112 protein-coding genes, 1 other RNA gene and 1 pseudogene (2 of these 114 cut by a window edge) are annotated in these 115,343 nt (G+C 41.3%); 63 read left to right on the plus strand and 51 right to left on the minus strand.

The genetic code is table 11. The annotated features are described in order from the left end of the window. The 4 genes from GTU69_RS03540 to GTU69_RS03555 all read right to left on the minus strand — a co-directional run. A protein-coding gene (locus tag GTU69_RS03540; protein WP_166168156.1) for a DUF3426 domain-containing protein crosses the window boundary here: on the minus strand, positions 1 to 592 show its 5' portion. It extends 284 nt beyond the left edge of the window; only the first 592 of its 876 coding nucleotides appear in the window; its start codon is at positions 590 to 592; its stop codon lies off the left edge, out of view. 3 nt (positions 593 to 595) lie between these two features. Next, positions 596 to 1,513 carry a 50S ribosomal protein L11 methyltransferase gene (gene prmA, locus GTU69_RS03545; RefSeq protein ID WP_166168158.1) on the minus strand — a complete coding sequence of 306 codons (918 nt, stop codon included), beginning with the start codon at positions 1,511 to 1,513 and terminating at the stop codon, positions 596 to 598. 132 nt (positions 1,514 to 1,645) lie between these two features. Beyond that, positions 1,646 to 2,521, minus strand: coding sequence for a bile acid:sodium symporter family protein (locus GTU69_RS03550; protein ID WP_166168161.1), 876 nt, complete (start codon positions 2,519 to 2,521; stop codon positions 1,646 to 1,648). A gap of 137 nt (positions 2,522 to 2,658) precedes the next feature. After that, positions 2,659 to 3,123 carry a hypothetical protein gene (locus GTU69_RS03555; RefSeq protein ID WP_166168164.1) on the minus strand — a complete coding sequence of 155 codons (465 nt, stop codon included), beginning with the start codon at positions 3,121 to 3,123 and terminating at the stop codon, positions 2,659 to 2,661. Between the two features lie 253 nt (positions 3,124 to 3,376). Between GTU69_RS03555 and mnmG the strand changes: the two genes are divergently transcribed. From mnmG to GTU69_RS03570, 3 genes are all read left to right on the plus strand, one after another. Continuing rightward, complete coding sequence (gene mnmG, locus GTU69_RS03560) at positions 3,377 to 5,257, plus strand: tRNA uridine-5-carboxymethylaminomethyl(34) synthesis enzyme MnmG (protein WP_166168167.1); 1,881 nt, start codon at positions 3,377 to 3,379, stop codon at positions 5,255 to 5,257. 318 nt (positions 5,258 to 5,575) lie between these two features. Further along, positions 5,576 to 6,781: a 3-(3-hydroxy-phenyl)propionate transporter MhpT gene (gene mhpT / locus GTU69_RS03565; RefSeq protein WP_166168170.1), complete on the plus strand. Its 1,206-nt coding sequence runs from the start codon at positions 5,576 to 5,578 to the stop codon at positions 6,779 to 6,781. A 120-nt stretch (positions 6,782 to 6,901) separates the two neighbouring features. Beyond that, positions 6,902 to 7,228, plus strand: a complete 327-nt coding sequence (locus tag GTU69_RS03570; RefSeq protein WP_166168173.1) for a hypothetical protein — start codon at positions 6,902 to 6,904, stop codon at positions 7,226 to 7,228. 67 nt (positions 7,229 to 7,295) lie between these two features. On the opposite strand, the gene glnG is transcribed toward GTU69_RS03570, so the two are convergent. Both glnG and glnL read right to left on the minus strand, forming a co-directional pair. Next, positions 7,296 to 8,774 (minus strand): nitrogen regulation protein NR(I), encoded by a 1,479-nt coding sequence (glnG, locus tag GTU69_RS03575; protein ID WP_166168176.1) that lies wholly within the window; start codon positions 8,772 to 8,774, stop codon positions 7,296 to 7,298. Then, positions 8,761 to 9,870 (minus strand): nitrogen regulation protein NR(II), encoded by a 1,110-nt coding sequence (gene glnL / locus GTU69_RS03580; protein ID WP_166168179.1) that lies wholly within the window; start codon positions 9,868 to 9,870, stop codon positions 8,761 to 8,763. The genes glnG and glnL overlap by 14 nt, the downstream gene beginning before the upstream one ends. A 360-nt stretch (positions 9,871 to 10,230) precedes the next feature. Between glnL and rimO the strand changes: the two genes are divergently transcribed. The 12 genes from rimO to lpxA all read left to right on the plus strand — a co-directional run bounded on the left by rimO (position 10,231) and on the right by lpxA (position 22,587). Then, positions 10,231 to 11,574, plus strand: a complete 1,344-nt coding sequence (gene rimO, locus GTU69_RS03585; protein WP_166168182.1) for a 30S ribosomal protein S12 methylthiotransferase RimO — start codon at positions 10,231 to 10,233, stop codon at positions 11,572 to 11,574. 58 nt (positions 11,575 to 11,632) lie between these two features. Then, positions 11,633 to 12,361 carry a UMP kinase gene (gene pyrH, locus GTU69_RS03590; RefSeq protein ID WP_092819385.1) on the plus strand — a complete coding sequence of 243 codons (729 nt, stop codon included), beginning with the start codon at positions 11,633 to 11,635 and terminating at the stop codon, positions 12,359 to 12,361. 78 nt (positions 12,362 to 12,439) lie between these two features. After that, on the plus strand, positions 12,440 to 12,994 hold the full coding sequence (gene frr, locus GTU69_RS03595) for a ribosome recycling factor (protein ID WP_166168185.1): 555 nt from the start codon (positions 12,440 to 12,442) through the stop codon (positions 12,992 to 12,994). A 6-nt stretch (positions 12,995 to 13,000) separates the two neighbouring features. After that, positions 13,001 to 13,753 carry a polyprenyl diphosphate synthase gene (uppS, locus tag GTU69_RS03600; protein WP_166168188.1) on the plus strand — a complete coding sequence of 251 codons (753 nt, stop codon included), beginning with the start codon at positions 13,001 to 13,003 and terminating at the stop codon, positions 13,751 to 13,753. Between the two features lie 3 nt (positions 13,754 to 13,756). Then, positions 13,757 to 14,581, plus strand: a complete 825-nt coding sequence (locus tag GTU69_RS03605; protein WP_166168191.1) for a CDP-archaeol synthase — start codon at positions 13,757 to 13,759, stop codon at positions 14,579 to 14,581. After that, entirely contained in the window at positions 14,582 to 15,778 is a 1,197-nt protein-coding gene (ispC, locus tag GTU69_RS03610; protein WP_166168194.1) for a 1-deoxy-D-xylulose-5-phosphate reductoisomerase, read from the plus strand. A gap of 3 nt (positions 15,779 to 15,781) precedes the next feature. Then, the gene (rseP, locus tag GTU69_RS03615) at positions 15,782 to 17,137 is read left to right on the plus strand and encodes an RIP metalloprotease RseP (RefSeq protein ID WP_166168197.1); all 1,356 of its coding nucleotides are present in this window, start codon (positions 15,782 to 15,784) and stop codon (positions 17,135 to 17,137) included. Between the two features lie 41 nt (positions 17,138 to 17,178). After that, positions 17,179 to 19,707, plus strand: a complete 2,529-nt coding sequence (gene bamA, locus GTU69_RS03620; RefSeq protein WP_205683437.1) for an outer membrane protein assembly factor BamA — start codon at positions 17,179 to 17,181, stop codon at positions 19,705 to 19,707. Between the two features lie 35 nt (positions 19,708 to 19,742). Further along, a complete protein-coding gene (locus GTU69_RS03625) occupies positions 19,743 to 20,240 on the plus strand; it encodes an OmpH family outer membrane protein (protein WP_166168200.1) in 498 nt (165 codons plus the stop codon). A 3-nt stretch (positions 20,241 to 20,243) separates the two neighbouring features. Beyond that, complete coding sequence (gene lpxD, locus GTU69_RS03630; RefSeq protein ID WP_166168203.1) at positions 20,244 to 21,311, plus strand: UDP-3-O-(3-hydroxymyristoyl)glucosamine N-acyltransferase; 1,068 nt, start codon at positions 20,244 to 20,246, stop codon at positions 21,309 to 21,311. Positions 21,312 to 21,316: 5 nt separating this feature from the next. Beyond that, the gene (gene fabZ, locus GTU69_RS03635; RefSeq protein ID WP_171263214.1) at positions 21,317 to 21,802 is read left to right on the plus strand and encodes a 3-hydroxyacyl-ACP dehydratase FabZ; all 486 of its coding nucleotides are present in this window, start codon (positions 21,317 to 21,319) and stop codon (positions 21,800 to 21,802) included. Continuing rightward, positions 21,799 to 22,587 carry an acyl-ACP--UDP-N-acetylglucosamine O-acyltransferase gene (lpxA, locus tag GTU69_RS03640; protein ID WP_086196388.1) on the plus strand — a complete coding sequence of 263 codons (789 nt, stop codon included), beginning with the start codon at positions 21,799 to 21,801 and terminating at the stop codon, positions 22,585 to 22,587. The genes fabZ and lpxA overlap by 4 nt, the downstream gene beginning before the upstream one ends. A 51-nt stretch (positions 22,588 to 22,638) precedes the next feature. On the opposite strand, the gene GTU69_RS03645 is transcribed toward lpxA, so the two are convergent. Further along, positions 22,639 to 23,499: a YbgF trimerization domain-containing protein gene (locus GTU69_RS03645; RefSeq protein WP_166168206.1), complete on the minus strand. Its 861-nt coding sequence runs from the start codon at positions 23,497 to 23,499 to the stop codon at positions 22,639 to 22,641. A 294-nt stretch (positions 23,500 to 23,793) separates the two neighbouring features. On the opposite strand from GTU69_RS03645, the gene ffs reads away from it, so the two are divergent. Continuing rightward, positions 23,794 to 23,890, plus strand: an RNA gene (gene ffs / locus GTU69_RS03650) — signal recognition particle sRNA small type. 39 nt (positions 23,891 to 23,929) lie between these two features. Here the strand turns inward: ffs and GTU69_RS03655 are convergent. The 4 genes from GTU69_RS03655 to GTU69_RS03670 form a co-directional block, all read right to left on the minus strand. Beyond that, a complete protein-coding gene (locus tag GTU69_RS03655) occupies positions 23,930 to 24,529 on the minus strand; it encodes a regulatory protein RecX (protein WP_166168209.1) in 600 nt (199 codons plus the stop codon). A 73-nt stretch (positions 24,530 to 24,602) separates the two neighbouring features. Further along, entirely contained in the window at positions 24,603 to 25,646 is a 1,044-nt protein-coding gene (gene recA / locus GTU69_RS03660) for a recombinase RecA (RefSeq protein ID WP_166168212.1), read from the minus strand. Positions 25,647 to 25,817: 171 nt separating this feature from the next. Then, the gene (locus tag GTU69_RS03665) at positions 25,818 to 26,240 is read right to left on the minus strand and encodes a S4 domain-containing protein (RefSeq protein WP_166168215.1); all 423 of its coding nucleotides are present in this window, start codon (positions 26,238 to 26,240) and stop codon (positions 25,818 to 25,820) included. Further along, complete coding sequence (locus GTU69_RS03670; RefSeq protein WP_166168218.1) at positions 26,233 to 26,919, minus strand: HAD-IA family hydrolase; 687 nt, start codon at positions 26,917 to 26,919, stop codon at positions 26,233 to 26,235. The genes GTU69_RS03665 and GTU69_RS03670 overlap by 8 nt, the downstream gene beginning before the upstream one ends. A gap of 13 nt (positions 26,920 to 26,932) precedes the next feature. On the opposite strand from GTU69_RS03670, the gene GTU69_RS03675 reads away from it, so the two are divergent. Further along, positions 26,933 to 27,787, plus strand: a complete 855-nt coding sequence (locus tag GTU69_RS03675; protein WP_166168220.1) for a 3'(2'),5'-bisphosphate nucleotidase CysQ — start codon at positions 26,933 to 26,935, stop codon at positions 27,785 to 27,787. A 58-nt stretch (positions 27,788 to 27,845) separates the two neighbouring features. Next, positions 27,846 to 28,589 (plus strand): histidine phosphatase family protein, encoded by a 744-nt coding sequence (locus GTU69_RS03680; RefSeq protein ID WP_166168222.1) that lies wholly within the window; start codon positions 27,846 to 27,848, stop codon positions 28,587 to 28,589. Between the two features lie 176 nt (positions 28,590 to 28,765). Here the strand turns inward: GTU69_RS03680 and rpsT are convergent, their stop codons facing one another. Then, a complete protein-coding gene (rpsT, locus tag GTU69_RS03685) occupies positions 28,766 to 29,032 on the minus strand; it encodes a 30S ribosomal protein S20 (RefSeq protein ID WP_039622003.1) in 267 nt (88 codons plus the stop codon). Positions 29,033 to 29,246: 214 nt separating this feature from the next. Here rpsT and GTU69_RS03690 point away from each other — a divergent pair, with 214 nt between their 5' ends. The 5 genes from GTU69_RS03690 to GTU69_RS03710 all read left to right on the plus strand — a co-directional run bounded on the left by GTU69_RS03690 (position 29,247) and on the right by GTU69_RS03710 (position 34,113). Further along, the gene (locus GTU69_RS03690) at positions 29,247 to 29,912 is read left to right on the plus strand and encodes an NAD(P)H-binding protein (RefSeq protein WP_166168225.1); all 666 of its coding nucleotides are present in this window, start codon (positions 29,247 to 29,249) and stop codon (positions 29,910 to 29,912) included. A gap of 12 nt (positions 29,913 to 29,924) precedes the next feature. Beyond that, positions 29,925 to 30,437, plus strand: a complete 513-nt coding sequence (gene rraA, locus GTU69_RS03695; RefSeq protein ID WP_131274026.1) for a ribonuclease E activity regulator RraA — start codon at positions 29,925 to 29,927, stop codon at positions 30,435 to 30,437. Positions 30,438 to 30,460: 23 nt separating this feature from the next. Then, entirely contained in the window at positions 30,461 to 31,240 is a 780-nt protein-coding gene (locus GTU69_RS03700; RefSeq protein WP_166168228.1) for a glutathione S-transferase N-terminal domain-containing protein, read from the plus strand. Positions 31,241 to 31,549: 309 nt separating this feature from the next. After that, positions 31,550 to 32,233, plus strand: a complete 684-nt coding sequence (locus GTU69_RS03705) for a response regulator transcription factor (RefSeq protein ID WP_166168231.1) — start codon at positions 31,550 to 31,552, stop codon at positions 32,231 to 32,233. Beyond that, entirely contained in the window at positions 32,230 to 34,113 is a 1,884-nt protein-coding gene (locus tag GTU69_RS03710) for an ATP-binding protein (protein ID WP_166168234.1), read from the plus strand. The genes GTU69_RS03705 and GTU69_RS03710 overlap by 4 nt, the downstream gene beginning before the upstream one ends. Before the next feature lie 157 nt (positions 34,114 to 34,270). Here GTU69_RS03710 and GTU69_RS03715 read toward each other — a convergent pair whose 3' ends face one another. From GTU69_RS03715 to GTU69_RS03725, 3 genes are all read right to left on the minus strand, one after another. After that, positions 34,271 to 35,440, minus strand: coding sequence for a cupin domain-containing protein (locus tag GTU69_RS03715; RefSeq protein ID WP_166168237.1), 1,170 nt, complete (start codon positions 35,438 to 35,440; stop codon positions 34,271 to 34,273). Between the two features lie 608 nt (positions 35,441 to 36,048). After that, positions 36,049 to 36,642: a Maf family protein gene (locus GTU69_RS03720; protein ID WP_166168240.1), complete on the minus strand. Its 594-nt coding sequence runs from the start codon at positions 36,640 to 36,642 to the stop codon at positions 36,049 to 36,051. Beyond that, positions 36,642 to 37,025 (minus strand): DUF2237 domain-containing protein, encoded by a 384-nt coding sequence (locus GTU69_RS03725; RefSeq protein ID WP_086196374.1) that lies wholly within the window; start codon positions 37,023 to 37,025, stop codon positions 36,642 to 36,644. The genes GTU69_RS03720 and GTU69_RS03725 overlap by 1 nt, the downstream gene beginning before the upstream one ends. 141 nt (positions 37,026 to 37,166) lie before the next feature. Between GTU69_RS03725 and GTU69_RS03730 the strand changes: the two genes are divergently transcribed. From GTU69_RS03730 to GTU69_RS03745, 4 genes are all read left to right on the plus strand, one after another. Further along, complete coding sequence (locus GTU69_RS03730; RefSeq protein ID WP_166168243.1) at positions 37,167 to 38,354, plus strand: phosphoglycerate kinase; 1,188 nt, start codon at positions 37,167 to 37,169, stop codon at positions 38,352 to 38,354. Positions 38,355 to 38,501: 147 nt separating this feature from the next. Then, a complete protein-coding gene (locus GTU69_RS03735; RefSeq protein ID WP_086196372.1) occupies positions 38,502 to 38,774 on the plus strand; it encodes a hypothetical protein in 273 nt (90 codons plus the stop codon). Positions 38,775 to 38,895: 121 nt separating this feature from the next. Then, positions 38,896 to 39,933, plus strand: coding sequence for a class II fructose-bisphosphate aldolase (fba, locus tag GTU69_RS03740; RefSeq protein WP_086196371.1), 1,038 nt, complete (start codon positions 38,896 to 38,898; stop codon positions 39,931 to 39,933). A gap of 97 nt (positions 39,934 to 40,030) precedes the next feature. Beyond that, complete coding sequence (locus GTU69_RS03745) at positions 40,031 to 40,894, plus strand: DMT family transporter (RefSeq protein ID WP_166168246.1); 864 nt, start codon at positions 40,031 to 40,033, stop codon at positions 40,892 to 40,894. Positions 40,895 to 41,471: 577 nt separating this feature from the next. Here the strand turns inward: GTU69_RS03745 and nfsB are convergent. After that, positions 41,472 to 42,125 carry an oxygen-insensitive NAD(P)H nitroreductase gene (gene nfsB / locus GTU69_RS03750; RefSeq protein WP_166168249.1) on the minus strand — a complete coding sequence of 218 codons (654 nt, stop codon included), beginning with the start codon at positions 42,123 to 42,125 and terminating at the stop codon, positions 41,472 to 41,474. A 251-nt stretch (positions 42,126 to 42,376) separates the two neighbouring features. Between nfsB and hpaI the strand changes: the two genes are divergently transcribed. Continuing rightward, complete coding sequence (gene hpaI, locus GTU69_RS03755; RefSeq protein WP_166168252.1) at positions 42,377 to 43,174, plus strand: 4-hydroxy-2-oxoheptanedioate aldolase; 798 nt, start codon at positions 42,377 to 42,379, stop codon at positions 43,172 to 43,174. Positions 43,175 to 43,435: 261 nt separating this feature from the next. Here the strand turns inward: hpaI and GTU69_RS03760 are convergent, their stop codons facing one another. After that, positions 43,436 to 44,155 (minus strand): UDP-2,3-diacylglucosamine diphosphatase, encoded by a 720-nt coding sequence (locus GTU69_RS03760; RefSeq protein ID WP_166168255.1) that lies wholly within the window; start codon positions 44,153 to 44,155, stop codon positions 43,436 to 43,438. 118 nt (positions 44,156 to 44,273) lie between these two features. Further along, the gene (locus GTU69_RS03765; RefSeq protein WP_166168257.1) at positions 44,274 to 44,783 is read right to left on the minus strand and encodes a peptidylprolyl isomerase; all 510 of its coding nucleotides are present in this window, start codon (positions 44,781 to 44,783) and stop codon (positions 44,274 to 44,276) included. Positions 44,784 to 44,948: 165 nt separating this feature from the next. Between GTU69_RS03765 and GTU69_RS03770 the strand changes: the two genes are divergently transcribed. The 3 genes from GTU69_RS03770 (at position 44,949) to GTU69_RS03780 (ending at position 48,293) form a co-directional block, all read left to right on the plus strand. Further along, positions 44,949 to 46,670 (plus strand): glutamine--tRNA ligase/YqeY domain fusion protein, encoded by a 1,722-nt coding sequence (locus GTU69_RS03770; RefSeq protein ID WP_166168260.1) that lies wholly within the window; start codon positions 44,949 to 44,951, stop codon positions 46,668 to 46,670. 130 nt (positions 46,671 to 46,800) lie between these two features. Further along, the gene (locus GTU69_RS03775) at positions 46,801 to 47,712 is read left to right on the plus strand and encodes a bestrophin family protein (protein ID WP_166168263.1); all 912 of its coding nucleotides are present in this window, start codon (positions 46,801 to 46,803) and stop codon (positions 47,710 to 47,712) included. A gap of 119 nt (positions 47,713 to 47,831) precedes the next feature. Beyond that, the gene (locus tag GTU69_RS03780; RefSeq protein ID WP_166168266.1) at positions 47,832 to 48,293 is read left to right on the plus strand and encodes an SRPBCC domain-containing protein; all 462 of its coding nucleotides are present in this window, start codon (positions 47,832 to 47,834) and stop codon (positions 48,291 to 48,293) included. 148 nt (positions 48,294 to 48,441) lie between these two features. Here the strand turns inward: GTU69_RS03780 and GTU69_RS03785 are convergent, their stop codons facing one another. Further along, positions 48,442 to 48,975: a lecithin retinol acyltransferase family protein gene (locus tag GTU69_RS03785; protein ID WP_166168269.1), complete on the minus strand. Its 534-nt coding sequence runs from the start codon at positions 48,973 to 48,975 to the stop codon at positions 48,442 to 48,444. 161 nt (positions 48,976 to 49,136) lie between these two features. Here GTU69_RS03785 and GTU69_RS03790 point away from each other — a divergent pair. Continuing rightward, positions 49,137 to 49,895, plus strand: a pseudogene (locus GTU69_RS03790) (phosphodiester glycosidase family protein). A 17-nt stretch (positions 49,896 to 49,912) separates the two neighbouring features. On the opposite strand, the gene GTU69_RS03795 reads toward GTU69_RS03790, so the two are convergent. The 4 genes from GTU69_RS03795 to putA form a co-directional block, all read right to left on the minus strand. Then, positions 49,913 to 51,157, minus strand: coding sequence for an outer membrane protein transport protein (locus GTU69_RS03795; protein WP_166168272.1), 1,245 nt, complete (start codon positions 51,155 to 51,157; stop codon positions 49,913 to 49,915). Between the two features lie 284 nt (positions 51,158 to 51,441). After that, on the minus strand, positions 51,442 to 51,672 hold the full coding sequence (locus GTU69_RS03800) for a hypothetical protein (protein WP_166168275.1): 231 nt from the start codon (positions 51,670 to 51,672) through the stop codon (positions 51,442 to 51,444). A 251-nt stretch (positions 51,673 to 51,923) separates the two neighbouring features. After that, the gene (gene trmA, locus GTU69_RS03805) at positions 51,924 to 53,006 is read right to left on the minus strand and encodes a tRNA (uridine(54)-C5)-methyltransferase TrmA (RefSeq protein ID WP_166168278.1); all 1,083 of its coding nucleotides are present in this window, start codon (positions 53,004 to 53,006) and stop codon (positions 51,924 to 51,926) included. 316 nt (positions 53,007 to 53,322) lie between these two features. Beyond that, positions 53,323 to 57,093: a trifunctional transcriptional regulator/proline dehydrogenase/L-glutamate gamma-semialdehyde dehydrogenase gene (gene putA / locus GTU69_RS03810; protein ID WP_166168281.1), complete on the minus strand. Its 3,771-nt coding sequence runs from the start codon at positions 57,091 to 57,093 to the stop codon at positions 53,323 to 53,325. Between the two features lie 118 nt (positions 57,094 to 57,211). Here putA and GTU69_RS03815 point away from each other — a divergent pair, with 118 nt between their 5' ends. After that, positions 57,212 to 57,697, plus strand: a complete 486-nt coding sequence (locus tag GTU69_RS03815; protein ID WP_166168284.1) for an Lrp/AsnC ligand binding domain-containing protein — start codon at positions 57,212 to 57,214, stop codon at positions 57,695 to 57,697. A 64-nt stretch (positions 57,698 to 57,761) separates the two neighbouring features. Here the strand turns inward: GTU69_RS03815 and putP are convergent, their stop codons facing one another. Next, positions 57,762 to 59,300 carry a sodium/proline symporter PutP gene (gene putP, locus GTU69_RS03820; RefSeq protein WP_166168287.1) on the minus strand — a complete coding sequence of 513 codons (1,539 nt, stop codon included), beginning with the start codon at positions 59,298 to 59,300 and terminating at the stop codon, positions 57,762 to 57,764. Between the two features lie 462 nt (positions 59,301 to 59,762). Between putP and aspA the strand changes: the two genes are divergently transcribed. The 5 genes from aspA (at position 59,763) to GTU69_RS03845 (ending at position 67,510) form a co-directional block, all read left to right on the plus strand. Continuing rightward, complete coding sequence (gene aspA / locus GTU69_RS03825) at positions 59,763 to 61,211, plus strand: aspartate ammonia-lyase (RefSeq protein ID WP_166168290.1); 1,449 nt, start codon at positions 59,763 to 59,765, stop codon at positions 61,209 to 61,211. Positions 61,212 to 61,352: 141 nt separating this feature from the next. Beyond that, on the plus strand, positions 61,353 to 61,724 hold the full coding sequence (locus GTU69_RS03830) for a hypothetical protein (RefSeq protein WP_166168293.1): 372 nt from the start codon (positions 61,353 to 61,355) through the stop codon (positions 61,722 to 61,724). A gap of 133 nt (positions 61,725 to 61,857) precedes the next feature. Further along, on the plus strand, positions 61,858 to 65,316 hold the full coding sequence (gene mfd, locus GTU69_RS03835) for a transcription-repair coupling factor (RefSeq protein WP_166168296.1): 3,459 nt from the start codon (positions 61,858 to 61,860) through the stop codon (positions 65,314 to 65,316). A gap of 233 nt (positions 65,317 to 65,549) precedes the next feature. Beyond that, positions 65,550 to 65,984: an HIT family protein gene (locus GTU69_RS03840; protein ID WP_086196353.1), complete on the plus strand. Its 435-nt coding sequence runs from the start codon at positions 65,550 to 65,552 to the stop codon at positions 65,982 to 65,984. A 65-nt stretch (positions 65,985 to 66,049) separates the two neighbouring features. Next, entirely contained in the window at positions 66,050 to 67,510 is a 1,461-nt protein-coding gene (locus GTU69_RS03845; RefSeq protein ID WP_166168299.1) for an adenylate/guanylate cyclase domain-containing protein, read from the plus strand. Between the two features lie 70 nt (positions 67,511 to 67,580). On the opposite strand, the gene fdx is transcribed toward GTU69_RS03845, so the two are convergent. The 8 genes from fdx to GTU69_RS03885 all read right to left on the minus strand — a co-directional run bounded on the left by fdx (position 67,581) and on the right by GTU69_RS03885 (position 73,767). Continuing rightward, positions 67,581 to 67,919, minus strand: coding sequence for an ISC system 2Fe-2S type ferredoxin (gene fdx / locus GTU69_RS03850; protein ID WP_086174266.1), 339 nt, complete (start codon positions 67,917 to 67,919; stop codon positions 67,581 to 67,583). 13 nt (positions 67,920 to 67,932) lie between these two features. Further along, the gene (gene hscA / locus GTU69_RS03855) at positions 67,933 to 69,795 is read right to left on the minus strand and encodes a Fe-S protein assembly chaperone HscA (RefSeq protein WP_166168302.1); all 1,863 of its coding nucleotides are present in this window, start codon (positions 69,793 to 69,795) and stop codon (positions 67,933 to 67,935) included. 47 nt (positions 69,796 to 69,842) lie between these two features. Next, positions 69,843 to 70,358, minus strand: coding sequence for a Fe-S protein assembly co-chaperone HscB (hscB, locus tag GTU69_RS03860; RefSeq protein ID WP_166168305.1), 516 nt, complete (start codon positions 70,356 to 70,358; stop codon positions 69,843 to 69,845). Between the two features lie 105 nt (positions 70,359 to 70,463). Then, positions 70,464 to 70,784: an iron-sulfur cluster assembly protein IscA gene (gene iscA / locus GTU69_RS03865; protein ID WP_086196349.1), complete on the minus strand. Its 321-nt coding sequence runs from the start codon at positions 70,782 to 70,784 to the stop codon at positions 70,464 to 70,466. A gap of 38 nt (positions 70,785 to 70,822) precedes the next feature. Further along, on the minus strand, positions 70,823 to 71,209 hold the full coding sequence (gene iscU / locus GTU69_RS03870; protein ID WP_166168308.1) for a Fe-S cluster assembly scaffold IscU: 387 nt from the start codon (positions 71,207 to 71,209) through the stop codon (positions 70,823 to 70,825). 105 nt (positions 71,210 to 71,314) lie between these two features. Then, positions 71,315 to 72,532, minus strand: a complete 1,218-nt coding sequence (locus GTU69_RS03875; RefSeq protein WP_166168311.1) for an IscS subfamily cysteine desulfurase — start codon at positions 72,530 to 72,532, stop codon at positions 71,315 to 71,317. Position 72,533: 1 nt separating this feature from the next. Further along, positions 72,534 to 73,007 carry an Rrf2 family transcriptional regulator gene (locus tag GTU69_RS03880; RefSeq protein ID WP_086196347.1) on the minus strand — a complete coding sequence of 158 codons (474 nt, stop codon included), beginning with the start codon at positions 73,005 to 73,007 and terminating at the stop codon, positions 72,534 to 72,536. A 112-nt stretch (positions 73,008 to 73,119) separates the two neighbouring features. After that, entirely contained in the window at positions 73,120 to 73,767 is a 648-nt protein-coding gene (locus GTU69_RS03885; RefSeq protein WP_166168314.1) for a hypothetical protein, read from the minus strand. 190 nt (positions 73,768 to 73,957) lie between these two features. Here GTU69_RS03885 and GTU69_RS03890 point away from each other — a divergent pair, with 190 nt between their 5' ends. From GTU69_RS03890 to GTU69_RS03900, 3 genes are all read left to right on the plus strand, one after another. After that, positions 73,958 to 74,425: a phasin family protein gene (locus tag GTU69_RS03890; protein WP_166168317.1), complete on the plus strand. Its 468-nt coding sequence runs from the start codon at positions 73,958 to 73,960 to the stop codon at positions 74,423 to 74,425. Between the two features lie 158 nt (positions 74,426 to 74,583). Next, the gene (locus tag GTU69_RS03895) at positions 74,584 to 74,856 is read left to right on the plus strand and encodes an HU family DNA-binding protein (protein ID WP_004651791.1); all 273 of its coding nucleotides are present in this window, start codon (positions 74,584 to 74,586) and stop codon (positions 74,854 to 74,856) included. A 132-nt stretch (positions 74,857 to 74,988) separates the two neighbouring features. Continuing rightward, a complete protein-coding gene (locus tag GTU69_RS03900) occupies positions 74,989 to 76,857 on the plus strand; it encodes a SurA N-terminal domain-containing protein (protein ID WP_166168320.1) in 1,869 nt (622 codons plus the stop codon). A 59-nt stretch (positions 76,858 to 76,916) separates the two neighbouring features. On the opposite strand, the gene GTU69_RS03905 is transcribed toward GTU69_RS03900, so the two are convergent. Continuing rightward, complete coding sequence (locus GTU69_RS03905) at positions 76,917 to 77,789, minus strand: DUF2797 domain-containing protein (RefSeq protein WP_166168323.1); 873 nt, start codon at positions 77,787 to 77,789, stop codon at positions 76,917 to 76,919. A 34-nt stretch (positions 77,790 to 77,823) separates the two neighbouring features. On the opposite strand from GTU69_RS03905, the gene GTU69_RS03910 reads away from it, so the two are divergent. Beyond that, a complete protein-coding gene (locus GTU69_RS03910; protein ID WP_166168326.1) occupies positions 77,824 to 78,294 on the plus strand; it encodes a DUF6231 family protein in 471 nt (156 codons plus the stop codon). Positions 78,295 to 78,406: 112 nt separating this feature from the next. Here GTU69_RS03910 and GTU69_RS03915 read toward each other — a convergent pair whose 3' ends face one another. The 3 genes from GTU69_RS03915 to GTU69_RS03925 are packed head-to-tail and all read right to left on the minus strand — an operon-like array spanning position 78,407 to position 80,372. Beyond that, positions 78,407 to 79,024, minus strand: a complete 618-nt coding sequence (locus GTU69_RS03915; protein WP_086196458.1) for an OB-fold-containig protein — start codon at positions 79,022 to 79,024, stop codon at positions 78,407 to 78,409. A gap of 17 nt (positions 79,025 to 79,041) precedes the next feature. Then, positions 79,042 to 79,353: a Rieske (2Fe-2S) protein gene (locus GTU69_RS03920; protein WP_171521995.1), complete on the minus strand. Its 312-nt coding sequence runs from the start codon at positions 79,351 to 79,353 to the stop codon at positions 79,042 to 79,044. A 14-nt stretch (positions 79,354 to 79,367) separates the two neighbouring features. Continuing rightward, positions 79,368 to 80,372: an adenosine kinase gene (locus GTU69_RS03925; RefSeq protein WP_166168332.1), complete on the minus strand. Its 1,005-nt coding sequence runs from the start codon at positions 80,370 to 80,372 to the stop codon at positions 79,368 to 79,370. Positions 80,373 to 80,508: 136 nt separating this feature from the next. On the opposite strand from GTU69_RS03925, the gene GTU69_RS03930 reads away from it, so the two are divergent. The 3 genes from GTU69_RS03930 (at position 80,509) to GTU69_RS03940 (ending at position 85,446) form a co-directional block, all read left to right on the plus strand. Next, positions 80,509 to 80,958: a GNAT family N-acetyltransferase gene (locus GTU69_RS03930; RefSeq protein ID WP_166168335.1), complete on the plus strand. Its 450-nt coding sequence runs from the start codon at positions 80,509 to 80,511 to the stop codon at positions 80,956 to 80,958. Positions 80,959 to 81,327: 369 nt separating this feature from the next. Next, a complete protein-coding gene (locus GTU69_RS03935) occupies positions 81,328 to 84,267 on the plus strand; it encodes an insulinase family protein (protein ID WP_166168337.1) in 2,940 nt (979 codons plus the stop codon). Between the two features lie 24 nt (positions 84,268 to 84,291). Then, positions 84,292 to 85,446, plus strand: coding sequence for a phospholipase A (locus GTU69_RS03940; protein ID WP_166168339.1), 1,155 nt, complete (start codon positions 84,292 to 84,294; stop codon positions 85,444 to 85,446). 61 nt (positions 85,447 to 85,507) lie between these two features. Here GTU69_RS03940 and GTU69_RS03945 read toward each other — a convergent pair whose 3' ends face one another. The 3 genes from GTU69_RS03945 to ilvA all read right to left on the minus strand — a co-directional run bounded on the left by GTU69_RS03945 (position 85,508) and on the right by ilvA (position 89,317). Continuing rightward, entirely contained in the window at positions 85,508 to 86,848 is a 1,341-nt protein-coding gene (locus tag GTU69_RS03945) for a potassium transporter TrkG (RefSeq protein WP_166168341.1), read from the minus strand. A gap of 3 nt (positions 86,849 to 86,851) precedes the next feature. Beyond that, positions 86,852 to 87,502, minus strand: coding sequence for a TrkA family potassium uptake protein (locus GTU69_RS03950; RefSeq protein WP_166168343.1), 651 nt, complete (start codon positions 87,500 to 87,502; stop codon positions 86,852 to 86,854). 276 nt (positions 87,503 to 87,778) lie between these two features. Further along, the gene (ilvA, locus tag GTU69_RS03955) at positions 87,779 to 89,317 is read right to left on the minus strand and encodes a threonine ammonia-lyase, biosynthetic (RefSeq protein ID WP_166168345.1); all 1,539 of its coding nucleotides are present in this window, start codon (positions 89,315 to 89,317) and stop codon (positions 87,779 to 87,781) included. A 107-nt stretch (positions 89,318 to 89,424) separates the two neighbouring features. Here ilvA and rpiA point away from each other — a divergent pair, with 107 nt between their 5' ends. From rpiA to GTU69_RS03995, 8 genes are all read left to right on the plus strand, one after another. Further along, the gene (gene rpiA / locus GTU69_RS03960) at positions 89,425 to 90,096 is read left to right on the plus strand and encodes a ribose-5-phosphate isomerase RpiA (RefSeq protein WP_166168347.1); all 672 of its coding nucleotides are present in this window, start codon (positions 89,425 to 89,427) and stop codon (positions 90,094 to 90,096) included. A gap of 105 nt (positions 90,097 to 90,201) precedes the next feature. Then, positions 90,202 to 90,876: a SprT family zinc-dependent metalloprotease gene (locus tag GTU69_RS03965; protein WP_166168349.1), complete on the plus strand. Its 675-nt coding sequence runs from the start codon at positions 90,202 to 90,204 to the stop codon at positions 90,874 to 90,876. A 143-nt stretch (positions 90,877 to 91,019) separates the two neighbouring features. Next, complete coding sequence (locus GTU69_RS17105) at positions 91,020 to 91,757, plus strand: PDZ domain-containing protein (RefSeq protein ID WP_240921580.1); 738 nt, start codon at positions 91,020 to 91,022, stop codon at positions 91,755 to 91,757. 190 nt (positions 91,758 to 91,947) lie between these two features. Then, positions 91,948 to 93,003, plus strand: a complete 1,056-nt coding sequence (argC, locus tag GTU69_RS03975; RefSeq protein ID WP_171521993.1) for an N-acetyl-gamma-glutamyl-phosphate reductase — start codon at positions 91,948 to 91,950, stop codon at positions 93,001 to 93,003. Positions 93,004 to 93,081: 78 nt separating this feature from the next. Further along, a complete protein-coding gene (locus tag GTU69_RS03980; protein WP_166168353.1) occupies positions 93,082 to 93,837 on the plus strand; it encodes a DUF6776 family protein in 756 nt (251 codons plus the stop codon). An 18-nt stretch (positions 93,838 to 93,855) separates the two neighbouring features. Continuing rightward, complete coding sequence (gene clpS, locus GTU69_RS03985; protein WP_166168356.1) at positions 93,856 to 94,278, plus strand: ATP-dependent Clp protease adapter ClpS; 423 nt, start codon at positions 93,856 to 93,858, stop codon at positions 94,276 to 94,278. 9 nt (positions 94,279 to 94,287) lie between these two features. Then, entirely contained in the window at positions 94,288 to 96,564 is a 2,277-nt protein-coding gene (clpA, locus tag GTU69_RS03990) for an ATP-dependent Clp protease ATP-binding subunit ClpA (RefSeq protein ID WP_166168359.1), read from the plus strand. A 133-nt stretch (positions 96,565 to 96,697) separates the two neighbouring features. Then, positions 96,698 to 97,051: a YnfA family protein gene (locus tag GTU69_RS03995; protein WP_166168362.1), complete on the plus strand. Its 354-nt coding sequence runs from the start codon at positions 96,698 to 96,700 to the stop codon at positions 97,049 to 97,051. A gap of 25 nt (positions 97,052 to 97,076) precedes the next feature. Here the strand turns inward: GTU69_RS03995 and GTU69_RS04000 are convergent, their stop codons facing one another. From GTU69_RS04000 to GTU69_RS04010, 3 genes are all read right to left on the minus strand, one after another. Beyond that, positions 97,077 to 97,547, minus strand: coding sequence for a hypothetical protein (locus tag GTU69_RS04000; protein WP_166168365.1), 471 nt, complete (start codon positions 97,545 to 97,547; stop codon positions 97,077 to 97,079). Positions 97,548 to 97,647: 100 nt separating this feature from the next. Then, on the minus strand, positions 97,648 to 98,568 hold the full coding sequence (gene argF, locus GTU69_RS04005) for an ornithine carbamoyltransferase (protein WP_166168368.1): 921 nt from the start codon (positions 98,566 to 98,568) through the stop codon (positions 97,648 to 97,650). Between the two features lie 114 nt (positions 98,569 to 98,682). Beyond that, positions 98,683 to 99,333, minus strand: coding sequence for a TetR/AcrR family transcriptional regulator (locus GTU69_RS04010; RefSeq protein ID WP_086196325.1), 651 nt, complete (start codon positions 99,331 to 99,333; stop codon positions 98,683 to 98,685). A 335-nt stretch (positions 99,334 to 99,668) separates the two neighbouring features. Between GTU69_RS04010 and prpB the strand changes: the two genes are divergently transcribed. Both prpB and prpC read left to right on the plus strand, forming a co-directional pair. Beyond that, positions 99,669 to 100,544: a methylisocitrate lyase gene (gene prpB, locus GTU69_RS04015; protein WP_086174234.1), complete on the plus strand. Its 876-nt coding sequence runs from the start codon at positions 99,669 to 99,671 to the stop codon at positions 100,542 to 100,544. Positions 100,545 to 100,581: 37 nt separating this feature from the next. Beyond that, entirely contained in the window at positions 100,582 to 101,718 is a 1,137-nt protein-coding gene (gene prpC / locus GTU69_RS04020; RefSeq protein ID WP_166168371.1) for a 2-methylcitrate synthase, read from the plus strand. 33 nt (positions 101,719 to 101,751) lie between these two features. Here the strand turns inward: prpC and GTU69_RS04025 are convergent, their stop codons facing one another. From GTU69_RS04025 to GTU69_RS04035, 3 genes are all read right to left on the minus strand, one after another. Then, entirely contained in the window at positions 101,752 to 102,375 is a 624-nt protein-coding gene (locus GTU69_RS04025) for an aminotransferase (protein WP_166168374.1), read from the minus strand. A gap of 2 nt (positions 102,376 to 102,377) precedes the next feature. Further along, positions 102,378 to 102,854, minus strand: coding sequence for a CinA family protein (locus GTU69_RS04030; protein WP_166168377.1), 477 nt, complete (start codon positions 102,852 to 102,854; stop codon positions 102,378 to 102,380). 264 nt (positions 102,855 to 103,118) lie between these two features. Beyond that, the gene (locus tag GTU69_RS04035; RefSeq protein ID WP_166168380.1) at positions 103,119 to 103,529 is read right to left on the minus strand and encodes an internalin; all 411 of its coding nucleotides are present in this window, start codon (positions 103,527 to 103,529) and stop codon (positions 103,119 to 103,121) included. Between the two features lie 226 nt (positions 103,530 to 103,755). Between GTU69_RS04035 and GTU69_RS04040 the strand changes: the two genes are divergently transcribed. The 8 genes from GTU69_RS04040 (at position 103,756) to GTU69_RS04075 (ending at position 110,713) form a co-directional block, all read left to right on the plus strand. Further along, positions 103,756 to 105,396 (plus strand): CTP synthase, encoded by a 1,641-nt coding sequence (locus GTU69_RS04040; RefSeq protein WP_166168383.1) that lies wholly within the window; start codon positions 103,756 to 103,758, stop codon positions 105,394 to 105,396. A 32-nt stretch (positions 105,397 to 105,428) separates the two neighbouring features. Beyond that, positions 105,429 to 106,286 carry a 3-deoxy-8-phosphooctulonate synthase gene (gene kdsA / locus GTU69_RS04045; protein ID WP_166168386.1) on the plus strand — a complete coding sequence of 286 codons (858 nt, stop codon included), beginning with the start codon at positions 105,429 to 105,431 and terminating at the stop codon, positions 106,284 to 106,286. A gap of 60 nt (positions 106,287 to 106,346) precedes the next feature. Further along, positions 106,347 to 107,636 carry a phosphopyruvate hydratase gene (eno, locus tag GTU69_RS04050; protein WP_086196318.1) on the plus strand — a complete coding sequence of 430 codons (1,290 nt, stop codon included), beginning with the start codon at positions 106,347 to 106,349 and terminating at the stop codon, positions 107,634 to 107,636. A gap of 9 nt (positions 107,637 to 107,645) precedes the next feature. Then, positions 107,646 to 108,050: a septum formation initiator family protein gene (locus GTU69_RS04055; protein WP_180043436.1), complete on the plus strand. Its 405-nt coding sequence runs from the start codon at positions 107,646 to 107,648 to the stop codon at positions 108,048 to 108,050. Then, positions 108,040 to 108,738, plus strand: a complete 699-nt coding sequence (gene ispD, locus GTU69_RS04060) for a 2-C-methyl-D-erythritol 4-phosphate cytidylyltransferase (RefSeq protein WP_166168389.1) — start codon at positions 108,040 to 108,042, stop codon at positions 108,736 to 108,738. The genes GTU69_RS04055 and ispD overlap by 11 nt, the downstream gene beginning before the upstream one ends. Before the next feature lie 102 nt (positions 108,739 to 108,840). Further along, positions 108,841 to 109,977, plus strand: coding sequence for a rod shape-determining protein RodA (rodA, locus tag GTU69_RS04065; protein WP_166168392.1), 1,137 nt, complete (start codon positions 108,841 to 108,843; stop codon positions 109,975 to 109,977). A 61-nt stretch (positions 109,978 to 110,038) separates the two neighbouring features. Then, a complete protein-coding gene (locus tag GTU69_RS04070) occupies positions 110,039 to 110,236 on the plus strand; it encodes a hypothetical protein (protein ID WP_166168395.1) in 198 nt (65 codons plus the stop codon). Positions 110,237 to 110,248: 12 nt separating this feature from the next. Next, entirely contained in the window at positions 110,249 to 110,713 is a 465-nt protein-coding gene (locus GTU69_RS04075) for a hypothetical protein (RefSeq protein WP_166168398.1), read from the plus strand. A 46-nt stretch (positions 110,714 to 110,759) separates the two neighbouring features. Here the strand turns inward: GTU69_RS04075 and GTU69_RS04080 are convergent, their stop codons facing one another. The 6 genes from GTU69_RS04080 to GTU69_RS04105 form a co-directional block, all read right to left on the minus strand. Continuing rightward, a complete protein-coding gene (locus tag GTU69_RS04080) occupies positions 110,760 to 111,056 on the minus strand; it encodes a cyd operon YbgE family protein (protein ID WP_086196312.1) in 297 nt (98 codons plus the stop codon). Between the two features lie 3 nt (positions 111,057 to 111,059). Next, entirely contained in the window at positions 111,060 to 111,161 is a 102-nt protein-coding gene (gene cydX / locus GTU69_RS04085) for a cytochrome bd-I oxidase subunit CydX (RefSeq protein WP_002120988.1), read from the minus strand. A gap of 24 nt (positions 111,162 to 111,185) precedes the next feature. Next, on the minus strand, positions 111,186 to 112,331 hold the full coding sequence (gene cydB, locus GTU69_RS04090) for a cytochrome d ubiquinol oxidase subunit II (RefSeq protein ID WP_086196311.1): 1,146 nt from the start codon (positions 112,329 to 112,331) through the stop codon (positions 111,186 to 111,188). Beyond that, a complete protein-coding gene (locus GTU69_RS04095) occupies positions 112,328 to 113,914 on the minus strand; it encodes a cytochrome ubiquinol oxidase subunit I (RefSeq protein ID WP_166168401.1) in 1,587 nt (528 codons plus the stop codon). Before GTU69_RS04095 ends, cydB begins: the two co-directional genes overlap by 4 nt. Continuing rightward, positions 113,914 to 114,105: a cytochrome oxidase putative small subunit CydP gene (cydP, locus tag GTU69_RS04100; RefSeq protein WP_086196309.1), complete on the minus strand. Its 192-nt coding sequence runs from the start codon at positions 114,103 to 114,105 to the stop codon at positions 113,914 to 113,916. The genes GTU69_RS04095 and cydP overlap by 1 nt, the downstream gene beginning before the upstream one ends. A 446-nt stretch (positions 114,106 to 114,551) precedes the next feature. After that, positions 114,552 to 115,343: the 3' portion of a porin gene (locus GTU69_RS04105; RefSeq protein WP_166168404.1), read on the minus strand. It continues 327 nt past the right edge of the window; only the last 792 of its 1,119 coding nucleotides appear in the window; the start codon falls outside the window, past its right edge; the stop codon is at positions 114,552 to 114,554.

Here is a 115,343-nt window from a genome sequence, read left to right on the forward strand (position 1 = left end):
TAGAGAGTAGTCGATAATTTTCTTCCATAACCGAACATTTAAGTGCCTGACATGCTGTATTAAACAAAGCACTGAATACTGGGCTATTGTTTAAAATTTTCGGATTAAACCAGAAAAACTGAAAAACAAGCAAGCTGACTAAACATAAGTTGATTGTTCCCCATAAAACATAATGCCGCGCACCATATTTTTTCTCTTGTTCAGCTTTTTCTGACCAGTTTAGTATGGGGTAGTTGCCAATCGGTTCTGTACTAAAATAATTCAAGTTATTGAGATAGGTTTTTAAATCGATATTCGAGTTTTCAACTTTACGATCGAAAATATCCAATAAATGTTTTACCGGTTTCTGTTCTGTAATGAACTGTTCTTTAATGAATGTATTGGATAAAGAAGTTTGTTTGGCTAGATCTAAAGAGGGAGTTGTTTGAGGGAGAGAAAAAGCCTCTTCTTTCTCTACGACCAGATGGCTCAATGCATTAAAGTTGGTTGAGCATTTGGCACAACAAACCATACCGCGAGCAACTGTAAGTTGAGCCACAGAGACTTTGTACTTGGTAAAACAGTTAGGGCAGCAGGTTTGTTTTTCGCTCATAGTCTATTCATGATTAGCAGGGGTATTTTTGCGTTTACCCGAAATTCGACACCAATGTTCGTCACGTTTTTCGACTTGCAGTATATCAAAAAATTCAGAATAAACACTAGAAACATCAGCAACTTGCTCTTCTAATATGCCGGCAAGTGCGAACTCTCCCTCAGATTTAACCAAAGTTGCGAATTCAGGCGCAAGCTCCATTAAGGGACCTGCCAGAATGTTGGCAACAAACACATCGGCTTTCTGGTTTTTCAGCTCTTTATTGAACTCTTCAGGTAGTCCAACATACAGATTTTCAAGTACACCATTCAATTCTGCATTTTGTTTGGTTGCCAGTACAGCTTGTGGGTCAATATCGGTGGCATAGACTTTTTTCGCGCCCAGTAATAAAGCGGCAACCCCTAAAATGCCTGAACCACAACCATAATCGATGACAATTTTATCTTTGAGATCGACTTTGCCGAGCCATTGCAGGCAAAGGAAAGTTGAGGCATGGTTACCGGTACCAAAAGCCAGACCCGGGTCAAGCTGGATATTTACTGCATCGGCTTCAGGAGCTTCCATCCATTCAGGTACAATCCAGTATTTCTCGCCAATTTGAATAGGCTCATATGCATCCATCCAGGTACGTTCCCATTCTTGGTCTTCAAGAAACTCGTAACGTAATGGCGCTTCAGGCATCTGTGCAGTAATAAAGGTAATGAGGGCATCTACATCAATTTCTTCATCATCTTCCTGCGCATAGATACCGGTTACAATGACTTTATTCCACAGAGGCGTTTCACCTGGAAGTGGTTCAAGCAAGTCCTGATTTTCAGCATCGTCTAAAGTTACGCTCACTGCACCCAATGAACTTAATAATGTTTCAGTAAAATCGACTTGAGCTTGCTCAACAGTAATATGAATTTGTAACCACTTCACGGAGATAACCTAAATTTGTGTTTTTAAAAATCCCATTGTAACGGAACTCAGGCTGAAACCACTATATATTGATGAAAACTATCTTGAAAAAGCAAAAGAAGCAGTTTGCACTATTTATTTACAGAAGCGAAATCAGGGTGTTATAGCCGCTGGATGAGCTGCGAATTTATTTAATAACATGCCGAATAATGTGGCAAAAATATACATAAAAATAGTGTAAATTCCTGCGGGAATGGCAATGGTGGTATTTGATAACACGGAAAGTGCAATAGTAAGCGCCATGCCTGTGTTGTGAATTCCTACTTCAAATGTACATGCGCGTGCCTGTTTGTCGGAAATTCCAGATAAATGTGGAACCAGATAACCCACTAAAAAACTGATGAGGCAAAACAGCGCGATGGTAACCCCAATCTCGGAAAAGTATTCGGTGACATTAAATCGTTCTTTATAAAGGGCATACAGGAAAATCGAAAATAAAAAAATTACTGAAAATAATCGCATGGGTTTGTTGAGTTGCAATGCAGTGTTGGGGGCAAGTGAACGAATCAACATACCAAAACAAACCGGAACAAAAATAATTAAAAAGACTTGGGTTATTTTTTCAATAGGCATGGCAACGCTTTGCGACTCACCTAAAAAATAATGCATGGATAAATTGACAATAAACGGCAGGGTAAAGGTGCAGATAATAGAATTAAGGGCTGTAAGGGTAAGGTTTAATGCCACATCTCCCTTGAAAATATAGCTAATCAAATTTGCTGTAGGGCCACCAGGAGAAGCAGCAAGCAACATTAAGCCAATCGCTAAAAGTGGAGAAGGCTTAAATAAAATACAGATAAAAAATGCCACGCCAACCAAAATGACCTGTTGCGAAAATAAAGCTAAAAAAATAGCTTTAGGGTGATGACGGATACGAAGAAAATCTTTAACTGTGAGTTCAAGCCCTAAACCAATCATCATAAAAGCAAGTATAAGAGGTAAAAAAAGGGTAAAGAGACCTGAATCCATGGAATATCCTTTATTGTTTTTATCCTTTGATATCCGTAGAGTTTAAACAAGATTTTTAAATAAGCAATATATGAAACGGGTAAAAATCAGGTATTTTACCCGTTAATAATTTGAATAAAATTAAAATTTTATGGAAATTATTGTGGCTGCATCTCAGGTTGCGGCTGCATTTGAGGCTGGGTTTGCATTTCTGGTTGAGCATGCTGCATGTGCATTTGTGGCTGAGATTGTTGCATCTGCATTTGGGGTTGAGAAGAAGGACGAGGAGCCATAAAACCTAAAGCACATTTACCTTTAACTTCAGTCCCGTTGATGTTTACAGTTGTTGCACTGGTATCTCCGCTGCATGCACTGGTTAACTCAGATTCATCTCCTGCGATGGACGAATTTTTTGCTGAAGGAAAAAATTGAGGTTCACAGGTACCATTCCAAATAATACCGCGATATGCAAAACTCACCTGTGCACCCTGACTTTTACCTTTACACACCTTTTGGTACCTGTGAGTATCATATACCTTTTCGACCTTATCATTTGCTGAAGCTGCAAATGGTGCAAGACATAAACCACAGAGTATGGATGAGAGGACAATATTCTTATTCATCTTTATACCTTTGTTCGTAATGTATCCAATCTATAGATTAAAAAGTAATCAAATTTAAACAATGCTAATCAAGTAAAAAAAATTGCTTAAATGTTTAATTTCTATAGTGAGTTTGAAAAGCAGGATTACATTGCAACATTAAAAGGTTAAAAATCTCTTCAATCTTCATCAAGAAATTCGACTCATTTTGTCAACTTATTTTGCTCAGTTTTGATATAATGCTCCGTCATCATTTTTAATCTCTCAAACCATTATGCATTATCCTAAAGTTTACGATGTCATTGTTATCGGTGGCGGTCACGCAGGTACCGAAGCAGCCCTTGCTGCAGCGCGTATGGGTCGAGAGACTCTGCTCTTGACTCATAACATTGAGACTTTAGGGCAGATGAGCTGTAACCCGGCCATTGGTGGTATTGGTAAATCACATCTGGTGCGTGAAATTGATGCTTTGGGCGGTGCAATGGCATTGGCTGCCGATAAGGGTGGTATTCAGTTCCGTATCCTGAATTCACGCAAAGGTGCTGCAGTACGTGCAACACGTGCCCAGGCTGACCGTGTACGTTTTAAAGCGGCAATTCGCCATACTCTGGAAAATCAGGTGAATCTGGATATTTTCCAGCAGGCGGCAGATGACCTAATTGTTGAAGGTGATACCGTTAAAGGTGTTGTGACCCAAATGGGCATCCGCTTTGATGCGAAAACAGTAGTCTTGACGACCGGTACTTTCTTGGGGGGTGTGATTCACATCGGCTTGAATAATGCCTCTGGTGGTCGTGCCGGTGATCCTCCATCTATTGCATTGGCTGCACGCTTACGTGAATTAAACTTGCCTGTAGGTCGTTTAAAAACAGGTACGCCACCGCGTATCGATGCACGTTCAGTTGATTTTTCTGTCATGACACCGCAACCGGGTGATTTTCCATCTCCAACCATGTCATTCATGGGGGATGCGTCTATGCATCCAGAACAGATCAACTGTTATATCACCCATACCAATGAAAAAACTCATGACATCATTCGTGGCGGCCTTGACCGTTCACCAATGTATACCGGTGTGATTGAAGGGGTAGGTCCACGTTATTGCCCATCCATTGAAGATAAAATTCACAAATTTGCCGATAAAGATTCGCACCAGGTATTCCTTGAGCCAGAAGGCCTGGATACCCATGAGCTTTATCCAAACGGTATTTCAACATCGCTTCCATTTGATGTTCAGTTTGAATTGGTGCGCTCAATCCGTGGTATGGAGAATGCCCATATTCTTCGTCCGGGTTATGCCATTGAATATGACTATTTCAACCCGCAAGCGTTGAAATTCTCTTTGGAAACCAAGGCCATCAATAACCTGTACTTTGCAGGTCAAATTAATGGTACAACCGGTTATGAAGAAGCAGGGGCACAAGGTTTGTTGGCAGGCTTGAATGCTGCACGCCGTGCATGGGATCAGGAGCAATGGACACCTAAACGTGATGAAGCATACATGGGTGTGCTTGTAGATGACCTGATTACACTTGGTACCAAAGAACCGTACCGCATGTTTACTTCACGTGCGGAATATCGTTTGATGCTGCGCGAAGACAATGCGGATCAGCGTTTAACGCCAATTGGTCGTGAAATGGGTCTGGTGGATGATGAGCGTTGGGCATCTTACTGTGAAAAAATGGAAGCGGTAGAAACAGAAAAAGGTCGTTTGCAACATCTTTGGGCTGCCCCAAACAATCCGATGGGTAAGAAATTCGTTGAAATGACTGGTGCAGATCTCTCTAAAGAATGTTCTGCTATTGATTTGTTGAAACGTCCTAATATCAGCTTTGCTCAAATTGCGGAACTCACAGGTTCAGAAGTTTCAGCATTTGTGGGTGAGCAAATTGAAATTGCGGTGAAATACGAAGGTTATATCAACCGTCAGCAAGAAGATGTAGCGCAAATGAAGCGTCTGGAAGAAACACGCATTCCAGCCGACTTTGATTATGATGTAGTTTCAGGCTTGTCGCGTGAAATTACGTTAAAATTGAAAGATGTTCGTCCTGAAACGCTTGCTCAGGCAAGTCGTATTCCGGGCGTGACACCTGCGGCAGTTCAACTGGTGATGATTACTATTCGTAAGAATAATCAGGCGAAAAAATCTGCTTAATGCAATGTGAGTTAAGTTAATAAAAAGCCCGCTAAACGCGGGCTTTTTATCATTTAATTTTAAACTATTACTTTTGACTATGGTTTGATCATAAATAACTACCAAAATTATAAGTATCTGAAAATATGAAATAATAAATAAAATTAAGATCTATTATGTCTATTTATTTAATCTTTTATGTCTAATTTGAATGGTTTTCTTTGAGGTGGCGCACATTAAACCCGACCATTGTAGTGGTATTTATTTCAATAGATTGATCTGAAAATAGTGAAGCAAATTGCTGTGGGCTAATTTGCTTAATATGGACGGAGTTCAATCATGGCACAAATACAAACAGGTAAAATGCAGAAATTCTTAACAGTATTTTTGTGTTTTTGGGTCGCATTTTTTGAAGGTTTTGATCTTCAGGCTCCCGGTATTGCCGCAAAAGGAATTGCTGAAACATTTGCTCTAGACCAGGTGCAAATGGGCTATGTATTTAGTTTGGGTGTTTTTGGGATGTTGTTTGGTGCGTTCTTTGGTGGACGTGTTGCTGACTATTTGGGTCAGAAGAAAGTTTTAATGCTTTCAATTGCAATTTTCGGCCTATTTATGTCGCTTACGGCGATCGCGCCGAGTATGGAAATTTTATATGCAGCGCGCTTTTTTACCGGCTTAGGCTTGGGTGCTGCGATGCCAACCATGATTTCCGTGGTGGGTGATGAGGCGACTGAAGCCAATCGTGGCAAGCTGAACAGCTTGATGTATTGCGGATTACCGGTAGGTGCAATTTTCGTTGCAGGCTTGGCTATCTTATTTAAAGATATTTCTTGGCATACCTTATTTTTGATTGGAGGCTTGGCACCATTAGCGCTGCTCCCATTCATGGCGATTATTCTTAAAGACAAGCCTAAGAAAGTCGCTGTTGAACAAGCTGCAGATGAAGCTGTTCCGGGTATGGTTGAGGTGCTATTTAAAAACCAGCAATATAAATATACCATGCCGCTTTGGGTAGGCTTTTTCTTTACCTTGATGATCAACTATATTTTGATTAGCTGGTTACCTAATTTGCTTATGGAACAAGGCTTGGAAAAACCACAGGCTTTTATGGTGATGCTGGTATTCCAGGTAGGTGCTGTAATTGGTACTCTGGCTTTGGGTTATTTGCTGGACCGTTTAAAACTGTGGCAAATGGCGGTGATTATCTATAGTGGTTTATTTATTGCCCTTGTATTGTTATTTACCTCTAGCTCTATTCCAGTACTTGTTTTGGCAGGCTTTATGGGCGGGATTTTCTCGACAGGCGGACAATCGATTCTGTATGGTATTTCACCAATTTTCTATTCTGGTACAGGTAAAGTCACAGGCGTGGGCAGTGCGATTTCTTTGGGTCGATTAGGTGCAATGACTGGGCCATTACTGACAGGGAAAATTTTGGCGATCGGCTTGGGAACAACAGGGATTTTAATGGCCAGTTTACCTGCTGTTGCTATCTCGGCAGTAGCAGTGACTGCACTCTCACATTATAAAGCAGCACATAAATAAAAGCATAAGGCTATAAAAAAAGGGAATCTTGAGGATTCCCTTTTTTTATTAAGTATTTTAAGCATTCACTTTACTTGAGTTTGTTAATATAGTTGGATAGAAAACTGAATTTAAAATATTATGAGCTATCAACTGATCGAACTCGATATTCAAGCTACAGATAATATCCAATGTCCACACTGTCAGCAGCACGTGATCAATTGGGCTGAAGAACAATATATACAACCCTGTGAACATGTCTTGTTTATCGCCATGGATATTGGCTTTGAATATATCACGGATGAATTCGAACACACCATGCTGCGTTCTGTAGATGATCTGCATGCCCATGATGATCAGGTGAATATGTTGGCTGAAATTATCCAAGCTACGTATCCCGATTATCTGATTTTTAAATCTGATCTGGGGGCTGAAGGATATTTTCGTTATGTGGGTTTTACTGCGTAAGTATTTACTAGGTGAAAATACAATAATAAAAAAGCGCCTTTAGGCGCTTTTTTATGGATAGAAAAGTTTAGCTTTCGATTTCTTCTTCTACATCATCATCAGCAGTGTCCATGCCTAGCTCTTTTAATTTGCGGGTTAGGGTATTGCGTCCCCAGCCCAGTAATTCAGCTGCATGGCGTTTACGCCCGCGGGTTTGCTGCAAAGCGGCAGTAATTAGCGTGCGTTCAAACATGGGTGTGGCAATGTCCAGAATCTTCATTTCACCATTTTTCAGTTTCTGGATGGCCCATTGACCCAATAACTCATCCCAATGATGCAGTGAAATACGGTCAAATGTATTGTTAGGTTGAGCATCTTCAGCTGAGCGCTGAATTGGAATCTGTTTCAGTTCTGAAGGCAGGTCTTCAGGATAAACTTCACGTCCGGTAATCATGACAGTCAGCCAGCGACAGGTATTTTCTAACTGACGCACGTTGCCTTGCCACGGTAGCTGTTGCATATATTCCTGGGTTTCAGGGCGCAAGATTTTAGGATTGACACCTAATTCTTTACCCGCGCGAGCCAAGAAGTGCTGCGCCAGCATAGGAATGTCTTCGCGACGATGGGCCAGTTTTGGGATATGAATACGGATGACATTTAGACGGTGATACAAGTCTTCACGGAAGCGTCCGTCATGCACCAGTTTTTCCAGATCCTGATGCGTTGCCGCGACAATACGTACATCGACCTTCACCGGGATATGTCCACCGACACGATAAAACTCGCCATCTGCCAGAACACGCAGTAAACGAGTTTGGGTTTCAAATGGCATGTCACCAATTTCATCTAGAAACAGAGTGCCACCATTGGCTTGTTCGAAACGGCCTTGGCGCTGTGAGTTGGCACCGGTAAAAGCACCTTTTTCATGTCCGAAAAGTTCGGTTTCAATCAGATCTTTAGGAATGGCTGCCATATTCAAAGCAATAAAAGGTTTGCTGCTGCGTGGCGAATGGCGGTGTAACGCATGTGCCACCAGCTCTTTACCAGTTCCCGATTCACCATTGATCAATACGGTAATGTGCGATTGGGATAAACGGCCAATCGCGCGAAACACTTCCTGCATGGCAGGAGATTCACCAATAATTTCAGTCGATTGAATGGCTGGGGTGACTTTGGCAGATTCTTGCTGCTGTAATTTGGCAATATGCAGGATGGCACGGTTGACCAGTGCTAGCGCTTCATCAATATCAAACGGTTTTGGCAGATATTCAAAAGCACCGGTTTGATAGCTGGATACTGCAGATTCCAGATCTGAATGCGCGGTCATGATAATAACCGGTAAATCTGGATGGGTGCCTTTGACTTTGCCCAGGAAAGTCAGACCATCGATGCCAGGCATACGAATGTCAGTTAAAATAACATCAGGTGCATCTATGCTGAGCTGATCCAGTGCAGACTGTGCCTCTTCAAAACTGGTCACGTCAAAGCCTTCTTCTTTGAAGGTTTTTTCCAAAACCCAGCGCATGGCACGATCATCATCAATGACCCATATTTTATTTCGCGACATGGTTAGACTCCCAAGGTAAATATAAGCTAAATACTGTTTTTCCTGGAACAGATTGGCATTCAATCATTCCGTTATGTTGGTGCATAATATTCTGTGCAATGCTCAGGCCCAGTCCGGTGCCTTTAGCACGTCCTGTGACCAGTGGATAAAATACCGATTCTAAAATTTCTTCCGGAACGCCGGGACCGTTGTCTTCAATATCAATACGGACTGCAGAACGTTTTAATACCCCATTAATGGTGACCAGGCGCTGAATCCGGGTTCTTAAAATCAGTTCCGGTTGATGATCAACAAAGAATTCTCTGTTTTCCATCATGGCCTGTACGGCATTGACACTGATATTGAGCATGACCTGAATCAGCTGGTCGCGATCTGCCATTACTTCAGGCAAGGACAAATCATAGTCGCGGGTAATTTTGATTTTCTTTTTGGTCTGGTTGGTAATCAGTGAACGTACACGTTCCAGAGGCTCATGCACATTGACCAGTTCATAACTTGGTAACTGGCGGGAGCCGAGCATGGTGTCGGCCAGATTGCGCAAACGGTCTACTTCACTAATGATAATATCGGTAAATTCTTTGTATTGCGGGTCATTCAGGCTGCGCGCCAGTAATTGGGTAGCGCCACGAATTCCGCCTAAGGGGTTTTTGATTTCATGGGCGACACCACGAATCAGTTGTCTCGCCACCTGATGCTGCTGAATCAGGTTTTCTTCCTTGGATATTTTCAGCATCCGGTCAATTTGATTCAGCTCAATCAAGAGGAGCGGATGATAGGGTTTCTGTGAATTAATCAGAGATACGGTGTAATCGACATGAATATCTTTAAAATTGACACTAATGGTGGCTTCGCGACGGGTATAGGGCTGTCCGGTTGTAAAAGTATTGAGTAAGGCTTCTTCAGTATTGAACTCATCATCCGGCATATGCAGCAAATTTAACACCGGCTGTCCCGCCGCCCGCAGTAAACTGATGTCGAACAAGGATTCGCAAGAAGAATTCAAATAAAAAATATTCAGGTTACTGTCGACCAATAAAACTGCAGTGGTTAAATTATCCACTAAAAGGCGATAGTCGATAGCGACGGGTTGATCCATTTGCGAAAGCATCCTGTATTAAAATAGCGCAATGGCATCTGCACTTCTTTTCATTTCTCCCTGTTATGGGACATTCAACGAGTTAAACGTGGTCGAAATAAAGCAAAATGCACGCCAACTTTGAGCATGGAGGTAAATATAAATTCTGCCGCTATAAAACTGTGCTTTTTTGTTTTTGATAACAGAATTCCAATTTCATAGTAATAGAAATATAATTATTAGTGAACCAAAATGGTGCGTTTGAATTATTTGCTAAAAATATAGCCGTATTTTGGTGCGTAATATAAAGAGTCGGGATTCCACCTGTTTTTATGATTGGAAAAGACATACAATACGCGCATTATAGTGGAGCGCAGATTCATGAAATCCCCCAAAGTCGGTTTTGTTTCTTTAGGTTGTCCTAAGGCATTGGTAGATTCCGAACGAATTTTAACTCAGTTGAAGACTGAAGGTTATGATGTAGCATCGGATTACGATGGTGCTGATTTAGTAGTTGTTAATACCTGTGGTTTTATTGAATCTGCAGTACAAGAATCTTTAGATGCAATTGGCGAAGCCATGAGTGCAAATGGTCGTGTGATTGTGACTGGTTGCTTGGGTAAAGATGAAGAAAAAATTCGCCAGATGCACCCCAATGTCCTTAAAGTGACGGGTGCTGCAGCATATCAAGAAGTGATGGAAGCCGTACACCAGTACGTGCCTGAACCACCAAAACATAATCCGTTTATTGACCTTGTTCCGGAGCAGGGTATTCGTTTAACCCCTAAACATTATGCCTATCTAAAAATATCAGAAGGCTGTAACCATCGTTGTACCTTCTGCATTATTCCAAGCATGCGCGGTGACCTGGTATCACGTCCGGTCGGTTCTGTACTTGAAGAGGCAGCAGCGCTCAAGCGTGCAGGTGTGAAAGAAGTCCTGGTGATTTCTCAGGATACTTCTGCTTATGGTGTAGATACCAAGTACAAACTCGATTTCTGGAATGGCCAGCCAGTTAAAACCAAATTCTTTGACATGTGTGAAGCATTGGGTCAATTAGGCATCTGGGTACGTTTACATTATGTCTATCCATATCCGCATGTGGATGCAGTCATTGATTTGATGGCACAAGGTAAAATCCTACCTTATCTGGATATTCCATTCCAGCATGCCAGCCCTAAAATCCTGAAACTGATGAAACGTCCAGCGCACAGTGAAAATACATTGGAGCGTTTAAAATTGTGGCGTGAAAAATGTCCAGATTTGGTGATTCGTTCAACTTTTGTGGTGGGTTTCCCTGGCGAAACAGAAGAAGACTTCCAAATGCTATTGGAATGGCTCAAAGAAGCTCAGCTTGATCGCGTAGGTTGCTTTACTTACTCACCCGTTGAAGGTGCAACTGCCAATGATTTGCCGGATCATGTGCCTGAAGAAATCAAGCAATATCGCTATGAGCGTTTCATGCAGGTTCAGCAGGAAATTTCAGCAGCCAAACTGCAAAAACGCATTGGCCAAACCATGACTGTGCTGGTGGATGATCTGGAAGATGAATTCCCGGTGGCAGTGGCGCGTTCTTATGCTGATGCACCTGAAATTGACGGTAATGTCTTTGTAGAAGATATTGATAAAACTCAGATTAAAGCGGGTGATTTGCTGGAAGTGGAAATTACTGATGCTGATGAATATGACTTGTATGCAAAGTTAATTCGCATTAAATCAGCCTGATTTTTAATTTAACTACACGAATAAAATTTTAGATATTGGAAGATTTGGAGATTTCCTGATGTTGGACTCAAAAAAGCCCCGTTATGCACGTATTTTATTGAAACTTTCTGGTGAAGCACTGGCTGGAAATAAAGATATGGGTATTGACGCCACTGTGCTTGATCAAATGTCCCTTGCGATTGCGCACTTGGTCGGTTTGGGTGTTCAGGTGGGTATTGTAGTGGGTGGTGGTAACCTGTACCGTGGTAGCCAATTGCAAAAAGATGGTCTTGTTGGCCGTGTAACCGGTGACCAGATGGGCATGTTAGCTACGGTAATGAATGGTCTGGCATTACGTGATGCTTTGGTGCGCCGTAACATTAAAACCCGCTTAATGTCAGCACTTCCAATTGGTGCTGTGGTTGAATCTTATTCAAGCCGTGATGCGATTCGTCATTTAACTCAAGGCGAAGTCTGTGTATTTGTTGCCGGTACGGGTAATCCGTTCTTTACTACCGATACAGCAGCCTGCTTACGTGGTATCGAAATTGAAGCCAACCTGATCCTAAAAGCAACTAAAGTGGATGGTGTTTATAATAAAGACCCAAGCAAATACGATGATGCGGTGAAATACGAAACACTGACTTTCGATCAGGTACTTGATGAAAAACTAGGTGTGATGGATTTAACTGCGATTTGCTTATGTCGTGATCATAACGTGCCACTTCAAGTCTTTGACATGAACAAAGCAGGTTCATTGCTTTCAGTCGTTATGGGTGAAAAAGAAGGGACTCACGTTACGAATTAATGTACGTGAGCCTGAAAGCTCTTTATACTACATGCTATTTAGTTATTACATCTCTTAGAATTAAGTAAGGAAGATCACATGATTAACGATCTTAAAAAAGACGCTGAAGACCGTATGAACAAGACGCTTGAGTCTTTGGAGCATGGTTTTGCCAAGGTTCGTACAGGACGCGCGCATCCATCCATCCTGAACGGTGTTATGGTTCCTTACTATGGCTCGGATGTGCCATTAAACCAGGTGGCGAACGTGGGTGTTGAAGACTCGCGTACATTGCTGGTTCAGCCATTTGAACGTTCAATGGTCTCTGCAATTGATAAGGCGATCCGTGAATCAGACTTGGGCTTGAACCCAATTACGGCTGACGCGATTCGTGTACCGATGGCGGCACTGACTGAAGAAACACGTCGTGACATGCAGAAAGTTGCACGTAATGAGGCTGAAAATGCCAAAGTTGCCATTCGTAACATTCGCCGTGATGTGTTGGGTGACATCAAGTCATTATTGAAAGAAAAAGAAATTTCTGAAGATGATGAGCGTCGTGCAGGTGATGACATTCAGAAGATCACTGATAAATTTGTTGCTGAAGTTGAAAAACGTCTGGCTGCTAAAGAAGCTGAATTGATGAAGGTCTAAGATTGAATGACCGTGTCAGAAGATAATATGCTTCTTCCAAAACATGTTGCCATCATCATGGATGGCAACAATCGTTTTGCAAAAAAAAAGCAAATGCAAAAAGGTGCAGGGCATCGGGAAGGGAAAAATGTCCTGGATCCGATTGTTGAACACTGTAGAAAAAATCATATTCAAGCGCTAACCGTTTTTGCATTTTCCAGTGAAAACTGGAATCGCCCTCAGTTTGAGGTCGATTTGCTCATGCTACTGTTGGAAGAAACCATTCATGAGCAATTGCCACGGATGGAAAAATTCAATATTGCCTTACGTTTTATTGGCGACCGTTCACGTTTGTCCGACCGTTTGCGCGAGTTAATGTTGCAAGCTGAACAAAGGACTGCTAAGTTCGACAGCATGACTTTAACCATTGCCATCAGTTATGGTGGTATGTGGGATATGGCTCAGGCTGCCAAACAGATTGCAGCAGATGTGCTGGCGAAAAAAGTTGCGGTTGACGATATTGACGTGGAGCTTTTTGGGCAACACGTCTGCATGGCCGATTTACCTGCTGTAGATTTACTCATTCGTACAGGGGGTGATTATCGTTTGTCAAATTTTTTACTTTGGCAAGCAGCGTATGCTGAGCTATATTTTACCCCAACCTTGTGGCCTGAATTTACTGTAGAAGAATTAGATGATGCATTTGCGGTCTTTGCTGGACGTGAACGTCGTTTTGGTAAAACTTCAGAGCAAATCCAACAAGAGAAACTTGAGAATTAATAAATGTTAGAGCGGATTATAACCGCATTGGTATTGGTAGCAGTTGTACTGAGTTGTATGTTTGCTACACAGTCTCAGTATCCAATGTTTATGCTGATGATTGTTGCAGCAGGGGTTGCAGGGTATGAGTGGTTTAAGCTTATGCCAAGAAAGAATAAAAATCTTATTAAGCCCTTAGCCTGGGTTTATGGACTTGCCACTGCCGCTTTAGCAACTTTAGCATTGTATTTTAATGATATTGCTCTGCTACTTTGGGCAGCTTCCATTATTTGCTGGATCTGCAGTATTTTTTGGGTTAAATCGTATCCAAACTATGATGGATGGTACAATTCCAGCTTAAAGATTATCGGATTTATTTTAGTTTCTGCTGCAGTCACCGCAATTTTCTCTGTATGGCATAGCTCGCCATGGTGGCTCATGTACCTGTTTTTACTGGTATGGGGGGCAGATAGCGGTGCTTATTTTGTTGGGCGTAAACTGGGCAAGAAAAAACTTGCTCCAGATGTCAGTCCCAATAAATCAGTAGAGGGTTTATATGGTGGTATTTTTACTGCCATGCTGATTGTGGTAGCGGTAGAAATCCTTTATTTGGATTTAACTCTGGCACAGCATATCTTGTTTTTAATTTTATCTGTGATTACCGTATTTAGTTCGGTTCTGGGCGACCTGTTTGAATCCATGATTAAACGTCGTGCTGGAATTAAAGATTCGGGTCGTATTCTGCCAGGACATGGTGGGGTGCTTGACCGTATTGATTCATTGCTTGCTGCTGCTCCAATTTTTGCTGCAGGCATGTATGTTTTGAAACTTATTGGTGTAGATTTATAGATGTCACAATCTGTTTGTATATTAGGTGTAACGGGTTCAATCGGTCAAAGTACCTTAAAAATTCTGCAACAGCATCCTGAAAAGTATTCTGTTTTTGCAGTCACGGCGCATAGCAGAATTTTAGAACTCGTTGCGATATGCAAACAATATCGGCCAAAAGTCGTGGTCGTTCCTTCTAGTCGTGTTAAAGAATTACAGCAATATTTTCATGATCATTCTTTAACAGATATTGAAATTCTGACTGATGAAGCGGGTTTGATTGCTGTTGCTGAACATGCAGATGTCGATGTGGTTATGGCAGCCATTGTGGGTGCTGCGGGCTTATTGCCAACCTTGGCTGCAGTTAAAGCCGGTAAGCGTGTCTTGCTGGCCAACAAAGAAGCACTGGTGATGTCGGGTGATCTCATGATGCAGGCAGCACGTGATTATCAGGCTGAATTGCTTCCAGTCGATTCTGAGCATAATGCGATTTTTCAATGTTTGCCTGCCGGTTATTTTCAGGCAGAGCGCAATGGGCAACCTAAACAGGGGGTGTCGCGCATTCTGCTAACCGCATCGGGTGGTCCATTTTTAAACCATAGTCGGGAGCAACTGCTAAATGTGACTCCTGCACAGGCATGCAAGCATCCTAACTGGTCTATGGGTCAGAAAATTTCAGTTGATTCGGCAACTTTAATGAATAAAGGACTGGAGCTGATCGAAGCCTGCCATCTCTTTGCAATTTCAGAACAGTTTGTAACAGTGGTGGTACATCCACAGAGTATCATTCATTCTATGGTTCAATATGTGGATGGGTCGACTTTGGCACAAATGGGCAATCCTGATATGTGTACGCCAATCGCGCATGCACTTGCATGGCCAGAGCGTATTCAAACCCATGTTCCTGCACTTGACCTGTTTGTCCATCAACAACTGGATTTTCAGGAACCTGATACACTGCGTTTTCCAGCATTAAAACTTGCACGTCAGGCCATGCAAACGGGCGGTTTGGCACCTGCGATTCTAAATGCTGCCAATGAGATTGCTGTTGCTGCCTTTTTGAAAAGTGCCATTGGCTTTACAGAAATTCCTCAGGTAGTCGAACAGACTTTAAGTCAGGTTGAAGGGGGCGCTGCAGAGTCGATTGAGCGTATTTTACAAGTCGATCAAATGGCTCGATCTGTTGCCCAGCAAATTGTCATCAATAAAGGAAGCTAAAAAATGAGTGCCTTGTTTATGATTGTGGCAGCAATTTTACTTCTTGGACCGCTCATTGCGATTCATGAGTTTGGACATTATATTGTTGCGCGTAAACTGGGTGTTAAAGTTTTAGTTTATTCGATTGGCTTTGGGCCGACCTTAGTCAAGTGGACCTCTAAAAAATCGGGCATTCAATATCAGCTTTCAGCATTGCCGTTAGGTGGCTATGTCAAAATGCTGGATGAACGGGAAGGCAGCGTTGCTGAAGAGGATTTACCTAAGGCATTCAACCGTCAGCATCCCTGGAAACGGATTGCAATTGTTGCTGCCGGGCCGTTCATCAATCTGGTTTTTGCCGTCTTATTGTTTTGGGTTTTGTTTATTCCATCGCAAGAACAATTGAACACTCGTGTGGGTAAAGTGTTGCCAAATACCCCGGCAGCTACAGCTCAAATGCAGGTTGGTGACAAAATTACAACAGTCGATGGAACGCAAGTCACAACTTGGGAAAAGTTAAATTTTGCCTTGGTGGATCGTGTTGGTGAAACCGGTTCTATTGAAATTCAGGCAGACCGTCACGGTCAGTTGCAAACCTTTTACTTGCCTATCCAGAACTTCTTAAAAAATCAAGACCAGTCTGCATTGGACAGTTTGGGCTTTATGCCATACCGTCCATATATTGCTCCCGTGGTCAGCAAGCTGAGTGAAGGTGGTGCAGCTATTCGTCAGGGGATGAAAGAAGGCGACAAAATTGTGGCCATTGATGGCGTGAAAATGAATGACTGGTTCGATGTTGTTCAAGTTGTTCAGGCTTCTCCAGAAAAATTATTAAAAATAGATGTATTACGTCAAAATCAACAGCTACATTTACAGGTGATGCCACAAGCCAAGCGTGACAGCATGGGTAATGTTTCAGGTATGCTTGGTGTACAAAGTACCCCTGGAAAAATAACCATTCCCGAAGAATATAAGCAAACCATTCAATATAGTCCGACTGAAGCACTGGTGATGGCTATTGATAAAACGGGCCAAATTTCAGGTATGATTTTGAACTCGATGGTTAAGATGGTTCGTGGTTTAATTGGGCTGGATAATTTATCTGGACCGATCACCATTGCCAAGGTAGCAGGGCAAAGTGCGGAAATGGGTTGGCAAACCTTTATCTCATTTATGGCCTTAATGAGCGTGAGTTTAGGTATTTTAAATTTATTGCCTATACCAATGCTTGATGGTGGACACTTGGTTTACTATGTTATTGAGCTAATTCGTGGTAAACCTGTTTCTGAACAAATACAATTGTTTGGTTTAAAAATTGGTATGGTACTGCTCGGTAGCATGATGCTCCTTGCACTATTCAATGACTTCATGCGTTTATAACAACGTAAATATGTAATAAATTAACATCGGAAAAGACTGGCATGCAGCACACACATTTATTTATGCCTTTGGCACTCGTTAGTGCAATGGCAGCAGTACAACAAGTATATGCAGCAGATGAATTCATTGTTCGCGATATCAAAATTGATGGACTTGTTCGCTTAACGCCAGAAAATGTTTATGGAGTGTTGCCTGTCAATGCTGGCGATCGGGTTAATGATGCGACCATTGCAAATGCGATTCGTGCCTTGTATGCCACTGGCCTGTTTGATGATATCAAGGCATCTCAACAAGCAGATACGATTGTTTTTAGCGTGGTAGAACGCCCGGTTATTTCCAAGGTTGAGTTCAAGGGGAATAAACTTATTCCTAAAGAAGCTCTGGAAGAAGGGCTGAAAAAAATGGGGATTGCAGAAGGCGAGGTTTTGAAAAAATCTGCTTTGCAAACCATTGAAACTGAACTTGAACAGCAGTATATGCAGCAAGGTCGTTATGATGCCGATGTTAAGGTCATCACGACTGCCAAACCCAATAATCGTGTTGATTTAACCATTGATTTTGTTGAAGGTAAGGCAGCTAAAGTTGTTGATATCAATATTATTGGCAATACCGTTTTTAAAGAAAGCGATATTAAGCAAGCTTTTGCCGTTAAGGAAAGTGGTTGGAGTTCGATTGTTACCCGTAACGATCGCTATGCGCGTGAAAAGATGGCAGCCAGCCTTGAAGCTTTGCGTGCTTTATATTTAAACAAGGGTTATATCAATTTCAATATCACCAACTCGAGTTTGAATTTGAGTGAAGATAAAAAGAATATCTTTGTCGAAGTTGCTGTAGATGAAGGCGAACAATTTAAATTTGGACAAAGCAAGTTCCTGGGCGATGCACTTTACAAACCTGAAGAATTAAAAGCACTGCAAATTTATAAAGATGGTGATATTTATTCTCAAGAAAAAGTCAATGCGGTCAAGCAGCTTTTACTGCGTAAGTATGGTAATGCTGGTTATTACTATGCTGAAGTGAATGTTGTTCCTGAAATTAATAAAGAAACCAAACAGGTTGATTTGAATTATTATATTAATCCTGGTCAGCAAGTCACTGTGCGTCGTATCAACTTTACCGGTAATAGCAAAACAGCCGATGAGGTATTACGTCGCGAAATGCGCCAGATGGAAGGTGCATTAGCCAGCAATGAAAAAATTGATTTATCTAAAGTCCGTCTAGAACGTACAGGTTTCTTTAAAACAGTCGATATTAAACCGGCACGTATTCCAAACGTACCTGACCAGGTTGATTTGAACGTCAATGTTGAGGAACAGCATTCAGGTACCAGTACACTGGCAGTCGGTTTCTCGCAAAGTGGTGGTGTAACCTTCCAGGCGGGCTTAAGTCAAACCAACTTCTTGGGTACAGGTAATGCGGTATCAATTGACTTGTCACGTTCAGAAACACAAGACTATTATAATTTAAGCGTAACTGATCCATACTTCACCATTGATGGTGTACGTCGCGGTTATAACATGTATTACCGTAAAACCAAGCTGGATAATAACTATAACGTCAATAACTATGTAACGGACAGCTTTGGTGGTGGTATCAACTTCGGTTATCCAATTGATGAGAACCAGAGTATTAGTGCAGGTCTAAATATCGACCAAACAGAAGTGACTACAGGTCCGTATGTATCTACTTATGTTCGTGACTATTTGCTAGCGAATGGTGGTAAAGCGACAGGTCGTGCTGAAAATGTTTGTGTAGGGCAGCAAGTTGCTTTATATGAAGACCCGGCTGATCCAAGCAAAATTACAGGGTATTCTTGTGATGGAGAGCAGGTAGATTTTGATAATAAGTTTAACGGTGATTTCCTAACCTATAACCTTAATTTAGGTTGGTCTTATAATACTTTAAACCGTCCAGTGTTTCCGACATCAGGTATGTCACATCGCGTGAATGGTGAAATTGCACTTCCAGGCAGTGATGTGGAATATCAAAAAATTACTTATGATGCCCAAGCCTTCCAGCCTTTAGGTAAGGGCTTTGTATTACGTGGTTATGGTAAGTTGGGTTATGGTAACGACTTGCCATTCTATAAAAATTTCTATGCCGGTGGTTTTGGTTCAGTACGTGGTTATGACAACAGTACTTTAGGTCCTAAATATCCTGGAGTTACTTATAATGAGTCAAGAGCTAAAGATTATAGTCAGGAAGAAGTCGGTGGTAATGCTTTAGTACAATTTGGTACCGAACTGGCTTTACCTCTACCGTTTAAAGGGGATTGGACTCGTCAGGTTCGCCCGGTACTGTTTGCTGAAGGTGCACAAGTATTTGATACTCAATGTGATATTCCAAAAGGAAACTTATATCTGGATTCGACTAATACTCAAGTCAATGCGAAACAATATTGCGAAGATAACTTCGGCTTTGATGCAGGTAATATGCGTTATAGCGTAGGTGCAGGTTTTACTTGGATTACCATGATTGGGCCACTATCTCTCAGCTATGCTTATCCGTTAAATGAAAAAGACGGTGATAATACTAAAAATATCCAATTTGAAATTGGTCGTACTTTCTAAGTGCGACCCTCAATGGGTTTAAAGAGGATATGTGTATGAAGAAAATATTAATGAGCCTTGTTTTTGCCGGCTTGGCGAGTACGTCGATGGTACATGCCGCTGGTTATGGGGTGGTTGATCTGGAAAAAGTGGTAGAAAATAGCACTTATTTAAAACAGCAGAATGTTTCTTTGCAGCAAAAAGTCAAGCCGCAAACCACTAAACTGGAACAGTTAGCTAAAGAACTCGAAGCTCTACAGCAACGTGCTCAGCAAACGCCTAATTTATCTGATGCTGAAAAGCAAAAAATGTCTGTGCAATTTCAGACTCAGCTAAAAGAGTTTAATACGCTGCAGCAAAGTGTACAGTCAACCGTTCAGTCTATGATTCAGATGATGAACAAGACTTTAGGGGCTCGAGTCAAGCAAGTGGCAGAACAATTACGTAAAGAAAATAACTTGGATATTGTTTTGAATAAAAATTCCGCACTTGCTTATGACCCTAAATATGATTTAACTGATAAAATGATTCAAAAGGTTAACGTTATTAAGTAATCAATGAATCCTAGACAATTTCGCTTAGAAGATCTTGCCCGTCTGGTACAGGGCGAGCACGTAGGTCAATCTGATTTAATATTAGAAGGATTGGCCAGCTTGGATGCAGCTCAAGCGAAACATATTGCATTTGTAAATGCTGATAAATATCTGGATCAGGCACGCGCTTCAAAAGCGGGTGCATTGATCGTTACTTCCTCTCTAAAAAATCAGTTAGATACGCACAATAATTTTATTGTAGTTGACAATCCTTATCTGGCTTTTGCCATTCTGACGCATGTATTTGAAAAGAAAAATCTGCATCAGGGCATAGAAAGTACAGCTCAAATTCACCCTTCTGCCATAATTGCCGATAGTGCCTATATTGGACATTATGTTGTTATTGGGGAGCATTGTGTGGTGGGTGATGACACCGTCATTCAGTCACACGTTAAAATTGATGATGATGTCGAAATTGGTCAGCAATGCTTTATCGATTCACATGTCACATTAACTGGTGACACAAAAATTGGGGATCGTGTCCGTATTCATGCCAATACCGTGATTGGGGGAGAAGGCTTTGGTTTCGCTCCTTACCAAGGTAAATGGCATCGTATTGCACAATTAGGTTCAGTTAAAATCGGAAATGATGTCAGAATTGGATCAAATTGCAGCATTGACCGTGGCGCACTCGATGATACTATTCTGGAAGATGGTGTCATTATTGATAATCTTGTGCAAATTGCCCATAACGTAAAAATTGGTGCAAATACAGCACTTGCTGCGAAATGTGGTATAGCCGGTAGCACAACAATTGGCAAAAACTGTGTACTGGCTGGAGCAGTGGGAGTGGTAGGTCACATTAATATTGCCGACAATGTCACAATTACCGGTATGTCAATGGTCACAAAAAGTATTTCTGAGGCAGGAAGCTATTCTTCTGGCACACCAATGCTGGAAAGTTTGCACTGGAAACGGGCTGCAGTACGCTTTAAACAATTAGCAGATGTGCCATTGACCCAGTTACTTAAACGGCTTGATCATATACAGGCTCAAATCGAGTCCCTTGAATCAACTTTTAAGCGTAAATAGATATGATGACTGAGTCGAATACTCCTGCATTTACGAAACCTGAATTGCCAATGCACATTCAACAAATTCGTGAATATTTACCTCACCGCTATCCATTCTTGTTGGTCGATCGCATTGTAGATGTGACTGACAATGGCATTGTGGGCTATAAGAATGTTTCAATCAACGAAGAGTTTTTACAGGGGCACTTCCCGGGCTACCCGATTATGCCAGGCGTTTTGATTGTTGAGGCATTAGCTCAAGTCTCTGGTATACTTGGTTTTATCATGAATAATGAAAAACCTGGTCCAGGATCATTGTTCCTTTTTGCGGGTGTTGAAAAAGTCCGTTTTAAAAAACAGGTCGTTGCTGGTGACCAATTGGTATTAAAATCAGAATTGGTTATGCACAAACGTGGAATTTACAAATATAATTGTATCGCCACAGTGGATGGCGTTGTAGCAACAACCGCGGAAATTACGGTTTCGCATCAGAAAATAGAGCAGGCATGAGTAATAACGATTTAATTCACCCAACCGCCATTATAGACTCATCTGCAGTCATTGCTGCAGATGTACAAATTGGCCCTTATTGTATTATTGGGCCACAGGTCACCATTGGTGAGGGCACCAAGCTACATGCACATGTAGTGGTTGGTGGTTATACTCGTATTGGGAAAAACAACGAAATATTCCAGTTCGCGAGTGTGGGTGAAGTTTGTCAGGATTTAAAATATGCTGGCGAAGAGACTTGGCTTGAAATTGGCGATCATAACTCTATTCGTGAGCATTGCAGCTTGCATCGTGGTACGGTTCAAGATCAAGGTCTTACCAAAATCGGTAGTCATAATTTATTGATGGTCAATACACATATTGCACATGACTGTGTGGTGGGCGATCATAATATTTTTGCCAATAATGTTGGTGTTGCCGGACATGTTCAGGTTGGAGATTATGTGGTCGTGGGTGGGAACTCAGGTATTCATCAATTCTGCAAAATTGATTCTTACAGCATGATTGGTGGTGCTTCGTTAATCTTAAAAGATGTACCTGCTTATGTCATGGTTTCAGGTAATCCAGCGCATGCCTTTGCCATGAATGTTGAAGGTATGCGTCGTAAGGGTTGGTCTAAAGATGTGATCCAGGCCTTACGTCAAGCCTTTAAATTGATTTATAAAGAAGCTTTAACCACTGAGCAGGCCATACAGCAGATTCGCACCGACCTGTTGCCTGAGGCTCCTGAAGTACAGTTATTGATTGATTCATTAGAGCAATCCAAGCGTGGTATTGTTCGTTAATCGAATATACTGCTATAAAAAAGACACCTATTAAGGTGTCTTTTTTTGTCTTTATTTCTTTAAATATCCAGCTTCTTCAGATTTGGGATAATTTTTTTGTAATTTTATTTTTAACTGGTTGGCGAGAGTCATATTGTGATCGACATCTTTGGCTATATTGTAGAGTTGATATAGGGAACGTGATGCCTTGGCAGAATTGGGGTATTGATTGACCACGATATTATAGTTCTTTTTAGCTTCTGCATAATTGGTCGGTTCCACGGCCAGATTAAATTCAGCGAGCCAGAAATAGGCATTACTAATGTAGATACTATTGGGATTGTTCTTGATAAAGTTTTGCATAGGAGCAATGGCTTTTTTTGCACCGCCTTGTTTATAAGCATCCAGCGCTACAGTATAGGCTGCTTTATCAAGTTCAGTTGAAGAGGGCTGAGCATTGGCGGGTGCTGCTTGCTTGGCTGTTGCTGGAGCCACTTCTTTAGCGGATGTATGAGATGCTACTGTGGCTTGGCTGTTTGAGCTGCTGGGAGAAGTATCCTGTTGGTTATCCTCCTCTGGAGCTGCACTTTCTGGGTCTACTTTCTGTTGCAGAAGTTCCAGACGTTGGTCCAAGTCGGTATAGCGATTGGTCAATTCGTGTTTAAGCTGTTCAATTTCGTTGTCCTGTTCTTCAATTTTGCCGCGTAATACGCGAATGTCATTTTCTAATTGCTGGTTTTTTTGCATGATTTGCCAATTTAAATTGGTTGGCACATTGGCAACTGTTGCACCTGGGTTCATAGCCACATTGTTGGCACTGAGGTCAATACTGTTGTTTTGACTCAAGCCGCGTGATTCAATCGGGACATTGGCGTAAAGTGAAGCCGAACCCAAGAAGGTGAGTACGCATAAGGCATGCTGTTTGAGCATCATAAAAAACATCCATTTTGTATTTTTCGGTCCGTTCTAAATACAAGATTTTAGAGTGTGACCATTTAAAAGACATGACGACATTAAAAACGTCCGGCCCATGAAATGCAATATGCGTTTACAATCTTGTCATAGTTTTAAAGTAATTGATTGTGCAGATAAAAACATTCAAGAATGCTGTTTTTAATCAAGATTGTTTTTTTAATAAGCAAACAAAAGTAATGTTGCTAGAAAACAGGTTGGAGTACTTGCAAGTTAATTAAAAATCTCTATACTCTGTTCTTGCAATGGTAGCCCTGCCGGTTACTTCGCAATTGTACTCTACGAACCCCGCCAGGACCGGAAGGTAGCAACGGTAGTAGAACTATGATGTGCCGAAGGTTTGCTGGTAGGGTTGCCACCAATTTTTATAATAATTCATATTTCCCTATATTTATATTTCATCTGCTTTTTTGCTAATTGCTTTCATAATTGCATCCATTTCAAACCCACGATACATCAAAAAGCGTATTTGTTTGGCTTTCAGTTTTGGCTCTTTTTCAACATCAAGACCGAATTTTTTTACTTTCAGTTGATAGGCTTGTTCATTCCAGTCTGTTTCTTTTAATTCATCCTGAATTAGACTGCTATCAATTTTTTTTGATTTTAATGCCATCTTGATGCGGTTTGGACCTTTACCTTTACGTTTCTGGCTCGACAGCATCATTTCAGCTACACGTTGATCACTCTGATAATTTTCACTCGCCAGTTCATCCACCAGTTTTAGTACTTCATCACGATCCACGGCATAAAGTGCAAGTTTCTCGATCAGATCCGCTTTTGAGTATTCCTTACGTGTCAATACTGCAAAAGCGTAGGAACGTAAGCGTGTGCCAGTCAAGCCTTGAGCTTTTGGTTCAGATGGATTTTCAAAGTGTAAAGCATCGGATTCTTTAGGCGGAATCGAACAGGTGGACAACTCTCCAGGCGACTCATTAAATTGTTGCTTGAGTGCTTGATAATCCAGCATATTGGGAAATTTGGGATTGCTCATAAGGGGCTATATCACATCAAATATAAAACGCCCCGTAGGGCGTTTTACAGTTTAACTTTTATTATGCTGGAAATTAAGCATCTAAAAAGTCTGGTTTCGCTTCGTCTTTATCTTCTACTGGTACTGTACCCGTAGTAAGGAGTTGTTCACGAATCAGTTTTTCCACTTCTACTGCAATTTGTGGATTTTCTTCCAGATGGCGAATCACGTTGTTTTTACCTTGGCCAATTTTATCGCCCTGATAAGAATACCATGCGCCAGCTTTTTGGATGATCTCTTGCTGTACGGCGAGGTCAATCAATTCGCCTAAGTGGTTCACGCCTTTACCATACAGAATCTGGAATACCGCTTCTTTAAATGGAGGCGCCATCTTGTTCTTCACGACTTTTACGCGGGTTTCGGAACCGATGATTTCATCACCTTCCTTCACTTGCCCGATACGGCGGATATCCAGACGTACGGAAGCGTAGAATTTAAGCGCATTACCACCTGTTGTGGTTTCAGGGCTACCAAACATCACGCCAATCTTCATACGGATCTGGTTAATGAAGATCACCATACAGTTAGAGCGTTTTGCATTACCGGTGATTTTACGGAGTGCCTGGCTCATTAAACGGGCTTGCAGACCCATATGCGAGTCACCCATTTCACCTTCAATTTCCGCGCGTGGGGTTAGGGCTGCAACGGAGTCGACTACGATCAGGTCAATCGCGCCAGAGCGTACCAGCATGTCGGCAATTTCAAGAGCCTGTTCACCATTGTCCGGTTGTGACACCAAAAGATTGTCGATGTCTACGCCTAACTTGCGGGCATATTGCGGATCAAGCGCATGTTCGGCATCAATGAACGCACATGTACCGCCCGCTTTTTGACATTCTGCAATGGCTTGCAAAGTCATGGTGGTTTTACCTGAAGATTCAGGGCCGTAAATTTCAACGATACGGCCTTTAGGTAAACCACCAATACCCAGAGCAATATCCAGGGTTAAAGAGCCTGTAGAGACCGCTTCAACGGCCTGTACAGTATTATCACCAAGGCGCATTACTGTATTTTTACCAAACTGTTTTTCAATCTGGCTTAGGGCAGCATTCAGCGCCTTGCTTTTATTATCATCCATCTCACAACCTCAAAACGATGTCACAAAAATATTCACTTAAGTGGATGTGTTGCTTTCAAACGTGTTCCACCCAAGTATAGTGACAGATTCATTCCTTATGTACTATATCAATTCAGTCGAATGCGACAGAATGTGACGCTTAAATATCAACAGCTTCTAATCATGATATGATCAGTACTGATCGAACTGCTGATCATTATCTTGTTTGAATTTACTGATTTGTCTTCGATCTTTTTTACTCGGCCTATGTTCAGGTCGGGCTAGATTATGCAACTTTCTTTGGGTGGCAATCAACTCTCGTCTTGCAACACTCACTTCGGTTTCTTCATAAAGTTGCTGGGCAATCGGTGCTGCACCGCGAACGGCGGATAAGGCCTTGATGACGACAGTTTTACGGTCAAAACCCTGCTGGATGGTGAGTTCCATACCGACACGAACTTCTTTGGAAACTTTAACCCGTTCACCGTTATGATGGACTTTACCGCCTTCAATGGCAGCTTTGGATGTTGAACGTGTTTTAAAAAAACGTGCTGCCCACAACCATTTGTCAACACGCATACTTTCAACATTGTTCTGTTGAGAAGAATTAGGCATATTTTTTCAGATCCTCAGCTTGTTCTAAGATCACCATTAAATCGGTCAGCTCTTGTAAAATGGGATAGGAACTTTCAGTCCTAACTTCTTTTTGAGATGAGGGCTGGGCAATGGTAATTAAATGCTGGATACCAAATTTTTCTGCACCTTTGAGTACTTTTTCAGTGTCATCAATAAAATAGGTATGTTCGACCTGAAAGGGGTGCAGTGAATGGAGTTTCTGCCAAAATTCGATGTTTTCTTTGGCGTGACCAATCACTTCACTACTGATTATGACATCAAAGTAATGTGCAATCCGGGTCTGTTCAAGTTTGAATTTCAGGCCTTCACAATCTGCATTGGTTGCAATCCAGCAGGCATAGCCATGAGCTTTAAGATATTCCAGTAGTTCAATACATCCTGGACGTAAAGTTACTTTGTGTTGAAATTCCTGTTGCAGCGCCAATGTATCAACCCCTACTTTTGCACTCCAGAAGCGTGTGGAATACCAATTTAAGGTATGATTGTATTGTTGGTAAAACTGAAATAGCGCTTGGGTACTTTGTTCGAGTGTACAGTTATGCTTTTCTGCATAGCGAATAGGGAGTTGATGATTCCAGATGAAATCATCATAAGCAAGATCGAGAAGCGTACCATCCATGTCAAAGATGATGGTGGGTTTTTCTGAGGAATTCGGCATATGAAGGTAATCTATGTTTAATGCAACTACGGCACCGCAAGATGCTCTGATTTTACAGTTAGTTCCCATTGTGACACAGGCATGTGAAATTTTGCGAGCAGAATATCAAGCCTATTGTGCAGGTGAAACTTTTGATGTCGAGCATAAAAATGATCAATCACCCGTAACCCAGGCAGATTATCGGGTTAATGAGTTTATTACGACCGCATTACACAAAATTTTTCCGAACCTCTCGTTGTTGTCTGAAGAAGGTGACTATACCGAGCGTGAGCAATGGCAAAAATTCTGGTTGCTTGACCCTTTGGATGGTACCAAGGAATTTCTGCATAAACGTCCTGAATTTACCATTAATTTGAGTCTGGTTGAGGGGGCACATACCACCTTCGCTGTATTAGCCATCCCGGGTGAACAAACGATATATTTTTGTCCCAAACATGGCCTGCCTTTAAAATTAGAAATTGCAACGGGGCAATGGTTGCAATATGTTGATGATCTGCCATCTGAAACTGTTCAGGTCGGTTTAAGTCAAAGTAGCCAGAACAAGCCCCAATATGCTGAATATCTGGGCATCCTGAAACAGCAGGTGGATATTGTAGAGTTCAGGGCGGGCAGTGCCTATAAGTTCTGCATGATGCTGGAAGGTAAAGTGGATATTTACCCACGCTTTCATCCGACCAGCGAGTGGGATACTAGTGCAGGGCAATGTCTGATTGAACGCATCGGTGGCGGGCTGGTAGATTTTAAAGGCAGACCCTTTGTATATAATCAGCGCGAGAGTTTGCTGAATGGTGGTTTTATCGCATTTCGTAATATCGAGATGAAAAAATTGGCATTCCAGGCCCTAGGACTTATGGCGAACATACATTGAGCTGATGCATTAACATGCTATAGTATGCTATGTACCCATGTTTAATTTTGGCTGCTTCATGGCGTTAGATTTACTCCCTATAAGTATGCTGAAGGCGATTGATTTATTGCCTGATGCTAAAACACCTGTCACTCTGTTTACCCGCCATTCTATTCGCGAGGTCGTTACAGGGCAGGGTTTGGCAGGCTATGACTTGCAGTTAACCGAACAAGGCCGTGAGCTTGCCCAGGCATGGGGTAACTATTTAATTGATAATACGGACCGTAGCATCCAGCACTGCATTTCAAGTCCGATTCAACGCTGTGTCGATACTGCTGCTTTAATGATACAGGGTGCCGATTCGAGTATGCTGGCACAAAATACCCATCATATTGAAATTGTCCAGCAAGGCTTACTGGTTGAGCCGGGAAGTTTTGTGCTCGATATTAAACAGGCGGGGCCTTATTTTCAGAAACAAGGTGCTTTGGGTTTTATTAACAGTTTTGTCAATAATGCCCTGCCTGGAATGAAACATCCGATTACCGGTGTGGTTGATGTACTGGAACTGATTTATAACACCCATCCGCAAGATCATTTTGGTTTAAGTCTGGCTGTGAGTCACGATACTATTTTGGCAGCCATTATTGCGGTGATTTCCGGGCGTAATACCGTTAGCCATGAAGACTGGCCAAAAATGATGGAAGGCCTGTTTGTCTGGTTTGAAGGTGATGTGTTTTTAGAATCCAAACTGAAATGGATTTGGCGTGGTGAAGTGAACGAACTGTCGATTCGGGAGTTTCAGAACCTGGAAAAGATAAAATAAAACAACATTGCTTTTAAAAAATGTCATCTTGATACTCTTTCTGAATAAACTAACCCTAAAAAAATTTTTAATAAGATTTTTTTAAGCACTTTATTTTTATAAGGCGCTATTTTTAGATCTAATAATTTTTATAGACATAAAAAAAGCCCTTAACGGGCTTTTTTCAATGCAACAACTTAGTTAGCTAAAGCTTTAACTTGTGCATTTAAACGGCTCTTATGACGAGCAGCTTTGTTTTTATGGATGATACCTTTATCAGCCATACGGTCAATTACCGGTACTGCAGTTTTGTATGCTTCTGTAGCAGCAGCATAATCACCAGCAGCGATAGCAGCTACTGTACGTTTAAGATAAGTACGAACCATAGAACGTAAGCTAGCGTTGTGTTTACGTGCTTTAACGTTTTGACGAGCACGTTTTTTAGCTTGAGCAGAGTTTGCCACTCGTGCACTCCTTGAATTAGATTGGTCTGGGCGGGCTGAAATTGCAACTGAAAACCTTCATCAGAAGAATTATCACCAGCCCGTAAACAAGTGCCATATTGTGATTAAACTATGGCGTTAAGTCAAGTCTTGACTTGATTTGGCAACATTTTAGATGCATAAAAAGTATAAAGAAACCGTTACATTAGTAAAACCTCAAGAGATCGATTAAAAAATGACTAGATCAATTAAAAGTGCAATTGTGATTGGCGCAACAGGTTTGGTAGGGCGGGAACTCTTGCAGCAGCTTAAACAGATAGAAGACTGTGAAAAAATTACCGCTGTGGTGAGACATGAAGATCATCAGCTTAAAAAGTTAAAAAAAGTACAACAATTTATTTTGGAGGATTTTCTTTTACTGAACGATGAAGATGTGAATGGCTATAGCCATGCTTTTAGCTGTTTAGGCACGACGCTCAAAAAGGCCGGTTCAAAACAGAATTTTTATAATACCGATTATGAGATCAATGCACATTTTGCCGATTTATTTGAATCGACCCAGACACACTATTTGCTGATTAGCACCATGGGAGCAAATGCCCAATCAAAATTTTTTTACAATAAAGTCAAAGGTGAGCTGGAACAGCATATCCAAAGTTTAAATCTGGAATATGCATCCATTCTGCGCCCTTCATTATTACTTGGTGAACGACCAGAACAACGCACGTTAGAAGATATGACGCAAAAATTGTATCAAAAATTCTCGCATTGGGTTCCCGATACATTTAAATATAAGCCAGTGACAGCAGCGCAAGTGGCTCATACTATGGTCGAGGCAGCGCAAAATCAGACTGAAAAGTTTGAAATTTATGATAATTTACGCATACAAAATTCCAAATGAGGGAAATAAAAAGTGTCCAATCCAGCATTCGTAACCTGTGACTTACTTGATGACAATCCAGAAAAAGAAATTCAGGTGGTTACTCCATCAATGGATGGGAAATTCTTTAAAAGCTATGGTGCACGTAAAAGCTTTGGGGGCCAGGCAGTAACCGTAAAGTGTTTTGAAGATAATTCACGTGTCAAGGAGCTGCTTGCAACCGATGGTACTGGTAAAGTGCTTGTGGTAGATGGTGGAGCATCCATGCGCTGTGCCCTGATGGGCGATATGATTGCTGAATCAGCGGTGAAAAATCACTGGAATGGGGTAATTATTTACGGGTGTGTACGTGATGTCGATGCCATTGCCGAACTGGACCTGGGTGTACATGCATTGGCTGCAATTCCGCAAAAAAGTAATCGCAAGGGCATAGGCGAAGTGGATTTAACTTTGTATTTTGGTGGTGTCAGCATCAGTTCTGGCGATTATATCTATGCCGATAACAATGGCATTGTGGTGGCAAAAGAAAAATTAGTCGATTTATAACGACAAATAAACAAGGACAAAATATGGTGAATCATCAAATTAAAGTGATACAAGCGCTGGCTTCATCTTTGACTGAAGGCGGACGAGGTGTGAGCGGTACAGCTTTTCCCAAGCAGCCTGAAAAATCACTGAAACTTTATGAGTTTGAGGGTTCGCCATTTTGTCGCCGTGTGCGTGAAGTTTTAACCTTGTTAAATCTGGATTATGAGGTTTATCCTTGCCCTAAGGGTGGCCAGAAATACCGGAAAATTGTCAAAGAAAAAGGTGGCAAAAAACAGTTTCCATTTTTCGTAGATGAAAATACCGGTACAGAAATATATGAATCACAAGCCATTATTAATCATTTATTTAAACATTATGGCCGAACTGGAACCACACCGAAAAAATTTGCCCATTATCCTAAAATCCCTGTTGTAGCTTTAGCTGGCACCATCGTGAATGGTGCACGCGGCGTCTGGATTAACCGGAAAATTAAAGATCGTGCAGCACCAGAGCAACTTTTGGAGTTATGGGGTTTTGAAGCCAGTCCTTTTACCCGTGTGGTACGAGCGATGTTAACCGAGCTTGAGCTACCTTATATTTATCATAACGTGGCTAAAGAGCGCTGGCAGGATATGGGGCCGGCAATATTGCGTTTAAAACCTGGAAAATATCAACCATTAGCGGGTGGTAAACGTGAAAAGACCGTTGAAATTATGGGGCGAGATATTCAGGTTCCTTATTTGATTGATCCGAATACCGGAGTGAAAATGTTTGAGTCTGCACAGATTGTGAAATACTTAAACCAGCAATATGGTCACTAATCTCATTCGAAGCAAGAAACTGCTAAAACAGCGGTTTTTTTTTGGCCTATATCTGATTAATTTAAGCAAAAACTAAAGTAAGTTATACCCTGTATGATAGTCAGAATATTGAATGGATAACTGATGGCTAAATCATCGATTGAAACTTTAAAATTTGTATTTTATGGTCTTAACGCTGCCTGATTATAATGCAATAGTAAATAAAATTGATCGTTTATTAATATAAAAGTTATTAAATTACCTGATTTTAGGGATATTGTTTAGCTTGTATTTTTCGCTATAGTAGGCGGCTATAATAGGGGGTGCTGTGTGTCAGAATTAGCAACGATTTTACCCGTTCCAGTTTTAATTGTTGAAGATGAAGGGCTAATTCAAGAACGATTAAAAAAAATATTGGCAGAACTGGGCTATAGTGAAGATATGCTTATTTTTGCTAAAAACTTGCAACAGGCTTTTGTAGAAATAGAGCAGCAACCTGTTTCCTTAGCTTTGGTTGATTTGGGACTGCCTGACGGTAACGGCATAGAGCTGATTGAAAAGCTTCGTGCACAGGATAGCAATGCCATGATCTTGGTGATTTCAGCCTGGAGTACTCAGGAAAGTTTATTTTCAGCAATCAAGGCAGGCGCGACAGGTTATGTTCTGAAAGAACGTGATGATGTTGAAGTTAAGTTATCCATTCGCAGCATTTTACGTGGCGGTGTGCCGATAGACCCTTTTATTGCTCAAGAAATCTTGAAACAGATATCAGTTGCGGTTATACCGGCAGTGGCTGATCAGAAAATCATAGATGCAGATATGGAGTTGTTAACCAGCCGGGAAACTGAGATTCTAAATCTGGTCGCTCAAGGCATGAGTAACCGGGAAATCGCCGAACAACCCTTTGTTTCTAAATATACGGTTGAAAGTCATATTAAGCATATTTACCGGAAATTGTCGGTAAGCAAAAGAACAAAGGCCGTGAGTGCAGCACGATCCTTAGGGATTTTATGAAGCAGTTGATTGGGCATTATTTTTTTATTTTTGTTCTTAGCCTGCTGAGTCAATTTAGTTATGCTGAAATAATTAAAAATATCAATGCACAATGTGCAGTGCACATTCATTCTGTTGATACCGTTAAAACCAGTTCATTTACAGTTTTACCCCGACAGGGCTGGCAATCTGTAGATTTGCCTGATCAGTGGCAAAAGCGCTGGAAAAATTATAATGGAGCAGCATGGTATAAAATTCAGTGGAGCTGGTCATGTCAGAATCAGGCCAGACTTGCAGAACCGATTGCTTTTGCAATTGATTATATTAATTCTGCTGGCGCAGTGTTTTTAAATGGCGATTTACTCTGGAGAAACAAGCATTTACAGGAGCCGCTGTCAAAAAGCTGGAATATGCCGCGTTACTGGATTTTACCGATATCGGGATTAAATAGTGGCGAAAATGAAATTTTAATTTATGTGAAGGGCTTTGCTTACCAGTCTCCGGGTATTGGTCAGATTTCTTTTAATAATATACAAAACAATTATGAGTCATATCAAAGTCAGGTATGGAATCGCCGGACTTTATTTCAAATTAATCTTATTGTATCTCTTACCTTTGGAGTGGTCTGTTCTGTTATATGGTTATCGCGGCGAAAAGAAAGCACTTTTGGATGGTTTGCCTTAAGTTCCTTGTTATGGGTGCTATTTATTTCCAATATGCTGACTACAGAAACATTTCCCTATCCAAATACACTAATTGCAGCACAGGCCAATTTGGCTTTTTTTATTCTTTATGTTGTAAGTTTCTGTATTTATTCATTCAGGTTTATCCAAAAGCGCTTTATTAAAGTTGAGACAGTTGTTTGGGGAATTACGGGACTGATTATTGCAGGTATTTTTCTAACCCCGCAGCAGTCAGCTTATTGGGTTTTTGCGCTGATATTTTTAATCTATGTTGGACTGTTTATTATCGGTTATCTATATGCCTGTTATTACGCAATTCAATCTAAAAGAACAGATTATATCTTTTTAGCCATTTGCCTAAGCGCTATTGTCATTTTTATGATATTCGACCTTTTATTATTATCGGGAGAGATGGTTGTAAAGGATGTTCGACCATTATCTCCCTATACCGGACCGATTATCACCTTTTTTATGGTGATTATATTAGGTTCAAGATTGGCCCGTAATGTTAAAAAAATTGAAACATTTAATGCCCAGCTAGAAATGAAAGTTCAGCAGGTCAGTAATGATTTAAGCTCCAGTTTGAATGAAAAACATCAATTAGAGCTTAAAAATGTCAAGCTACAAGAAAGAATCAATTTATCCCATGATTTACATGATGGCTTGGGCGCATCACTGGTTCGCTCGATGATTTTAGTGGATCAAAGCACGCATGATATTTCCAACAAGCAATTTTTATCGATGCTTAAATTATTAAGAGATGATCTCCGACAAATTATCGATAGTGGTTCATCTGCAGATAATAAAATTCCAGTCAATCCCATACTGTGGGTGGCACCGGTCAGGCATCGTTTTAGTCAGCTTATGGATGAGCTGGACATTCGTTCTAAATGGATTTTTCCACAGGAATGGCAAGCCGTGCCGAGTGCTTTGCAATGTCTCACCTTGATACGGGTACTGGAAGAAAGCCTGACCAATATTATTAAGCACAGTCAGGCCAGGCAGGTAAAAATAGCCATGGTCTATGTCACAGAACATCAGTTTATTTTAACTATAGAAGATGACGGTGTGGGTTTTGACGCTGATAGTGTAGTGCAACAGGGATTAAGTATTGGCATGCGCAGTATGAAAATGCGTTTGGAACGCATGGGCGGCGAGTTTAAATTATCTTCTGAACCGGGTTGCACCATCATTCAGGCGATTGTTCAGCTGAAATAAGCAATTCAATTTTCCTTGAGTTTTAGATGTCAGTTGCTATTTCATCATTTTATATAATTGGAAAAAATTAAAATGAGTGAGTTATTTTTTTCTGATCTTGAGAAGAAATAAATATAAAAATGGGGAAAATATTATTTTCCCCATTTTGTAGCTTTATTTATTCTTCATCTGCCGCAGGCAATAGCATCAGAATAGATTCATTGAGCAAATTCACAATGTCTTCGAGAATGTCTGGATCATACAAATTTTCATCCAGTAATACTGAACCGCCATCAGCCAACTGTTTTAAAATTGGGGCAAAAACTTCGGAGATACAAATGCCTTCACCATTTGCCCAAAATAGCAATTCACCTTCAGCTTCAGTATAAAGCAGGCGAGATGCCGGTTCGAGCATGAGTGAATAGCCCTGATCTAGAGCTTCTTCCAGATCACCTGTACCAATGGCTTCTGCCTCTGGAATATTTTCCGGATATTTTGCTTCTGACATTAGGCTCATCAGGGCATCCTCAAGCACAGCCGGATTTTGTAATTGTGCCAAAAGTTCAGTTTTTAAATACTCCAGCTCATTTTGGGTAATTTGACCAATCGGGCTGATTTTGTCACGTAGAATGTCTTTTAATGGATTTTTAAGCAACTGATCATCTGCGAATTTGTCACTGACGCGATCCATCATTTCTGCCACGTTTGGCATACGGAAACCGAAAGAAAAAGTCAGGCAATCATCTTCCGCTACGCCGTAGTGCGATAAACCAGGCGGGACATATAGTAGATCACCGGGAGCAAGCACCTCATCAAAATTCACGTCCATGTCAGGAAGTAATTTTAAAGGTTGTCCTGCAACGAAGTCAGTATCTGCATCACACATTTGTCCCAATTGCCAGCGGCGATGACCATAGCCTTGGACCAAAAATACGTCATAAAAGTCGAAGTGCTTACCAACAGAGCCACCTTTAGGTGCATAAGACACCATGATGTCATCACGACGCCACAGTGGAATGAAGGGAAATTTCTTCCATAGTTCAGCCAGATCAAATGAATAATGGTCTACCGCCTGAACCAGTAAAGTCCAAAGCTTAGGCATCTTCTGAAAGTCTGCTTTAATCAAAGGTGAAGACTTCACTGACCATTGATTTGGGTCTTTATCTTTTTGCTTGATTAAGCGAGCAGTGATATTTTCATCTAGCGCCAGTTCCATAACATCATTCGGTTCTAAAAGACCGACAATTTCAGGGAGAGCGTTACGAACCAGTAATGGCTTTTTTTGCCAGTATTCGGCAAGGAATTGTTCGGCGGTAATTCCGCCTAATACGTCTAAGGTTTGGGACATGGCTAAAACTGCTTGAAAAATTTGAGTGTATTTTCGCGTGAGTCAGCCTGTGGTGCAAGCTGAAGTTAATTTTCTGGTCTTATTCATATTTTGGAGATTGATCATCTAAATCAAATGATCTTTTATTTAATCACTAGATCTCTTTCATAAATCAAAAAATATTCAATATTAAATTTTTAAAATCAGCACTGCCTCATATTTAATTGATTTTATTTTTATACCTTTGAGTAGGCAATGTCTCTACTTTTGAAAGGTCAAAATGAGGATCTCAAAATATATTTTGAGTCCGCAAGAAAAACCTTTTGTTTCCCATACACGACATCCTGAGCCAGTTTTAAGCACTGCTTTAAAATGCAGCGCAAGGGATGGGAAACGTGTGGCATCCATGCCACACTCATGAATTCACTACTTACTAAAATCTATTTTAAATTTTGGCTTCAAGGACGAATTTTAGTAATAGAAAAATGATTTATGAAAGAAGTCTACTATAGATTTTAAATTGAATTTATCGGAGTTGTATTGTACTTGGCTGTATTAAAAATAAGGGATATTCAACGAGTGATGCTATGGCAATTGGGGGAGTATTAAACTCCCCCGAATAGAAATTTCTAAGGCACTAACACATTCAACTGACGCAGAATATGACAAAGTTGAATCATCGGCATACCCATCAAAGTGGTTTGATCTTGCCCGGTCATCTGTTCAAACAGACTAATGCCGAGGCTTTCACACTTAAAACTGCCTGCACACATTAAAGGTTGATCGACTTCAATATAACGTTCAATTTCGGCCAAACCCAGTTTGCGGAATTTCACTTTATAATGTTCAACCAGAGTCTGTTCAAATCCCGTCGATTTTTGCTGTACGCTGAGGGCGGTACTGAAATAAACGATTTTGTCCGAATTGGCCTGTAACTGTTTGATGGCTTTTTCCACAGTCAAAGGTTTGCCAATAAAAATATCGGGTGCCCCTTCACGCCACGCCACCTGATCGGAACCAATCACAATAGCATCGGGATATTGTTCGGCAATAATGTTGGCCTTTTCAAAAGCCAGCCGTTTCGCCAGTTCATCTGCATGGTCTTCGCCCCGTGGGGATTCATCGATATCTGGTACCAAGCTCTGATAGTCGATACGGAGACGATTCATCAGGTCTTTACGGGTTTGACTGCTTGAAGCCAAAATAATGTTGGGAGTATTCATTACACTGCATATTCCATGAGCACATCAAGCGGAACATATGAGAGCACAGCTTGATGGCAAGCTTGTATTTTAATAGGCGGAGCAATACCAGCCTGATATGCTTCAACCCAACGGGTCACACAAATGCACCAGAAATCACCCGGTTCTAGACCTGGGAAATCGACTTCTGGAAGAGGTGTGATCAGGTCATTACCTACTTTTTGCGAAAAATTAAGAAACTCAGCGGTCATTTGTGCACACATCGTATGCTGACCTAGATCTGTAGTGGCCGTATGGCAAAAGCCGTTACGAAAATAACCGGTAATAGGAGAGTAGCAACAGCTTGCCAAGGGTTCGCCTAAAACATTTAAACGATTGATATTTGGATCTGGGTGAATAGACATAAGCTCTAAATCGTGAGGTGGCTTTTGACTATGATAATCAAAACTTTGTCTTTCGACAGCTTTTCTGCAAAAGATGCTAACCTTTTTCTACATAATCATTTAAAATCGGGGCGTTTTTTATATCTATAAAGTGAGCTCTACATGAACTTTCAGCGTATGACTGACCTGGATTTGGCAGGTAAGCGTGTACTAATTCGTGAAGATTTAAACGTTCCTGTTAAAAACGGTGTAATTACCAGTGATGCACGTTTACGCGCAGCATTGCCAACCATTAAAGCGGCTTTGGAAAAAGGTGCAGCAGTCATGGTTTATTCACACCTTGGTCGTCCAGTTGAAGGTGAGCCAAAACCTGAACAATCTTTGGCGCCAGTTGCAGCGTACTTAACTGAAGCTTTGGGCCAGGAAGTCAAACTTTTCACTGATTATTTAGATGGTGTTGAAGTTGCAGCTGGTCAAGTGGTACTTCTTGAAAACTGCCGTTTCAATGTTGGGGAAAAGAAAAACAACCCTGAACTGGCACAAAAATATGCTGCGCTTTGCGACGTATTTGTGATGGATGCATTTGGTACTGCGCACCGTGCAGAAGCGTCAACTGAAGGCGTGGCGCGTTTTGCAAAAGTAGCGGCTGCGGGTCCTTTACTTGCAGCAGAACTGGATGCTTTGGGTCGTGCACTTAAAACTCCTGAAAAACCAATGGTTGCCATTGTTGCGGGTTCTAAAGTATCAACTAAGCTTGATGTACTGACTTCACTTTCAGATATTTGCGATCAGATTATCGTAGGTGGCGGTATTGCCAATACCTTCCTGGCTGCGGCTGGTTTTAATGTTGGTAAATCACTGTGCGAAAATGACTTGATCGATACTGCAAAAGCGATTGCTGCAAAAGTTTCTGTGCCGCTTCCAACTGACGTTGTGGTTGCAGATGCATCTGAAATTAACTTTGATGATTTCCTCGGTTCATTGGCTGCGGCTAAAGCTGTAGTGAAAAAAGTTGAAGATGTTGCAGACAACGACATGATTTTGGATGTGGGTCCAGAAACTGCGAAAGCATTTGCTGAAATCCTGAAAACATCAAAAACGATTCTCTGGAATGGTCCTGTTGGCGTATTTGAAGTAGATCAGTTCGGTGAAGGCACTAAAGCACTCTCTTTAGCAATTGCAGAATCTGATGGTTTCTCTATTGCAGGTGGTGGTGATACTTTAGCTGCGATTGATAAATACGACGTTGCAGACAAGATCGGTTATATCTCTACTGGTGGTGGTGCATTCCTTGAATTTGTTGAGGGCAAAACCCTTCCAGCGGTTGCTGTGCTTTTAGAACGTGCTTAATACATTCTTTTAAAAGTATCAAAGGTTGACTTCGGTCAGCCTTTTTTCATTGCTTTTTCATTTGAGTGATTCATTTTTTGGTCATAAAAATGCAATATATCTGCAATAAAATTCCGGTCATTAAATCTCCTGTCGTAGGAAAATGTGATGAACCTGAAATTAACACTTGCAGCACTTGTGATTTTACCTTTGGCTTTGACTGCCTGTGCCAAGAAAGATGAAGCACCTAAAACTGAAACTGCCGCTTCAGCAGCAGTAGAGGAGCAAACGACTCCAGAACAGCAAAAAGCGATTGATGCACTGGATAAGCCTGTCCTGGATGAAAAAAATACTGATGTACCTGCTGAAGTGGCAAATGCACCAGCAGATGAAGCGACTGCCGCTACCGATGATGCTGCCTCTACAGCAACTGCTCAATAAGTTTGTAGTTTTTTATTTAAAAGTCCCTGCATAAGCAGGGATTTTTTTGAAATAGTGTGTTTTGTTGCTGAATTGAAATGATTCAGCATGTAGAATATGGCGCATCACCTGGGAGGATATTATGGCTCTAATCTCGATGCGCCAGCTCTTGGATCACGCTGCAGAACACAACTACGGCGTACCAGCGTTCAATGTAAACAACTTAGAACAAATGCGTGCAATTATGTTGGCCGCAGACGAAACAAATTCACCTGTCATTGTGCAGGCATCTGCAGGTGCTCGTAAATATGCAGGTGCTCCATTCTTACGTCACCTGATTTTAGCTGCAATTGAAGAATGGCCACACATTCCAGTGGTAATGCATCAAGACCACGGTACCAGCCCTGACGTATGTCAGCGTTCTATCCAGTTGGGCTTCTCATCAGTAATGATGGATGGTTCTTTGGGTGAAGATGGTAAAACACCAACTTCATACGAATATAACGTAGACGTGACTCGCCGTACTGTTCAAATGGCACATGCCTGTGGCGTTTCGGTTGAAGGTGAAATTGGTTGCCTGGGTAGCCTTGAAACAGGTATGGCGGGTGAAGAAGATGGTGTAGGTGCAGAAGGTGTGCTTGACCATTCTCAACTGCTTACTTCAGTTGAAGAAGCACGTTCGTTTGTTGCTGATACCGATGTAGATGCGTTGGCGATTGCCGTAGGTACTTCACACGGTGCGTACAAATTCACGCGTCCACCTACAGGCGACATCCTGGCAATTGACCGTATTAAAGAAATTCATGCGGCATTACCAAATACCCACCTTGTCATGCACGGTTCAAGCTCTGTACCTCAAGAATGGTTGGCTGTAATCAATGAATTTGGCGGCGACATCAAGGAAACTTATGGTGTACCTGTTGAACAACTGGTTGAAGCAATCAAACACGGTGTTCGTAAAATCAATATCGACACGGACTTGCGTTTGGCATCGACTGGTGCAATGCGCCGTATGATGGCGGAAAAACCAAGCGAATTTGATCCACGTAAATTCTTTGCAGAAACTATTGTTGCAATGAAACAAATTTGTGTAGATCGTTATACAGCGTTTGGTACTGCAGGTCATGCAGACAAGATTCGTCCAATTTCTTTAGAGAAAATGGTGAATCGTTATAAATAATCGTTAAAGATTATCTATAATCAAAAGCCCACATTAATTGTGGGCTTTTCTGTATCTCATTCCTAAAGCATGATAAATAGGGAAAATAAGGCAAAAGATGGAACTTATATTGGCTGCAGCATGCTGTAGTGTCGTGATCTCAATTCTTTTAAAGCTCGCTAAAACTAAAGGTTTTGATGCGCTACAAATGATTGTCTGGAATTATGCGTCAGCAAGTATGCTCTGTTTTTTATGGTTTAAGCCGGATTTACAGCATATATCAGTTATCGATATGCCGTGGTGGCTGATTGTGGCGCTGGGGGTGTTACTGCCGAGTATTTTCCTGTGCTTGGCGAAATCACTGCAATATGCCGGTATTATCAAAACTGAAATTGCCCAGCGTTTATCGGTGGTTTTGTCTCTGTTGGCAGCATTCTTTATTTTTCAGGAACAGTTTAATACCTTAAAAATAATCGGAATCGGATTAGGGATTTCCGCCGTACTCAGTATTTTATTTTCACATCAAGCAGCAGCGCAAGGGCAGCCATTTTCAAAGCAAGGCTTGCTTTATCTGGCATTGGTCTGGTGTGGTTATGCACTGATTGATGTACTGCTCAAGTACACCACTGGCTTGGGAGTGCAGTTTGCTGTAGCACTAAACTTGATGTTTATCTGTGCCTTCATCTTATCGTTGGCTTATATTGGCATGACCACGAAAACAGCAGGCAGTAGTCGAAATATTCTGGCTGGATTGGGGCTGGGAATTTTAAATTTTGCCAATATAGCCCTGTATGTCAAGGCACACATGTTATTAAAAGACACACCTGCAATTGTGTTTGCAGGTATGAATATTCTTGTGGTGCTGCTGGGAGCTTTAAGTGGCTTAATTCTGTTTAAAGAAAAATTAAAACCTGCAACTGCATGCGGTCTTGCTTTAGGTTTGGCCAGTGTTATTTGCTTAGCCTATGCCATGTCTGTCTGATATAGCTCGATACAAAAATGAAAGGATGCTGCAGAAAATCTTCCTTTTCTGCCAGACTCAATAATAAGCCATTTTGATGACAGATAGGGTAGACAGGAGAGTGATGATTTTCTTGTTGATAAAGCTGAAGATAATATTGCTTGCAATGCAAGAATTGCAATTACAAATACAGCGCATTTAAATGCGCTGTATTTTTAGTGTTCAAGTCTTATAGAATAAGGACATTGGCTCAATTATGAGCGTTGAAAGCGTTGTAATGTATCTTTCCAATAGTAGTTAGCCATAATAATAGGATGTTTGAATAGATCCTGCATTTCAATCGTGCCCTGAAGTTGGCCGGGTTGCTGACAATGAGGGCATTTAGGATAAGACGTCAAAATAGCATCTGAGCTATATTTCTGCATGTAAACCGTTTGGCAAGATGGACATTCAAATTTTATCGGCATTTTGATAGCTGGAAGCATAGTAGGGACTACCGTTTATTTTTTTGCCAATATACCTGAGTCCTGTTACAAAAATAAGTCCTGAAATGACATGAAAGGGGCATATTCGCCCCTTTTATTGTAATTTTTTTTAATCACAGCTTGGTGAAAATTTCTTCATGACTCAGGCGTGACTTGGGTAACTGAGCATTGAAATCATTTTCGCTGCGGAAACCTAGCGTCATAATCACCGATGGAATTAACCCTTTTTCATCTAATTCCAATTCCTGACGAATGATCTGTTCATCAAATCCGCCAATAGGGGTGGCATCAACTCCTTCAATACCTGCAGCCAGTAGCATTTGACCGAGCGCAATAAAAGTCTGATTTTCTGCCCAGCGCTGAATATCCCCTTTTTCATTACGGTAATAATCCACATAACCGCTACGGCTGTCTTTTTGGCCCTGTTTGGCTTTTTCATCTTTAAAACGACCACTAAGATCATCTTGCTTGAGCAGGGTATCAAGGTGCTGTTCTGAAATATCCGCTTTGGTACAGAATAGAATGGTATGCGAAGAATCTAGAACTTTAGGTGCATTGTAGGCATATTTCCCAACCAAGGCTTTGGCGATACGTTCTTTGGCGCCTTGATCATCGGCAATAAAAAAATGCCAGGGCTGAATATTGATGGAGGATGGCGTGAGACGCAGGATTTCTAATAAACGTTCAAACTGCTGTTGAGGAATTTTTTTACTGGGATCATATGCTTTCGTTGTGTAGCGTGATTTTGAAACGTTTAATAAATCCATGAGTGACATTTCCACTATTAAATTTTTAATGATTTTACCTGATTCCTTGCTGAAATGGCTTGGAAGAATTCTGGGATAGCTTATATTTTGGCATCAAGCGTGTGAATTTTTATGGTGAATAAAAGTAAAAAACTTAATAAAATGTATAATTAATAGCAATATACAATGACGAAATACGAAATCTATATTGGTACTTTTTGTTAAATCACGTTTAATCGAATGATTACATCGCCTGTAGGCCGAGTCAGACAATGATAGATGATACAAACCATTTTAAAAGACGATTAAAAACCCAACAGCAGATTGGGTTATGGGTGGGGCTGGCAGATGCTTACGGCACTGAAATTGCAGCCAATGCAGGCTATGACTGGTTACTCATTGATGGGGAACATGCACCGAGCGATTTAAGAACCACACTCTCTCAATTGCAAAGTATCGCAGCGTATCCATCACAAGCTGTGGTTCGTCCACCTATTGGCAGTGTGCAGCTGATTAAGCAACTTTTGGATATCGGGGCGCAAACTTTACTGATTCCGATGGTGGAAACGGTTGAGCAGGCTGAACTGATGGTGAAAGCGGTACGTTATCCGCCAGAAGGAATTCGTGGCGTAGGTGCCGCATTGGCACGTGCAACACGCTGGAACAGTATCCCGGATTATTATGCAACAGCACATGAAAATATTTGTCTGCTGATTCAGATTGAATCGGTGACAGGGCTGGAAAATCTGGATGATATTTTAAAAGTGGAGGGAATTGACGGTGTATTTATTGGCGCTGTAGATTTGTCTGCGACCATGGGATATCAGGGTAATCCGAATCATCCGGAAGTACAAAAAGCGGTTGTTGATGCCATTCAACGCATTCGGGCATCGGGTAAAGCAGCGGGGATTTTATCAACGGTGCATGAAGTAACGCAAAAATATATTGATTTGGGTACCGAGTTTGTTGCGGTAGGGGTGGATACCAGCGTATTGATGAATTCACTGCGCGAGCTTTTAGCCAAATATAAAAATGATGCGGAAGTGATAAAATCTGAAGGTGGGTATTAATTTTTAATATTTTATATCAGCTTTTAAATTGTACCTGATGGACTCCTACCAGCTGTAATTGTAAGGTTAGGAGTTCTATGTGCTGCTTTATTTTGCCTTGAAAAGCATTGCTTGGTAAGACCAAAGGCATTTGTCATTCACAAAGCCTGTTTTATTTTTGGTCAGCTAAATTTTTTTCATCGCAGAAACATTACAGCCTAGTTCTCGACAGATTGTGAATGACATAGTCAAGTTATAAAAGTTAATTATGAAAATTTATATTTAATAAGCCCAAGTCTTTAATTCTAATTTTACATTTTTATGTGCAGGATTGATCTCTAAAATCTGTGCCGAATGTTCGCGCCAGTCACCTAGCACAATCCGTTTCTTACCCTGAATATCATGTATTGCAGGACGATGAGTATGGCCATGAATCAGTACGTCAATATGTTCTAAGGCAACTTTCACCGCGAACTGATTTACATCCATGATGTCATAAGACTTCATCTGTTTGGTTTCAGCACTTTTTTTACGGAAACCATTAGCCAGTTGTTGCCGAAAACTTAAAGGCATGCGTTTTAAAAAACCTAAAAGTAATGGATTACGAATGATCTTGCGGAATTTTTGGTAGGACACATCGTCTGTGCAGAGCAGATCACCATGTTCTAAACGGTATGTGGTGTCGGATATTTTTAAAATGGCCGGTTCGGACAGCAATGTGCCATTGAATTGTTTTAAGAATTTTTTGCCTAAAGCAAAATCGCGGTTGCCAGCCAGAAAATATACCTGATTGCCGGCATGATGAAACTTTTGCAGGGCATGGACAATGTCATCTAGCCAGGGGGCTGTATAGTCATCACCAATCCAGGCATTAAACCAGTCACCCAAAATATAAAGCTGGGTATTTTTATCTTTATAACTGTCTAATAAATCTAAAAACCCCCGAACGAGTCGAGGGTGTTCAGGTGACAAATGTAAATCAGAGATAAACAGATAGGTCACGTATTTTCCTTAATACTTCCTCTCAAAGTCCGTCTATTGGATAGAGGAACTATATCCTTAACATTATTCCGTTTTAAAGTACTGCTTTAAAACTCATTAAAGACGGAGAGGACGTTCTTTATTCAGAAATGATTTTTGCAGATTCAATTACAACGTTCTCTAGAGGAACATCAGCGTGGTAGCCACGGTTACCTGTGCGAACGCCTTTGATATCAGCAACAACATCCATACCTTCAACTACTTTACCAAATACGGCATAACCCCAGCCTTGAGCTGTTTTACCAGTGTGGTTAAGGAAAGAGTTGTTTTTCACGTTAATGAAGAACTGAGCAGAAGCTGAATGAGGAGCTTGGGTACGCGCCATTGCGATGGTACCTTCATCATTGCTTAAACCGTTGTCTGCTTCATTTTCAATTGAATCACGAGTTGCTTTTTCTTTGAAATTTTCATCCATGCCACCGCCCTGAATCATGAAACCGTCAATTACACGGTGGAAAATTACGCCATCATAAAAACCATCACGAACATATTCCAAAAAGTTAGCAACAGTTTTAGGTGCTTTTTCTGAGTTAAGTTCAAGAACAATACGTCCTTTATTGGTGTTTAATTCGACTTGAGGAAAACTCATTCTATAATCTCCTGATCATGGACAAAAAAGCCATGGGTTTTTGGTTGAGAGAAGCATAAGCAAACTGTAAACTACAAGGCAAGCAAAAACGTTATTTTCTTTGTTAAAAATGGAGAAAAGCGTTTTAATTATCCTATTTTATCTTATAGAAGTGATTTATCAACTATGAAGCCGAATGATGTTGTTTCATCCCTGCCAAATAACCCGACAACAAGTACTCAACCTGTCGATGCTGCGCAGCAAGAACAACAGCCTGGCTTAGATTTTGTACGCCAGGTCATTACTGACGATTTGGCAGCAGGCCTTACACAGCAAGTGATCACGCGTTTTCCACCGGAACCGAATGGTTATTTACACATTGGTCACGTGAAAGCGATTTGTTTGAACTTTGGTATTGCACAAGAATTTGACGGCGTATGTAACCTGCGTTTTGACGATACCAACCCGGACGCAGAAGAACAAGAATATGTGGATGGGATTGCCAACGACGTAAAATGGCTCGGTTTTAACTGGAATGGTGAACCTCGCTATGCATCTAGCTATTTTGATCAATTGTACACATGGGCAGTACAACTGATTGAACAGGGTGATGCCTATGTAGATTTGCAAACACCTGAAGAAATCAAGTTAAACCGTGGTTCATTTGTAGAGCCAGGTAAAAACTCTCCATTCCGTGACGCGACTGTAGAAGAAAACCTGGCGCGTTTTGAACAAATGCGTAATGGCGAGCTGGGTGAAGGTCAGGCTGTATTGCGTGCCAAAATTGATATGGCTTCTCCAAACGTGCATATGCGTGATCCGATCCTGTATCGAATTCTGCATTCTGCTCATCACCAGACTGGCGATAAATGGAAAATCTATCCAATGTACGACTATGCGCATCCATTATCCGATGCCATTGAAGGTGTGACTCACTCTTTATGTACCTTGGAATTCCAGGATCACCGTCCGTTTTATGACTGGGTTATCGAGAAAGTTAAATCTCCAGCCGTTCCACGTCAGTACGAATCAAGCCGTCTAAATGTCGATTACACCATTACCTCTAAGCGTAAATTACGTAAACTGGTAGAAGGTGGCTTTGTACAAGGTTGGGATGACCCGCGTATGCCAACCGTTGTAGGGATGCGCCGCCGCGGTTTCACGCCTGAAGGTTTGCGTGATTTCTGTAAACGCGTGGGTGTGTCAAAGTCTGACGGTATTGTCGATGTAGCCATGCTGGAATACTGTATCCGTCAGTCTTTGGAAAATACCGCTGCACGTGGCATGGCGGTGTTGAATCCATTGAAAGTGACTTTGACTAACCTGCCTGAAGCAATGAACCTGAGTCATGCACGTCATCCGAACGTTGATATGGGTGATCGTATCATTCCATTAACGTCTGAAATTTATATTGACCGTAAAGACTTTGAAGAAGTACCGCCTAAAGGCTTTAAACGCTTAATTCCAGAAGGCGAAGTACGTTTACGCCATGCTTATGTGATCAAGTGCGATGAAGTGATTAAAGATGCCAATGGTGAAGTGGTTGAACTGAAATGTTCAATCGATCCGGAAACTTTAGGCAAGAACCCGGAAGGGCGTAAAGTGAAAGGCGTTATTCACTGGGTATCTGCAACTCAAGGTGTGCCTGCAGAAATACGTATTTACGACCGTTTATTCACCGAGTCTGATCCGGAAGTGGGCGATGACTTCCTTGCCAACTTAAATCCGGAATCACTCAAAGTGGTTCAAGCGGTGATTGAACCGGCTTTAGCCGAAGCGAAGCCTGAAGACCGCTTCCAGTTTGAACGTGAAGGTTATTTCGTTGCAGATCAATATGATCACACGGCAGAAAAACCAGTGTTTAACCGTATTTTGGACTTAAAAGACAGCTTTAAGCCTGGAAAATAACATTGTTTATGCTCTAGGATGATTCACTGTTGAGTCAAAAATGTTTAGATCAAGCTCAACTTCGGTTGGGCTTTTTCATGACATCTATTTTATACACATTGAAGCAACTAGGTTTCATCAGGGGAAATTTGTGATTATTCGAGATAAAAATAATAGCTTTATGCTGTTATTTGCATGGCATGGCACAATTTTACCTAAAGTGATGCCAGCTCTAGCGGTTGTAGTCAGTTTATCGGCACTGTTGGTGTATTTAAGTGCAGCACATTTCTTGACTATGCCAGAAGTTCCTGCCATTGGCTTTACCATCTTCGGTGTGATTCTTTCGATTTTCTTAAGTTTTAGGAATACGGCTTGTTATGATCGCTGGTGGGAAGGGCGCAAGCTTTGGGGTGCACTGATTGCCAATACACGGCATATTATTCGTGATAGTCATGTGCTGGAAGGCTCTCAACGTCAGATTTTGATGTATCGGGTTATGTTATTTTGTTACCTGCTACGCGACCGCTTACGTCATCAAGCAACAGATATTCAACATTTCCGAAATGCTGTCAATTTAAGCGATGCGCAATGGCAGCAGTGTGCTGAACATATCAATGCGCCGCAGTATTTACTTGAGATCATACAAAAAGATTTGGTGCTGTTTTATAAGCAAGGTCAAATCAGCGACATTATCTATAGTACGTTGACTAGACATACGGTTGCCATGGGCGATATTCATGCAGGCTGTGATCGTATTATGACTACGCCATTGCCATTTTCTTATTCAGTTTTATTGCATCGGGCAGTTTATTCATTCTGTTTAATTTTGCCGTTCAGTATTGAAGCGAGTTTTGGTATTTGGACACCTGTAATTGTGGCATTAATTGCCTATTTATTTTTAGGTTTGGATGCGCTCAGCGCAGAGTTGGAAGAACCATTTGGACTTCAGGAAAATGATTTACCCCTCAATTCGATTGTGCGAAATATTGAACGGGAAATGTTAAGTTCATTAGGGGCTGAAATTCCACCAGTACTTTCAAGCTATAGAGGTAATTTAAGTTAAGTTTAGAAAAATTATTTTTGCCTCTACATGGCGCCGTTTAAGTCTTTAACAATTCAGTGATAGCCATGAATTTCGGATGTGTGCTATCACTGAGAAGAAGAATAAAAAGGAAGAACGCAATGAGCGTAGTCATAGAAACCCAGATGTTAATTCGCAAACCGGTTGCAGAGGTGTTTAATGCCTTTATTGACCCCGAAATCACCAGCAAGTTCTGGTTTACTTCATCTACCGGACACTTGATAGAAAACAGAACGGTAGACTGGTATTGGGAAAAATATGAAGTGACCCGCAGTGTTTATGTCGAACAGCTGATTCATAATGAGCTGATCCAGTTTACTTGGGGAGAACCCAAGAGCACGGTAGATTTTATTTTTGAGAAGTTAACAGCACAAGAGACTTATCTTCGCATTCGCAATTATGATATTTCTCTGCAAGGCTCAGACTTAATTGCTTTTGTGATTGAGCAAACAGGTGATTTTACCACTGTGCTGGATGGCTGTAAGGCTTACCTGGAATATGGAGCGCAGTTAAATCTGGTCAATGACAAGTTTCCGCCATTTGTCGAAATGGGGGTGATTTAAACCTGAATATAAACTGTCATGGATCAGGGGTAAGCCTAGGAGCTACAGATAGAAAAAGCGTCATCCTGCAGCTCACTAAAACATCTCCTGTTCTGGTTGAGGCCACTTGGAATTTTATGGCTGCAATGGAAAAGACAGACCGGTTCGATCACTGCTTGGGATTCTGTTCTTTTAACCATAAATAATGCGGAATCTGTTTTTTTGCCTTATCACGTAACTTTTTCTTGATGTACAACACTAGGGCAAAACAGGTGGTGGTGAGGGTCAGCAGCATGCTGTTCATAAAACTCATGAGAGAGCTGACATAACCAATAGTGGTTAAACGGTTCATCATGCGGATGACTTGAGGACTGCTTTCCACACCGGTAATGGCCCAAGTACATAAGTGTTCGCAGTTGTTAATAATCAGATGATACTGGTTTTCGTTCATGCGTGAACGCATACGCCGTACCACTTTGCGGCCGCGAAATTTAGGATTGTTATATTGCTGAACCATGATGGTTTTGCCAAAGCTGAATTTTTCCAGTGAGGTAATCTCAATGGGACGTTTCTTAAATAAATGGGCAAAACCTGAATAATGAATAACCCGGCCACGACCTGCATAAATGCCGTGATGAGAATATCCAAAATGTTTAACGATAAGATGCGCCCCTAAAGGAAATCGTATTTTCTGCTGTTGCATGTAGACGTTTAACCAATAAAGTTACAAATATATTTTAGTGACTTAGTTTACTGCTTCTTTATAAAAGAATCGACTATTTCACTGAGTTGACTAGCTTTTATATAGACACTACAGCGCATTAAAAATGTCAGGATTCAGCATACCTCATGAGCCATAGCAGCATGAAGAAAATATTGTTAATAAAATGTGCAGTTATCACCTTAATCGGTTTGAACCACGTCACTTATGCAGAGCTTTATACTCAGCGTTGGCAAAGTGATACCGTAGATGTTGATATTGTAAAAATAGATCAGCCACAAAACTTGCGCCTGTTTTTAAATGATCGCCAGACCCATCAACCTTTAGGTAAATTTAAAGCTGTGGCAAAACAGCTGAAAGCATGTGAAAAGCTGCTCTTTGCCATGAATGCCGGGATGTATCATGCAGACTATTCTCCGGTCGGATTATATATTGAAGCAGCTCAGCAACAGCAAAAACTCAACACGGTCAAGCAAGCATATGGCAATTTTCATCTGCAACCCAATGGGGTATTGGTCTGGAATCGGCATCATAGCCTGATCGCAAAGACCGAAGATTATCAAAAGCTTAGGTTTAATGCCGAATATGCGACGCAATCGGGGCCTATGCTGGTGATTGATGGGCAGATTAATCCTAAATTTTTAAAAGATTCAGATTCATTTAAAATCTGAAATGCGGTCGGGATGAAGGATCAAAGCTTATATTTCGTGCTCAGTCGAAATGCAGTCAGTTTTTATCAATTAGCGCAATTTTTTAAACAACAGCTTAAAGTGCAAAATGCCCTGTATCTGGACGGTTCAATCTCAAGTGCCTATATTCCGCAATTAAAACGTTCAGATTCATTGTTTAATCTGGGACCGATGGTGGTCTATATCGATCAACAGAACTGTGCTACTCAATAAATGAAGTTCGCCAGCCATTAAAACCTGTAGCCAATTTTTAAACCATAGCCTATCGCATGGTTGTTGCTAAATTCACCGACCTGTGAAGCTTCAGATATGCCGGGAAGGGGAAGATAATAAGTGCCATCTTGTGCAGTTGCATCACCAAGCCAATAGTATTTGATACCCCCTGAAATAAAATAGTTGGGTTCAGGATTAAACTGTAATCCCAAGCCGATGCTCTTATAGCCTTTTGTAGGATTTAAAATTGATGCTGGATTCCCTGTACCTGAATCCCAACCAAGATCAAATGCAGCGGACCATTTCGTGCTCAGTTGTCTTGCAATGCCTAAGGTCACACTCCATTGGTCTTTTTGATAATCATCCAGATTAAAGCCTTCGTTATAAGTACCATTGCTCAGTGTCGTGGTGGCAAGTGCCGATAATGCGCCGAACTGGGTAGGACGTATCACAAAATCTTTCCAGTTGACCCATCGAATGTTCGAGTACAGTAAAGTTCCGCTCATGATACTGGTCTGGAAATCCAGATTGACCGATTGTGGGGTAGAAATTTTGGTTTTGGCATTGTCTGTTAGGAGTAGAGGTGTGCCCAAAATGTTTTCTTCTACATTGATTTTATGATTTATTTTCGAGTGATAAGTCAAGGCAGCCTTTAATTCAAGTTCGGGAACTTGATAGGCAAAACCGGCTTTCCAGCCGAGTGAAGTATCTTGTTTAAATGTAGCGTTATATCCATTAAATTGGGCATATACCAGCCCACGAAGTGCAACATGACCTTCTACGGTTTGATAGGCAGGACCGGCATACAGGTTAATATTTTTGACAGGTTGATAGCCTAAAATAAAACTCAGGTTTTGGCTGTCGACATTGACCTGAGTACCTTGCTGGCTAAGTGCGGTATCGGAGAAACTGCCATTGTCTTTTAATGGATAGTGTAAATCTGAACCAAATGGCTGATCATAGAGAATGCCAAAAGAGAAATTTGGAACGAATTGCAGTTTCAGCGCGGTACTCTGGTACTGAAAATTCTGGGCAATATTATCGGTTGTATTATCAGCACTGTCAGGATTAACCAGATCTGGACGTGAACCTAAGGTATGCCCGGACACTTCAGGATCGGCAGCGGTAATAGAGGCTTCAAAGTAATGCCCGGATTCCAGAAAAGGCAACACGGATTGTCCTGATTGATCCATGGCTGCCGCCAGACTATGACTTGAGATTAGGCTGCATAATATTGCCAGTCTAGGATAATACCGTTTCATATATTTTCCTTTTTAGGCTTATTTTTATTTTTTACTCTTGTTGTTTTTTATCTTGTATTCTTGCTTGCTTTTATTCTTACTTGTTTAGCTGTTCTATTGGTTTGTTAAAATTCTTATTCTAGTAGAGCACTTTTACATTGTATGGCATAGCAGATTCTGGATAAATGATGGGAACTGTGTTTCGAAGTATTAAAATTTGGCCATAATGGGCTATATAACAATTTTCGGGGACAAATAAAAAGGCATTTAGTTGACTAAATGCCTTCATATAGAGGGTTTAGACTCTATTGTCGCAGTGGTAGATGCTGTAATTCATTTAACTCTTTTCGGCTATAACCTCTTGAAATTAAAACTTTCTTAATTCCGATGATGACTTTTTCATCTGTTGCTTTAGCTAAAGCTTCGATCAATTGTTCATTTGATTTGCAAGAGCAATCATTTTCAACACACGAGATTTGATTCTTGTGTTCGTTTTGCTGTTGATGAGCAGAAAACAGCTTTTGCCAAAAACTCATAGAGCCTTCATACACAACCTAACATAGATCGAAATATATCCAGTTTTTTGAGGAATACAAGTCTACCAAAGCTATAAAAGAATCAATTGAACCTTCAATTTTCCGATAGTAATTGAACACTTTAACGATATTATGAGATTTACTATTCAGAATTATTTATAAATGATTTATTTTCAATGAAATAAAAATGAAGCTCAATTGAGCTTCATTGATGTAAAGATATTTACAAACTTAACAAAGAAATAAATTGTTTAAATTTTTTCCAGTAACACACCCGACTCGACGTGATGGGTATAAGGGAACTGATCAAACAAGGCAAATTTGGTCACTTTATGCGTACTCGATAAAGTCTTTAAATTGTCCTGTAAAGTGTCCGGATTACATGAGATATAAATGATCCGTTCAAAACGCTGTAGCAGTTTTAATGTTTCATCATCAATACCTGCACGTGGCGGATCAACAAATACCGTATCGAAGTCATAGCTGGTGATGTCGATTTCTGCTTCCTGCAAGCGACGGAATTCACGTTCGCCATTATAGGCCTCGGTAAATTCTTCAGCCGATAAACGTGCCACCTGAATATTATCAATCTGGTTCTGTTCAATATTCCACTGCGCCGCATAGACTGATGATTTGGCCAATTCGGTTGCCAGTACGCGATTGAACTTGGTGGACAGCGGCAGGGTAAAGTTGCCATTGCCACAGTACAATTCCAGTAAGTCTTTATCTGACTGTTTGGCCGCATTGCATGCCCATTCCAGCATTTTTTGGCAGACTTGTGCATTGGGCTGAGTAAAGCTGCTTTCGATTTGCTTATATTGATAAGTACGATCGAATACTTTTAACTCTTCCACCACATAATCATCTGTCAAAATGACACGTTGACCACGGCTACGACCATAAATTTTAATGTTGAGCTTATCAGACAGTGCTTTTGCTGCAACTTCCCATTCTGCATTGAGTGGGCAACGGTAAACCAGTGAAACCAGCATTTCACCTTTTAATGTTGCTAGAAAATGAACTTCAAATAAACGCTTAGATAGAATTTCTGTTGCTTTCAGTTCTTTTAACAGAACAGGCATTAAATCGTTAATGCTTTTATCTGCAATTGGAAATTCGTCAATGCGAATCACCTGTTTTTGATTATCTTCACTGCGTTCAAACATCGCATAAAACATATCGTCGTCAGTATGCCAAATGCGGAATTCTGCGCGCATACGGAAGTTTTGTTCAGGCGACTGAAATACTTCTAAAGAAGGAGGATTAAACTCGGCAAATTGAGCAGAAATACGTGCAATCTTGGCATCAAGTTGTAACTGATAAGCTGAAGTCATATGCAGTAAAAATCACAAACACATTGAAAACAGGGATGGTAACAAAGTTTGCCTAAGATGACTAAACTTATTCCCCGATAAGCAGCAGAAATATACAGATTGAACTCAAATTCAAATGCGCTTTTTGATATTTACAATGATAAATGTAGATTTTTATTCAAAGGAAAAAAAGAGGGTCGTTGGAATAGTTTCGGAACAAAAAAGAAACCAAGTCAACCAGACCAGGGAGAAGTTGACTTGGCAAAGAGGAAACGATATTTCGTTATAAGGTTAAGCGCTGACGCGCATTATTTACGTTTGGGTTGACGTTAAGGTTTTAATTTAAAGTCATCAGACTGGCATTACCTCCTGCGGCTGCGGTATTGATACTGATGGCACGCTCAATCACCAGTCGTTCTAAAGGAATATCATGATCCAGAGGTTTTAAATGCGTGATGCCAATAATCGCCCCGGAACGGGCAGCAATTTGAGTTTGTAAGTATTGCAGTTGCGCTTTACTGCCGTGATGCAGCACGGCATCAAACTCTCCGCTTTCGATGTTCTGGATTACGGCAAAACGCTGTGCAATTTCTTTGGGCATTTTAGAAAGATATTTGAGCACAAAGGTATTTTCAGTCAGCACTACAGGCTGGCTGCCAACCGCAAAAATTGCCGCCAATTGTTGAATCTGATCCTGTTCTTGTTCTGCCAAAGACAGCACATGTTTTCTTGGCAACACCACATATTGATTGCTTTCACCGGTCGGGCCTCGCAATTCATAATGATGGCCAGCACAGCATGCAGGGCACGGTTGCAATTGATATTGCGGGAAGGTTTTTTCTGCCCATTGATAAAACACTTCATATAAAGGCTGATGCGCTGGCTGTGTGGCTTGTGCCTGAGTTGCAAATGGTCGAGCCAGTTTTTTCGCAGAGCAGTGCTGCATCAAACGGTACAGATAAATCGGGCCGCCAGCTTTAGGGCCTGTACCGGACAAGCCTTCACCACCAAAAGGCTGAACACCGACCACCGCACCGACAATATTACGGTTGATATATAAGTTACCGACTTCTGCCTGTGCAATGACAGTCTGAATGGTCTCATCAATACGGGTATGCAGTCCCATGGTCAGTCCATAACTTTTGCTATTGATCTGCTCAAGCAGCTGTTCTAATTGACCATATTTGTAGCGAATGACATGCAGCACCGGACCAAATACTTCACGCTGTAAATCGTCCAGATTTGGCAGTTCAATCAGGGTTGGCGGAATAAAAGTTCCTTGTTCCAGGGTTTGATCCTGTTCAGGATTCAACATCAGTTGATGCACGGAATGACCTTTACTGCGCATTTGATCAATATGTTTCTGAATATTGCTTTGTGCTTCAAGATCAATTACCGGGCCGATATCGGTTTTTAATAGCACGGGATTGCCAACACAGAGTTGTTGCATGGCACCTTTTAGCATATGGATAACACTATCGGCATTGTCTTCTTGCACGCAGAGCACACGCAGGGCTGAACAGCGCTGACCGGTACTATCATAAGCCGAGCTCACCACATCCAGAATCACCTGTTCGGTCAATGCCGACGAGTCGACAATCATGGCATTTTGCCCACCTGTTTCTGCAATCAGTGGAATAGGCTGCCCTGATGGACTCAGTCTTTGCGCCAGGGTCTTTTGCAAAATTTTGGCGACTTCGGTAGAACCGGTAAACATGATGCCTTGAATACGCGCATCACCGCTTAATTGCGCACCGACTGTTTCACCTTGCCCCGGAAGAAGTTGCAGTACATCTTGAGGAATGCCGGCTTCCCACAAAATCTGGATCGCTTGTGCGGCAATCAGTGGCGTTTGTTCAGCCGGTTTGGCAATCACGGTATTGCCTGCCACCAACGCAGCTGAGATTTGCCCGGTAAAAATCGCCAAAGGAAAATTCCACGGGCTGATACATAACACCGTACCCAGTGGTTGAATAATAACATCATCATCCAGATCGATGATTTGAGCGGCGTAATAACGCAGGAAGTCGACTGCTTCACGAACTTCGGCAATGGCATTGGCATAGGTTTTACCACTTTCACGACAGAGTAAAATCATCAATTCTTGCAAACGTGATTGCATGATATCCGCTGCACGCTGTAAGCAAGCGGCACGCATGTCTTTAGCTGTATTGCTCCATTCAGCTTGTGCATTCACGGCATGATCCAGGGCCTGATTGACCTGATCAGCACTTGCTTCCTGTACATGACCCACGACATCTAGATGATCGGCAGGATTCACAATAAGAAGTGATTGTGAAGTTGCATCCGTTGAGTCATTTTCAACACCGAGGTTTTTACCCAAGACTTGAGCCTGCCATTGATGCTGACTCAGGTTGTGTGCAGTCTGGTTGAGGTGGGTCAGGTCATGATCATTGGCTAAATCCAGACCTGCTGAGTTTGGACGGTTATCGCCGTACAAATCAGGTGCTAGTGGAATAGCCGGGTGTTTCTGACCCACCTGTGATTCTTTGGCTGCATTTTTCAAAATCTCTGCATGCGGATTTTCAATCAGATCTTTAATTTCTAAGCTTTTATCTGCAATGCGGTTGACGAAAGAGGTATTGGCACCATTTTCCAGTAAACGTCTTACCAGATAAGCCAGTAAGGTTTCATGATTTCCTACAGGGGCATAGATACGGCACGGCACACCCAGTTTGTTATCTGTTTTATTGCCCACCACCTGTTCATACAGTGGTTCACCCATGCCATGCAGGCACTGGAATTCATATTGGCCACTGTAGTATTGGTTCGGATCGGCCAGATGATAAATGGTTGCAAGAGTCTGGGCATTATGTGTCGCGAACTGCGGGTAAATCTGCTCTGGCGCAGCCAACAGTTTTTTCGCACAGGCAATATAAGACAGGTCGGTATGCACTTTACGGGTAAACACCGGGTAGTCCGTCATGCCTTCAATTTGGGCCTTCTTGATTTCACTATCCCAGTAAGCACCTTTAACCAAACGGATCATCAGACGTTTTTGACTGCGTTTGGCTAAGTCCACCACATAGTCCACCACGTAGAAGCAGCGTTTCTGATAGGCCTGAATCACAAAACCAATGCCTTTCCAGTCGGCAAGGCCCGGCTCAAAACATAAACGCTCTAATAGTTCTAAAGAAATTTCCAGACGTTCGGATTCTTCGGCATCAATGTTCAGGCCAATATTGTAGCGTTTTGCCAGTTCTGCCAATTGCAGCACTTTGGGATACAGCTCGTCATGCACACGGTCAATCTGTGCACGCTGATAACGTGGGTGCAGGGCGGAAAGCTTGATGGAAATACCCGGGCCGTCATAGACATCTTTGTCTTTGGAGGCCTGACCAATGGCATGGATGGCATTGCTATAATCCTGGAAATAGCGTTCAGCATCATGTTCGGTCAGCGCGGCTTCACCGAGCATGTCATAGGAATAACGGAAACCTTTATCTTCTAGCTGTTCTGCATGTTCTAGCGCTTCCTGAATGGTTTCACCCGTAACAAACTGCTCGCCCATCATCCGCATGGCGACATCCACAGCTTTACGGATAATCCCGCGACCACTACGGGCTAAAAGCCCTGTGAGCACGCTGGATAAAGTCTTTTGTTTTGGGGTTTCCATCAGTTTTCCGGTCAGCATGAGCCCCCAGGCAGCCGCATTAACAAACATCAGGCTGCTTTGCCCGACATGTTCTTTCCAGTTCCCCTGATTGATTTTGTCGCGAATCAGCAAGTCCCGTGTCGCGCTGTCCGGAATTCGCAGCAAGGCTTCAGCCAGACACATCAGGGCAATACCTTCCTGAGAGGAAAGTGAAAACTCTTGCAATAATCCCTGTACGATCCCGGCTTTACCGTTCGAGCTTTTACGTTCCCGTAAGCTATGGGCAAGATCGAATGCCAGATCATAAATGCGCTGGTTCAGCTGTTCAGAAATCTGGCTATGTTCCAGTAAATGTTCAACACAGTCAGGTTCAGCACGGCGCCAGGCAGTATTTACCTCAACTTCATAGTCATTTTTTTCTTTGAATTCGGTAATATATCCAAAGTGAGGTTTTGTCTGGTCAAAGCGGGTTTCAGTGTCCATTATATTCATGCCAACATCCTGTGACTGCCAAATTTTTGTTGAGTAAAATGCTTTATATAATTTATGATTACAGAAAGAATGCCGAATAACTCACTATAATTTTGGTTCATTTTAGAGAATAATTCTGATGCACAGCCCGATTTTTACCCTGGACCGAACAGATATCAAAATTTTAGATATTCTGCAAAATGATGGCCGGATTTCGAATATCAAACTGGCCGAAGCGGTAAATTTATCCCCGACCGCGGCTTTGGCAAGGGTACAGAAACTGACCAAAGATGGGTTTATTCTGGGTTATGAAGCCAAGCTGAATCCTGACATGCTCAATGCCAGTTTCGTGGTCTTTGTCGAGATTTTACTGGATAAAACTACCCCCAATGTTTTGGAAGAATTTTCTGATGCGATCATGCAATATCCTGAAATTGTGGAATGTCATATGATCAGTGGCGGATTTGATTTTGTCGTGAAAATCCGCTGCGCCAATATGGATGAATTTCGGAAAATTTCAGGGCAGGTCCTGTGGCGTCTTCCCGGAATTAAAGAGACACGAAGTTATCCGGTGATGGAAGTGATTAAGGAAAGTTCTAAAATTTATCTGAAAAACAAAGGATAAAAATAAAACAAGGGGCTTAATGCCCCTTGAAGTTTATCTGGTGAAAGAAAATATCCTCAAAGCTTTATCCTGCATTCTTAGATTGGGCGGGTAGCCCATTTTGCAGTTCTGCCATTTCTTTCTTGTACAATTCGTCTGCCTGCTCGAAACGCTGAAGTACTTCGTGTGACGGAGCTTTTTCTAATAAGCTGACCACGACAATGCTCAAAAATGACAGAATAAAACCGGGAATAATTTCATATAATCCGGTGCTGGTCATGGTATTTTTCCATAAAATAACGGTTACCGCACCGACAATAATTCCCATAATCGCGCCGTTTAAGGTCATGCGTTTCCAGAACAAGGACAGGATAATCAGCGGGCCAAATGCAGCACCGAAACCAGCCCAGGCATAGGCAACCAGACCTAGAACCTTACTGTTTGGATTGCTTGCCAGAATAATGGCAAGCACTGCAATTGCCAGTACCATCAAGCGTCCAACCCAGACCAGTTCTTTTTGCGAAGCATTTTTGCGCAGGAAGGCTTTGTATAAATCTTCCGTCAGGGTGCTTGAGCAGACCAAAAGCTGACAGCTCAGGGTGCTCATCACAGCCGCTAAAATTGCTGCCAAAATCACGCCTGCAATCCAGGGATTAAACAGGATTTTGGTTAGTTCCATAAAAATGGTTTCAGGATTCTGGGAAACCACGCCGGCAAGTTCTGCATGCTGCTGGAAGTAAGCAATGCCAATGAAACCGGCACCGACTGCACCACCTAAACATAGAATCATCCAGCTCATGCCAATTCGACGAGCTGCCGGAATGGTCTTGACCGAATCTGCTGCCATAAAACGCACCAAAATATGTGGCTGTCCAAAATAGCCTAAGCCCCAAGCCATAGATGATAAAATGGCGACTGTACTTAATCCTGAAAGCATATTGGTAGAATGTGGACGAGCTGTTTCAATCAGTGTGGCCAACTGCTGGCTATGATCACCGATGGCCATGTAAGCCATAATCGGTGTAAGCAGCAGCGCGAAAATCATCAGTCCTGCCTGAAAGGTATCGGTCCAGCTAATTGCTAGGAAACCACCAATGCATACATAGCTGATGGTGGCGATTGCACTGATCCAGAGCGCTGTCGTGTAAGACATGCCAAAAATACTTTCGAATAGTCGTGCACCAGCCACCATGCCTGATGCACAGTAAATGGAGAAAAATACCAGAATTACCAGAGCTGAGATCATCCGTAGCACACGTTTGCGGTCACCGAAACGACTGGTGAAATAGTCCGGCAGGGTTAAAGCATTGTTCTGCACTTCGGTATGGACACGTAGGCGACCGGCGACTAACAGCCAGTTCAGCCATGCGCCAATAATCAGGCCAATCGCAATCCAGGCTTCCGACAAACCTGAAAGATAGATCGCACCGGGTAAACCCATGAGCAACCAGCCACTCATATCGGAAGCTCCTGCAGAAAGGGCGGTGACCACACTGCCCAGACTGCGTCCTTCGAGAATGTAATCTGAAAAGTCGGAGGTGGATTTATAGGCATACAGTCCTATACCAACCATGGCAATAATATAAAAAATAAATGTGATGAGGGTGGGGTTAAGTTGACTCATGGGCGCATCCTTATGTCCTTATGAATAACATCTTTCCAAGATGATTTTTTGTGCAGGTTCACTCAGGCGCTGATTCAATCATAAAATTGAAATTACTTTCTGTAACATTTCTAAGGGATTTAATCACGTGTTATGTAGCGGAATGTATTTTTAGATACAATTGATAAAAATTTAATAAAATAAATAACTTATAATTGTGTAACTTAATGTCATTCATCTTGTGCGAATAATTATCTACTGTGAATTAGAAATAACGCTCAAAAATTTTTGCGCCTGATTTTTTAAGGATGAAAATTGGAAGCGCTAAGATAGTTACAAGTGCTTACATTCGCTACAGAGTCCATGTATTGGGTTAAAGAGCATTGCCAAATAAATATCTTTTTACAATATTTAAAATAGCGTAAAGCCTTAATATTTTTTTCAATTGCACAATTCTAGTGCATACATGTGAGTATATATAAAGTGACAACAGTTCAACCCGACAATACAAGAATAGAGCGTGATTTATTGGGAGCAAAAGAAGTTCCAGCCGAGTGTTATTATGGCATTCATACAGTAAGAGCTCTGGAGAATTTCCAGATTTCTAATCAGAAGGTGGGAAGTCAGCTTCACTTTATCCGTGCTTTGGCACAAGTCAAAAAAGCCTCTGCCCAAGCCAATTTAGAATTTGGCAAAATTTCAGAACAGGTCAGCCAAGCTATACAATTTGCCTGTAATGTATTGATCGAAGCACCTGAACAATGGAGTGAAGCTTTTCCTTTAGATATTTATCAGGGGGGTGCAGGAACTTCCATTAATATGAATACCAATGAAGTGTTGGCCAATATTGCTTTGGAGCATTTGGGTTTTCATAAGGGGCAATATGAACACATTCATCCGAATGATCATGTAAATAAATCGCAATCCACCAATGATGTCTATCCTACAGCCTTACGTTTAGCGACTTATTATAGTCTGGACAATTTGTTGCTTCAGATTCAAAAAATAGTTGATAGCTTATATATCAAGGCGACAGAGTTTCAATTTGTGGTAAAAATGGGACGTACCCAGCTGCAAGATGCCGTACCGATGACTTTGGGGCAAGAGTTTCGTGCATTTGCAACCTTGTTAAAGGAAGATATACGTCTGATTCAACGTACCCGTGAGCTTTTACTGGAAGTGAATCTGGGGGCCACAGCTATTGGAACAGGAGTGAATACCCCTAAAGGTTATGCCCATGCAGCGATTCAATCCTTAAACAAAATTACCGGCTTGAATCTGGTTGGTGCAGAAGATTATGTCGAAGCCACCAGCGATTGCGGGGTATTTATTATTTTATCCAGTACGCTTAAACGTCTGGCGGTGAAACTTTCAAAAATTTGTAATGATTTACGCCTATTAAGTTCGGGACCGCGTGCCGGACTGGGTGAAATTCGTTTACCCGAATTACAGGCGGGTTCATCCATTATGCCAGCCAAGATTAACCCTGTGATTCCTGAAGTAGTGAACCAGATTGCCTATAAAGTGATTGGTAATGATTTAACTGTGACTCTGGCAGCAGAAGCCGGGCAATTACAACTCAATGTCATGGAACCGGTGATTGCTGTTGCAATTAATGAGTCGATTGAACTTCTCACCCAGGCGGTGGTCAGCCTTGACTGTAAATGTATTCAAGGTATTCAGGCCAATGAGCAGATCTGTTATGACGCTGTAATGCGCAGTGTCGGCATTGTCACTTTGCTGGATCCAATTTTGGGACATGCCAAATGTGATGAAATTGGGAAACAGTGTATTGCTGAAAATAAAACTATTCAGCAGGTGGTTTTGGAAAGGGAATTACTGACTCAAGCACAGCTAGATGAAATTTTTGCTTTTAGTAATCTGGTTTCAGAAGTAAGCTTACAGCATGAACCTTTGGCACAGGTTGGCTAATTGCTGGCTACAAAAATTTAATCATGATCCGAATAAAAAAAGGTCGCAATTTAAACAGCGATCTTTTTTATGAAAAAATAGGGATGAAGATAATGCAGCTCAGGGTTAAAATAGCTGGGATTTTTTCTATATGTCATGCTCATGCTGAATAAACTTGCCGGACTATTTACAGGTTCAGGACTGCTTAAAAGTTCAAAACCTTCTCCTGAACAGCTGTATCTTCAAGAAAACAATATCCAGTTTGATCCGGAACAGGGCTATATTGTGGATGGAATCGTGGTCAATCAGCTGTCTGAACGTTTGGTTTATTTTTCCAATCGCAAATTAAACAACTTTGATGATTTAAAAACCCTGTATTTTACTGCCATTCTGATTAATGAAAAAATTGATCTGGAAATTGCCAGTCAACGTTTTGTTGAACGTTTGGGTAATACTGAAGAAAATCTGTTACAGTTCAAGCAGATCATTCAGAAACTAAATGATTACTATCGTAATTTCCTACGCGAAAAATAATTAGACAAAGACTTATGTGCTCGGCATCTAAAAGGATTTAGATGCGATCATTTGCTGTATATAAAAATAACTCAACCAAGAAAAAACCCATGTTAATATACGATCCATGTCATTTAGACCAAAAGCTATATACATGTTCCAACAAGAAATTTCTCAACTCCATCTGCAACAGTTAAAAGCAGGCGAAAAACGCTGGGTCGGTAATTTACAAGGCTCATCTGCCGCTTTACTGTTCAAAGAAATTGCCACACAAAGCAAGCAATTATTCATTTTGGTGGCCAAAAATAATCAGCATTTGGGACAGTTGGAAAGTGAACTGGAATTTTACGGGATTAAACCGACGATTTTCCCGGATTGGGAAATTTTGCCTTATGACCGTTTATCTCCCCATCAGGATATTGTGTCAGAGCGGCTTTCCATTTTATCCAATATGCCGAAGCAGGGCGTGCTGCTTTTATCTGCATCAACTTTGGCACAGCGTGTTGCACCGGCTTCATGGATATTGGGCGAACATTTTGATATTCAAGTGGGACAGAAATTTGAACTTGAACAACAGAAACTGCGTTTAATCCAGGCCGGTTATCATCTGGTCGATACCGTTTATGATCATGGTGAATTTGCTGTGCGTGGCAGCATTATGGATATTTACGCGTCTGGTCAAAGTGCACCCATCCGTATTGATCTGTTTGATGATGAAATTGAAAGCTTAAAGTTTTTTGATCCTGAAACTCAAAGAACAACCCAAACGCTACAACAGTTTTCTGTATTACCCGCCAAGGAATTTCCGCTTAAAGAAGGGCGTGCCACTTTCCGTGAGCGTTATGCGGAAAAATTTCCCACAGCAAATCCGAAGAAAAATCCAATCTATCAGGATGCATTGGAAGGTATTGCCTCACCAGGACTGGAGTTTTATTTTCCCTTATTCTTTAGTAAAGAGGCGATGCAAACGCAAAGTACCCTCATGGCGTACTTACCTAAGAATGGCATTGTCATTACAGATAAGCAACTGGAGGAAGGGTTAACCAGTTTCTGGAAAGATGTGCTGCATCGTTATGAAGACCGCCGTCATAATGTCGAGCAGCCTATTTTGTCGCCAGAAGACATCTTTTTGCAGCCGAATCAGGTCTTGGAGCAGTTGAACCAGTTCGCCAGAATCATTGCCTCAACAGAAACATTCGCTGAAAAAAGCGGTGTGATTAATTTCAATACGGAAATTCCACCTCGTTTGCCGGTAGATCCAAAACAGGAAAAACCGTTTTCTGCGGTTAAAAAATATATTAATGCTGCCAATCATCCAGTCCTGCTGGTGGCTGAAAGTGCCGGACGCCGTGAAACACTCAAGGACGCCTTGCGTCCAGCGCTGGGAGACATTCCCAATGTTGAAAATTATGCACAATTCACAAGCTCTTTACATGCTATAGCCATTACCAGTGCACCGCTGGATCGGGGTCTGGTCATTCCTGATCAACTTACCATCATCTCGGAAAACCAGCTCTATGAGCATCGGGTGGTGCAGCGCCGCCGCAAGCGTCAGCAAGAAGTATCCGAAGAATTCCTGATTCGCAGTTTAACTGAACTGAGTATTGGTGCCCCTGTGGTGCATATCGATCATGGGGTCGGACGTTATGCCGGCCTGGTCACTTTAAGCATTGACGACCAGGAACATGAATTTTTACAGCTGGATTATGCTGATGCTGCCAAGGTCTATGTTCCGGTCACCAATCTGCATTTAATCAGCCGTTATAGCGGCGGCGATCCAGATTTGGCCCCCTTGCATAAACTGGGCACCGATGCCTGGAGCAAGGCAAAACGTAAAGCGTTGGAACAAATCCATGATGTTGCTGCTGAACTGCTGCATATTCAGGCACGCCGTCAATCTAAACCCGGTTTTAGCTTTGAACTGGAACAAAGTCCATATATGCAGTTTGCCAGCGGCTTTGCCTATGAAGAAACGCTGGATCAGGCCAATGCCATTGAAGCAACCCTGCACGATATGCAGCTGGCTAAACCGATGGATCGTCTGGTATGTGGCGATGTTGGTTTTGGTAAAACTGAAGTGGCGATGCGGGCAGCATTTGTTGCGGTACAAAACAACAAGCAGGTGGCTGTTTTGGTTCCCACCACCTTGCTGGCACAGCAGCATTATGAATCGTTTAAAGACCGTTTTGCCGACTGGCCGATCCGTATTGAAGTACTGTCACGGTTTGGTTCAGGTAAATCACATAGCAAAACCATTGAAGACCTGGCTGATGGTAAAGTTGATATTGTGATTGGTACACATAAAATTTTGCAGCAGAATATCCAGTTTAAAAATCTGGGTCTGATGATTGTCGATGAAGAGCATCGTTTTGGAGTACGTGATAAAGAACGTATTAAAGCCATGCGTGCAGATGTCGATATGCTGACTCTCACCGCGACGCCAATTCCACGAACTTTAAATATGGCCTTTAGCGGGATGCGCGACCTTTCGATTATCGCTACACCACCTGCACGTCGTCTGGCTGTGAAAACCTTTTTACAGGAACAGACCAGTGAATCCATTAAAGAGGCGATTCTGCGTGAATTGCTGCGTGGTGGACAGGTATATTTCCTGCATAATGAAGTGGATACCATTGAGCGCACTGCTGAAAATATTCGTGAACTGGTGCCTGAGGCCCGGGTGGCGGTTGCTCATGGCCAAATGCGGGAACGTGAACTGGAGCAGGTGATGCAGCAGTTCTATCATAAAGAATACAATGTGCTGGTCTGTTCAACCATTATTGAAACCGGGATTGACGTTCCCAATGCCAATACCATTTTAATTGAACGCGCTGATAAGCTGGGGCTTGCCCAGTTGCACCAATTACGCGGCCGTGTCGGACGTTCACATCATCAAGCTTATGCCTACTTGCTGGTACCTTCAATCAAGGGGTTAAAGGGAGATGCTGAAAAGCGTCTGGATGCGATTCAGCGCGCATCGAATTTAGGGGCCGGTTTCATGCTGGCGACGGAAGATTTGGAAATTCGTGGTGCCGGTGAACTGTTGGGCGAACAGCAAAGTGGTTCCATGCAGGCGATTGGTTATAGCCTGTATATGGAAATGCTGGAAAAAGCCACCAAGGCCATCCAAAAAGGCAAAACCCCGAATTTCGATGCACCATTGTCCCTCATTGCTGAAATCAATCTACATATGCCAGCCTTGATTCCAGATGAATATCTGGGAGATGTGCATCAGCGCCTATTGTTCTATAAACGCATCAGTAATACCGATACCCAGGAAAAACTCGATAATATCCGCATGGAGCTGATTGACCGGTTTGGTGTGCCGCCGCAGCCAGTGAAGCAGTTATTTGCTGTGCATCAGATTCGTTTGAAAGCGGAGCAGCTGGGCATTACCAAAATTGATATCAGTGCTAACGGTGGTCATATTGAATTTTCACCAGAAACACCAGTACAGGCCATCAGTATTATTCAAATGATGCAAAAACATCCGACCTTTTTCCGCATGGATGGCGGGCAACGCCTGAAAGTCATGGTCATGCTGGAAGATTATCAAAAACGTATCCAGTTTATTATCGATTTATTGGACAGTTTATTGAAAGAAATTCATTGATTTGACAGGGAGTGTATAAGATTTATGCACTCGCTTTGCAATTTGTGCAGATTTTAAAAAATCGTGAGATGAAGCGCTTGATTTTTTAAAGAAATTTATTAAATTCGTGAATGTTCATGCATTGATTGCAAATAGTGGTTTATTTGTAATGAAACACATTGCATAGAATATTCACGCCCCATTGGATGTGATAGTATTAGCCATCATTCTAATTTTGCATAATTTATAAAGATATGTTTAGTTTGCATCCACAACTTGCTCAAGATACTTTTTTTGTAGGCGACTTTCCACTGTCAACATGTCGTTTAATGAATGATATGCAATTTCCGTGGCTCATATTAATTCCACGCGTGCCGGGCGTGAGCGAATTATATGAATTAAGTCAGGCTGACCAGGAACAGTTCCTGCGTGAATCGAGCTGGTTATCGAGTCAGCTTGCACGCGTATTCCGCGCAGACAAAATGAATGTGGCCGCTCTTGGGAATATGGTTCCACAATTGCATTTTCATCATGTCGTGCGCTATCAAAATGACGTGGCTTGGCCAAAACCAGTATGGGGTACTCCAGCTATTCCTTATACCAATGAAGTTCTTGCACATATGCGTCAAACCTTGATGCTCGCATTGCGTGGTCAGGGTGATATGCCATTTGACTGGCGTATGGATTAATTCCAAGCCATTGAAAGCCATAGTATGGAATTTATGGTGTCAAGACTCGAATCAGGAGTGATTGAGTGTCATTAGACGACTGGATTAGAAAAGAACCCAGACAATTTGAATATTTCCATCGTTTGATGGGATATATGATGTTGTCTTTACTCGTTACTGTCTACCATTACACGGCTTCTGACACCCAATACCAGATTTATATTCCTTTTTTCCTGTTGTTCATTTTTCTGATTACGCCGAGATTATCGACCTGGCTGCAGTATCGTTATAATTCCAATATAAAACGCAGTGTCTTGTTTATTACCGATGTGGTTGTTATTTCGGTTATTTTATCTGCTATTCATTTAAACCTGGTTCTGACTTTCATTTCACTGTTTGTCATTTTATATACCGCAATTACCAACAAGATTTCTTTTTTAGCTGTGTCATTGGCAAGCCTGATTGGAATCGCAAATTTTTATCTGTGTAATATTCTGATTTTTGGTTTTGGTGAGTATTTTGAACAAACCACTGGTGAGTTAACCGTTTTAGGTTTTATCTGTTTAATTACTTTTTTTGGTGTGGGCAGTTTTTATCAAAGCAGCCAGATTCAACATATCAGTAATCGTCGAACCTATTATTACGATCAAATGAATCGTTATATGGAGTTCGCAAATCAGCTGAGCCGATATGCACCTGTGCAGTTGTGGCAATCGATCATGAAGGGAGAATCGGAAGCCAAAATTGAATACAAACGTAAGAAAATGACCATTTTCTTTTCGGATATTCAAGGTTTTACCGAACTTTCAGAAACATTAATTCCTGATGATTTGGCCTTCCTGCTCAATGACTATTTAAGTCATATGACTGAAATTGCCAAGCAGTACGAAGCGACTGTCGACAAGTTTATGGGGGATGCCATCCTGATTTTCTTTGGTGATCCAATCTCGCAAGGGGTGGAACAAGATGCCAAAACTTGTCTGGATATGGCAATTGATATGCGTCAGCAAATGAAACTGCTGCGTGAACGCTGGATCAAGATGGGCTATCCGGCTTTGCATATCCGTATGGGAATTAGTACTGGTTACTGTCACGTAGGCAACTATGGCGCAGCACATCGTATGGCATATACCATTGTTGGACGTGATGCCAATCTGGCAGCACGACTGCAAAGTGCGGCAGCAGTCGATGAAATCCTGATTTCAGATGAAACCTATAATTTAATTAAAAATGACTATTTATGTGCGCCGAAAAAACCTATTACGCTTAAAGGGATTCACGGTCCGGTAAAGACCTGGCAAGTTATGGAAAAATATACCTCGCGTAAATTGGATTATCAGCGCTGGTTTGATTATGAGTACAAGGGTTTCCATTTATTGCTGAATCTGGATGAGGTTCAAAATTATGAATATCCAGAGTTGATCCAAGTGTTGGAAAAGATGATCAAGCGGATTCAAAAACAGCAAAAATTGACCAACTCAGAAGGTATTGTTCGACTCAATCTGGAAGATGTGATTGAAGATGAGAAAAACGAGCAGTACCACTAAAAATCATGATTGAGATGATGTTTACAGATAAAAAACCACGCGATTGCGTGGTTTTTTATGAGCGAAAATCTTAATGATTTTCTGAGGCGTGGTTGATGGTGTATTTAGGAATTTCGACTTCCAAATCTTCATCGACAATTTTCACTTGGCATGAAAGGCGTGAATCCGGTTCCAGACCCCAGGCACGATCTAGTAAATCTGCTTCTACATCTGTCATTTCTTCGAGGCTGTCAAAACCTTTGCGAACTACGACATGACAGGTGGTACAAGCACAAGACATATCACATGCATGTTCAATCTTGATACCGTTTTTTAACAGGCTTTCGCACAGGTTGGCATCCTGTTCAACTTCGAACTCGGCACCATTAGGGCAAATTTGCGCATGTGGAAGAACTTTAATACGTGGCATAATTTTTTCCTGTTTATTGGTCCGAGTTTGACCAGTCATCAAGTTTAGTGCCTTTCAAAGCTGCATCAATATGTTGGTTCATGCGTGCAGTAGCAAAAGCATCACTGTGTATTTTAAGCTGTTCTACAGCTTGTTCAATCGCTTTGATATCGGCGGTTTCTAGTTGAGCCTCAAGTTGAGCTTTGGCTTGATTTAACGATGCTAACTGTTCAGCAGTTAATAGCTGGGCATCCACTTTCAGGGCTTGTTCCAGTGCTTCCAGCTCACGTTTTGCTTCAACCTTGGTTTCTTGCAAATGGCGAAGATGTTTATCTTCTTCCGCATATTTGAAACCATCAATCAGTAAGCGTTCGGTATCGGCATCCGATAAACCATAAGAAGGTTTAATGTCGATTTGTGCATGTACACCAGAGGTGGTTTCCTTGGCAGCAACAGTCAACAAGCCATCGGCATCAACCTGAAAAGTGACTTCAATACGTGCCTGACCGGCAGTCATTGGCGGAATGCCATGCAAGACAAAGCGACCCAAGCTACGACAATGTTCAATTAGATCACGTTCACCTTGCACCACATGAATCAGCATGGCGGTTTGGCCATCTTGATAAGTGGTGAATTCTTGGCGACGCGCCACAGGAATGGCCGTATTGCGTGAGATTAAACGCTCCACCAGACCACCCATGGTTTCCAGACCGAGTGACAAAGGGGTAACGTCTAATAACAATGAACCATCTTTGGAGTTGCCAATGAGCTGATTCGCTGTAATAGAGGCACCAATTGCGACCACCTCGTCCGGGTTGATGGTGCATAGTGGTTCCTGATTGAAGACTTCACGAACAGCCTTTTGCACCGCATAAGAGCGGGTAGAACCACCCACAAGCACGACATTTTTAATGTCATCCAGCTCAAGTTTGGCATCACGCATTACGCGTTTACATACGCTGATGGTTTTGTCTAAAGCAACTTTAATAATGTCTTCAAATGTAGCCCGGTCTAAAGTCAGAGCCTGATCTAAAACTTTCAGTTCAACTGACTCGGCATCTGACAAGGCTTCTTTGGCTTTACGTGCAGAAACAATAAAATGTGCATATTCGGCATCATCTAAGATCTCAATATTCAGTTGTTTTTTAGCCCATTTCACAATCAGGCGATCCAGGTCATCACCACCTAAAGCAGTATGTCCGCCAGTCGCTAAAACTTCGAATACACCTTGCGAGAAACGCAGGATAGATACGTCAAAAGTACCGCCACCCAGGTCATAAATCACATAATTTTGATCGTGAGCGAGATTGGTTTCTTGGTCTAGGCCATAAGCCACAGCCGCAGCAGTGGGTTCATTGAGCAGACGTAAAACATTCAAACCGGCCAGTTGTGCAGCATCACGAGTGGCCTGACGTTGTGCCTCATCAAAATAGGCTGGAACAGTAATGACTGCACCATTCACTTCGTTTTTTAAACTGTCTTCAGCACGGTCTTTCAGCTGTTTTAAAATTTCTGCAGAAATCTCGACAGGGGTTTTACGGCCTTGTGCAGTTTCAAAAGCAGGCATCTGATTGTCTTCACCCACCAAAGTGTAAGGGTGCTGGAATTTGATGTCTGCTTTGGAGCGTCCCATAAAACGTTTTACGGAAACAATAGTGTTTTTAGGATCTGTAGTAGTAAACGGCTTGGCTTCATCACCATAATGGGTGGTGTTATGGCTGTAGTGAACAATAGAGGGAAGTAACACTCGGCCTTGTTCGTCGTTCAGAACTTTAGCTTTACCGGAAAGTACTGTGGCAACCAATGAATGCGTCGTACCCAAGTCGATACCAATTGCGATGCGGTGTTCATGCGGTGCACTTGATTGACCGGGTTCTGCAATTTGCAAGAGAGCCATGGTGTTACATCCTTAGAACTAAAAATTAAAAATAAAATCAAAAAAGATTAAAAATCATCATCTAAATCAAAGCTGTCATCATCTAGAAAACGATCTTCAGCCTTGTCGATGTCAGCCATGACTTTAACAAAGAAACGCAATTTGCGCACGGTATCGCGAGCTTCGCCCCAGTCTTCATCTTCATAGTCGATTTTGAATTCACGGACTAAACCGTCAATCCATTGCTGAACTTCATGCTTTAATGAAGTCAGTTCGTCAGCTGATGCAGCTTCATCCAGCTGTTCACGAATTTCCAGTGCAGACTGTAAAAACTCGAAATCTCCAATCGATTGATCCAGATGATAATCTTGTTTTTTAAGACTCAAGAGATAAGCAGCGCGGCTATCAACATTAGATAAAGCCTTAAATGCTTGGTTGATCTCGCTCGATTTAATCAGCGCTTGATCTTTGTCTTCGGCTTTATCAGGATGATATTGTTGCTGCAACTTTAAAAATTCAGTTTTTAACGCTGCCAAATCAATATCGAGTGCTACAGGGAGGTTGAACAGCTCAAAATGATTCATGGGAGATTGGATCCGCGATAGATATGCAAAAGTGACTGCTGTAAATGCAATTAAAACAGTGCATTTTACACTGTTTTAATCACAAAAAGAGAGGGAGTGGTGTGGTTAAACGGTGAAAGATTCACCACAGCCACATTCGCCTTTTTTATTCGGGTTGTTAAATTCGAAGCCTTCATTGAGACCGTTTTTCACGTAGTCCATCTCCATACCTTCAAGATAAACCAGGCTTTTAGGATCAACAAAAACTTTAACACCAAACTGCTCAAACATTTGGTCATGGGTATCGACTTCATCGACAAATTCGAGTACATAAGCCAAACCAGAGCAGCCTGAAGTTTTCACACCAACGCGAATGCCTTCACCCTTACCACGATTCTTTAGGTAATTGCTGATATGAGTTGCAGCATTTTCAGTTAAATGGATCATGAAAACTCCGTTAATCTTTGATCAAAAACTTGAAACACTTAAGCTTTTGTTTTTTTGCTGCGATAGTCTTCAACAGCAGCTTTAATCGCATCTTCAGCCAGTACAGAACAGTGTACTTTTACTGGAGGTAAAGCAAGTTCAGTTGCAATGTCAATGTTCTTGATTGCTTGAGCTTCGTCCAGGGTTTTACCTTTTAGCCATTCAGTTACTAGCGAGCTAGATGCAATCGCAGAACCACAACCATAAGTTTTAAAGCGTGCTTCTTCAATCACACCGTCATCATTCACCTGAATCTGAAGACGCATTACATCACCACAAGCCGGTGCACCCACCATACCTGTACCAACATTTTCAGCATTTTTGTCTAAAACGCCAACATTACGAGGGTTTTCGTAATGATCAATTACTTTTTCGCTATAAGCCATGATGCTTCTCCAAACCTCGGGGTCAGCCTTAAGATTAATATGGGGGTGAAATTACGTTTATCAATGAGATAGCTTTAAATTTTAAAGCTATCTCCAAGTCATGAATCAGTGTTCAGCCCATTCAACAGTGGAAAGGTCGATACCTTCTTTATACATATCCCAAAGCGGAGAAAGTTCACGTAATTTCTCAACAGCAGCTTTAGTGATTTCAAGAACGTGATCGATATCTGCTTCAGTAGTGTATTTACCGAAGCTGAAACGGATTGAACTGTGAGCAAGTTCGTCAGAAAGACCGAGCGCACGAAGTACGTAAGATGGCTCAAGTGTTGCAGAAGTACATGCTGAACCAGAAGATACAGCTGCATCTTTCAATGCCATCATCAATGATTCGCCTTCAACAAAGTTAAAGCTGACATTCAGATAGTTTGCAACGTTGTAAGTAGGATGACCGTTTAAGAATACTTGTTCAAGGCCTTGTAAACCGTTCCATAATTTATCACGGAGGATACGTAAACGGGCTTGTTCAGCTTCCAGATTTTTGCCTGCAAGTTCAAATGCTTCACCCATACCTACGATTTGGTGGGTTGCAAGTGTACCTGAGCGCATACCGCGTTCATGACCGCCACCATGCATTTGTGCTTTAAGGCGTACACGTGGTGAGCGACGAACGAATAACGCACCGATACCTTTAGGGCCATAAATTTTGTGAGCAGAGAAACTCATTAAATCAACTTTTAAAGTTGAAAGATCAATCTCTACTTTACCTGCAGCTTGAGCCGCATCAACGTGGAAGAAAATTTTCTTGGCACGGGTAATTTCACCGATAGCTGCAATGTCAGTGATGGTACCAATTTCGTTGTTGACCATCATCAGGGAAACAAGAATAGTATCTGGACGAATAGCGGCTTCAACCATTTCAGGGGTAATTAAACCTGTTTGTGGTTGTGGCTCAAGATAGGTGATTTCAAAACCTTCTTCTTCTAATTCACGGCAAGTATCTAAAATTGCTTTGTGTTCAATTTTACTGGTGATGATGTGTTTGCCTTTAGACGCGTAAAACTGAGCCACACCTTTGAGTGCCAGGTTATCAGATTCTGTGGCACCTGAAGTCCAAACAATCTCGCGTGGATCTGCTTTGACCAAGTTCGCAACTTGTTCACGTGCATATTCTACTTTTTCTTCAGCCTGCCAACCGTAAGCATGAGAACGAGATGCAGCATTACCGAAAGTACCGTCGAAAGTTAAGCACTCCATCATGCGTTCTGCAACTTGAGGGTCTACAGGAGTGGTTGCTGCATAATCAAGATAAATCGGACGTTTCATGTCAAATACCTGTAACCGATAAAAGGGCTGAATCAAATGATGCTGTATTTTGGCGAATGGAAACGGTTTGAACGTTATCTCGTGCGACCAGATCAGCAAGGGTGATTTTTGCTAAATAATCGGCAATGTGGTGGGAGAGTTCTTGCCATAAATCATGAGTCAAGCACATTGCACCATTCTGGCAATTACCTTTATGATCACAACGTGTTGCATCAACTGCTTCGTTTACAGCTTCAATAATTTCTAATACTGTGATTTCTTCAGCGCTACGAGCCAGGTGATAACCACCGTTGGCCCCACGAACACTAGAAACTAAGCCGTGGCGCTTTAATTTCGCAAATAACTGCTCAAGATAAGCAACAGAAATGCTTTGACGAGCTGCAATTTCAGCAAGCGTAATCGTTTGTTCAGTTGGCTGCAAAGCTAAATCAAGTAGAGCAGTCACTGCGTAACGACCGCGAGTAGTAAGACGCATGATTCGATACACATATTAAGACTAGATGAATTGATTTTATGAATCCTGACTAAAATAGTCAAGTTTTTTTATGGGTCTTTAAATTATTTTGTTTTATAGGAAAATTATATGTTTATATAATCCAGTAATTATATACTAATAACGCAACTAATAGCACGATAATTAGACTAAAAGAGACATTCACTCTTTTTTGTTTTTGTTGCATACGTCGAATGCGATTCTTATATTGTTTGACTTCTACCTCTAAGGTATTGATCTTTGAACGTTGCTGGTCAATTTTTTCCAATAGGGGAGCAATACGCTTTTTGGAAGAAATAACTTCCTGTCCATCAGCGGGTTGGCTGAGCCACTGTTTCCAGTCGGATAAAACTTTTGGAAAGCTGAACAGCAAGCTTAAATCTCGAAACTCATCTTTTAAGGTGCTGTCACCATCAATACGCATTTTTTTAATACTGCGGCGATTGGCAAAGACAAATACTTTAATTAAATCCATGAGGGTAGTGCGGATATCCAGATCGACTACTTTCTCGGGAGCTTTGCTGTCAAAGAGTATGCCTTGTTCAGTGAAAACAACATAAAAATCGAAATAAGGCAAATAGCTGTTGATTTTAATGGTGATTTTTTGGTCTATAAATTTTTTAGCCTGCAAGCCAACGACCCGATCATGTTTTAAGATGAAGGTAAAGATTGTTTCTAAAACAATCAGGGTCATTGTGAGCAACAAATGCGGTTGATTCTGACCTTGTTGCGATTCACTCATAAAACTTAATCCTTACCTGAAAGGAGCATCCTATGCTCGAAAATGTGTTTCAGGACTTATAACAAATATATTAATCTTGCTTTGTAGAACAGTTTAGCAAATCGATCAAGTATTTAATTTGCTATTATAGCTGTATTTTTTGAGTAATTATATTCAAGTTGTATAGAAAATAGGCTAGGAGATGGCGGGTATGGATAAATCAAAAACAGATCAAGAGATTGATCAACTAAAAAATGAAAATCCTGATAAAACAAAGAATAAATTACGTTCAGGCCGTAAGTCGGGTCTGGATTTTCGTAAATATACTCAACAAATATGGCTTGCGGGTTTGGGTGCTTTTTCACGTGCAGAAGAGGAAGGAAACAAACTCTTTGACTCTTTAGTCAAGGTGGGGGAGGAGCTGGAATCTAAGACCACTGAAATTGCCGATCAAACCGTAGAAAAAGTCTCAGAAAAAGCCAAAGAATCCGTCAATGATACCAAAGATAAGGTTGAAAAATTGCTCGACCATAGTGTCAATCATTCTTTAAACAGAATTGGTTTGGTCACGGTAAAAGATATTCAACATTTAGAAACTCTCATATTACAATTACATAACAAGGTCGATTGTCTTATTGAAGAAAATAAAATACTCAAGGCACAAATATTAAAAAAATGAAACTTTTTGGCTTTTTCTGCATTTTTCAACAATTTTTTTCGCAATTATTTTGTAGAAAAGCCTATTCAGAGTATTGCGTTTTGCCCCAAAGCATTGATATAAAGGTGTTATGGAATCCTTAGACCTTAAATAAACGATATTAAGAGGACGTAATCTTCATGAATAAATCAGAATTAATCGATGCAATTGCAGAGAAAGGGGGATTGTCTAAGACTGATGCAGGTAAAGCCTTAGATGCAACTATTGCTTCAATTACTGAAGCACTTAAATCTGGTGATACTGTTACACTTGTTGGTTTTGGTACATTTAACGTTAAAGAACGTGCGGCACGTACAGGTCGTAACCCGCAAACTGGTGCAGCTTTAGAAATTAAAGCAAGCAAAGTACCAAGCTTTAAAGCAGGTAAAGGTTTAAAAGATTCTGTAGCTTAATCTTTTTGAAAGCCTATCAACGCGCCCTATATGGCGCGTTTTTTATTAATAATGCCGATTTACAGTCTGAACGCATTCATTCAAAGCAGGTTTTCGGGTAAAATCGCCCACAAATAAAATATTGGAATACTTATGGAATCTTTTCGTAAAGTTATTAAAGGTTGGTTGGGCAAAGCTTTGCTCATTTTGTTTTTGACCCCTTTAGCACTTGTAGGTATTGAAGGATATTTTAGCGGTGGAAAATCTGAAGACACGGCAAAATTGGTCAATGGCCAGGAAATTTCTAAAAAAGAATTAGAATCGCTGAGCAAAACATTTAAAGAACAATACCTGGCTTATGCCAATGGCGACGAAACTTTACTGAATCAATCTTTTATCGAAAATAAGGCGATGGAGAGTCTGGTTGCTCGTACCTTGTTATTACAACAAGCGGAAGAGTTGGGTATTTCTTTGAGTGATGCACAAATTGAACAAATGATTGCCCAGCAACCGAGCTTTCAGGAAAGCGGTAAGTTTTCTGAAGCCTTATATTCAAATTATTTACGTTCAGTGGGTATGACCAGTCAGGCTCTGATTGCAAACTTGCGTAAAGACCATGCCTTAAAAATGGTGACGTCAACATTTATGGATTATGCATTGGTGAGCAAGCTGGATATTCAACAAATTGCCAATTTGCAAACTGAACAACGCACCTTGCATCTTGCCAGCATTAAACTGGATGAATACAAGAAAAATATCAAAGTCACACCTCAAGATATTGCTGCTTACTACAACAAGCATCAAAATGCATTTAAGCAGGTAGCCAGTGTGGACGTTGATTATGTTGTGCTCACACCAGCCAATGTTGCACCAGCGAATACTCAAGTAACAGATGCTGAATTGCAGCAAGCTTATAGTGCATTTGTTGATGCACAAAAGAAAAATGCTCAGCCATTGGTAAAACATATTTTAATTACCGTAGATACCCGTTCAGATGCTGAAGCGAAAAAATTGGCCACTGAAGTCGCTGCGAAAATTAAAGCAGGTATGTCTTTTGCCCAAGTAGCCGCACAGTATTCGGATGATACTGAATCGAAGACCAAGGGTGGTGTGGTAGAAGCTTATGCCAAAGGTGTGTTTGGTGATGCATTCGATCTAACGGTTGCTTCTTTAAAACCAGCCCAAGTTTCAGCGCCGGTTAAAACTCAGTATGGTTATCATTTAATTGAAACAGAAGCAGCTGCTGTGAAGTTGCCTTCATTTGAAACTGAAAAACCACGCCTGTTAGCAGAGTTGCAAAAGAACAAAACGGCGAATTCATTTTCAGATGCTGTAAATAGCCTGAATGAGTTGGTTGTAGGTAGCGATGCGCTGGATGTGGTGGCTCAGGAAGTTAAGGGTGTGACAGTTCAATCTGTGAAAGGTATGACCCTCTCTACACAGCATCCTATACTGAGTGATGCCAATGTCAAAGTTAAGCTGTTTAATGATGATGTGAAAAATGGTGATCGCAATGCTTCTAGCAGCATTCAAATGGCAAATGGTAATACCGTTTGGGTGAAAGTGCGTAACTATCATGCAGCTGGTGTTCAAACACTTGCAGAGGCAACACCTCATGTAAAAGCCAAACTGATTGAACAAAAAGCAGTTGATGCAGCTAAAGCGAAAATCCAGACAGCATTGAATAACTTCAAATCGCAACCGGCTGCTAGCGCTTTGGCACAAAGTCAGATTGCTTTTGAAAGTGCCGGTGTATTTATGCGTTCACAAGGCCTAAAACGTGAGATTGAACGTGCGGCATTCAGTGTTCCTACACCGAAAGCAGGCATGTGGTCGGTCACCACAGCTGCATTGCCTAATGAATTAGTGGTAGTGGCTGTGTCAAATGTGAACAAGACCACGTCGAATGCCTTAACCAATGGACAATTGGGTGAATTGTCCAAGCTGTATCAGCAGCTTCGTGGTCAGCAGGAACTGGATGATTACACGCAATATCTAAAATCACATGCGAAGATTAAGTAATCTTAAGTGAAATAAAAAAACCTGCATGAACGCAGGTTTTTTTATGGCTGAATTTAAAGTTATTCAGCACGGATTTTTAGTTCATAGCCTGAATATTTGCGGATATTAATGACACCGGTATCCAAGATTAGATATTGTCCTTTAATGCCTTGTAACTTGCCGCGAATAGTAGGAGTTTTGTCGAGATTATGTGATTTGATTTTTTCTGGATATTGTTCAACCGGATAAACAAACTCGCGTGGCAGCTCATCTTCCATGACTTCAATCGTTTCATTGAACTCGAGATTCTGATTAAATTCATCACGAATGGTCTGAATTTTCGGTGCAAATTCTTCCAGTAGCTGTTCACGTACCTCAATTAAATTGAGCGGTTCAGCTTCACCTTTGAGCAGTTTACGCCAATCGGTTTTGTCGGCCACCTGTGTTCCAAACATAATTTCCAGTTGGCCTGAGAGACGGCGCGAACCCACTTTCATAATGGGTAATGCCTGTGTTGCACCCTGATCCAGCCAGCGCGTTGGCATTTGTCCAAGACGGGTAATGCCGACTTTTAATGCGCTTGAATTGGCCAGATAAACAATATGGGGCTGGAAACAGACCTCTTGAGCAAAGCTGTCCTCACGGCAAGTCCCGAGGTTATAATGACAGGTTTCCGGTTTCATAATACACATGTCACAAGACGCTTTGGTTTTGAAACATTTAAAGCAATGACCCTGCGAAAAGGATTTGCTGGTTTTACTACCACAAGATACACAATAGATATTACCTGTCCATTCAATCTCAATTTCTTGGCCTAAATTGAATGGTAGATCAACTTCTGAACGATCTAGAATAAATTTATATTCAACATTTGCCTTGTGTGTATGTCGATCAGTTACACTAAGGTCCTTAAGACCTGCATGCATTTTATGGCAAATGCCTTGTAGTTCCATACAAAATACTCTCTTCAATAATAAGGATGCAGTTATGGCTGAACAAAATGTCATCACTTCAATGCTAGACGATTTATCCAACGAACAGCCTATCCAAACTGCATTATGTATTGGTCAAAATCTTGCGCAATACGACAATAATCAATCAATTCAATGGCACTATTTTAACGTAACTGAGTTTTTAAATCTGCCTTTTACCCGGCGATATGATCTGGGTTTTGTAGTGATGGATTCACAAGAGCTAGCGGTACTTTCTGGTGTGCAGAAGTCTCAGCTGTTAGTGAGATTGCGAGACCTGATGGCAAAACGAATTGTTGTGGTGAGCCGGTTGCAAGATGAAAGATTATTGCGCGCTTTGGGCTTTACCCAGCTCATTGATAAAACCCGTCATGACAGTGATTTTGCATTGTGGCAATTCAATATTTTAACGTATAAGCATGTGCCTGACTGGTTTAACTCCAAATTCTGGGCAAACCCTGAAAACTGGAATAAATTTCGCTGGTAATGTATGGACTTTTATCCTTGCAAATTTTAACAGCAGGAGGGAGGAGAGAGTCAGTCGTTATGAGTGAATTCTAATGATTTAATGTTCAATTTGACGCTAGGGTAAGGCAAGATTATTGTGAATTTTCCATGCTAAATAAATTATTGGATTTGGAAATTTTTTTAGCAATATAATGCGACTTTTTGAGGCGGATTAAAATAATCTGCGATTGGAATTCCAGTTCGCCAAATTCAGGCTCGACCTGGACATAATGTAACTGACCAAAACTGTCCCGTACCCGTGCTTGTGCGGAAAATCCCGGACGCGCATTGCCACTGGAAATGGTCGCCAAACGTCCCAGCAGACTGACCTGTTGTTTAGTAAGCGTTGGCTTGATGACCTGGTCAAGACAATGAATCATAAATACAGTGAAAAACACCGCAATGATCAGTGCCGGGATCATCAGATAATAAGCAGGCAAGAATGCCTTCTGCTGTGCAAATACACAAAGTTGCAGAAAATAGCCTGCGAAACTGAAGTTCATCAGTAAAAACACCACAATCAGTGTTTTGGAGAATTTGACATTGAGTAGAGGGGAGTCGGTAAGTTTCTTTGGATAAAGGGTTTTTAGAAACTCAGTCGGACGAATATTAAAGTAATAGCCAATGGTTTCTGCCATGCTGAGTAAAATTAAAGCCAGTAAACTTAAATGAAACGGGATTAAGTTATAGTTTTGTAGAAACTCTAGCATGGCAAATTCCATAAGTTTTATTCTTCTTTCAGGTAAATTCCACCATCAGAATGCACATTAATCTTTACTTTTTCAAGTGATTGCCCTAAGCAGGGACCAGAAATACATTCACCGGTTTCAACCAGAAACAGGGCTCCATGAGTGGAGCATTCAATATATTCCTGATCACGGTCTAAAAACTGGTTTTCCAGAAATTCAAGTTCGACCTGTAAGTGAGGGCAGAGATTCTGATAGGCATAGAATGAACCATCACGCTGAGTAATGAAAATCGTGTCACCATTTGGCGTTTCGTATGAACGTGCTTCACGTTCAGGAATCTCTTCCATCATGGCAATTTTAATCATTATGCACATTCCTTGTGGAAGTTATTTAATAATTCTGCATAACTTTCTACACTCAGGCGTGGTCCAAATTGTGAAACCACTTCACTTGAAATCAAGATTGATAATTCAGCAGCCACTTTAAGGTTTAAACCTGCATTGAGTGCATACAGAAACGCACCTGCAAAGGCATCACCGGCGCCATTGGCATCTACCGCGGTTACCTTGCGGCCGGGAACTTTCAGGATTTGCTCAGAATCGGAAATCAAAGCACCTTCAGCTGATAATGTAATGACAGTGTATTTGCTTTTTAATTGCAATTTAGCCAAAGCTGCTTCAATTGAATCAGTTTCCGTATACATTAAAGCTTCATGATAATTACAAAGCAATAAATCGACACCATCATCCAAAAGCTCATCCAGCCCTTGACGTGCATATTGCACCATTGCTGGATCAGAAAGGGTCAAAGCAATTTTTACCCCATGTGCTTTTGCAATTTTACGGGCTTGTTTAACCGCTTGTCTTGCAGTGTCGCTAGTGGACAAATAGCCTTCAATATACAGCCATTTTGCAGTTTTTAAGGGTTCAAAATCGATTTGTGCTTCACTCAGTTCAGCGGTAATACCAAGGTAAGTTTGCATGGTACGTTCAGAATCCGGACTCACCAGAACCATACAGGTTCCAGTCACACCTTCACTGACGGATTGTTCTGCAGTTTGAATGCCGGCATCATTTAAGCCTTTCAGGTAAATCTGACCAAGTTCGTCGTTACCTACGCGGCACGCATAAAAGGCTGTGCTGCCTAAAGCACTAAATGCAACGGTGGTATTTGCAGCAGATCCACCTGATGCTTGACCTTTGTATAGTTGTGTTTCTTTTAAATTATTATATAAATTTGCTTGCGTTTCACCATCAGTCAACTGCATAGTGCCTTTTTGCAAATTCTGTTGAATCAGGAAATCGTCAGAGACTTTAAATTCTTGGTCGATTAATGCATTACCAATTGCAAAAAGATCAACAGTTGTCATGTCTTTCATTCACATTTAAATTAAAACGTTAAGTTTACACCAATGCTCATGATTGCTGTAGATTGATGAATAAAATTCAATATAGAGTTAATTTATTCGTTCAAAATACTATATAGGACAGAATAAGGAAGGTTAGATGAAAATCACGATTGATAAAGCTGAGCAATTACCTGAACAAATCAAGGAATTAGCCAAGCAGGCACAGAAAGAAGGATTTCAGTTTGTTGATCGATTGATTGAAGAGTTCGAAAGTGGCAAGAACCGGTTTGATCAACCGGGTGAATTTCTGCTGTTGGGCTATGATGATGACAAGCTTGTGGCTTGTGGCGGTTTAAACCAGCAGTGGAATGAAAATGAAATTGATGCGCGTATTGGGCGGGTGCGTCGTTTTTATGTGTTGCCAAAATACCGCAAGCATGGTGTGGGCAAGCAACTGTTACAACAGCTGGAAAAAGAGGCGCGTGCCAACTTTTCAGCATTGTGCCTGAATACAGATACTAAAAATGCAGCGCATTTCTATCAAAAGCAAAACTATGTGTTTGTAGAAAATCATCCTAACTATAGTTATTTCAAATATTTGATCTAGTTTTTTATCTTTGCTTATGACACCGTTAAGTCCGTGTAGGTTTGATGGTGTCATAATGAAATTATTTTTTAAATGCTATTCATTATTCATATATCAGTCTAAATTGATAATTAAAAATTATTTCAACTTAATCTCTTGTTTGTTGCATTCATCGCTTTGTTTTCCACTATTTTTTGAATACCTGTCTGACCCTCATCTTGAATTCATTTTTGATAAAGTTACATTAAAAAATTCCGAAATCTGATTGAAATATTCCGTGATTTAAAATGGACCAAAATGCTTGGAATTTGGTAACTGTACAAATCCAAATAGTGCAATATTCAGGTATAATCAAAACCATCTTATAAATATTTAAATGTTGGAGATCACATGACTGTAGATGTCACTGAAACCATTTCTCAAACTGTTCATCCTGCGTTTCAGTTGATCCGTCAACACCATGTTGAAGCCCTAGATATTCGGGTGTCTGAATATAAGCATAAAGCCACGGGTGCTATACATTATCATCTGGCCAGTGATCTGGATGAAAATGTCTTTCTGGTGGCGTTTCGTACCCAGCCCATGGATTCAAAAGGTGAGGCGCATATTTTAGAACATACTGCGCTTTGTGGTTCGGAAAAATTTCCGGTCCGTGACCCATTCTTTCTGATGATTCGTCGTTCGCTCAATACCTTTATGAATGCGTTTACTTCAGCAGACTGGACCGCCTATCCTTTTGCCACGCAAAATAAAAAAGACTTCCAGAACCTGCTGGAAGTGTATCTGGATGCTGCTTTTGCTGCCAATTTAAACGAATTTGATTTTGCTCAGGAAGGTATTCGCATTGAGCTGGAAAATGGCGAACCGGTTTATAAAGGCGTGGTCTTTAATGAAATGAAAGGGGCAATGAGTTCTCCTTCAGATCAGCTTTATCATCAATTGGCGCATCATTTATTCCCGCATACTACCTATCATTACAATTCCGGTGGAGATCCTAAGAATATTCCGGATTTAACTTACCCAGAGTTGGTTGATTTCTATAAATCACATTATCATCCAAGTAATGCGGTGTTTATGACTTTTGGCAATGAATCGGCTTATTACTTGCAGGAACAATTTGAAACTTTAGCCTTGTCTAAATTTGAAAAAGGTCAAACCTTACATTCAACACCCGAAACCCGTTTAACCGCACCGCTTGAAGTCACCGAAAGTTATGCTGTAGATGCAGAAGACCTGAAGGATAAAACCTATCACGTAATTTCATGGCTGTTGCCGCAAGCCAGTGATATTAAATTACGCTTGGGGATGCGTCTGGTTGAAGGGATTTTGCTGGAAGATTCAGCTTCGCCATTACGTCATTATCTGGAAACCTGTGGTTATGCTCAGTCTACCGGTCCAATTATGGGTGTGGATGATTCCAACTTTGAAATGACCTTCTTCTGTGGCGTACAGGGTTCAAATCCTGAACATGCCCAGGAATTTAAAGACGGTGTGTTTAAGGTTCTTGAAGAAGTTGCTTCTAAACCGGTTGATGCCGAAATGGTGGATGCGATTTTGCATCAAATCGAATTACATCAGCGTGAAATCAATGGCGATGGAATGCCGTACGGTTTAAGCCTGATTTTAAATGGATTAAGCAGTGTGATTCATCACAGCGATCCGATTCAGGTCTGGGATGTAGACACGGCGATTGAACAGGTGAAAGAAGAACTCAAAGACCCAATGTGGTTGTCCAACCTGATTAAAGAATATCTGCTGGATAATCCGCATCGTGTACAGATGACTTTGCTGCCGGATGCAACCAAATCGGCAAGAGAAGCTGAAGCGGAAAAAGCGCGTCTGGCTGAAATTGGTGCCCAACTGACTGATGAGCAAAAAGCGGAAATCATCAAGCAAACCGAAGCTTTAAAAGTCCGTCAGGATACGCCGGATGATTTAAACCTGTTACCGAAAGTCGGCCTGGAAGATGTACCGGCAGATTTGCACATCGTACAAGGTCAATTGCGTGAAATTATTAGCAATAATTTAGACACGCCTTTGAATCTGTATCATGCCGGAACCAATGGCATTTACTATCAACAGGTGTTGGTAAAAATTCCTGATCAGGTGGTTCAGTCGCCATATTTCAATTTACTTTCAATTTTGCTGGGTGAAGTCGGTGCGGGTGAATACGACTATCTGGAACTGCAACAACTGCAAACTGCGGTGAGTGGTGGTGTGGGGATGGGCGCATCTCTACGTTCAAAATATGATGATAAAAACAAGATTAGCGCATGGCTTACGTTGACCACCAAATCATTGGTGAATAATTTTGAAGCCATCCGCCTGTTGAAACTGGCATTTGAACAACTGCGTTTTGATGAAAAGGACCGCATTATTGAATTATTGCAACAGCGTAAAACCCGTTGGAATTCACGTATTTCCGGTTCGGGTCATAGTTATGCCATGCAAATTGCCGGCCGTAACCACAGTGCTTTAGCACAACGTGACTATCAAAATACCGGTCTGGGTGCGCTGAACTGGTTAGGCGATTTGGTAAGTAAAATTGAAAGCGATGAAGCTGCTTATGATGCATTAATTGCGGAATTAAAAGCCATTCATCGTTTACTTTTACAGGCACCAAAGCAATTCTTGCTGGTGTGTGAAGAACATCAGTCCGATCGTTTGATTGAAGAAGTGCAAGACGTTTGGGACAAGTTAGCTGTTGATAAAAGTCCGGTAGAATTAACTCAAATCATCACAGAAAATAGCAATCATGACGAAGCCTGGCTGATTCAAGCCAATGTTCAATTCTGTGCTGCTGCTTATGCTGCAGTAGAGGTTTCTCATCCAGATGCTGCACCTCTCATGGTATTGGCTGCTTATTTGCGTAATGGCTTCTTGCATAGTGCAATTCGTGAAAAAGGCGGGGCGTACGGCGGTGGAGCAAGCTACGATGGCAATGCCTGTTCTTTCCGTTTCTATAGCTACCGCGATCCGCGCCTGGCAGAGACTTTTAAAGACTTTGATGCCAGTATCCAATGGTTGCTGAATAGCGAACACAAACCGCATCAACTGGAAGAAGCAATTTTGGGCTTAATTGCGAGCATGGATAAACCGGGTTCTCCTGCCGGGGAAGCCATTACTGCCTGCTATGCATTATTGCATGCACGTACACCTGCAGTGCGCAAGCAATTACGTGCACGTTTACTTGCTGTAACTCTTGATGATTTAAAACGGGTTGCAGAACAATATTTGGTTCAGCAAAAACCGGTGAAGGCTGTGGTTGCACCCGTAGCTAAGCGTGAAGCGCTGCTTGAACTTGGTTTTGATATTAAGCAAGTGAACTAAAGATATCATTTGAGGTAAAACCCTATGGCGTTCAAAACGCTTGAACGCACTACATTGCAACTGAGCATGATCATGCTCAGTTCTTTGTATGCGGCGAATATTCATGCACAAAAACCAGAATCTCTCATTACACCCGCAAGTCCGGAAGCATGCGTGGCATTAGAGTCCAATGCGGATCGTCTGACCTGTTATGACACTTTGTTCAAGGTGCCTGAAACAGAAAAAACTGCACTGGTGTCTGAACGTCAGGCAGCCAATCAAATTGCACCTGCACCGACTGAGCCAGAAACGATCAAAGAAAAAATCAGTCATGGGATGAGTAATGTCTTTGCAGTTGAGGGGCCAAAAATTGATCCCAATACGTCTTTGCTGGACAAGCGTTGGGAGCTGTCTTCTGAAAGTAAACTTGGAACCTGGAATATTCGTGCGCACCAACCGGTTTATCTGCTTCCAGGATTCTGGACTTCGGATAAAAACGAACGTCCTTTCAGTCCGAATGAAAATAACACGGTACAGGTGGGTGATGAGCAAAACCTGAAATCGATGGAAGCGAAATTCCAGTTGTCTTTAAAAACCAAAGCAGTTGAAAACCTGTTTGGTGATAATGGAGATATCTGGCTGGGTTATACCCAGTCATCACACTGGCAGGTTTATAATGCAGATGCCTCGCGTCCTTTCCGTGAAACCAACTATGAGCCTGAAGCCAGTCTGGTTTTTCGGACCAATTATGAAATTTTGGGCTTAAATGCACGTTTACTAGGCGTGACCTTTAACCATCAGTCCAATGGCCGTGCCGATCCTTTATCACGTAGCTGGAACCGTATTATTTTTAATGTCGGTTTAGAACGCGACAACTTTGCACTGATGTTGCGTCCCTGGTATCGCATTGAAGAAAATGCCAAAGATGATAACAACCCGGATATTAAAAACTATATCGGTCGGGGTGATTTAACCGCCTTCTACCGCAAGAATGATCATGAGTTTTCACTGATGCTACGTCACTCGCTAAAAGGTGGCGATGATGCGCACGGTGCTATGCAGTTTGACTGGGCATTTCCGATCAGCGGTAAATTGCGTGGCCATTTTCAATTGTTTGATGGCTATGGTGAAAGCCTGATTGATTATAACCATCGAGCCACTTATGTCGGTTTAGGTGTATCCTTAATGAATTGGTATTAAAATTTATATCCATGAATGATAAAAAACCACTCTGTATGAGTGGTTTTTTATTGAATCGGGTTTAACCAATTTGAATATCTGCCGGTGGATGTTTTAAACGGCTTTTTTTCGGGGTGGCAATCAGGTAGGCTAGAGTCAGTGGCCCCAAACGACCCGCAAACATCAGTAAGATTAATGCAAACAGACTTGCAGGCTGTAATTCACTGGTAATGCCACGTGATAATCCTACCGTACAGGTGGCAGAAACTGCTTCAAAGAGTAAATCCAGGAAGTTTTTGCTGGGCTCCAGAATAAGAAGCGTAAATAATCCTAAAAATATCAGTATGGCGGTAATGGAAACCACGGCTAAGGCTTTAAATGAGGTGGTTTTAGAAACTGAGTGATTGAATACGGTTAATTCTTCTGAGCGTCGTAAAAAAGTGATCACACTTAAGACCACAATAATAAAAGTACCCACCTTAATACCGCCAGCCGTACTGAGTGAACCGCCACCAATAAACATCAGGATCATGGTGACTAAGGTGGAAGCATCGGTCATGTTTGCCATCTCCAGGCTGTTAAAACCGGATGAGCGCGGAACTGTGGCATGGAACCAGGCATTTAGGGCTTGATCACCCAGGCTCATATTCGCCAGGGTTAGGGGATTGTTAGCTTCCAGTGCCCAAATTACGATAAAGGCAAACAGGTTTAAACCTGCAATGGTAGAGAGTATTAATTTGCTATTGGCACTTAATTTTTTCCAGCGACGAGTGCGCTGGATATCCATCAGCACGACAAAGCCAATTCCACCAATAATATAGAGCATACTAATGGTAAAGGTAATAAAGTAATGGCCTGCAAAACTCATCAAACTATTGGGAAATAGGGAAAAACCGCCGTTATTAAAAGCGGAAACGCTATAAAAAGCCGCGTAAAAAAAGGCGCGGGAAAACTCGTATTCTGGCATCCAGGCAATGGTTAAAATCAATGTGCCAATCGCCTCAAAAAACAGGGAATATAATAGCACTCCTTTAATGGTGAATGACACTTTAGCCAGGCTGGTTTGACCAATAGTTTCTTGTGCCATCATTTGCTGTTTGAGCCTGATATTGGAAGAAAGGCTCAGTGCAGCCAGTATGGCAAAGGTCATAAAACCCAGGCCGCCGCTTTGCAATAACAGCATAATGACGACCTTGCCAAAGGTGGTATAGGCGTCTCCGACATTGACCACAGACAGCCCGGTAATGGTCACGGCAGACGTTGAAGTAAACAGGGCATTGAGCCAGCTTAATTCACCATGATGTGAAATCGGGAGTTTGAGCAATAAAGTTCCGACAACGATAAAGCTCAAGAAACCCAGTGCCAGTAAACTGGGTGGGCTTAGATTGACCGTATTTGGATTTTTGTTTTGCGCTTGATTCATATTTTATTTAAACCGGGCAGACAGTTTTCTTAAGGGTTCAATTTCACCTTCCACGACTAAGATATCACCTTCTTGCATAATTAAATTAGGATCAATGCTATATGAAACCTCTTTGCCACGTTTGTGCAGAATCGTTTTAATTTCAGGAACATGACTCATAAGCTGATGAAAACGTTCGCCCTGCTGACTCTTTTTAATTTCAATTTTAACGATGAAATGATTGTCTTCTAAACCCATATAACGACTGACCATCGGGTAGCTTAATGACTGGGCAACCCGGTTACCCATATCTTCTTCAGGATGAATGATTTTATTCACGCCAAGATGAGTCAAAATCATGTGATGGGCTTGTGATTTGGCCTTAGCCCAAATTTTTTTAATACCCATATTTTTTAGATGCAAAACACATAAGATGCTGGCTTCTATATCTTCGCCAATAGCCACCACCACGGCTTCACAGTTTTGAATATTCAGTTCTTTGAGCACATGTTCATCTGTGGCATCAGCAATGACTGCATGAGTCAGCTGATCAGAAAAGGTTTCTACATATTTTTTATTGCTGTCTATACCAATCACATCATGGTTTAACATGGCTAATTTGGTTGCGACGGTTGCACCAAAACTACCCAAACCAATCACTGCAAACTGTGCCATGTGTTTTTAATCCTAATTCGTTTTCAATTTTTACATCATATTTCAACGACTATGATGCCACTAAATTTTAGAGTTTGCGTGTTAAACTTTAGCTTAAGTATTGAATAACGTCATTCAACTGAATTCTAAACAGGGAATGATTAGCTCAAAATTATAAAACAGCCCATGTGCAGCTTTTGATTGATGTGATTTGTCTAACTATTTTTTTTATGACGAGAGTTAAATGCAAAAAAATAGCCGGTATGAATACAGGCTATTTCAAGTCATGCTAAAAAATTATTTCAAGAATCGTTGATAACCCAAATTGTTGGTAATTTCAGCATATGGATAAGTGATATTTTCCAATGTTTCAATTAAACCATCTGGATTTTGCTTCGCGTCGCTTGCTTCTAAGCCAACCAGTACACGACCTTCCGCTGCGCCGTGGTTGCGGTAGTGGAACAGGGTAATGTTGTGGGTAGGCCCTAAACGTTCCAGGAAAGTCAGCAATGCGCCCGGACGTTCCGGGAACTCGACACGGAATAAACGCTCATTTTCAATGTCTGCATGACCACCGACCAAATAACGAATATGCAGTTTTGCAACTTCATCATCAGACAGGTCATCTACATCGTATTGAACTTTCAAGGTTTCATAAATGTCGTGACGTTCTTTTTCACCGCCTTTCAAGCTGATGCCGACAAAAACTTGTGCAGCACTTGCATCGCTGGCGCGGTAGTTGAATTCTGTGATATTACGGCCTTGCAGGGCACGGCAGAAATTCAGGAATGAACCTTTCTCTTCTGGAATGGTCACGGCAAAAATGGCTTCTTTGCGTTCACCGAGCTCTGTACGTTCGGCAATATAGCGCAGGCGGTCGAAGTTCATGTTGGCACCACAAACAATCGACACCATGTTTTTATTTTCTAAGCCATGTTCAGCGACATATTTCTTGATCCCGGCAAGTGCCATGGCACCGGAAGGTTCAACAATGCTGCGGCATTCGTCATAGGTATCTTTAATTGCTGCACAGATCTCGTCTGTGTTCACCAGTACAACATCTAGTTCAACAATTGGACCCGAGTTGTCTGATTTTTGCAGGCGAATTACATCAAACGGTTTTTCACCAATTTGTGCAACCGCAGTACCGTCAGCAAATAAGCCTACAGAGGGTAGAATTACACGTTCATTGGCTTCAAAAGCTGCTTTTAAACACGCAGATTCATCATATTCCACTGGAATGACTTTTACATGCGGTGCGACATCGCCCAAGTAAGCCGCAACACCGGCAATCAAACCGCCACCGCCAACAGCAACAAATACATATTCCACATCACGCCATTGACGTAAAATTTCATTGGCAATTGTGCCTTGACCGGCCATCACCAGTTCATCGTCATAAGGTGGAATAAAGGTCATGCCATCTTCGGTAGCACGTTGAATGGCATATTTGTTGGCAACATCGAAAGAATCGCCATACAAGACGACCTCTCCACCCAAACGTTTTACTGCCTGAACTTTAATGTCAGGCGTGGTTTTCGGCATGACAATAATGGCGCGAATTCCCAGTTTTTTACCAGATAGGGCCACACCTTGTGCATGGTTACCTGCTGAAGCCGTAATAACGCCACGTTCCAACTGAGATTTCGGTAATTGACTAATACGGTTATAAGCACCGCGTAGTTTAAAGGAAAAGACAGGTTGTAAATCTTCGCGTTTAAAGCGAATGTTGTTGTTTAGCTTTTCACTAATTCGTGGCGCTGCTTCGAGTGGAGTTTCGATTGCAACGTCATACACCGTTGCTTGTAATATTTGTCGAACCAAACGAGACAGCATGTTAATTTTCCATCTAACAGTTTAAAATAAGCCTTTATTGTAACAAACCCCCGTACATTTGGGCTGTTAAATCAGCAACAAATGTCAAAAAATAGTTGAGCCAAGTTATGAGTCTGTATGCTACCCAAGATGAAAAGAAACAAGCTGCTGCAAAAGCTGCTTTAAAACACTTGCCTAAAGGCGGGATTTTGGGGGTAGGTACAGGAAGTACTGTGAACTTCCTCATTGAATTATTGCCAGAATTGCAACTGGAGGCTGCAGTTGCCAGTTCTGAAGCGACTGCCCAGCGCCTGAAAAAATTAGGCATTGAAGTGGTTGATATGAACTCTGTAGGCGGTTTGGATGCCTATGTAGATGGTGCGGACGAAATTGACCGTCATATGCATATGATTAAAGGGGGCGGTGCTGCATTGACTCGTGAAAAAATCGTGGCATCGATTGCAAAGAAATTTGTCTGTATCGTTGATGATTCGAAATGGGTAGAGCAATTGGGTCGTGATTTCCCGCTCCCTGTAGAAGTCATTCCAATGGCGCGTTCTGCAGTAGCACGTAAAATTGTAAGCTTGGGTGGCGATCCGGTTTATCGTGAAGGTGTGGTGACAGATAACGGCAATGTGATTTTAGATGTGCATAATTTGAATATCTTAAATGCGCTGGAACTTGAAAAAACCATTAACAATATTCCGGGTGTGGTGTGTAACGGTATTTTTGCTTTGAATAAAGCGGATATTGCTGTAGTTGCAACAGACAACGGTATTGAAGAGCGTACTGCGGTTTAATTAAACTTTCTAGAAAAATCCCTCTAAGTCTCCCTTTAAGAAAGGGAGACTTTAAAGCCCCTCTTTGTAAAAAAGAGGGGCTTGGGGAGATTTTAAAAGAACAAAATGACCCTAAACGACCTACCCGAAATCAAAATTGTCCGTCATGCGCGAGCGAAACGTTTACGCTTGCGTGTCGATTCGGCTCAAATTCGTTTAACTGTACCGCTATTGTGCAGCAAACGAAAAATTCAAAACTTTCTTGATCAGGCTGAAGAATGGTTGCTGAAAACATGGCAACAACAAGCACAAAATATACAGCAGCAGATATTGCCAAATGAACTAAAGCTTTTTAATTTAGGTCAACCTTTACAGATTGCTTATCAAAGCCAAAAAAATTCTTTTATATATGATGAGCTCAGAAATCAACTTTTGATTAGTGATCGCCAGCCTGAACAATATTTAAAAAACTTTGTGATTGCTTATGCCAAGCATCATCTTCCGCTTTATTTGGAGCAGCTGAGTCAACAATGCCAACTGGATTTTGGTCAATGTGCCATTCGTCAACCGAAAACACGTTGGGGTAGCTGTTCAGCGAAACATGACATTATGTTGAATAGCGGCTTGGTTCTATTTCCTGAAAAGATTACTCGTTATGTCTGTGTGCATGAATTAGCACATACCAAGCATTTTGATCATAGTCCGCATTTTTGGGCAGAAGTACAAAAACATGATGCCAATTATCAGCAGCATCGGAAAGTTTTAAAAAGCAGTCCGATGCCGTGGTGGTGGAATGTATAAAAACTAAACTTTTAGCATTTATGCACCGTATTTGCTTTTAAATAAAAAGTTCCTTTTCATCTAATAATGATTGAATCCATAAGGATTTTTCATTTATATATTTAGGTTGCATGCAAAATTAAAATTATAAGAGAGAAATGATAATGATGAAGCTATTAGTATTATGCGGTGTTTTGATGCTGGCTTGTAGCGGTAATATAGTTCGTGCAGAGTATTACAGTGGAAAAAATGTACAAAGACAGAATCCAGAAATTTTTAGAGTAGATGATTTAGAAGAAAAGACACTTGAAATGCTGAAAGACGGATATGTACCCATATTTAAAGAAAAGTTCATTGATTATTCCTATAGCAGAAGCATGAGAGATATTCGAGAAAAAGCGTTGCTTCATGGCTCTCCCATTGCTGTTTTTAGCAGTGAATATCAAGGTAATAAGGTTATTTACGATACTCGGATGCGCGAGCCAGAGGCTGCAAGAATTTCAGGCAATGACAGAAATAAAAATGATGTGAATAATTTAAATAATATACCGGTAGGCACGATAGAAAGTAGGCCAGTCCGATATGCATCTTTAAATGATCAGTTTAGGGTAATTTATTTTTATAAATTTAATTCAATAACAGGTATTTACCCTGCTGATTTATCCGAAAGAGATAAAATTTATAACAGTATTCAATCAGGCGTCGTTGCTAAAGTGCTTAAGCGAGACTCTCCAGCAGAAAATGTTATAATGCCGCAAGATATAATTTTAAAAATGAATGACGAAAATATCAAAGATGTTAGCGCTTTTGTTGAAAGTTCAAATTATTTAAAAGGAAATACGGTAAAGTTTGAAATTCTGAGAAAAGGACAGAAAATACCATTAGAAATCAGTATGAAGTAGTATTTTTTGGCTAGCAAGCAGGCCGATTTTACCTTTACTATAATGTCGGCCTTATACTTTCTGAGAATATGTTTTCACTTAACTCGATAAAAACATCCGAATTGAAGTAATCTAAGCTAAAACAGTTCAGAAAACCAAAACTTCCTGTCATACTACGCAGTTACGAAATGGAAACTTTTGATTTGAGGTAGTGATCGTGATTACTGTTGGTATTGTCGGTGGTACAGGTTATACAGGCGTTGAATTGTTGCGTCTTTTACTACGACACCCAAATGTACAGGTTAATGTACTGACATCACGTACCGAAAAAGGTCGCCGTGTCGATGACATGTTCCCAAGCTTGCGCGGTCATACCGATCTCGAATATTCAGATTTAAACATTGATGAATTGAAAAAATGCGATGTGGTTTTCTTTGCAACCCCTCATGGTGTAGCCATGAAACATGCGGCAGAACTTGTGGCAGCCAATACTAAAGTCATCGACTTGGCAGCAGATTTCCGTTTGCAAGACTTGGAACAATTTGAAAAATGGTATGGTCTTGAACATGCCTGCCCAGATATTTTAAAAGATTCAGTTTACGGTTTGTCAGAACTGAATCGTGAAAAAATTAAACAAGCCAATGTAGTGGGTAACCCTGGGTGTTATCCAACTACAGTTCAGTTAGGCTTGGCACCATTATTTAAACAAACTGAAGCATTGGTGAAACCGGAAAGTATTATTATTGATGCAAAATCCGGCGTATCTGGTGCAGGTCGTAAAGCCAGCCTGGGCATGATCTATTCTGAAAATGCCGATAACTTTAAAGCTTATGGCGTGGCTGGACACCGTCACCATCCTGAAATTGTGGAAGCACTGGAAAATATTTCCGGTCAAAAAGATGTATTTAATCATATCGTCTTTGTTCCGCATTTAGTACCGATGATTCGTGGCATGCTCAGTACCATTTACGTGGATTTGACGGATGCTGGTGATGCAGCAGATCTGCAAGGTTTATATGAACAGTTCTATGCCAATGAACAGTTTGTAGATGTCATGCCAGCTAACAGCTCGCCTGAAACCCGTTCGGTGCGTGGTGCAAACCAGCTTCGAATTGCCTTGTATAAACCACAGCCGAAAAAGCTGATTGTGCTCTCCGTACAAGACAATCTGGTTAAAGGTGCGGCAGGACAGGCGGTGCAAAATATGAACCTGATGTTTGGCTTTGCTGAAAATGCGGGTCTTGCTGGTATTGGTTTATTACCATAAAAAACGTTTTTCAGCTTCACACACATTTGGATTTGGATTTAAATGTGTGTTTTGAATGAATCAAAATAAGAGATGACGATGCCGAATTCTGAATCAAATACTCCGTCACAACTGTCTTTCCTCAGTAAAAAGCCTTTTTTAAAGGGTAATTTACCCTTGGGAATTAGTGCTGCCATTCTTGTTCTGGGAAGTGGTTTACTGGGCTATTCGGTTGGGCATCGGCAAGGTTTGACTGTAGTCGGCTATGAAGCGGATGCAGAACAACTGGTTGAAGTGGTGCAAAAGCAAAAAGCCAGCCTGGAAACATTGAATAAAAATTTGAATTTGGCGGTACAGGAACGTGACGTTGCGGTCAGTAATTCAAATGATTTGTTTGCTGCTTTGAATCAGGCTCGTGAAGATAAGGCCCAGTCCGAAGGTTTGGCTGCAATCTACCGGGAAGTGTTACGTCAGCGTGGTGGTTTAAGTCTGACCATACAAAATATCGGCATTAAACCTTTACCTGAAAATGCCTATGAATATCAGCTTGATCTAGTTCAAGTGAGTCCAAATAGACGCGGTATTTCAGGAACTGTAGAATTGCGTTTGATTCAAGGCACTGAAGTTTTAGTGGTCCCGATGGAAGACAAAAACTTTAACTTTGAAGATTATGAGCGTTTAACCGGACGCTGGACCATGCCTAAAGGCTTTACGCCGCAATTCATTGAAGTGCGTTTAAGCGGTGCAACTAGTACACCAGTGATTAAACGTTTTAGCTGGGGCCGTGGCAAACCTATAGAGAGTCAATCTGCGTTTATTTCTGAAATTCCTCAAGCAGAAGCAAATGCGCAATAAATGTGAATTAAAAATCCTATGCGAATGAATAAGCGTCAAAATTGTTTAAACACCATCAAAAGTTCTTTTCATCAATCAGGATATGTCGACTGGCATATTAGTCCACGCTTAGGTAATGACTCGCAGGATGACGCTGAAGGGACTGAAGGGGACATTGCTGTACAAACTGCTCCCCCAGAGTTAAAACGTCCACCTTTGTATGCTGTGGTTTTAATGAACGACGATTACACCCCGATGGATTTTGTAATTGAAATTTTACAACAATACTTTGCTTTGAATCTTGACCAAGCGACCCAAGTAATGCTAACTGTACATTATGAAGGGAGAGGTGTTGCAGGCGTTTATCCACGAGACATTGCGGAAACGAAAGCGAACCAAGTCAATAATTATGCTCGGTCTCAAGGTCATCCATTACTTTGTCAGATTGAGCCAAAAGATTAAGGGGATTACATGCTCAGTCGTCAATTAGAAGTATCTTTACGTTTGGCTGTAAGCATGGCTCGTCAAAAGAGACATGAGTTTCTCACGGTTGAACATTTATTGTTGGCTTTACTTGATAATGACTCTGCGGTAAATGCGCTTAAAGCGTGTGGTGCGGATATTATCGTTCTTCGTAAGGAACTGGAAGAATATGTTGAGCAACACACCCCTAAATTAAGCGAACATAGTGATCAGGCACCACATCCGACGGAAAGCTTTGATCGTATTCTGCAACGTGCGATTTTCCATGTGCAATCAAGTGGTGGAGATCGAACTGTTGAAGGTGCAGACATTCTTGTTGCGATGTATTCTGAACGTGATTCTTTTGCGGTTTACTTGCTTAAACGTCATCAAATTAATCGTTTAACATTAACTCAATATTTATCGCATGGTACACGTAAAGAAGACGTACAGGCTGAAGAGGAAGTGGAAGAGCTGGATGGAGAAACATCGAGTTCTTCAAATGCAGGCCCACTCGATCTATATACCACTAACTTGAATGCAGAAGCGCAAAAAGGTAAAACCGATCCTTTGATCGGGCGTGAAAAAGAAATTGAACGTGCAGCACAGATTTTATGTCGTCGCCGTAAAAACAATCCTTTGCTGGTTGGTGATCCAGGGGTTGGTAAAACCTCGATTGCAGAAGGACTGGCTTGGCTGATTGTTAATGGTAAAGCACCGAAGCCATTAGCCCATGCAGAAATATATAGTCTGGATATTGGAGCTCTGGTTGCTGGAACCAAGTACCGTGGTGACTTTGAAAAACGCTTGAAACAACTCTTGAATGCGTTGAAAAAGAAACCAGAAGCTGTGTTATTTATTGATGAAATTCACATGATTATTGGGGCTGGTTCAAGCATGGGTAGTACCATGGATGCATCAAACTTAATCAAACCGGCTTTATCGAATGGTTCGTTACGTTGTATCGGTTCAACCACGTTCCAAGAGTATCGCCAAGTTTTTGAAAAAGATCATGCCTTGTCACGTCGTTTTCAGAAAATTGATGTCAATGAACCTTCAATTTCTGAAACCATTGATATTTTACGTGGCTTGAAATCGAAGTTTGAAGATTTTCATCATGTCAAATATGACGATAAGGCATTGGTTTCAGCGGTAGAGCTATCCGCCAAGTTTATTAATGACCGTTTCTTGCCAGATAAAGCCATTGATGTAATTGATGAGGCGGGTGCTCAGCGCCGTTTGAAAGCCGAGCAAGACGATACGTTAATCACGGTTGAAAATATCGAAGATATCATCTCTAAGATTGCCCGTATTCCACCGAAAACAGTATCGAAAGATGATAAAACGGTGCTTTCAAATCTGGAGCGTGATCTTAAACGTGTGGTCTTTGGTCAGGATGAAGCCATTGAAGCACTTGGTTCTGCAATTAAATTGTCTCGTGCTGGCTTGAAATCACCGGAGAAACCTGTGGGTAGCTTTGTTTTTGCAGGCCCAACCGGGGTAGGTAAAACCGAAGTCACCAAACAGTTGGCAAAATTACTGGGTGTGGAACTGGTCCGTTTCGATATGTCGGAATACATGGAACGTCATGCAGTTTCACGTTTAATTGGTGCACCTCCGGGTTATGTAGGTTTTGATCAGGGCGGTTTGCTCACCGATGCCATTCATAAAAATCCACATTGCGTATTGCTGTTGGATGAAATTGAAAAAGCGCATCCTGATGTGTTTAATTTATTATTGCAGATTATGGATCATGGCTCGTTAACAGATAATAATGGTCGCAAGTCAGATTTCCGTAATGTGATTCTGGTTCTCACTACGAATATCGGTGCAGAAAGTATTTCACGCGTCAGCATTGGTTTTAGAGAGCAAGACAATAGTAATGACAATCAGGAAGCAATGAAACGCGCATTTTCTCCAGAATTCCGTAACCGTCTGGATGGTGTGATTCAATTCAAAGCATTGCCAACGACAATTATTGAAAATGTCGTGGATAAATTCCTGACTGAACTTCAGGCGCAGTTGGATGATAAAAAAGTCATTCTTGAAGTGGATCAAAGTGCACGTGAATGGATGGCCGAAAATGGCTATGATCGTTTGATGGGTGCTCGTCCAATGCAGCGTCTGATTCAGGAACACCTGAAAAAACCGCTTGCCGAGATGATTCTCTTTGGTGAATTGGCAGAACATGGCGGCAATGTTGCAGTTTCAGTGAAGAAAGAGAATGGCAAAGCAGTAGGTCTTAAACTGGAAGTGTTTGAAGATCAGACTGCAGAACCTGCGTAATTAAAAATCAGTCATAAATAAACCCGTGTTCGCACGGGTTTTTTATTTGCTTCAATCTAAATTTTTTGTGTTTGACCTCAATTATAATTTTTAAAATCTTTAGAAAAATGAAATCGGATGTGACCTTTAATTTATGGATATTCAAATTACCAAAGTTTTAAACACGGTCTTTTTATTTCTTGTCACTGCTGTGATGGAAATTCTGGGGTGTTATTTTCCCTATCTTATTTTAAATCAGGGAAAAACTCAGTGGTTTTGGATTCCAGCGGTCCTGGCATTGGCTGCATTCGTCTGGTTACTCACTCTACATCCTGCTGCATCGGGACGAATTTACGCAGCCTATGGCGGAATTTATATTTTTACCGCACTGATGTGGTTAAGATTTGTTGATCAGGTGGCATTAAGTCGCTGGGATTTACTGGGCGGAATTGTAGTGATGATTGGGGCAATCATTATTATTTTACAACCACAAGGTTTGATACGTTAGTTAGCCTAACGTATCAGACGGCTTTTTAAAAAGAACATTCACTGTTCTTAATCTTAAAGTCATAGTTTTTACTTTCGGATGACAGCTTTAATTCAACATGATAGGGATTTACACGTTGAAATTCATTTTCAAACAACAAGTTGCAGTTCTGTAAAATATTTTTTCTCAGCAGTTTTTTGACTTCCTTGTCACCAACATCTTGGGCAAACTGGGTAAAATCAGGCGTGGTGATAATGCCTTCAATTTTTACCCCATTCGCGCCCATTTGGTATTTTTCCATCAGCATGTTTTGATCGATCTGGAAAGGTAATGTGCGCGAATCTTCATCACTGATGACATCTAAAATCTCATTCAGCGCTTTATGGTCTTTAATTTTATAAGATGAATCCAGAATTTGCTTTTTAACAAAATATTGATCGAGTTCGGTGGCTTTGGCGTGTGCGGTATTAAATATAAGAAAAGTGCTTAAATATAAAAATATTGTTTTAAATGGCATGATCATCATCACTGAGAATACTTATGATTTAAATTAAACAATTTATAGGCATAAAAAAAGCACCCGAAGGTACTTTTTTAGAAAACTTGAGGCTGAAAATTTAATCTTTCTTTAAATTTTCATTAATTAAGAATTCAACCAGTGCTTTTTGTGCATGCAGGCGGTTTTCAGCTTCATCCCAAACCACAGCATTTTTGTGATCAAGCATGTTTTCTGAGATTTCTTCGCCACGGTGAGCTGGCAAGCAGTGCATGAATAAGCAATCTGGGTGAGCAAGATTCATTAAACGTTCATTGACCTGATAATCAGCAAAGGCTTGTTCACGGATTTTTTGCTCTTCTTCCTGTCCCATGCTTGCCCAGACATCAGTCACAATCAGATCGGCATTTACCGCAGCATCTTCAGCTGAATCGACAAGTTCGACGCAATGAGCAAACTCAGTCAGAAATTTTTCTTGTGGTTCATAGCCTTTAGGTGCAGCAATTTTTAATTTAAAGCCCCACATGTGTGCAGCTTCAATATAAGAGTTGCACATATTGTTGCCATCACCAATCCAGGCAACGGTTTTACCTTCAATTGAACCACGGTGTTCCAGGTAAGTTTGCATGTCAGCCAATAGTTGGCAAGGGTGGTGATCATCTGTTAATGCATTGATTACAGGTACTTTTGAATAAGAAGCAAAACGCTCAACGATATCATGGCCGAAAGTACGGATCATTACGATATCCAGCATGCTTGATATTACGCGTGCTGAATCTTCAACTGGCTCACCGCGACCAAGTTGGGAGTCACGTGAAGAAAGAAAGATTGCGCTACCACCGAATTGACTCATGCCAGCTTCAAACGAAACACGTGTACGAGTACTCGATTTTTCAAAAATCATACCCATGACTTTACCAACGAAAGGTTGGAAAACTTCATTGTTATGCTGCTTACGCTTGAGTTCGATCCCGCGTTGCAAAATTTGGTTAAGTTCTAAAGTCGATAAATCACGTAAAGTTAGAAAGTGACGGAGAGCCATCATTTACTCCACAATAACCGCTGAAAATAAATTATCAGTAATTAGTTGTTGGTTGGTTAAGAAAAAAATACGGAATCGGCTAATATACTATATGCGAGACAAATTGCAAAAAATCTAACGGGGTTGATGGCCTTCCAGGAAGCGATCTACACAATAAGTAATGTAATTGATGGTTTCTTGATCATTTTCACGGATTGGCACACCCATAAGTACGCACCATTCAATATTGCGGATAATGCCAAAATACAGTTGAGCAGAATAAATCGGTTGTTTACAGTGAATAATCCCGATTTCATCGGCTTTGGTTAGCGCATTGGCTATGGCGATTTGAATATGCTTTGGACCCTGTTCGTGAATGTAAAGAGCAAGCTGTGGGCTGCGCTGTGTCTGTTCAATAATTAAACGAAGGAAGGCTACATTTTCTGGAAGCATTAAGTGTTGCTTAACATTTATCAGGGTCTGGATTAAATAGACACGAAGATCATCTTTACCGTGTTCAAAAGGGATGCAGATATCTTTAAAAAATTGTTCCCGACGATAATCACAAATTGCTTTGAATAAGCCTTCTTTATTGCCAAAGTATTTATAGATTGAAGCCTTAGATCCGCCTGCGTGTTGCACAATATCATCCAGTGATACGGCATCGTAACCACGTTCTAAAAACAGGTCGGTTGCACTGACTAATAATGCCACACATCGCTCATGACCACGCTTGGTTGGTGGTATATCTTTACCTAAAGGAGCTAAATGGGCGATTTTATGCATATTGGATAAAAAACTAACAATTAAATAGGAGGGAGATTGTTATTATAACAAATATATGTACAGCGTGCTGTGTAGAAGTGTACTCGCGTACGGCATGATTTGAACTGAAAAAGTCATTTTTCAGAAAATAGCTCAAATTTAGCTTATTTAGCGTACAAAAAAGCTGTGTTTATCAAAAATAAATAATATCTAATATCACGAAAATTTATTGTGCAATAAATTTGAGAATTATTTGACTAAAGTTATAGAGTAAAAATTCTAAAGAGTCATGGCCAAACAGGGGTTTATGGATATACTCAAACTTCGATAAATAAAGTGAAACTGTGGAAAGGAAGATGACACAACAAATGTCTGCAGGCTTAAGATTTAGACAAGCACTGGAAGTTGAAAAGCCATTACAAATTATCGGCACAGTGAATGCCTATGCAGCCATGATGGCGAAAGAAGTGGGTTATAAAGCCATTTATGTATCGGGCGCAGGAGTTGCCAACTATTCTTACGGATTGCCTGACTTGGGTATGACCAGTTTGGACAATGTTCTGGAAGATGTACGTCGTATCACTGAGCGTGTCGATACGCCTTTACTTGTAGATATTGATACGGGATGGGGCGGAGCATTTAATATCGCCCGTACTGTTAAACAGATGATTGCAGCTGGTGCTGCAGCCGTTCATATTGAAGATCAGGTTGCACAAAAGCGTTGTGGTCACCGTCCAAACAAGGAAATTGTGACCCAGCAGGAAATGGTTGACCGTATTAAAGCAGCGGTGGATGCCAAGACTGATTCAAACTTTGTGGTGATGGCGCGTACCGATGCCTTGCAAAAAGAAGGTTTACAAGCGGTGATTGACCGTGCATGTGCATGTGTTGAAGCTGGTGCGGATGCGATCTTTGCTGAAGCGATGACTGACATTACCATGTATCGTACAGTGTGTGATGCTGTAGGTGTGCCTGTATTGGCAAATATTACCGAATTTGGTGATACGCCTTATTACACCGTAGACGAGTTGGGTGAACAAGGTATTCGTATGGTGCTTTATCCGCTTTCTGCGACACGTGCAATGCAGAAAGCTGCATTGGAAGTGATGCGTTCTATCCGTGAAAACGGTACGCAAGTGAATGTATTGGACAAGATGCAACAGCGTAAAGAACTTTACGAGTTTCTTGATTATCATACGTTTGAGAACACTTTAGATAAATTGTTTAAATAAATTTTTTAAATAAATAATTCAAAATGGAGAATTAAAAATGGCTGAAGGAAAAGTACTGACAGGTGCAGGATTACGTGGACAGGTTGCAGGTAAAACCGCACTTTCTACTGTTGGTAAGAGTGGCGCAGGCTTAACCTATCGTGGTTATGATGTGCAGGATCTGGCGGAAAATTGCCAATTTGAAGAAGTGGCTTATCTTATCTTCTTTGGTGAATTGCCAACGACTGAACAGCTTGCGGCTTATAAGGCCAAATTGAAATCTTTACGTCAGCTTCCACAAGCGTTGAAAGAAGTGTTGGAACGCATTCCGGCAGATTCGCATCCGATGGATGTGATGCGTACCGGTGTGTCCATGCTGGGTAACTTGGAAACTGAAAAATCTTTTGATGAGCAGCAAGATGTTGCCGACCGTATTTTGGCGACTTTACCTGCAATCATCTGCTATTGGTATCGTTATAGCCATGATGGTGTGCGCATTGAAGAAAATACTGATGATGATTCAATCGGTGCACAATTCCTGCATTTACTGCGTGGTGAAAAACCGAATGAGTTGCATGAACAGGTAATGAATGTATCGTTGATTCTTTATGCAGAGCATGAATTCAACGCATCTACATTTACTGCGCGTGTGTGTGCATCTACCTTGTCTGATATGCACTCTTGTATTACTGGTGCTATTGGTTCACTTCGTGGTCCATTACACGGTGGTGCCAACGAAGCAGCGATGGAAATGATTGAAAACTGGACTTCTGCAGAAGAAGCTGAACGCGAAATGCTGGGCAAGCTGGAGCGTAAAGAAAAGATCATGGGCTTTGGTCATGCCATCTATAAAGACAATGACCCGCGTAATGGCATCATCAAGATCTGGTCTGAGCGTTTAGCTCAAGATGTCGGTGATACCGTGCTTTATCCGGTATCAGTACGCTGTGAAGAGGTGATGTGGCGCGAGAAGAAATTGTTCTGTAATGCAGACTTCTTCCATGCATCTGCTTATCACTTCATGGGAATTGCAACCAAACTGTTCACGCCAATCTTTGTGATGAGCCGTGTAACAGGCTGGGCAGCACATGTAATGGAACAGCGTGCAGACAACCGTATTATCCGTCCAAGTGCGGATTATACCGGCCCTGAACTGCGTAAAGTGGTTCCAATTGCAGAGCGTACTGCAGCTTAAGATAAAAGCATGAATAAAGCCTCTTCGGAGGCTTTATTTTTTTGCAGTCAGTAAAACCGGATCTTCAATGGTGTAACCTGTTTCAAAAGGAATGCCTAGGTACTTAACCACCGCTAGAATTTTCTGTTGCCGGGGAATCTTATAAGCTTGGGATATGCTTAATCCGTGGCGATAATCGATTGCCTGATGGATCTGGCTTTTCAAGTTTTTACTGCTGAGTTGGTATGTATAAGTATATTTCGGAATATATTCTTTCGGGTCATACCAAGACTTTTCTTTAGAGGTAATTTTCTTTAACACCTGAATCTTGATGCTTGATTTAGGTAGTGGTGCAAGAGGGTTAAGCCGCTTTTTAATTTTTACTATTTCCTTATCGAACTGCCGACTATCTTGGTCATAATCAATTTTCTTGGTTTTAGGATTAATATATAGCGAATTCACCTGAATCAGCTTTGCCGGTTGTTGGGTGTTTTTAAATTGATAATAATAAAGTTGCGGTAGGCGACCACGACCATCAAGATACTGTCTCAGTACATAAACTTTTTGTTCTTTGCCTTCATATCCCAAAACTTCGATATTTTGAGGGCCACCTACGGTTGCAAAACAGGTGCAGGGCAGTAGTATCAGACTAAATGTGAAAGTTTTACTGTTAAACACCCTTAAACTCCCTGAATGAGTTGGGTGACTTCATCTGCAATATATTGAGTTAAAACATCCAGGCGTTTTAATGCTGTACCCTCAATAAAATATTGAAAATTATGTATTTTATTTAAATATAAAATTGAGGTGAAAAATGTGCCTTCAGGTTTATTTTCTGTTGCACTACCACCCGGTTTCAGTAAACCGGTACAGGCCACCACAAAATCCGCATGGGTAAATAACTTTTTGCCCTGTATCGCCATCGCTTCTGTAACTTCAGCAGACTCGGCAGTATATTTTTCTATAAGCTTGGCATCAATATGCAGGATATTGATCTTGATTGAGGGATCATAACTGACTAGCCCACCCAGTAAAATCTCTGCGCCACTGTTTTTGCAAATAGAAAACTGACTGGAAAGATAGCCAGAACTGGCACTTTCAATGAAAGCAATTTTTAACTGATGTGTTTCGAGCAAATCACAACATTGTTTTAGCATGGGTTTGTGTCTCAAAATCAATACTATTCGTTCAAATTTTTTTATCTTGGGTAGACTTCACTCAAAAATATGGTGAAAGACAAAAAAATCAGTTTTTCATTTTTCGGTTCGTGTTTTTTAAATCGATGTTCTTTGTGCTTAACTTTATCTCGATTGTTTTTAAATAAAAAGTTTATTTAGAATCTATAAATTATTTTCGATCTCTGGTAAACAAACCACAATAAAAAACCCGTCATAAAGACGGGTCTTTGAAACTGACTGAATTTATTGATCCAACGCAGGTGTTGCAGCAGCAATTGCCGCAGCTACGGCATCATCTTCAGACTGAGCTTCATTATTTGATTTGGCGGGGGCTTCTGAAGCTGGTTTTGGTTGAGCTTTGGGTGCTTCAGCTTGAGCAGTTTCAGTTGTAGTCTGTTGAGGAGCTTCACGCACTTCACGACGAATGACTGTAGTTGTATTTGGCGTTTCTTCACGTTCAACTTCTACCTGGGCTGGAGCTTGAGCGTTGTTATCTTCCATAGCTTCCAAAGGTACAGCTTCTGCAGGCTGATTTACTTGTTCCGTTGTTTCAACCTGTTCTTGCTCATCTTCTTTTGGAGTTTCTTTTTTTACACATGCTGTTAAAAGTAAACTTGCTGCAATAGCACCACAAAGTAAAAGTTTGTTATTCATAATCGCACAAAATAAAGCATTAATTGGATGTTGCCATTATAACAGCAAATATGAATATAAAAATCCTATCAGCTTACCCTAATTTTTTATCGGAAATGCTGATAGAATAACCAATTGTTTATTGTTCTATGAATTGATGCGGAATGACTTTGCTTTATTGGTACAGAGTAAAGTAAAATCGCACAACATTGTAGGCCAATTTAGGCTCCATTGTACGAGAAACTTAATGACCCATTTTATTTTCGTTACTGGTGGTGTTGTATCATCACTAGGTAAAGGTATTTCAGCTGCATCTGTGGCTGCGCTTTTAGAAGCCCGTGGTTTAAAAGTGACCATGGTCAAAATGGATCCATACATTAATGTCGATCCAGGAACGATGAGTCCGTTCCAACACGGTGAAGTTTTTGTCACAGAGGATGGTGCTGAAACTGACTTAGACTTGGGTTATTACGAACGTTTCTTACGTCGTGCGAAAATGACCAAACTGAACAACTTCACATCAGGTCGTGTTTATCAGGATGTTTTAAATAAAGAACGCCGTGGTGACTATCTGGGGGGTACTGTTCAGGTTATTCCACATATTACTGATAATATTAAAGAACGTGTTCTTCGCGCTGGCGAAGGCTATGACGTCGCAATTGTGGAAATTGGCGGAACAGTAGGTGACATCGAATCTCTCCCGTTCATGGAATCTGTACGTCAGTTAATGGTAGAGCTTGGTCATAAACGTACCATGTTGATGCACTTGACTTTACTTCCATATATCAAGTCAGCAGCAGAACTGAAAACCAAACCGACTCAGCACTCTGTGAAAGAGTTGTTATCGATTGGTATTCAACCAGATATTTTAATCTGCCGTACTGAGCATGATGTTGATGCAGACACAACCCGCAAAATTGCACTATTCACTAACGTGGAGGCGCGTGCGGTTGTGGTCTGTAAAGATGCACGTACTATTTATCAAATCCCGCGTACTTTCTATGAACAGGATGTTGACGATTTAATTTGTGAACGTTTTGGTTATAACGACCTGCCTGAAGCGGATCTTTCAGACTGGGACAATGTCGTAGAAGCCTTATTAAACCCTGAATACACAGTTCGTGTTGCCATGGTGGGTAAATATGTTGAGCTTCCAGATGCATATAAATCTGTAAACGAAGCACTTCTTCATGCGGGCATTAAAAACCGCGTTAAAGTCCAAATTGACTATGTCAATGCTGAAGATCTTGAAAGCCAAGATGTGAATGAAGCGCTTAAAGATGCGGATGCCATTCTGGTTCCGGGCGGTTTTGGTGAGCGTGGCACTGAAGGCAAAATGCTGGCAATCAAATATGCACGTGAAAACGGTGTGCCATTCCTGGGTATCTGTTTAGGTATGCAGTTGGCAGTGATCGAATACGCACGTAACGTAGCGGGTATCACGGATGCATCTTCCACAGAATTCAACCGTTCAACCAAATCACCTTTAATTGGTCTGATTACTGAATGGCTGGATGAGCGTGGTGAAGTTCAACAGCGTTCTGTTGACTCTGACTTGGGCGGAACCATGCGTCTAGGTGCACAAAAATCTGAACTGGTTGCGGGCACGAAGACTGCAGAAGTTTATGGTTCTACAGAAATTATTGAACGTCACCGTCACCGTTACGAAATGAACAACCGTTTCATTCCTGTCCTAGAAGAGAAAGGTCTGAAGATTTCAGGTTATTCACCAGTACAACATTTGGTAGAAACAGTTGAAATTCCTCAACATCCTTGGTTTATTGCTGTACAATTCCACCCGGAATTTACAAGTTCACCACGTGATGGGCATCCATTATTTGCCAGCTTTATTGATGCTGCGAAAAAACAGTACCAAAAAACCAAATAATGGCTGGGCAAGACTAAACTAGGAAAGTTTAAATGTCGCACTTAAAACCACAAGAAATTGTACGTTTAGGCGATATACAAATGGCAAATCACTTGCCATTTGTATTATTCGGCGGAATGAATGTACTTGAGTCAAAAGACCTTGCTTTTGAAATTGCAGAAACTTATGTTGATATCTGCAAACGTCTGGAAATTCCTTACGTATTTAAAGCAAGTTTTGATAAAGCCAACCGTTCAAGCTTGAACTCTTTCCGTGGCCCAGGCTTGGAAAAAGGGATCGAGTGGTTAGCAGACATTAAAAAACACTTCAATGTACCCATCATTACTGATGTACATGAACCTTATCAGGCTGCACCTGTTGCTGAAGTTGCGGATATTATCCAGCTTCCAGCATTCTTGAGCCGTCAGACTGATCTGGTTGAAGCCATGGCAAAAACCGATGCCATCATCAACATCAAAAAAGCACAATTCCTTGCGCCACACGAAATGCGCCATATTTTGCATAAGTGTCTGGAAGCCGGAAATGACAAGCTGATTCTTTGTGAACGTGGTTCAGCATTTGGCTATAACAACCTGGTTGTAGACATGCTGGGCTTCGACATCATGAAAGAAATGAATGTGCCTGTATTCTTTGATGTCACCCACGCGCTGCAAACTCCAGGTGGGCGTGCAGATTCTGCGGGTGGTCGCCGTGCGCAAATTACCACTTTGGCTCGTGCTGGTATGGCCACTGGTCTGGCTGGTTTATTCCTTGAAGCTCATCCAGATCCTGAACATGCTAAATGTGATGGTCCTTGCGCACTTCGTATGTCGCAACTGGAGCCATTCTTGGCGCAGCTGAAAGAATTGGATACCTTGGTTAAAGGTTTCAAAAAGTTAGATACACACTAAATCATATACACCTTGATGCCTTCTAAAGCATCGCGTTATTCATCAACTGAGGAATTGTTCATGAGTCAAATCGTTGACATTCGTGCACGTGAAATTTTGGACTCTCGTGGTAACCCAACCATCGAAGCAGACGTAATCTTGGCATCTGGCGTAGTTGGCCGTGCATGTGCACCATCTGGTGCTTCAACTGGTTCTCGTGAAGCTTTAGAACTTCGTGACGGCGATAAAGCGCGTTACTTGGGTAAAGGCGTTAAAACTGCAGTTAACAACGTTAACACAGTAATTCGTGACGCATTGTTGGGTAAATCAGTCTTTGAACAAAAAGATATTGATAACACAATGATCGCGCTTGACGGTACAGAAAACAAAGAAAAACTAGGTGCGAACGCAACTCTAGCGGTATCTTTGGCTGCTGCACGTGCTGCTGCTGACGAAAAGAAAATTCCTCTTTTCCAATACATCGCAGACCTTCGTAACAACAGCATTTTAACTATGCCTGTTCCAATGATGAACATCCTTAATGGTGGTTCGCACGCAGACAACAACGTTGACATTCAAGAGTTTATGATTGAGCCAGTGGGCTTTACTTCATTCTCTGAAGCGTTACGTGCGGGTGCTGAAATCTTCCATTCTTTAAAATCAGTTTTAAAGAAACAAGGTTTGAATACTGCGGTGGGTGATGAAGGTGGTTTTGCACCAAACTTACGTTCAAATGAAGAAGCGATTACTGTAATCCTTTCTGCGATTGAGCAAACGGGTTATAAAGCGGGTTCTGACATTATGCTTGCACTTGATTGTGCATCTTCAGAATTCTACAAAGATGGTCAGTACATTCTTGCTGGCGAAGGCAACAAAGCATTCACAAGCAACCAGTTCTCTGACTACCTTGCGGGTCTTGTAAACCAATACCCAATCATCTCGATTGAAGATGGTCTGGATGAGTCTGACTGGGAAGGCTGGTCTTACCTGACTTCTATCCTTGGCGACAAGATCCAGTTGGTAGGCGACGATTTATTCGTAACCAATCCAAAAATCCTTCAACGCGGTATCAACGAGAAAGTTGCTAACTCTATCTTGATCAAATACAACCAGATCGGTACCTTGACTGAAACTCTAGATGCTATCTATCTTGCGAAAGCAAATGGTTACTCTACAGTAATTTCTCACCGTTCAGGCGAAACTGAAGATTCGACTATTGCTGATCTTGCAGTAGGTACAGCAGCGGGTCAAATCAAGACAGGTTCACTTTGCCGTTCTGACCGTGTAGCAAAATATAACCAATTACTTCGTATCGAAGAATTGACTAAAGCTGCATATCGCGGTAAAGCTGAGTTCAAAGGTTTGAACTAAGCACATATCATGCTATCTCTATTCAATGTATTTGACTCCAAAGTGAGTAAAGCATTATTGGGCCTTGCGATCATTTTGATCGCAGGGTTTCAGTACTTATTCTGGTTTGGTGAAGGTGGTTACCATGACCATCAAAAACTGGCTGAAAAAATTCAACAACAAACAGAATTAAATACGGAACTTAAAGAACGTAACCGAGTTCTCGCTGCTGAAGTTTATGACTTGAAAAATGGTATTGAAGCCATTGAAGAGCATGCGCGTTTAGACTTGGGCTTGATCAAGCCGCATGAAACTTTTGTACAAATGAGTACTATTAGTACAAACTATAAGCCTATTTATATTGATCCAAATGCCAAAGCAGATTTAAGAACCAATGAAAATGAAACTGGAGCACCCGTAGAAAGTGCACCATAAAATTTGGGCAGTTATTCCTGCTGCTGGTTCCGGAAGTCGTTTTTCTAAAACTGAACTTAAACAATATCAACAGATTCAAGATCTAACCGTACTTGAGCATACCGTTGCACGTCTGAATCAGTTGCCTCTGGCAGGTTATGTTCTTGCTATTGGGGCACAGGATGATGTTGCAAAAACCTTAGCTTTATCCAATCCTGAAAAGACTCATTTTTGTCCTGGTGGCGCAGAACGGGTCAATTCTGTTCTGAATGCCTTAAGCTATATTGAAGCATTTGCAAATGAAGAGGATTGGGTATTGGTACATGATGCCGCACGTCCTTGTGTGACCCAAGACTGTTTGCAGAGTTTAGTGAATACGGCTATTCAGGAAAATTGCAGTGCGATTTTGGCGATTCCTGTACGTGACACCTTAAAATATGTTGCACAGGCAAATACAATTGCCAAGACAGTTAGTCGCGACCATTTATGGCAAGCTCAGACACCTCAAATCTCAAGATTAGGTATCTTAAAATATGCCATTGAAAAAGCATTGCAGGATGGTATGACCATTACCGATGAAGGCAGTGCTCTGGAATATGTGGGCGAACCAGTAAAAGTGGTACAGGGTCGATCAGATAATATTAAAATTACCTATGCCGATGATCTGGAGTTGGCACGTTTAATCTTAGCCTCTCAGCAAGCAGTTTAAAGTCTACAAGATAAAAATGCAGAAATTATGGGACTTAATGATGTTATTTAAACACTTTAAACTTATAATTTGCGCTGTCTCTAGCTTGTTCAAATATTTCAAATGATACCATCCCCCCAGTATCGTTTTTTACGTCACTCTTTACGTGATGGTAGAAGCATTAAACATGACTCATCCAGATGGGCCAAATTACACTTGGATCCATGGCTGCTTTCTTTTTTGGTATTGAATTCAATATTGGGATTGATGGTGGTCTATAGCGCAACCCTGCAAGATAGCAGTATGGTGATTCGTCAGGCGACCAGTTTTGGTGTCGGTTTTATCCTCATGTTTTTATGTGCTCAGGTTCCGCCAAAAGTTTATCAGGCGGTCAGTCCATATTTTTATATGCTGGGCATGGTGCTACTGGTGCTGGTTCTGGTGATTGGTGATACGCGTTTGGGGGCAAAGCGCTGGCTGACCGTTCCGGGCATTGGCAGTATGCAGCCCAGTGAAATCATGAAATTTGCCATGCCGCTGATGATGGCATGGTATTTTTCACGTCGTGTATTTCCACCTACGTTTTTGCAGATCGTGACTGGACTCATCCTGATGATGATTCCGTTTGTACTGGTGGCACTACAACCAGATTTGAACATTGGTCTGATTATTCCCGGTGTTTTTGTCTTGTTTCTGTGTGGCATGTCTTGGCGTTTGATTCTGGGAGCTCTGACGGCTTTGGCTGTTGCAGCACCGGTTTTATGGATGTTTGTACTGCAAACCTATCAAAAGAAACGTATCTTGACCTTATTTGATCCTGAGTCCGATGCATTGGGTGCTGGCTGGAACATCATCCAGTCTAAAATTGCCATCGGTTCGGGTGGTTTAACCGGTAAAGGTTATTTGACCGGTACTCAGTCGCATTTGGGTTACTTGCCTGAACATCATACCGACTTCATTATGTCGGCCTATGCTGAAGAATATGGCTTTGTCGGGGTATTTTTATTATTTAGTCTGTTTGCTGCAATTATTATTCGTTGCTTGATGATTGGCTTGAACAGTTTTCATAATTTTGGACGCTTATATGCGGGTGCTATCGGACTGACGTTCTTTTTCTTTGTATTTTTAAACTCGGGAATGGCGAGCGGAATTTTACCTGTAACTGGAGATCCTCTGCCACTGATGAGTTATGGTGGCTCGGCAGTAATTTCGTTACTGGCGAGTATGGGGATTGTGATGTCGATCCATACCCATCGTTGATGTTGATATTAATACTGAAAAGCTAGATTTGATCTGGCTTTTTTGTTTTTGGGGAATATACATGGATTTATTTGAACAATCAATGACGATGGTTAATGAATTAAATCAAGAATTATCGCAGTCTGAATTTGTAGATGGCGGGCTACGTCTAGATTTAGTATATCAGTGTTGTGACATATCGATTGAACATGGATTAGCGGTTAAAACATTATTAGAAACTGAACTGTTTATATCGGCTCTTGCGTTGTTTCGTACATAATTTGAATCTTTAGTGCGTGCTTATTGGATATTATTTGTAGCAACGGATGAGCAAGTGTGTGAGTTGGGCGTGCTGGATTCAATAGAGCAGCTTACTTTAAAGGAACATAAAAGTATTAGCCGTTTTACTGCAACGCCGATGATTGAAGCTTTGAAGGAAATTCAGGAAATCAAGCATATTGTCGCTCAACTCGAAGAGTTCAAGTTATTCTCTTTGGATTATCTTAATTCAATTGTACATAGTGGGAAGCAAACATTTTTGCGTCACACCTTTGGTTTGGGTGATGAACACAAAAAATTGATTATTAAGCAATCTAACAATTTAACAATGATGAGTGCACAGATTTATTTAAAACATACTTTGCCTGATCGTCAAAATCTTATTCAGATTTTTCTTCAAAAGTATCGTGAATGTTTTATGTTGCCTGAGGATATATCGAAAGAAGAGCGGGAAAAGATTTTAGCGCGTTATAAGTAGATGTAAAAAAGCCCACAAATCTGGGCTTTTTAGAACGTTTAAAGAATTAGGTGAGGAACCAGGTGTAATAACCCCAGATCATCAATGGCCATGCGATATATGGACTAAATAGCCATTTCCACAGCCAAAACTTAGGCAGAAATCCTACGCCGTAAATAAATCCACCTGAAATGCCAATCATGATCATCATCAAGGCTCTATGATTATAGTGACCATTGGCATCGAGCATGAGGGCTGGGTGAATTAGCAACACCGTAGCAAGAGGCAATGCCATCAAAAATGAAATGGCCATTACAAATTTATTTGGCTTGCTTCCTTCTGCTGTCATTGCGATCTCTGTCATGTTTTATTCCTCATCCAAATCTTGATGATGTTCGATATAAAGGGCACTTAATACGCCTGCAAAGCACGCCATTAAAATCCCGAGAATCCATGCGAAATACCACATAATTTTATCTCCTAAAACACAGCCTTAGTACAGGCTGTGTGAATTCTCTTGAATATGTTTTTTGGTAATTACGCCCCACATCTTATAGTAACACCAAGTGGTGTAACTCAAAATAATTGGAACAAAAATACAGGCAGCAACAGTCATTACAGTTAGTGTGTTTTTACTTGATACGGCATCCCACATGGTCAAGCTGGCAACAGGGTTGATGCTTGAAGGCATAAGGAATGGGAACAATGCAAAACCAGCTGTTAAAATTGCCCCAATTACCATCAGCGATGTGCCCAGGAAGCTTAATCCGGCTTTGGCTTTCGCAGCAGCGGCAATTACAATCAGGCTTCCCAAGATTGCCATGATCGGTGCAATCATAGTGATTGGGTAAGTCGAGTAGTTATTCATCCAGCCATGGTTGCCATTGGTAATGACTTCTTTGGCAAGAGGGTTTGCAACCCCATTGGTATCAAATGGTTGAGCTAAAGTATAACCTTCAATGTTACCGAAGTATAACCATGCTCCAGCGCCCAGGAAGCAAACCAAGAATACTACACCCATCAATTGAGTTGCTTTGGCAGAACGTGCATGTAAGTCGCCATCGGTACGAAGCATCAACCACGCACCACCATGCGCACTCAGCATAGATAAGCTGACAATACCACAAACCAGGGCAAATGGGTTGAGCAGGGCAAAGAAGCTACCAGTATAAGTTGAACGTACGGTTTCATCTAAAGTAAACGGCACACCCAGGAACATATTACCGAAGGCAACACCGAAGACTAAAGCAGGAACTGCACCACCAACAGCCAAACCCCAGTCCCAAGAGTTACGCCATTTTTTGTTCTCAAGTTTAGAGCGGTAGTCAAAACCTACAGGTCTTAAGAACAGGGCAAACAGCACCAGTAATAGTGCCCAGTACATGCCGGAGAATGCGGTTGCATAAACCATTGGCCATGCAGCAAACAGTGCACCACCAGCTGTAATGAACCAAACCTGATTACCGTCCCAGTGCGGGGCAATGGTATTAATTGCCGCACGACGCTCTTCATCGTTTTTGCCCACGAATGGCATGATTGCCATAGAGCCCATATCGAAGCCATCGGTGAGGGCAAAGCCAATCAGTAGTACACCTACCAAAACCCACCAGATTATTTTGAGTAATTCATATTCGATCATGATTGAGCCTCCGCAGCAGCATGGTTTTGATCAGCGCCTTTTTCAAAATGGTATTTACCAGTATGTAAAGAACTTGGACCTAAGCGAGCGAATTTGATCATCAAGTACATTTCGATAATTAGAAGTACTGTATAGAACGCTGCAAGTGCCAGGATTGAACCCCAAATATCACCAGTGCTTAAGCTTGAAGCAGAGAGATGTGTAGGTAGAACCTCACCAATTGTCCATGGTTGACGACCACCTTCAGCTACATACCAGCCAGTTTGTGTAGCAATCCATGGTAATGGTAAGCCGTACAGCGCAAATTTAAGTAACCAAGGTTTGCTTTCTGCATTACGTTTAGCGACTGCAAAAGTTGCAAGGACAAACAGAAGCAGCATCAAGAAACCAGAAGCGACCATGGCACGGAACGAGAAGAACAGGGCAGTTACGTTAGGAACTGTATCTTTGGTTGCTGCTTTGATTTGCTCTTCAGAAGCATCTACTACATTTGGTGTGTATTTTTTAAGAAGTAAGCCATAGCCCAAGTCTTTCTGATTTTCTTTGAACGAAGCCATCAGCGCTGGTGAGCGGTCGCCTGCACGAAGTTTTTCAAGTTCGGCATATGCAGTCATACCATTACGGATACGAAGCTCATGTTGAACCATCAGGTCTTTCAGGCCAGTCACTTCTTTATCAAGAGAACGTGTTGCAATGATACCCATCACATATGGAATTTTGATGGCGTAGTCAGTGCGTTGTTCTTCCCGATTTGGAATACCAAACAATGTAAATGGAGCAGGTGCTGGGTGAGTTTCCCATTCTGCTTCAATTGCAGCCAATTTGGTTTTTTGTACATCGCCCAGTTCATAACCTGATTCATCACCCAGTAAAATAACTGAGAATGTAGAGGCTAAACCAAAGATTGCCGCAATAGCGAAAGAACGGCGTGCAAAAGGTAAATCACGTTTTTTCAGCATGTAGAAACTGGAAATCGCTAAAACGAAAACGGCACCAGTGACATAACCTGAAGATACTGTATGGACAAATTTAACCTGAGCCACCGGGTTGAAAATCAGTGCGCCGAAGTCAACCAGCTCCATACGCATGGTTTCAAAGTTGAACTCTGCGCCCACAGGGTTTTGCATCCAGCCATTGGCGACTAAAATCCAAAGTGCCGACATGTTGGAACCCAGTGCAACCAGCCAGGTCACGCCTAAATGCTGAACTTTGGAAAGCCGGTCCCAGCCGAAGAAGAATAGACCAATAAAAGTCGATTCCAAGAAAAATGCCATTAATCCTTCAATAGCGAGTGGCGCACCAAAAATGTCACCGACATAATGCGAATAGTACGCCCAGTTTGTACCAAACTGGAACTCCATGGTTAAACCTGTGGTAACACCTAAGGCAAAGTTAATACCAAAAAGTTTTCCCCAGAATTTGGTCATGTCCTTATAAATTTCTTTACCGGAAATCACATAGGTGGTTTCCATAATGGCAAGAATAAAAGCCAGACCAAGTGTAAGAGGTACAAATATAAAGTGATACAACGCGGTCATTGCAAATTGGAACCGCGAAAGATCGACCACGCTTTCAGAAATCATCAACGTGTCTCCTTGATTTGGGAAGGGCTGCCAGCAATATGCTCGGCAACTTGAGTGTCAAAATTTTGAGGAATAGTAGGGGCATCGAACCAGATGTGTTTAATCGTCAGTAGGAGAGCAACCTTGATTATTAATATGATTGCGATCTCTCGAACTAAACGTTGATTGTAATCTTTCGGTATTAAGCTCATACAAATAAGCCTATTTTTTTAAACTTGATCTATATTATTAAACAAAAAATAACTAAAAATAAATAGATGAAACAATTAAAATAAAAATATATTATATTTGTTTTTTAAAACAATAATTTATGTTAAGGTTGTGATAAAAAATATACTGATTTTTTGCGATTATTAAGTTGACTAAAACACTGCGTATTTAATTTTTAATTCTGACTAAAATACTTATATATACTTTTAACTCCAACTAAAACACTTGTATCTTTTTAGGGGATATAAATAATTAATTGATAATTATTCTTGTTTAAAATTCCATTTAATATGTTTTATATAAATCCAATTAAACACCGTGACTTAAAATGCAAGAGGAATGAGAGAAGAAGTTAAAATTCTTGCCTCAAAAAAAAGACCACAGGAATGTGGTCTTTTTAATAGCTTTCTAAGTAAATGAAGAGGGCTTAGAAGTTATATTCCATACCCAGGCCGAATACAGTCATAGTGTCATCTTTACCAACACCAGTTTCCCAATCACGTTCTTGTGAAGCAACTACACCATACATACGAGCTTGTTTGTTGAAGTTATAGTCTACACCAAGACCATACTGGTCGATTGTGCGGTCTTTTACGCCAGTAGCAGTTGTTTCAGCAGTGATATATTCAGCTTTAACAGTCCATGGAGTGTCTGCAAATTTGTAAGCTGCAGTAATACCCATTGCTTGTTCTTCTAGAGAAGCTGCTTCAGGTTTTAAGTTCTTAGTTGGATTTGAGCCTTTTTCTACTGTAGCTGCTAGAACTGTAGCTGACGGAGAGTCAGAAAGTTCAGCTTGTTGCCATAAAGCACCTAAAGTTAAACCTGGTAGACCAGCAGCTTTAAAGTTATAAGAACCAGTTACACGCACAGCATCAGATTCAACATCTTTTAAGCCATAAGCGTTATAGTCACCCTGTACACCCATATTAGCTGCAACAGCTAGAGCAAGACCAAGGTCTTTATTGTCATAGCTTAAAGAAGTTGAAACTGCATCACCAAAGCTATCACGTTTTTCTGTTGTATATTGAGAAGCAGTGTTTTCACCCTGTTGCGCCATAATGCTAAATTGAACGCCACCAAGTAATTTCTTGTCAGTTTCAAAACCTATTACGTTTTTAAGACGCTCTTCACCATGCAATACTTTAGTCATATCAAGACGAGTATGGTCGTTGAAAATGTCTTGTGCACTACCTGCAGAGGTTTTGAAGTAAGAGTCATA

It is taken from the genome of Acinetobacter sp. SA01, from assembly GCF_011319235.1.
Lineage (GTDB): Bacteria > Pseudomonadota > Gammaproteobacteria > Pseudomonadales > Moraxellaceae > Acinetobacter.

What these genes read in the sequence shown, in the direction of transcription:
- hscB (WP_166168305.1), bottom strand. Translation starts at nt 70,358, where the DNA reads ATGAATCATTTTGAGCTGTTCAACCTCCCTGTAGCACTCGATATTGAT.
- fabZ (WP_171263214.1), top strand. Translation starts at nt 21,317, where the DNA reads ATGACTGAGTCGAATACTCCTGCATTTACGAAACCTGAATTGCCAATG.
- GTU69_RS03950 (WP_166168343.1), bottom strand. Translation starts at nt 87,502, where the DNA reads ATGGCACAGTTTGCAGTGATTGGTTTGGGTAGTTTTGGTGCAACCGTC.
- GTU69_RS03935 (WP_166168337.1), top strand. Translation starts at nt 81,328, where the DNA reads ATGACTGTAGATGTCACTGAAACCATTTCTCAAACTGTTCATCCTGCG.
- clpA (WP_166168359.1), top strand. Translation starts at nt 94,288, where the DNA reads ATGCTCAGTCGTCAATTAGAAGTATCTTTACGTTTGGCTGTAAGCATG.
- GTU69_RS03830 (WP_166168293.1), top strand. Translation starts at nt 61,353, where the DNA reads ATGCTGAATAAACTTGCCGGACTATTTACAGGTTCAGGACTGCTTAAA.
- uppS (WP_166168188.1), top strand. Translation starts at nt 13,001, where the DNA reads ATGACCGTGTCAGAAGATAATATGCTTCTTCCAAAACATGTTGCCATC.
- cydP (WP_086196309.1), bottom strand. Translation starts at nt 114,105, where the DNA reads ATGAGCTTAATACCGAAAGATTACAATCAACGTTTAGTTCGAGAGATC.
- kdsA (WP_166168386.1), top strand. Translation starts at nt 105,429, where the DNA reads ATGTCGCACTTAAAACCACAAGAAATTGTACGTTTAGGCGATATACAA.
- eno (WP_086196318.1), top strand. Translation starts at nt 106,347, where the DNA reads ATGAGTCAAATCGTTGACATTCGTGCACGTGAAATTTTGGACTCTCGT.
- GTU69_RS03885 (WP_166168314.1), bottom strand. Translation starts at nt 73,767, where the DNA reads ATGAGTGAATCGCAACAAGGTCAGAATCAACCGCATTTGTTGCTCACA.
- prpC (WP_166168371.1), top strand. Translation starts at nt 100,582, where the DNA reads ATGGCTGAAGGAAAAGTACTGACAGGTGCAGGATTACGTGGACAGGTT.
- glnL (WP_166168179.1), bottom strand. Translation starts at nt 9,870, where the DNA reads ATGGATCAACCCGTCGCTATCGACTATCGCCTTTTAGTGGATAATTTA.
- rodA (WP_166168392.1), top strand. Translation starts at nt 108,841, where the DNA reads ATGATACCATCCCCCCAGTATCGTTTTTTACGTCACTCTTTACGTGAT.
- mnmG (WP_166168167.1), top strand. Translation starts at nt 3,377, where the DNA reads ATGCATTATCCTAAAGTTTACGATGTCATTGTTATCGGTGGCGGTCAC.
- prpB (WP_086174234.1), top strand. Translation starts at nt 99,669, where the DNA reads ATGACACAACAAATGTCTGCAGGCTTAAGATTTAGACAAGCACTGGAA.
- pyrH (WP_092819385.1), top strand. Translation starts at nt 11,633, where the DNA reads ATGTTGGACTCAAAAAAGCCCCGTTATGCACGTATTTTATTGAAACTT.
- GTU69_RS03925 (WP_166168332.1), bottom strand. Translation starts at nt 80,372, where the DNA reads ATGACAACTGTTGATCTTTTTGCAATTGGTAATGCATTAATCGACCAA.
- putA (WP_166168281.1), bottom strand. Translation starts at nt 57,093, where the DNA reads ATGAATATAATGGACACTGAAACCCGCTTTGACCAGACAAAACCTCAC.
- GTU69_RS03710 (WP_166168234.1), top strand. Translation starts at nt 32,230, where the DNA reads ATGAAGCAGTTGATTGGGCATTATTTTTTTATTTTTGTTCTTAGCCTG.
- GTU69_RS03785 (WP_166168269.1), bottom strand. Translation starts at nt 48,975, where the DNA reads ATGCAACAGCAGAAAATACGATTTCCTTTAGGGGCGCATCTTATCGTT.
- GTU69_RS04000 (WP_166168365.1), bottom strand. Translation starts at nt 97,547, where the DNA reads ATGCCATTTAAAACAATATTTTTATATTTAAGCACTTTTCTTATATTT.
- GTU69_RS03840 (WP_086196353.1), top strand. Translation starts at nt 65,550, where the DNA reads ATGTTTAGTTTGCATCCACAACTTGCTCAAGATACTTTTTTTGTAGGC.
- ispC (WP_166168194.1), top strand. Translation starts at nt 14,582, where the DNA reads ATGTCACAATCTGTTTGTATATTAGGTGTAACGGGTTCAATCGGTCAA.
- GTU69_RS03670 (WP_166168218.1), bottom strand. Translation starts at nt 26,919, where the DNA reads ATGCCGAATTCCTCAGAAAAACCCACCATCATCTTTGACATGGATGGT.
- GTU69_RS03735 (WP_086196372.1), top strand. Translation starts at nt 38,502, where the DNA reads ATGAACCTGAAATTAACACTTGCAGCACTTGTGATTTTACCTTTGGCT.
- GTU69_RS04035 (WP_166168380.1), bottom strand. Translation starts at nt 103,529, where the DNA reads ATGAATAACAAACTTTTACTTTGTGGTGCTATTGCAGCAAGTTTACTT.
- GTU69_RS03780 (WP_166168266.1), top strand. Translation starts at nt 47,832, where the DNA reads ATGAGCGTAGTCATAGAAACCCAGATGTTAATTCGCAAACCGGTTGCA.
- fba (WP_086196371.1), top strand. Translation starts at nt 38,896, where the DNA reads ATGGCTCTAATCTCGATGCGCCAGCTCTTGGATCACGCTGCAGAACAC.
- GTU69_RS03890 (WP_166168317.1), top strand. Translation starts at nt 73,958, where the DNA reads ATGGATAAATCAAAAACAGATCAAGAGATTGATCAACTAAAAAATGAA.
- GTU69_RS03880 (WP_086196347.1), bottom strand. Translation starts at nt 73,007, where the DNA reads ATGCGTCTTACTACTCGCGGTCGTTACGCAGTGACTGCTCTACTTGAT.
- GTU69_RS03795 (WP_166168272.1), bottom strand. Translation starts at nt 51,157, where the DNA reads ATGAAACGGTATTATCCTAGACTGGCAATATTATGCAGCCTAATCTCA.
- GTU69_RS03745 (WP_166168246.1), top strand. Translation starts at nt 40,031, where the DNA reads ATGGAACTTATATTGGCTGCAGCATGCTGTAGTGTCGTGATCTCAATT.
- hscA (WP_166168302.1), bottom strand. Translation starts at nt 69,795, where the DNA reads ATGGCTCTCTTGCAAATTGCAGAACCCGGTCAATCAAGTGCACCGCAT.
- GTU69_RS03930 (WP_166168335.1), top strand. Translation starts at nt 80,509, where the DNA reads ATGAAAATCACGATTGATAAAGCTGAGCAATTACCTGAACAAATCAAG.
- GTU69_RS03980 (WP_166168353.1), top strand. Translation starts at nt 93,082, where the DNA reads ATGCCGAATTCTGAATCAAATACTCCGTCACAACTGTCTTTCCTCAGT.
- GTU69_RS03625 (WP_166168200.1), top strand. Translation starts at nt 19,743, where the DNA reads ATGAAGAAAATATTAATGAGCCTTGTTTTTGCCGGCTTGGCGAGTACG.
- hpaI (WP_166168252.1), top strand. Translation starts at nt 42,377, where the DNA reads ATGATAGATGATACAAACCATTTTAAAAGACGATTAAAAACCCAACAG.
- GTU69_RS03765 (WP_166168257.1), bottom strand. Translation starts at nt 44,783, where the DNA reads ATGAGTTTTCCTCAAGTCGAATTAAACACCAATAAAGGACGTATTGTT.
- clpS (WP_166168356.1), top strand. Translation starts at nt 93,856, where the DNA reads ATGCGAATGAATAAGCGTCAAAATTGTTTAAACACCATCAAAAGTTCT.
- rpiA (WP_166168347.1), top strand. Translation starts at nt 89,425, where the DNA reads ATGAGTCTGTATGCTACCCAAGATGAAAAGAAACAAGCTGCTGCAAAA.
- GTU69_RS03910 (WP_166168326.1), top strand. Translation starts at nt 77,824, where the DNA reads ATGGCTGAACAAAATGTCATCACTTCAATGCTAGACGATTTATCCAAC.
- GTU69_RS04040 (WP_166168383.1), top strand. Translation starts at nt 103,756, where the DNA reads ATGACCCATTTTATTTTCGTTACTGGTGGTGTTGTATCATCACTAGGT.
- GTU69_RS03940 (WP_166168339.1), top strand. Translation starts at nt 84,292, where the DNA reads ATGGCGTTCAAAACGCTTGAACGCACTACATTGCAACTGAGCATGATC.
- trmA (WP_166168278.1), bottom strand. Translation starts at nt 53,006, where the DNA reads ATGACTTCAGCTTATCAGTTACAACTTGATGCCAAGATTGCACGTATT.
- ilvA (WP_166168345.1), bottom strand. Translation starts at nt 89,317, where the DNA reads ATGCTGTCTCGTTTGGTTCGACAAATATTACAAGCAACGGTGTATGAC.
- iscU (WP_166168308.1), bottom strand. Translation starts at nt 71,209, where the DNA reads ATGGCTTATAGCGAAAAAGTAATTGATCATTACGAAAACCCTCGTAAT.
- glnG (WP_166168176.1), bottom strand. Translation starts at nt 8,774, where the DNA reads ATGTCGCGAAATAAAATATGGGTCATTGATGATGATCGTGCCATGCGC.
- GTU69_RS03800 (WP_166168275.1), bottom strand. Translation starts at nt 51,672, where the DNA reads ATGAGTTTTTGGCAAAAGCTGTTTTCTGCTCATCAACAGCAAAACGAA.
- GTU69_RS03570 (WP_166168173.1), top strand. Translation starts at nt 6,902, where the DNA reads ATGAGCTATCAACTGATCGAACTCGATATTCAAGCTACAGATAATATC.
- GTU69_RS04070 (WP_166168395.1), top strand. Translation starts at nt 110,039, where the DNA reads ATGGATTTATTTGAACAATCAATGACGATGGTTAATGAATTAAATCAA.
- GTU69_RS04055 (WP_180043436.1), top strand. Translation starts at nt 107,646, where the DNA reads ATGCTATCTCTATTCAATGTATTTGACTCCAAAGTGAGTAAAGCATTA.
- GTU69_RS03555 (WP_166168164.1), bottom strand. Translation starts at nt 3,123, where the DNA reads ATGAATAAGAATATTGTCCTCTCATCCATACTCTGTGGTTTATGTCTT.
- rimO (WP_166168182.1), top strand. Translation starts at nt 10,231, where the DNA reads ATGAAATCCCCCAAAGTCGGTTTTGTTTCTTTAGGTTGTCCTAAGGCA.
- GTU69_RS03715 (WP_166168237.1), bottom strand. Translation starts at nt 35,440, where the DNA reads ATGTCCCAAACCTTAGACGTATTAGGCGGAATTACCGCCGAACAATTC.
- GTU69_RS03725 (WP_086196374.1), bottom strand. Translation starts at nt 37,025, where the DNA reads ATGTCTATTCACCCAGATCCAAATATCAATCGTTTAAATGTTTTAGGC.
- GTU69_RS03945 (WP_166168341.1), bottom strand. Translation starts at nt 86,848, where the DNA reads ATGAATCAAGCGCAAAACAAAAATCCAAATACGGTCAATCTAAGCCCA.
- GTU69_RS03895 (WP_004651791.1), top strand. Translation starts at nt 74,584, where the DNA reads ATGAATAAATCAGAATTAATCGATGCAATTGCAGAGAAAGGGGGATTG.
- mfd (WP_166168296.1), top strand. Translation starts at nt 61,858, where the DNA reads ATGTTCCAACAAGAAATTTCTCAACTCCATCTGCAACAGTTAAAAGCA.
- GTU69_RS04030 (WP_166168377.1), bottom strand. Translation starts at nt 102,854, where the DNA reads ATGCTAAAACAATGTTGTGATTTGCTCGAAACACATCAGTTAAAAATT.
- cydX (WP_002120988.1), bottom strand. Translation starts at nt 111,161, where the DNA reads ATGTGGTATTTCGCATGGATTCTCGGGATTTTAATGGCGTGCTTTGCA.
- GTU69_RS03905 (WP_166168323.1), bottom strand. Translation starts at nt 77,789, where the DNA reads ATGGAACTACAAGGCATTTGCCATAAAATGCATGCAGGTCTTAAGGAC.
- GTU69_RS03920 (WP_171521995.1), bottom strand. Translation starts at nt 79,353, where the DNA reads ATGATGGAAGAGATTCCTGAACGTGAAGCACGTTCATACGAAACGCCA.
- GTU69_RS03690 (WP_166168225.1), top strand. Translation starts at nt 29,247, where the DNA reads ATGACTAGATCAATTAAAAGTGCAATTGTGATTGGCGCAACAGGTTTG.
- GTU69_RS17105 (WP_240921580.1), top strand. Translation starts at nt 91,020, where the DNA reads ATGATGAAGCTATTAGTATTATGCGGTGTTTTGATGCTGGCTTGTAGC.
- putP (WP_166168287.1), bottom strand. Translation starts at nt 59,300, where the DNA reads ATGAGTCAACTTAACCCCACCCTCATCACATTTATTTTTTATATTATT.
- bamA (WP_205683437.1), top strand. Translation starts at nt 17,179, where the DNA reads ATGCAGCACACACATTTATTTATGCCTTTGGCACTCGTTAGTGCAATG.
- GTU69_RS03730 (WP_166168243.1), top strand. Translation starts at nt 37,167, where the DNA reads ATGAACTTTCAGCGTATGACTGACCTGGATTTGGCAGGTAAGCGTGTA.
- cydB (WP_086196311.1), bottom strand. Translation starts at nt 112,331, where the DNA reads ATGATCGAATATGAATTACTCAAAATAATCTGGTGGGTTTTGGTAGGT.
- GTU69_RS04080 (WP_086196312.1), bottom strand. Translation starts at nt 111,056, where the DNA reads ATGACAGAGATCGCAATGACAGCAGAAGGAAGCAAGCCAAATAAATTT.
- GTU69_RS03645 (WP_166168206.1), bottom strand. Translation starts at nt 23,499, where the DNA reads ATGATGCTCAAACAGCATGCCTTATGCGTACTCACCTTCTTGGGTTCG.
- GTU69_RS03605 (WP_166168191.1), top strand. Translation starts at nt 13,757, where the DNA reads ATGTTAGAGCGGATTATAACCGCATTGGTATTGGTAGCAGTTGTACTG.
- GTU69_RS03770 (WP_166168260.1), top strand. Translation starts at nt 44,949, where the DNA reads ATGAAGCCGAATGATGTTGTTTCATCCCTGCCAAATAACCCGACAACA.
- GTU69_RS03550 (WP_166168161.1), bottom strand. Translation starts at nt 2,521, where the DNA reads ATGGATTCAGGTCTCTTTACCCTTTTTTTACCTCTTATACTTGCTTTT.
- GTU69_RS03700 (WP_166168228.1), top strand. Translation starts at nt 30,461, where the DNA reads ATGGTGAATCATCAAATTAAAGTGATACAAGCGCTGGCTTCATCTTTG.
- lpxD (WP_166168203.1), top strand. Translation starts at nt 20,244, where the DNA reads ATGAATCCTAGACAATTTCGCTTAGAAGATCTTGCCCGTCTGGTACAG.
- GTU69_RS03655 (WP_166168209.1), bottom strand. Translation starts at nt 24,529, where the DNA reads ATGAGCAATCCCAAATTTCCCAATATGCTGGATTATCAAGCACTCAAG.
- GTU69_RS03720 (WP_166168240.1), bottom strand. Translation starts at nt 36,642, where the DNA reads ATGAATACTCCCAACATTATTTTGGCTTCAAGCAGTCAAACCCGTAAA.
- GTU69_RS04095 (WP_166168401.1), bottom strand. Translation starts at nt 113,914, where the DNA reads ATGATTTCTGAAAGCGTGGTCGATCTTTCGCGGTTCCAATTTGCAATG.
- fdx (WP_086174266.1), bottom strand. Translation starts at nt 67,919, where the DNA reads ATGCCACGTATTAAAGTTCTTCCACATGCGCAAATTTGCCCTAATGGT.
- iscA (WP_086196349.1), bottom strand. Translation starts at nt 70,784, where the DNA reads ATGATCCATTTAACTGAAAATGCTGCAACTCATATCAGCAATTACCTA.
- GTU69_RS04010 (WP_086196325.1), bottom strand. Translation starts at nt 99,333, where the DNA reads ATGCATAAAATCGCCCATTTAGCTCCTTTAGGTAAAGATATACCACCA.
- GTU69_RS03815 (WP_166168284.1), top strand. Translation starts at nt 57,212, where the DNA reads ATGCACAGCCCGATTTTTACCCTGGACCGAACAGATATCAAAATTTTA.
- GTU69_RS03665 (WP_166168215.1), bottom strand. Translation starts at nt 26,240, where the DNA reads ATGCCTAATTCTTCTCAACAGAACAATGTTGAAAGTATGCGTGTTGAC.
- GTU69_RS03900 (WP_166168320.1), top strand. Translation starts at nt 74,989, where the DNA reads ATGGAATCTTTTCGTAAAGTTATTAAAGGTTGGTTGGGCAAAGCTTTG.
- mhpT (WP_166168170.1), top strand. Translation starts at nt 5,576, where the DNA reads ATGGCACAAATACAAACAGGTAAAATGCAGAAATTCTTAACAGTATTT.
- rseP (WP_166168197.1), top strand. Translation starts at nt 15,782, where the DNA reads ATGAGTGCCTTGTTTATGATTGTGGCAGCAATTTTACTTCTTGGACCG.
- GTU69_RS03915 (WP_086196458.1), bottom strand. Translation starts at nt 79,024, where the DNA reads ATGCTAGAGTTTCTACAAAACTATAACTTAATCCCGTTTCATTTAAGT.
- GTU69_RS03675 (WP_166168220.1), top strand. Translation starts at nt 26,933, where the DNA reads ATGTTTAATGCAACTACGGCACCGCAAGATGCTCTGATTTTACAGTTA.
- argF (WP_166168368.1), bottom strand. Translation starts at nt 98,568, where the DNA reads ATGGCTCTCCGTCACTTTCTAACTTTACGTGATTTATCGACTTTAGAA.
- GTU69_RS03995 (WP_166168362.1), top strand. Translation starts at nt 96,698, where the DNA reads ATGGATATTCAAATTACCAAAGTTTTAAACACGGTCTTTTTATTTCTT.
- GTU69_RS03965 (WP_166168349.1), top strand. Translation starts at nt 90,202, where the DNA reads ATGACCCTAAACGACCTACCCGAAATCAAAATTGTCCGTCATGCGCGA.
- lpxA (WP_086196388.1), top strand. Translation starts at nt 21,799, where the DNA reads ATGAGTAATAACGATTTAATTCACCCAACCGCCATTATAGACTCATCT.
- GTU69_RS03680 (WP_166168222.1), top strand. Translation starts at nt 27,846, where the DNA reads ATGGCGTTAGATTTACTCCCTATAAGTATGCTGAAGGCGATTGATTTA.
- recA (WP_166168212.1), bottom strand. Translation starts at nt 25,646, where the DNA reads ATGGATGATAATAAAAGCAAGGCGCTGAATGCTGCCCTAAGCCAGATT.
- GTU69_RS03875 (WP_166168311.1), bottom strand. Translation starts at nt 72,532, where the DNA reads ATGAAACGTCCGATTTATCTTGATTATGCAGCAACCACTCCTGTAGAC.
- frr (WP_166168185.1), top strand. Translation starts at nt 12,440, where the DNA reads ATGATTAACGATCTTAAAAAAGACGCTGAAGACCGTATGAACAAGACG.
- nfsB (WP_166168249.1), bottom strand. Translation starts at nt 42,125, where the DNA reads ATGGATTTATTAAACGTTTCAAAATCACGCTACACAACGAAAGCATAT.